Annotated in this window: 111 protein-coding genes, 1 pseudogene and 2 riboswitches (2 of these 114 cut by a window edge); of the genes and pseudogenes, 59 read left to right on the top strand and 53 right to left on the bottom strand. The window is 68.4% G+C overall.

Annotation, left to right across the window (positions count from 1 at the left end; genetic code table 11):
- Positions 1–806 carry the 3' portion of a tRNA (adenosine(37)-N6)-threonylcarbamoyltransferase complex transferase subunit TsaD gene (gene tsaD / locus JWS13_RS10270; protein WP_206005491.1) on the top strand. It extends 232 nt beyond the left edge of the window, so 806 of the gene's 1,038 nt are visible here — the last part of the coding sequence; the start codon falls outside the window, past its left edge; its stop codon occupies positions 804–806.
- Here tsaD and JWS13_RS10265 read toward each other — a convergent pair.
- Positions 799–2,457: a DUF7159 family protein gene (locus JWS13_RS10265; RefSeq protein ID WP_206005490.1), complete on the bottom strand. Its 1,659-nt coding sequence runs from the start codon at positions 2,455–2,457 to the stop codon at positions 799–801. The genes tsaD and JWS13_RS10265 overlap by 8 nt on opposite strands.
- Positions 2,458–2,664: 207 nt before the next feature.
- Between JWS13_RS10265 and JWS13_RS10260 the strand changes: the two genes are divergently transcribed.
- Positions 2,665–3,201: a potassium channel family protein gene (locus JWS13_RS10260; protein WP_206005489.1), complete on the top strand. Its 537-nt coding sequence runs from the start codon at positions 2,665–2,667 to the stop codon at positions 3,199–3,201.
- Here JWS13_RS10260 and JWS13_RS10255 read toward each other — a convergent pair.
- A complete protein-coding gene (locus JWS13_RS10255; protein WP_206005488.1) occupies positions 3,198–4,916 on the bottom strand; it encodes a TIGR03767 family metallophosphoesterase in 1,719 nt (572 codons plus the stop codon). The genes JWS13_RS10260 and JWS13_RS10255 overlap by 4 nt on opposite strands.
- A 230-nt stretch (positions 4,917–5,146) precedes the next feature.
- On the opposite strand from JWS13_RS10255, the gene groES reads away from it, so the two are divergent.
- Together groES and groL are read left to right on the top strand one after the other, a co-directional pair.
- Entirely contained in the window at positions 5,147–5,446 is a 300-nt protein-coding gene (gene groES / locus JWS13_RS10250; protein WP_003940763.1) for a co-chaperone GroES, read from the top strand.
- A gap of 92 nt (positions 5,447–5,538) precedes the next feature.
- Entirely contained in the window at positions 5,539–7,152 is a 1,614-nt protein-coding gene (groL, locus tag JWS13_RS10245) for a chaperonin GroEL (protein ID WP_087558431.1), read from the top strand.
- Between the two features lie 96 nt (positions 7,153–7,248).
- Here groL and JWS13_RS10240 read toward each other — a convergent pair whose 3' ends face one another.
- From JWS13_RS10240 to JWS13_RS10230, 3 genes are all read right to left on the bottom strand, one after another.
- Positions 7,249–7,968, bottom strand: coding sequence for an anti-sigma factor (locus JWS13_RS10240; RefSeq protein WP_206005487.1), 720 nt, complete (start codon positions 7,966–7,968; stop codon positions 7,249–7,251).
- A gap of 2 nt (positions 7,969–7,970) precedes the next feature.
- Positions 7,971–8,639 carry a sigma-70 family RNA polymerase sigma factor gene (locus tag JWS13_RS10235; RefSeq protein WP_124394602.1) on the bottom strand — a complete coding sequence of 223 codons (669 nt, stop codon included), beginning with the start codon at positions 8,637–8,639 and terminating at the stop codon, positions 7,971–7,973.
- Between the two features lie 130 nt (positions 8,640–8,769).
- Positions 8,770–9,063, bottom strand: coding sequence for a WhiB family transcriptional regulator (locus JWS13_RS10230; protein ID WP_005239766.1), 294 nt, complete (start codon positions 9,061–9,063; stop codon positions 8,770–8,772).
- 306 nt (positions 9,064–9,369) lie between these two features.
- Here JWS13_RS10230 and JWS13_RS45480 point away from each other — a divergent pair.
- The 5 genes and pseudogenes from JWS13_RS45480 to JWS13_RS10210 form a co-directional block, all read left to right on the top strand.
- Positions 9,370–9,555 (top strand): annotated as a pseudogene (locus tag JWS13_RS45480) (MerR family transcriptional regulator); the annotation flags it as partial.
- Between the two features lie 120 nt (positions 9,556–9,675).
- Positions 9,676–10,323, top strand: coding sequence for a transcriptional regulator (locus JWS13_RS45475; RefSeq protein ID WP_241032577.1), 648 nt, complete (start codon positions 9,676–9,678; stop codon positions 10,321–10,323).
- Positions 10,324–10,358: 35 nt separating this feature from the next.
- A complete protein-coding gene (locus tag JWS13_RS10220; protein ID WP_206005485.1) occupies positions 10,359–11,186 on the top strand; it encodes a hypothetical protein in 828 nt (275 codons plus the stop codon).
- A 160-nt stretch (positions 11,187–11,346) separates the two neighbouring features.
- Positions 11,347–11,925: a sigma-70 family RNA polymerase sigma factor gene (locus JWS13_RS10215; protein WP_005239770.1), complete on the top strand. Its 579-nt coding sequence runs from the start codon at positions 11,347–11,349 to the stop codon at positions 11,923–11,925.
- Positions 11,909–12,955 (top strand): anti-sigma-D factor RsdA, encoded by a 1,047-nt coding sequence (locus tag JWS13_RS10210; RefSeq protein WP_206005484.1) that lies wholly within the window; start codon positions 11,909–11,911, stop codon positions 12,953–12,955. Before JWS13_RS10215 ends, JWS13_RS10210 begins: the two co-directional genes overlap by 17 nt.
- 116 nt (positions 12,956–13,071) lie before the next feature.
- On the opposite strand, the gene JWS13_RS10205 is transcribed toward JWS13_RS10210, so the two are convergent.
- Entirely contained in the window at positions 13,072–13,476 is a 405-nt protein-coding gene (locus JWS13_RS10205; RefSeq protein WP_005239778.1) for a DUF5319 domain-containing protein, read from the bottom strand.
- Between the two features lie 230 nt (positions 13,477–13,706).
- On the opposite strand from JWS13_RS10205, the gene guaB reads away from it, so the two are divergent.
- The 4 genes from guaB (at position 13,707) to guaA (ending at position 19,991) form a co-directional block, all read left to right on the top strand.
- On the top strand, positions 13,707–15,230 hold the full coding sequence (gene guaB, locus JWS13_RS10200; protein ID WP_005239781.1) for an IMP dehydrogenase: 1,524 nt from the start codon (positions 13,707–13,709) through the stop codon (positions 15,228–15,230).
- Between the two features lie 33 nt (positions 15,231–15,263).
- On the top strand, positions 15,264–16,403 hold the full coding sequence (locus JWS13_RS10195) for a GuaB3 family IMP dehydrogenase-related protein (protein ID WP_087558425.1): 1,140 nt from the start codon (positions 15,264–15,266) through the stop codon (positions 16,401–16,403).
- Between the two features lie 209 nt (positions 16,404–16,612).
- Positions 16,613–18,355: a GMC family oxidoreductase N-terminal domain-containing protein gene (locus JWS13_RS10190; protein WP_206005483.1), complete on the top strand. Its 1,743-nt coding sequence runs from the start codon at positions 16,613–16,615 to the stop codon at positions 18,353–18,355.
- Positions 18,356–18,419: 64 nt separating this feature from the next.
- The gene (gene guaA, locus JWS13_RS10185) at positions 18,420–19,991 is read left to right on the top strand and encodes a glutamine-hydrolyzing GMP synthase (RefSeq protein ID WP_124394607.1); all 1,572 of its coding nucleotides are present in this window, start codon (positions 18,420–18,422) and stop codon (positions 19,989–19,991) included.
- 60 nt (positions 19,992–20,051) lie between these two features.
- On the opposite strand, the gene JWS13_RS10180 is transcribed toward guaA, so the two are convergent.
- Together JWS13_RS10180 and JWS13_RS10175 are read right to left on the bottom strand one after the other, a co-directional pair.
- Complete coding sequence (locus JWS13_RS10180; protein WP_072945785.1) at positions 20,052–20,279, bottom strand: hypothetical protein; 228 nt, start codon at positions 20,277–20,279, stop codon at positions 20,052–20,054.
- A complete protein-coding gene (locus tag JWS13_RS10175) occupies positions 20,272–21,738 on the bottom strand; it encodes a PspC domain-containing protein (protein ID WP_206005482.1) in 1,467 nt (488 codons plus the stop codon). The genes JWS13_RS10180 and JWS13_RS10175 overlap by 8 nt, the downstream gene beginning before the upstream one ends.
- A gap of 68 nt (positions 21,739–21,806) precedes the next feature.
- On the opposite strand from JWS13_RS10175, the gene JWS13_RS10170 reads away from it, so the two are divergent.
- The gene (locus JWS13_RS10170; RefSeq protein ID WP_206005481.1) at positions 21,807–23,183 is read left to right on the top strand and encodes an ATP-binding protein; all 1,377 of its coding nucleotides are present in this window, start codon (positions 21,807–21,809) and stop codon (positions 23,181–23,183) included.
- Between the two features lie 67 nt (positions 23,184–23,250).
- Entirely contained in the window at positions 23,251–23,910 is a 660-nt protein-coding gene (locus tag JWS13_RS10165) for a response regulator (RefSeq protein ID WP_015889975.1), read from the top strand.
- Between the two features lie 12 nt (positions 23,911–23,922).
- Here JWS13_RS10165 and JWS13_RS10160 read toward each other — a convergent pair whose 3' ends face one another.
- On the bottom strand, positions 23,923–25,134 hold the full coding sequence (locus JWS13_RS10160) for a serine/threonine-protein kinase (protein ID WP_072945797.1): 1,212 nt from the start codon (positions 25,132–25,134) through the stop codon (positions 23,923–23,925).
- 211 nt (positions 25,135–25,345) lie between these two features.
- Between JWS13_RS10160 and JWS13_RS10155 the strand changes: the two genes are divergently transcribed.
- From JWS13_RS10155 to JWS13_RS10120, 8 genes are all read left to right on the top strand, one after another.
- On the top strand, positions 25,346–26,185 hold the full coding sequence (locus JWS13_RS10155; RefSeq protein WP_206011561.1) for a hypothetical protein: 840 nt from the start codon (positions 25,346–25,348) through the stop codon (positions 26,183–26,185).
- Positions 26,182–27,735 carry a DNA polymerase Y family protein gene (locus JWS13_RS10150; RefSeq protein WP_206005480.1) on the top strand — a complete coding sequence of 518 codons (1,554 nt, stop codon included), beginning with the start codon at positions 26,182–26,184 and terminating at the stop codon, positions 27,733–27,735. Before JWS13_RS10155 ends, JWS13_RS10150 begins: the two co-directional genes overlap by 4 nt.
- 172 nt (positions 27,736–27,907) lie before the next feature.
- Complete coding sequence (locus tag JWS13_RS10145; RefSeq protein ID WP_206005479.1) at positions 27,908–28,291, top strand: VOC family protein; 384 nt, start codon at positions 27,908–27,910, stop codon at positions 28,289–28,291.
- A gap of 40 nt (positions 28,292–28,331) precedes the next feature.
- The gene (locus tag JWS13_RS10140; protein WP_206005478.1) at positions 28,332–29,111 is read left to right on the top strand and encodes an alpha/beta fold hydrolase; all 780 of its coding nucleotides are present in this window, start codon (positions 28,332–28,334) and stop codon (positions 29,109–29,111) included.
- 92 nt (positions 29,112–29,203) lie between these two features.
- The gene (locus tag JWS13_RS10135) at positions 29,204–30,178 is read left to right on the top strand and encodes a R2-like ligand-binding oxidase (RefSeq protein WP_206005477.1); all 975 of its coding nucleotides are present in this window, start codon (positions 29,204–29,206) and stop codon (positions 30,176–30,178) included.
- Between the two features lie 35 nt (positions 30,179–30,213).
- Entirely contained in the window at positions 30,214–30,726 is a 513-nt protein-coding gene (locus JWS13_RS10130) for a hypothetical protein (protein ID WP_206005476.1), read from the top strand.
- Between the two features lie 10 nt (positions 30,727–30,736).
- On the top strand, positions 30,737–31,315 hold the full coding sequence (locus JWS13_RS10125; RefSeq protein WP_206005475.1) for a YdeI/OmpD-associated family protein: 579 nt from the start codon (positions 30,737–30,739) through the stop codon (positions 31,313–31,315).
- A 29-nt stretch (positions 31,316–31,344) separates the two neighbouring features.
- Positions 31,345–32,223 carry a sucrase ferredoxin gene (locus JWS13_RS10120; RefSeq protein ID WP_206005474.1) on the top strand — a complete coding sequence of 293 codons (879 nt, stop codon included), beginning with the start codon at positions 31,345–31,347 and terminating at the stop codon, positions 32,221–32,223.
- Between the two features lie 5 nt (positions 32,224–32,228).
- Here JWS13_RS10120 and JWS13_RS10115 read toward each other — a convergent pair whose 3' ends face one another.
- Positions 32,229–34,223 (bottom strand): SDR family oxidoreductase, encoded by a 1,995-nt coding sequence (locus JWS13_RS10115; RefSeq protein ID WP_206005473.1) that lies wholly within the window; start codon positions 34,221–34,223, stop codon positions 32,229–32,231.
- A 32-nt stretch (positions 34,224–34,255) separates the two neighbouring features.
- Positions 34,256–36,376, bottom strand: coding sequence for an MMPL family transporter (locus JWS13_RS10110; protein ID WP_206005472.1), 2,121 nt, complete (start codon positions 36,374–36,376; stop codon positions 34,256–34,258).
- 93 nt (positions 36,377–36,469) lie between these two features.
- A riboswitch (cobalamin riboswitch) is annotated at positions 36,470–36,610 on the top strand.
- Positions 36,611–36,709: 99 nt separating this feature from the next.
- On the opposite strand from JWS13_RS10110, the gene JWS13_RS10105 reads away from it, so the two are divergent.
- The 7 genes from JWS13_RS10105 to JWS13_RS10075 all read left to right on the top strand — a co-directional run bounded on the left by JWS13_RS10105 (position 36,710) and on the right by JWS13_RS10075 (position 44,926).
- On the top strand, positions 36,710–37,705 hold the full coding sequence (locus JWS13_RS10105; protein ID WP_206005471.1) for an ABC transporter substrate-binding protein: 996 nt from the start codon (positions 36,710–36,712) through the stop codon (positions 37,703–37,705).
- Positions 37,702–38,790: a FecCD family ABC transporter permease gene (locus tag JWS13_RS10100; protein WP_206005470.1), complete on the top strand. Its 1,089-nt coding sequence runs from the start codon at positions 37,702–37,704 to the stop codon at positions 38,788–38,790. Before JWS13_RS10105 ends, JWS13_RS10100 begins: the two co-directional genes overlap by 4 nt.
- Entirely contained in the window at positions 38,787–39,563 is a 777-nt protein-coding gene (locus JWS13_RS10095) for an ABC transporter ATP-binding protein (protein ID WP_206005469.1), read from the top strand. The genes JWS13_RS10100 and JWS13_RS10095 overlap by 4 nt, the downstream gene beginning before the upstream one ends.
- On the top strand, positions 39,556–40,299 hold the full coding sequence (locus JWS13_RS10090) for a (2Fe-2S)-binding protein (protein ID WP_206005468.1): 744 nt from the start codon (positions 39,556–39,558) through the stop codon (positions 40,297–40,299). The genes JWS13_RS10095 and JWS13_RS10090 overlap by 8 nt, the downstream gene beginning before the upstream one ends.
- 148 nt (positions 40,300–40,447) lie before the next feature.
- Positions 40,448–43,702: an error-prone DNA polymerase gene (locus JWS13_RS10085; protein WP_206005467.1), complete on the top strand. Its 3,255-nt coding sequence runs from the start codon at positions 40,448–40,450 to the stop codon at positions 43,700–43,702.
- Between the two features lie 25 nt (positions 43,703–43,727).
- The gene (locus JWS13_RS10080) at positions 43,728–44,621 is read left to right on the top strand and encodes a DUF4349 domain-containing protein (protein ID WP_206005466.1); all 894 of its coding nucleotides are present in this window, start codon (positions 43,728–43,730) and stop codon (positions 44,619–44,621) included.
- On the top strand, positions 44,618–44,926 hold the full coding sequence (locus tag JWS13_RS10075) for a rhodanese-like domain-containing protein (RefSeq protein WP_124394626.1): 309 nt from the start codon (positions 44,618–44,620) through the stop codon (positions 44,924–44,926). The genes JWS13_RS10080 and JWS13_RS10075 overlap by 4 nt, the downstream gene beginning before the upstream one ends.
- A gap of 33 nt (positions 44,927–44,959) precedes the next feature.
- Here the strand turns inward: JWS13_RS10075 and JWS13_RS10070 are convergent, their stop codons facing one another.
- Positions 44,960–46,003, bottom strand: a complete 1,044-nt coding sequence (locus tag JWS13_RS10070; RefSeq protein ID WP_206005465.1) for a TDT family transporter — start codon at positions 46,001–46,003, stop codon at positions 44,960–44,962.
- Between the two features lie 89 nt (positions 46,004–46,092).
- On the opposite strand from JWS13_RS10070, the gene JWS13_RS10065 reads away from it, so the two are divergent.
- Complete coding sequence (locus JWS13_RS10065) at positions 46,093–47,037, top strand: LysR family transcriptional regulator (RefSeq protein ID WP_206005464.1); 945 nt, start codon at positions 46,093–46,095, stop codon at positions 47,035–47,037.
- Here the strand turns inward: JWS13_RS10065 and JWS13_RS10060 are convergent.
- Complete coding sequence (locus JWS13_RS10060; protein WP_206011560.1) at positions 47,018–47,485, bottom strand: tRNA (cytidine(34)-2'-O)-methyltransferase; 468 nt, start codon at positions 47,483–47,485, stop codon at positions 47,018–47,020. The genes JWS13_RS10065 and JWS13_RS10060 overlap by 20 nt on opposite strands.
- A 22-nt stretch (positions 47,486–47,507) precedes the next feature.
- Between JWS13_RS10060 and JWS13_RS10055 the strand changes: the two genes are divergently transcribed.
- The gene (locus tag JWS13_RS10055; protein ID WP_206005463.1) at positions 47,508–49,268 is read left to right on the top strand and encodes a recombinase family protein; all 1,761 of its coding nucleotides are present in this window, start codon (positions 47,508–47,510) and stop codon (positions 49,266–49,268) included.
- Positions 49,269–49,310: 42 nt separating this feature from the next.
- On the opposite strand, the gene JWS13_RS10050 is transcribed toward JWS13_RS10055, so the two are convergent.
- The 9 genes from JWS13_RS10050 to JWS13_RS10010 all read right to left on the bottom strand — a co-directional run bounded on the left by JWS13_RS10050 (position 49,311) and on the right by JWS13_RS10010 (position 54,513).
- Positions 49,311–49,529, bottom strand: coding sequence for a hypothetical protein (locus JWS13_RS10050; RefSeq protein ID WP_206005462.1), 219 nt, complete (start codon positions 49,527–49,529; stop codon positions 49,311–49,313).
- 65 nt (positions 49,530–49,594) lie between these two features.
- Positions 49,595–49,954 (bottom strand): hypothetical protein, encoded by a 360-nt coding sequence (locus JWS13_RS10045; protein ID WP_206005461.1) that lies wholly within the window; start codon positions 49,952–49,954, stop codon positions 49,595–49,597.
- A 506-nt stretch (positions 49,955–50,460) separates the two neighbouring features.
- Entirely contained in the window at positions 50,461–51,285 is an 825-nt protein-coding gene (locus tag JWS13_RS10040) for a phage major capsid protein (RefSeq protein WP_206005460.1), read from the bottom strand.
- Positions 51,286–51,470: 185 nt separating this feature from the next.
- Positions 51,471–51,869 (bottom strand): hypothetical protein, encoded by a 399-nt coding sequence (locus JWS13_RS10035; protein ID WP_206005459.1) that lies wholly within the window; start codon positions 51,867–51,869, stop codon positions 51,471–51,473.
- Positions 51,862–52,017 (bottom strand): hypothetical protein, encoded by a 156-nt coding sequence (locus JWS13_RS10030; protein WP_206005458.1) that lies wholly within the window; start codon positions 52,015–52,017, stop codon positions 51,862–51,864. Before JWS13_RS10030 ends, JWS13_RS10035 begins: the two co-directional genes overlap by 8 nt.
- Positions 52,010–52,153 carry a hypothetical protein gene (locus JWS13_RS10025; RefSeq protein WP_206005457.1) on the bottom strand — a complete coding sequence of 48 codons (144 nt, stop codon included), beginning with the start codon at positions 52,151–52,153 and terminating at the stop codon, positions 52,010–52,012. Before JWS13_RS10025 ends, JWS13_RS10030 begins: the two co-directional genes overlap by 8 nt.
- Before the next feature lie 718 nt (positions 52,154–52,871).
- The gene (locus JWS13_RS10020) at positions 52,872–53,444 is read right to left on the bottom strand and encodes a hypothetical protein (RefSeq protein ID WP_206005456.1); all 573 of its coding nucleotides are present in this window, start codon (positions 53,442–53,444) and stop codon (positions 52,872–52,874) included.
- A gap of 117 nt (positions 53,445–53,561) precedes the next feature.
- Positions 53,562–54,356, bottom strand: coding sequence for a helix-turn-helix domain-containing protein (locus tag JWS13_RS10015; RefSeq protein WP_206005455.1), 795 nt, complete (start codon positions 54,354–54,356; stop codon positions 53,562–53,564).
- Entirely contained in the window at positions 54,334–54,513 is a 180-nt protein-coding gene (locus JWS13_RS10010) for a hypothetical protein (RefSeq protein ID WP_206005454.1), read from the bottom strand. Before JWS13_RS10010 ends, JWS13_RS10015 begins: the two co-directional genes overlap by 23 nt.
- A 479-nt stretch (positions 54,514–54,992) precedes the next feature.
- Here JWS13_RS10010 and JWS13_RS10005 point away from each other — a divergent pair, with 479 nt between their 5' ends.
- The 3 genes from JWS13_RS10005 (at position 54,993) to JWS13_RS09995 (ending at position 56,834) form a co-directional block, all read left to right on the top strand.
- Positions 54,993–55,553, top strand: coding sequence for a hypothetical protein (locus tag JWS13_RS10005; protein WP_206005453.1), 561 nt, complete (start codon positions 54,993–54,995; stop codon positions 55,551–55,553).
- A 69-nt stretch (positions 55,554–55,622) separates the two neighbouring features.
- Entirely contained in the window at positions 55,623–56,051 is a 429-nt protein-coding gene (locus JWS13_RS10000) for a hypothetical protein (RefSeq protein ID WP_206005452.1), read from the top strand.
- 54 nt (positions 56,052–56,105) lie between these two features.
- The gene (locus tag JWS13_RS09995; protein ID WP_206005451.1) at positions 56,106–56,834 is read left to right on the top strand and encodes a hypothetical protein; all 729 of its coding nucleotides are present in this window, start codon (positions 56,106–56,108) and stop codon (positions 56,832–56,834) included.
- Positions 56,835–57,157: 323 nt separating this feature from the next.
- Here JWS13_RS09995 and JWS13_RS09990 read toward each other — a convergent pair whose 3' ends face one another.
- On the bottom strand, positions 57,158–57,406 hold the full coding sequence (locus JWS13_RS09990; protein WP_206005450.1) for a hypothetical protein: 249 nt from the start codon (positions 57,404–57,406) through the stop codon (positions 57,158–57,160).
- A gap of 181 nt (positions 57,407–57,587) precedes the next feature.
- Between JWS13_RS09990 and JWS13_RS09985 the strand changes: the two genes are divergently transcribed.
- From JWS13_RS09985 to JWS13_RS09975, 3 genes are read left to right on the top strand one after another with little or no spacing between them, the layout of a single operon-like run.
- A complete protein-coding gene (locus JWS13_RS09985; protein WP_206005449.1) occupies positions 57,588–58,193 on the top strand; it encodes a pentapeptide repeat-containing protein in 606 nt (201 codons plus the stop codon).
- Between the two features lie 33 nt (positions 58,194–58,226).
- The gene (locus JWS13_RS09980) at positions 58,227–59,087 is read left to right on the top strand and encodes a bifunctional methylenetetrahydrofolate dehydrogenase/methenyltetrahydrofolate cyclohydrolase (protein ID WP_005239862.1); all 861 of its coding nucleotides are present in this window, start codon (positions 58,227–58,229) and stop codon (positions 59,085–59,087) included.
- Between the two features lies 1 nt (position 59,088).
- The gene (locus JWS13_RS09975) at positions 59,089–59,373 is read left to right on the top strand and encodes a DUF3017 domain-containing protein (RefSeq protein ID WP_124394686.1); all 285 of its coding nucleotides are present in this window, start codon (positions 59,089–59,091) and stop codon (positions 59,371–59,373) included.
- A 30-nt stretch (positions 59,374–59,403) separates the two neighbouring features.
- On the opposite strand, the gene metX is transcribed toward JWS13_RS09975, so the two are convergent.
- Together metX and JWS13_RS09965 are read right to left on the bottom strand one after the other, a co-directional pair.
- A complete protein-coding gene (gene metX / locus JWS13_RS09970; protein WP_206005448.1) occupies positions 59,404–60,528 on the bottom strand; it encodes a homoserine O-acetyltransferase MetX in 1,125 nt (374 codons plus the stop codon).
- Positions 60,525–61,808 carry a bifunctional o-acetylhomoserine/o-acetylserine sulfhydrylase gene (locus JWS13_RS09965; RefSeq protein WP_124394647.1) on the bottom strand — a complete coding sequence of 428 codons (1,284 nt, stop codon included), beginning with the start codon at positions 61,806–61,808 and terminating at the stop codon, positions 60,525–60,527. Before JWS13_RS09965 ends, metX begins: the two co-directional genes overlap by 4 nt.
- Before the next feature lie 117 nt (positions 61,809–61,925).
- Positions 61,926–62,046: riboswitch (SAM riboswitch) on the bottom strand.
- Positions 62,047–62,321: 275 nt separating this feature from the next.
- Here JWS13_RS09965 and JWS13_RS09960 point away from each other — a divergent pair.
- The 5 genes from JWS13_RS09960 (at position 62,322) to yhjD (ending at position 67,925) form a co-directional block, all read left to right on the top strand.
- Positions 62,322–63,545 carry an NADP-dependent isocitrate dehydrogenase gene (locus JWS13_RS09960; protein WP_005560536.1) on the top strand — a complete coding sequence of 408 codons (1,224 nt, stop codon included), beginning with the start codon at positions 62,322–62,324 and terminating at the stop codon, positions 63,543–63,545.
- 200 nt (positions 63,546–63,745) lie between these two features.
- Entirely contained in the window at positions 63,746–64,969 is a 1,224-nt protein-coding gene (locus JWS13_RS09955) for an MFS transporter (protein ID WP_192582037.1), read from the top strand.
- Positions 64,970–65,004: 35 nt separating this feature from the next.
- Complete coding sequence (locus JWS13_RS09950; protein WP_206005447.1) at positions 65,005–65,811, top strand: exodeoxyribonuclease III; 807 nt, start codon at positions 65,005–65,007, stop codon at positions 65,809–65,811.
- A 52-nt stretch (positions 65,812–65,863) separates the two neighbouring features.
- Positions 65,864–66,898 (top strand): tryptophan--tRNA ligase, encoded by a 1,035-nt coding sequence (trpS, locus tag JWS13_RS09945; protein ID WP_087558392.1) that lies wholly within the window; start codon positions 65,864–65,866, stop codon positions 66,896–66,898.
- 4 nt (positions 66,899–66,902) lie between these two features.
- On the top strand, positions 66,903–67,925 hold the full coding sequence (yhjD, locus tag JWS13_RS09940) for an inner membrane protein YhjD (protein WP_206005446.1): 1,023 nt from the start codon (positions 66,903–66,905) through the stop codon (positions 67,923–67,925).
- 10 nt (positions 67,926–67,935) lie between these two features.
- Here yhjD and JWS13_RS09935 read toward each other — a convergent pair whose 3' ends face one another.
- The 6 genes from JWS13_RS09935 to sdhC form a co-directional block, all read right to left on the bottom strand.
- Positions 67,936–69,216, bottom strand: a complete 1,281-nt coding sequence (locus JWS13_RS09935; RefSeq protein WP_206011559.1) for a D-alanyl-D-alanine carboxypeptidase family protein — start codon at positions 69,214–69,216, stop codon at positions 67,936–67,938.
- A 118-nt stretch (positions 69,217–69,334) separates the two neighbouring features.
- Positions 69,335–70,330 (bottom strand): malate dehydrogenase, encoded by a 996-nt coding sequence (locus JWS13_RS09930; RefSeq protein WP_206005445.1) that lies wholly within the window; start codon positions 70,328–70,330, stop codon positions 69,335–69,337.
- A gap of 171 nt (positions 70,331–70,501) precedes the next feature.
- Positions 70,502–71,281, bottom strand: coding sequence for a succinate dehydrogenase iron-sulfur subunit (locus JWS13_RS09925; protein ID WP_005256985.1), 780 nt, complete (start codon positions 71,279–71,281; stop codon positions 70,502–70,504).
- On the bottom strand, positions 71,281–73,032 hold the full coding sequence (gene sdhA / locus JWS13_RS09920; RefSeq protein WP_124394651.1) for a succinate dehydrogenase flavoprotein subunit: 1,752 nt from the start codon (positions 73,030–73,032) through the stop codon (positions 71,281–71,283). The genes JWS13_RS09925 and sdhA overlap by 1 nt, the downstream gene beginning before the upstream one ends.
- A 15-nt stretch (positions 73,033–73,047) precedes the next feature.
- A complete protein-coding gene (locus JWS13_RS09915) occupies positions 73,048–73,491 on the bottom strand; it encodes a succinate dehydrogenase hydrophobic membrane anchor subunit (protein ID WP_005239887.1) in 444 nt (147 codons plus the stop codon).
- A 1-nt stretch (position 73,492) separates the two neighbouring features.
- Positions 73,493–73,897, bottom strand: coding sequence for a succinate dehydrogenase, cytochrome b556 subunit (sdhC, locus tag JWS13_RS09910; protein ID WP_005239889.1), 405 nt, complete (start codon positions 73,895–73,897; stop codon positions 73,493–73,495).
- A 255-nt stretch (positions 73,898–74,152) separates the two neighbouring features.
- Here sdhC and JWS13_RS09905 point away from each other — a divergent pair, with 255 nt between their 5' ends.
- Genes JWS13_RS09905 through JWS13_RS09895 form a run of 3 tightly spaced genes read left to right on the top strand, consistent with a single transcriptional unit; the run spans position 74,153 to position 76,940 of the window.
- Complete coding sequence (locus JWS13_RS09905; RefSeq protein WP_124394652.1) at positions 74,153–74,557, top strand: cytidine deaminase; 405 nt, start codon at positions 74,153–74,155, stop codon at positions 74,555–74,557.
- Entirely contained in the window at positions 74,550–75,845 is a 1,296-nt protein-coding gene (locus JWS13_RS09900) for a thymidine phosphorylase (RefSeq protein WP_206005444.1), read from the top strand. Before JWS13_RS09905 ends, JWS13_RS09900 begins: the two co-directional genes overlap by 8 nt.
- A 9-nt stretch (positions 75,846–75,854) precedes the next feature.
- The gene (locus JWS13_RS09895) at positions 75,855–76,940 is read left to right on the top strand and encodes an adenosine deaminase (protein ID WP_124394654.1); all 1,086 of its coding nucleotides are present in this window, start codon (positions 75,855–75,857) and stop codon (positions 76,938–76,940) included.
- 19 nt (positions 76,941–76,959) lie between these two features.
- Here JWS13_RS09895 and JWS13_RS09890 read toward each other — a convergent pair whose 3' ends face one another.
- From JWS13_RS09890 to JWS13_RS09870, 5 genes are all read right to left on the bottom strand, one after another.
- Positions 76,960–78,207 (bottom strand): primosomal protein, encoded by a 1,248-nt coding sequence (locus JWS13_RS09890; RefSeq protein ID WP_206005443.1) that lies wholly within the window; start codon positions 78,205–78,207, stop codon positions 76,960–76,962.
- Positions 78,208–78,312: 105 nt separating this feature from the next.
- Positions 78,313–78,618, bottom strand: a complete 306-nt coding sequence (locus tag JWS13_RS09885) for a YbaB/EbfC family nucleoid-associated protein (protein WP_206005442.1) — start codon at positions 78,616–78,618, stop codon at positions 78,313–78,315.
- Positions 78,615–78,959 (bottom strand): hypothetical protein, encoded by a 345-nt coding sequence (locus tag JWS13_RS09880; RefSeq protein ID WP_206005441.1) that lies wholly within the window; start codon positions 78,957–78,959, stop codon positions 78,615–78,617. The genes JWS13_RS09885 and JWS13_RS09880 overlap by 4 nt, the downstream gene beginning before the upstream one ends.
- 8 nt (positions 78,960–78,967) lie before the next feature.
- Positions 78,968–80,158, bottom strand: coding sequence for a C40 family peptidase (locus JWS13_RS09875; protein ID WP_206005440.1), 1,191 nt, complete (start codon positions 80,156–80,158; stop codon positions 78,968–78,970).
- Between the two features lie 2 nt (positions 80,159–80,160).
- A complete protein-coding gene (locus JWS13_RS09870) occupies positions 80,161–80,484 on the bottom strand; it encodes a type VII secretion target (RefSeq protein WP_192582038.1) in 324 nt (107 codons plus the stop codon).
- Between the two features lie 133 nt (positions 80,485–80,617).
- Between JWS13_RS09870 and upp the strand changes: the two genes are divergently transcribed.
- Positions 80,618–81,241, top strand: coding sequence for a uracil phosphoribosyltransferase (gene upp / locus JWS13_RS09865; protein ID WP_087558380.1), 624 nt, complete (start codon positions 80,618–80,620; stop codon positions 81,239–81,241).
- A gap of 8 nt (positions 81,242–81,249) precedes the next feature.
- Here the strand turns inward: upp and JWS13_RS09860 are convergent, their stop codons facing one another.
- Positions 81,250–82,839 (bottom strand): phospho-sugar mutase, encoded by a 1,590-nt coding sequence (locus JWS13_RS09860; RefSeq protein ID WP_206005439.1) that lies wholly within the window; start codon positions 82,837–82,839, stop codon positions 81,250–81,252.
- Positions 82,836–83,618: a purine-nucleoside phosphorylase gene (locus tag JWS13_RS09855; RefSeq protein ID WP_206005438.1), complete on the bottom strand. Its 783-nt coding sequence runs from the start codon at positions 83,616–83,618 to the stop codon at positions 82,836–82,838. The genes JWS13_RS09860 and JWS13_RS09855 overlap by 4 nt, the downstream gene beginning before the upstream one ends.
- Before the next feature lie 20 nt (positions 83,619–83,638).
- On the opposite strand from JWS13_RS09855, the gene JWS13_RS09850 reads away from it, so the two are divergent.
- Genes JWS13_RS09850 through JWS13_RS09840 form a run of 3 tightly spaced genes read left to right on the top strand, consistent with a single transcriptional unit; the run spans position 83,639 to position 86,670 of the window.
- The gene (locus JWS13_RS09850; protein WP_206005437.1) at positions 83,639–84,337 is read left to right on the top strand and encodes an enoyl-CoA hydratase/isomerase family protein; all 699 of its coding nucleotides are present in this window, start codon (positions 83,639–83,641) and stop codon (positions 84,335–84,337) included.
- Positions 84,338–84,349: 12 nt separating this feature from the next.
- Positions 84,350–85,510, top strand: a complete 1,161-nt coding sequence (locus JWS13_RS09845; protein WP_206005436.1) for a M20 family metallopeptidase — start codon at positions 84,350–84,352, stop codon at positions 85,508–85,510.
- The gene (locus tag JWS13_RS09840) at positions 85,507–86,670 is read left to right on the top strand and encodes a M20 family metallopeptidase (protein WP_206005435.1); all 1,164 of its coding nucleotides are present in this window, start codon (positions 85,507–85,509) and stop codon (positions 86,668–86,670) included. The genes JWS13_RS09845 and JWS13_RS09840 overlap by 4 nt, the downstream gene beginning before the upstream one ends.
- 6 nt (positions 86,671–86,676) lie before the next feature.
- Here the strand turns inward: JWS13_RS09840 and JWS13_RS09835 are convergent, their stop codons facing one another.
- Positions 86,677–87,138 (bottom strand): gamma-glutamylcyclotransferase family protein, encoded by a 462-nt coding sequence (locus tag JWS13_RS09835; RefSeq protein ID WP_015890025.1) that lies wholly within the window; start codon positions 87,136–87,138, stop codon positions 86,677–86,679.
- A gap of 116 nt (positions 87,139–87,254) precedes the next feature.
- Here JWS13_RS09835 and JWS13_RS09830 point away from each other — a divergent pair, with 116 nt between their 5' ends.
- Together JWS13_RS09830 and JWS13_RS09825 are read left to right on the top strand one after the other, a co-directional pair.
- Positions 87,255–88,658 carry an NAD(P)H-quinone dehydrogenase gene (locus tag JWS13_RS09830; RefSeq protein WP_206005434.1) on the top strand — a complete coding sequence of 468 codons (1,404 nt, stop codon included), beginning with the start codon at positions 87,255–87,257 and terminating at the stop codon, positions 88,656–88,658.
- A gap of 168 nt (positions 88,659–88,826) precedes the next feature.
- Entirely contained in the window at positions 88,827–90,011 is a 1,185-nt protein-coding gene (locus JWS13_RS09825; protein WP_206005433.1) for an aminotransferase-like domain-containing protein, read from the top strand.
- Here JWS13_RS09825 and glpK read toward each other — a convergent pair.
- Positions 89,996–91,489 carry a glycerol kinase GlpK gene (gene glpK, locus JWS13_RS09820; protein ID WP_206005432.1) on the bottom strand — a complete coding sequence of 498 codons (1,494 nt, stop codon included), beginning with the start codon at positions 91,487–91,489 and terminating at the stop codon, positions 89,996–89,998. The two genes, JWS13_RS09825 and glpK, sit on opposite strands and share 16 nt — an antisense overlap.
- Before the next feature lie 50 nt (positions 91,490–91,539).
- On the opposite strand from glpK, the gene glpD reads away from it, so the two are divergent.
- Complete coding sequence (gene glpD, locus JWS13_RS09815; protein WP_206005431.1) at positions 91,540–93,282, top strand: glycerol-3-phosphate dehydrogenase; 1,743 nt, start codon at positions 91,540–91,542, stop codon at positions 93,280–93,282.
- Here the strand turns inward: glpD and JWS13_RS09810 are convergent.
- Positions 93,260–93,796, bottom strand: a complete 537-nt coding sequence (locus JWS13_RS09810) for a hypothetical protein (RefSeq protein ID WP_206005430.1) — start codon at positions 93,794–93,796, stop codon at positions 93,260–93,262. The genes glpD and JWS13_RS09810 overlap by 23 nt on opposite strands.
- Before the next feature lie 184 nt (positions 93,797–93,980).
- Positions 93,981–94,940, bottom strand: a complete 960-nt coding sequence (locus tag JWS13_RS09805; RefSeq protein ID WP_206005429.1) for an oxygenase MpaB family protein — start codon at positions 94,938–94,940, stop codon at positions 93,981–93,983.
- A 53-nt stretch (positions 94,941–94,993) separates the two neighbouring features.
- Here JWS13_RS09805 and JWS13_RS09800 point away from each other — a divergent pair, with 53 nt between their 5' ends.
- Positions 94,994–95,572 carry a TetR/AcrR family transcriptional regulator gene (locus JWS13_RS09800; RefSeq protein ID WP_206005428.1) on the top strand — a complete coding sequence of 193 codons (579 nt, stop codon included), beginning with the start codon at positions 94,994–94,996 and terminating at the stop codon, positions 95,570–95,572.
- A gap of 7 nt (positions 95,573–95,579) precedes the next feature.
- On the top strand, positions 95,580–96,311 hold the full coding sequence (locus JWS13_RS09795) for a DUF1353 domain-containing protein (RefSeq protein WP_206005427.1): 732 nt from the start codon (positions 95,580–95,582) through the stop codon (positions 96,309–96,311).
- On the opposite strand, the gene JWS13_RS09790 is transcribed toward JWS13_RS09795, so the two are convergent.
- The gene (locus tag JWS13_RS09790) at positions 96,308–97,057 is read right to left on the bottom strand and encodes an Fpg/Nei family DNA glycosylase (RefSeq protein WP_206005426.1); all 750 of its coding nucleotides are present in this window, start codon (positions 97,055–97,057) and stop codon (positions 96,308–96,310) included. The two genes, JWS13_RS09795 and JWS13_RS09790, sit on opposite strands and share 4 nt — an antisense overlap.
- Before the next feature lies 1 nt (position 97,058).
- Complete coding sequence (locus tag JWS13_RS09785; RefSeq protein WP_206005425.1) at positions 97,059–101,567, bottom strand: ATP-dependent helicase; 4,509 nt, start codon at positions 101,565–101,567, stop codon at positions 97,059–97,061.
- Between the two features lie 90 nt (positions 101,568–101,657).
- Between JWS13_RS09785 and JWS13_RS09780 the strand changes: the two genes are divergently transcribed.
- A complete protein-coding gene (locus JWS13_RS09780; RefSeq protein WP_206005424.1) occupies positions 101,658–103,121 on the top strand; it encodes an HNH endonuclease signature motif containing protein in 1,464 nt (487 codons plus the stop codon).
- Between the two features lie 125 nt (positions 103,122–103,246).
- Here JWS13_RS09780 and JWS13_RS09775 read toward each other — a convergent pair whose 3' ends face one another.
- From JWS13_RS09775 to JWS13_RS09760, 4 genes are read right to left on the bottom strand one after another with little or no spacing between them, the layout of a single operon-like run.
- Positions 103,247–103,627, bottom strand: coding sequence for a VOC family protein (locus JWS13_RS09775; RefSeq protein WP_206005423.1), 381 nt, complete (start codon positions 103,625–103,627; stop codon positions 103,247–103,249).
- 52 nt (positions 103,628–103,679) lie between these two features.
- Positions 103,680–104,684, bottom strand: a complete 1,005-nt coding sequence (locus JWS13_RS09770; RefSeq protein ID WP_206005422.1) for an acyl-CoA dehydrogenase family protein — start codon at positions 104,682–104,684, stop codon at positions 103,680–103,682.
- A 30-nt stretch (positions 104,685–104,714) separates the two neighbouring features.
- Positions 104,715–106,232: an L-piperidine-6-carboxylate dehydrogenase gene (amaB, locus tag JWS13_RS09765; RefSeq protein ID WP_206005421.1), complete on the bottom strand. Its 1,518-nt coding sequence runs from the start codon at positions 106,230–106,232 to the stop codon at positions 104,715–104,717.
- Positions 106,229–107,359 carry a 2-oxoadipate dioxygenase/decarboxylase family protein gene (locus JWS13_RS09760; protein ID WP_206005420.1) on the bottom strand — a complete coding sequence of 377 codons (1,131 nt, stop codon included), beginning with the start codon at positions 107,357–107,359 and terminating at the stop codon, positions 106,229–106,231. The genes amaB and JWS13_RS09760 overlap by 4 nt, the downstream gene beginning before the upstream one ends.
- A 30-nt stretch (positions 107,360–107,389) precedes the next feature.
- Here JWS13_RS09760 and JWS13_RS09755 point away from each other — a divergent pair, with 30 nt between their 5' ends.
- The 3 genes from JWS13_RS09755 to JWS13_RS09745 all read left to right on the top strand — a co-directional run bounded on the left by JWS13_RS09755 (position 107,390) and on the right by JWS13_RS09745 (position 110,048).
- Positions 107,390–107,854, top strand: coding sequence for an Lrp/AsnC family transcriptional regulator (locus JWS13_RS09755; protein WP_206005419.1), 465 nt, complete (start codon positions 107,390–107,392; stop codon positions 107,852–107,854).
- Between the two features lie 65 nt (positions 107,855–107,919).
- The gene (gene lat, locus JWS13_RS09750) at positions 107,920–109,263 is read left to right on the top strand and encodes an L-lysine 6-transaminase (RefSeq protein ID WP_206005418.1); all 1,344 of its coding nucleotides are present in this window, start codon (positions 107,920–107,922) and stop codon (positions 109,261–109,263) included.
- The gene (locus JWS13_RS09745) at positions 109,260–110,048 is read left to right on the top strand and encodes a tyrosine-protein phosphatase (protein WP_206005417.1); all 789 of its coding nucleotides are present in this window, start codon (positions 109,260–109,262) and stop codon (positions 110,046–110,048) included. Before lat ends, JWS13_RS09745 begins: the two co-directional genes overlap by 4 nt.
- Here JWS13_RS09745 and JWS13_RS09740 read toward each other — a convergent pair.
- The 5 genes from JWS13_RS09740 to JWS13_RS09720 all read right to left on the bottom strand — a co-directional run.
- A complete protein-coding gene (locus tag JWS13_RS09740; RefSeq protein WP_206011558.1) occupies positions 110,012–110,344 on the bottom strand; it encodes a VanZ family protein in 333 nt (110 codons plus the stop codon). The two genes, JWS13_RS09745 and JWS13_RS09740, sit on opposite strands and share 37 nt — an antisense overlap.
- A gap of 2 nt (positions 110,345–110,346) precedes the next feature.
- The gene (locus JWS13_RS09735) at positions 110,347–110,685 is read right to left on the bottom strand and encodes a hypothetical protein (protein WP_124394681.1); all 339 of its coding nucleotides are present in this window, start codon (positions 110,683–110,685) and stop codon (positions 110,347–110,349) included.
- Between the two features lies 1 nt (position 110,686).
- A complete protein-coding gene (locus JWS13_RS09730; protein WP_206005416.1) occupies positions 110,687–111,106 on the bottom strand; it encodes a DUF1707 SHOCT-like domain-containing protein in 420 nt (139 codons plus the stop codon).
- Between the two features lie 69 nt (positions 111,107–111,175).
- Positions 111,176–112,963 (bottom strand): acetyl/propionyl/methylcrotonyl-CoA carboxylase subunit alpha, encoded by a 1,788-nt coding sequence (locus JWS13_RS09725; RefSeq protein WP_206005415.1) that lies wholly within the window; start codon positions 112,961–112,963, stop codon positions 111,176–111,178.
- Between the two features lie 132 nt (positions 112,964–113,095).
- Positions 113,096–113,156 carry the 3' end of a condensation domain-containing protein gene (locus tag JWS13_RS09720; RefSeq protein WP_206005414.1) on the bottom strand. 1,316 nt of this gene lie beyond the right edge of the window, so only the last 61 of its 1,377 coding nucleotides appear in the window; its start codon lies off the right edge, out of view; it ends in the stop codon at positions 113,096–113,098.

Below are 113,156 nucleotides of genomic sequence, written 5' to 3'. Positions count from 1 at the left end.
TCGCCGTCACCATCGGACCCGGTCTGGCCGGGGCCCTGCTCGTCGGTGTCGCGGCCGCGAAAGCGTATGCGGCGGCATGGGACGTCCCGTTCTATGCGGTGAACCACCTCGGCGGGCACGTTTCGGTGGACACCCTCGAGCACGGACCGATGCCGCCCTGCGTGGCCCTGCTCGTGTCCGGTGGGCACACCCACCTGCTGCACGTCGAGGACCTCGCGAAGCCCATCGTCGAACTGGGCACCACCGTGGACGACGCCGCAGGCGAAGCGTTCGACAAGGTGGCCCGCCTCCTCGGACTCGGATTCCCCGGTGGCCCCGCCCTCGACGCCGCGGCGCAGGACGGCGACCGGAACGCGATTCCGTTCCCGCGCGGCATGACCGGACCCCGGGACGCACGGCACGACTTCTCGTTCTCCGGGCTGAAGACGGCCGTCGCGCGGTACGTGGAATCGAAGGAGCGGGCGGACGAGGCGTACTCGGTGCCGGACATCTCCGCGAGCTTCCAGGAGGCCGTGGCCGACGTGCTGACGATGAAAGCGGTACGCGCCGCCCGCGACGTCGGCGTGGACACACTGGTGCTCGGTGGCGGCGCCACCGCCAACTCACGCATCCGGGCGCTCGCCGAGGAACGCTGCGCCGAAGCCGGTCTGACCCTGCGGGTCCCGAAACCGCGTCTGTGCACCGACAACGGAGTGATGATCGCCTCGCTCGGCGCGCATCTGATCGCCGGTGGCGCCGCGCCTTCCCTGCTGACCGTGGCCAGTGACCCCGGACTGTCGGTGGCGACCAGTCAGGTGTTCAGCTGACCGGAATGGTGACGGTCTGCGTGGCCGGGGGAGTCAGCGCCTCACCGGGCTGAGTGCCGCTCGGCTGCGCCCCGGCGGGAGCACTCGGAGCAACCGTGCCCGGCGCCGGGATCATCGGGAACAGCCCTTCGGGGGCGGCGGGCACCGACTCCGGGGGCGCGGTCGGCGCCGCAGGCGCGGGGGGTGCCGCGGGCGCGGTGGATTCGGCGGGTGCAGTGGGCGCCCCGTTCGGCGGCGGTGCCGCTTCGGGACCGCCGGGTGCGGGCGCGACGGGGCTCGGCTCGTTCGGCGTCGACTCACCGGGAACCTGCGGCCACAGCGGCGGAATCGCGGGCCACTCGATATGCGGCCACGAGGGCTGCGGCGGCTCTGTTCCGGGCAGCGTCGGACGTGCGGGAGCCGTGGGGGTCGGTAGCGAGGTGGTGGTACGCGGGGGCGTCGTCTCGGTCGTCGAATCGGGCGCCTGTGCGGGAGTCCGGTCCGTCTGCGGTTCGGACGTGGGCGGGGCGACCTGATTGGGGTAGTACTCCGACGTCGGCGTCGGATCGTACGACGGGATCCGCGTGGCGGGAGGTTCGTCGGTCGTCGTGGTCGCGACCTGCTCGGTGGTCTGGAACATGTCGGTGCCCGCTGGGGAGACGTTGGGATCGGGTGCGGGCGCGAGTTCCTTGACGCCGTAACCGAGAACGAGGCCGCCGACCACGAGCGCGCCGACGAGAGCCCCCGACACCTTCGCGGCGGAACCGGGGCGGTTCGACTCGGTGGGCGGGTAGTCGCGGATGGCGGAGGACACGGCGAGCAGCGCCGCCCCCTTCGCGGTCGCCGTGTCGGGTTCGGGCACCGTGATGACCCGTGCGGTGAAGGCCCCGGTCACTGCGGCCGTGATCGCGGGAATGTTCGCGCCGCCACCGACCAGGGCCAGAGCCTCGGGTCGGCGCGGGGAGTCGGCGATCGTGGCACGGATGAACTCCACCGCAACCCGGACCGTCGGTGCGGCGATCTCGTCGAACCCGGTGCGGCTGATCTCGATCGGGCGGATGCCCTGCAGATCGATGTCGACGTGCGACTTCGGCTCCGAGGACAACTGCTCCTTGGCGACGCGGCACCGCGCCGAGAGCAGATCCCGGTCCAGGTGCCGCAGGGGATGCGGGGTGGTGAGGCTGCCGACGACGTGGTGGAAGATCAGGTCGTCGAATCCGGTGCCGCTCACGTGGCTCGTGCGGTCGGCGTGCAGGACGGTGCCGTCCACCTGATCGACGACGGCGACGGACAACCCGGACTCGCCGAAGTCGACGATCGCGACGGTGGCATGCTGCGCGACCTCGCCGGTGTGACGCAGGTAGGTGAGGGTCGCCGCGGTCTCGGGCACGAGGTGCACGCGATGGCGCTGCCTGCTGACGGCGCTGCGGATCGAGTGGGCCTGCTCCTGCGTCCGGTACGCGACGGCGAACGCGTCGGGCGTGGTGGGATCGGCGGGAACCTGGGTGGTCATCAACGAGATCGACGACCGGACCAGGTCACCGAGGTCGGTGTGGGCCTGATCGGCGGACAGGTAACGGAACTCGACGTTCTGCGCGCCGTTGGAGGCGGTGGTGAGGAGCGCGGAACTCACACCTGCCGCGCCGGTCGACATCCCCAGGGACATACCCATCACACACACCCCCTCACGTTTTCGACGCGTGACCTGCTGTCTCTGCCGGAACGCCCTGTTCAGCGGGGATTCCCTGCCCGTTGAATCGGCGACTGTTATCTGAACGTTACAGAAAACAAACGGATTTCGCTCCCGACTTCCGGCCCCCGAAGACGAAGATGGCGCTCGATATCCGGTCTCACCTGCACAGTTGTCCAAAGGAATCTCATGGGACACGCCAGCGATTTTCGCAACCTCACGAGACGCGAGCGCCGACGGCTTCTGGTGCGCGCATGCGTGCGCCCGCTCGGCACCGTCGTCCTGTGCGTGGTGGTCTACTTCGCCCTGCCGTGGACCTCGATCGGGAACATGTCCGCTGTGCTCTTCCTGGCGGGGGGCCTGCTGGTCGTCGGCTCGGCGGCGGTCTGGCAGATCCGCCGGATCTTCCGGTCCGACGTGCCTGCGCTCCAGGCCATCGAGGCACTCTCCCTGATCCTGCCGCTCTACCTGCTCGGGTTCGCGGCAGGATATTGCCTGATGTCCGAAAGCGATCCGGGCTATTTCACCGAACCCCTCACGCGCATGGGCGCGCTGTACTTCTCGCTCACCGTGTTCTCCACCGTCGGGTTCGGCGACATCGCCGCGACGACCGATGCGTCCCGAGCCGTCGTGAGTGTGCAGATCATCGGGAATCTGATCCTGCTCGGCGTCGGCATCCGCGCGGTCGTCGCGGCCGTCGACTGGGCCCGCAAGCGCCGGGTCTAGCGACCCGACGCCAGCACCAGTTCGACGTTCCGGTCGGCCGTCCCGCCGCCCAGGTCGGGGTCGGCGTGAATGTCGTTGAACGACAACTCCCGGTACAGCGACGCCAGCCCGAGCGGTGAGAGGTCGGTGTGGTCCACGGCGTACGGGCTGTCGGCCTCGAACAGCGTGGTGAGCAGCGACACGGTTCCGTCGACGTTGTCGACCACCTCGATGATCCGCCCGTGCTGGGGGAAGTCGATGTGCGAGGCCGTGTTGATCTCCCAGAACGACTGCTCCGGAGTGGATCCGGGCCACGGGGTGATCCGGTTCTCGTGGGTGTGTCCGTTCACCCAGGCGAGGACGTTCGGGAATCGGTGCAGCAGGTCCACCAGTCGCGAACCCCGGATCCGGGGTTCCGCCGGGGCGGCGGGGTCGGGGACGACGTTGTCCATGCTGCCGCTGGTGTGGTGGCTGAACAGGACGAACCAGGTGTCGCTGCGTGCCTGCGACACCGGGTTGCCCGAAGTGTCGTAGTACCGGCTGCTGCCTGCCGCCAGGGTGTCCTCGATCCACCGGAACTGCGCCGCGCCGAGCGAGCCGTCGACGAACCCGGCCCGGTTGGTGGAATCCATGCTGATTCCGACGACGCCGGGTGCGATCTCGAACGAGTAGTAGCCGATTCCGGTCTCACCGGCGTCGGGTGCGAAGCCGTGACCGGCCGGCCCGGGGCCGGTGTTGGCCGGGTCCAGATGTGCGGCGATGAACTGGCGGGGAGTGAACGGTGCCCGCGCGGGGTCGGGCGTGACGACCCGTGGTGGTGTGGTGAACGCGGACAGCGCAGCGGGAATGGCGCCGGGGTCGAACTTGGTGGCGATGTCGACGGCCTTCGCCTGTTCCGGCGAGCCGGGGACCTCGAACTTCAGCGAACCGGTGTACATGGCTTCGAGCGGGGGGATGCCGCTCGGGACGGTGCCCTCCACCGAGTCGTCGTGGTTGCCGAAGACGCAGTACCAGGGGGTGTTCAGGCCGGGGCTGGTGACGGGGGCGATCGCCGCGCCGAGCAGGCCGGGAATCTCGGGGAACCCGGCCTTCTTGTACATGTCCTGGATGGAGGACTCCGGGTTCCAGTACAGGTCCGCCCCCGAGTTCTGCACGCCTTCGTAGCGGTCGGGGGCGCCCGTGTTGGGGACGATGGTGCCGCCGTTGAGCGCGGTGAGGAACCAGCCGAGTTCGGCGAACTCCTTGTTGTCGGTGTTGTCGCCGGTACTCACGACCGCATCGAACGCGCGCCGGGTGTGCGGGCCGGACGCGAGCGCGTTGACGCGGGCGACCAGGGCGACGAGACCCTGCGCGGTGAGCGTCTCGTGCGGGCGGAACGCGGAACCGGTGAAGGGGTGCACGTATTCGAAGCGCATCGGGGACTGGGCGTCGACGAGGTGGACGTCTGTGAGCTGGACGAGGGAGGCGAGTGCGGTGCGCCGGTCCTCGCGCCCACTGCGGGCCTCGGCGAGTTCGGTGCGGACGATCGTCGGCCACCCCGGTCCCGCGCCGAGCCTGCGGTAGCCGGAGCTTCCGAGGGGGACGGCCACCGCTTCGAGGGTGGTGCCTGCCCCGGAGGTCGGGAGCGGGGCCGCGCCCGCGTACTGCAACCCCCACGGGCGTGCTCCGAACCCCACCGTCCCGATCGCCCCGAGCCCGGCAAACGTGAGGAATTTACGCCTATTCATGTCAGACACCAGAGGAACCTTAGGTGACGACCCCTGAGACAGGACGATATTCGGCGCGGCGCGATCTACCACCCCCTTCTCCTTGAGGGTTGGCACTCTCACGTATAGAGTGCCAAGTGGCGCCGATCGAGCTCCGGCACCCGCGACGACGGGGCTGTGTGAAGTGCCGTAAACGGAACACTCAAACAGGAGTCCGGAGAAGTCTCCGGATCCGCATACCCCAAAGTGGAGGGCTCATCGTGGCGAGCGTCAACATCAAGCCGCTCGAGGACAAGATCCTCGTCCAGGCCAACGAGGCTGAGACGACGACTGCCTCCGGCCTGGTCATTCCCGACACGGCCAAGGAGAAGCCCCAGGAGGGCACTGTCGTCGCAGTCGGCGAAGGCCGCGTCAACGAGCAGGGCAACCGCATCCCGGTCGACGTCAAGGAGGGTGACACGGTCATCTACTCCAAGTACGGCGGAACCGAGATCAAGTACGCCGGCCAGGAGTACCTGATCCTGTCGGCACGCGACGTGCTGGCTGTCGTCTCCAAGTAAGCCATACGTGATCCGCCCCGGAGTCCCCACAGGATCCCGGGGCGGAGTGCGTTCACGCGCGTAACCCTGAGATCCAGGAGAAGACAGAACACATGTCCAAGCAGATTGAGTTCAACGAGATCGCACGCCGGTCTCTCGAGCGTGGAGTCGACAAGCTTGCCGACGCGGTCAAGGTGACCTTGGGTCCGCGTGGCCGCCACGTAGTGCTGGCGAAGGCCTTCGGCGGCCCGACCGTCACCAACGACGGTGTCAGCATCGCCCGGGAAATCGAGCTCGAGGACCCGTTCGAGAACCTCGGTGCGCAGCTCGTCAAGAGTGTCGCCACCAAGACCAACGACGTCGCAGGCGACGGCACCACCACCGCGACCGTGCTGGCACAGGCCATCGTGCGGGGCGGTCTGAAGAACATCGCCGCGGGTGCGAACCCGATGGCGCTCGGCATCGGCATCAACGCCGCGGCCGACAAGGTCGTCGAGGCACTGCTCGCCGTCGCGAAGCCGGTCGAGGGCAAGAACTCCATCGCCCAGGTCGCGACCGTCTCCTCGCGTGACGAGGAGATCGGCGAGATGGTCGGCGAGGCGCTCACCCGCGTCGGCACCGACGGCGTCGTGACGGTGGAGGAATCCTCGACCCTGGCGACCGAGCTCGTGATCACCGAGGGCGTCCAGTTCGACAAGGGCTACCTGTCGCCGTACTTCGTCACGGACCTCGACGCACAGAAGGCCGTGTACGAGGACGCACTCGTGCTGCTGTACCGCGAGAAGATCACGTCCCTGCCCGATTTCCTGCCGCTGCTGGAGAAGGTTGCCGAGAGCGGCAAGCCCCTCCTCATCATCGCGGAGGACATCGAGGGCGAGGTTCTCTCGACGCTCGTGGTCAACTCCATCCGGAAGACCATCAAGGCCGTCGCCGTCAAGGCGCCGTTCTTCGGTGACCGTCGGAAGGCGTTCCTCGACGACCTCGCAGTCGTCACCGGTGGCACGGTCATCAACTCCGACGTCGGCCTCACGCTGAAGGACGCCGGACTGGACCTGCTCGGCAGCGCCCGCCGCGTCGTGGTCAGCAAGGACGAGACCACGATCGTCGACGGCGCCGGAACCGACGACGACATCAAGGGTCGCGTCGCGCAGCTGCGCCGCGAGATCGAGAACACCGACTCCGACTGGGATCGCGAGAAGCTCGAAGAGCGTCTGGCGAAGCTGGCCGGTGGCGTCGCCGTCATCCGGGTCGGTGCGGCCACGGAGACGGACCTCAAGGAGCGCAAGTTCCGTGTCGAGGACGCCGTCAACGCCGCGAAGGCCGCAGTCGCCGAGGGCATCGTCCCCGGTGGCGGTTCCGCCCTCGTCCAGGCGAGCACCGAACTGGCCGACAACCTCGGTCTGACCGGTGACGAGGCCACGGGCGTCAAGGTCGTGCGCGAAGCCCTGCTGGCGCCGCTGTTCTGGATCGCCAGCAACGCCGGTCTCGACGGGGCCGTCGTCACCAGCAAGGTTGCCGAGCAGCCCAAGGGACACGGTTTCAACGCCGCGACCCTCACCTACGGCGACCTGCTCGCCGACGGTGTCGTCGACCCCGTGAAGGTCACCCGCTCCGCGGTCGTCAACGCTGCCTCGGTCGCGCGGATGATCCTCACCACCGAGAGCGCCGTGGTCGAGAAGCCCGCGGAAGAGGAAGAGCAGCCGGCCGGTCACGGGCACAGCCACTAGGCTCTGCCGTCGCGGCCGATCGGGCTCCGATCGTTCGAACGAAAACCCCCGTGCGGATCACCGCACGGGGGTTTTCTCTGTCCGGAGGCGGCCGGATCAGCTCAGTTGCAACACCGCGAACGGTTCGGACGTCGGCTGGGGTGACCCGCCGGGCGGTTCGACGGTGACGGCCAGCTTCGACATCGACCCCACGTCGTCGAGGACGATCGTCGTGGTCGGCTGCACGTCGCCGGCCGACACGGTGCCGGCGGGCACGGGCGCATCCCCGGATTCGGGCATCAACCACAGCTGGTACACGGTGTCCGCGCTGGGCGGGGCGACTCCGTCCATCACGAACACCACGGCGTCCTGCGACTTCGAGTAGTTGGCGGTCGCGGACCCGCCTGCCGCGATCGCACTCGTCGACGAGTGCATGTCGGCGGCGTCGAGTACCTGCTCCGCCACGGTGGGCGCCGGGCCTTCCGTGAGTTGCCGGACGATCACCGTTCCGCCGGCGAGCACACCGACGGCCGCGGCGGCGGCGACGGCGATCTGCCAGCGCCGCCTACGGGAGCGGCGCTCGGCGAGCGACGTCGGCGCGGGTGCGGGACGCCTGATCTCGTCGAGTACCCGGGTCCGCACCCGTGGTGGCGGTTCGACGGCGCCCACAGCGCTCACCACCGCGAACGCTTCGCGGATCCGCCGGACCTCGTCGGTGAACGTCGAGCGGGTGTCCTCGTCGGTGCCGGCGAGATCGGTGCCGAGTTCGCGGCGCTCGCTGTCGTCGAGCGCGTCGAGTGCGTACGGGTAGGCCATGCCCACGAGTTCGTCGTTCATGTTCAGAGACCTCCCAGGCAGCCGCGAAGACGCGTCAGTCCGTCACGGATGCGCGTCTTCACCGTCGACAGCGCGACCCCCAGCTGGGAGGCGACCTCCCGGTAGGTGCGGCCGTCGTAATACGCCATCGCAACGGACTCACGCTGCATGTCCGTGAGCGAGTCGAGGCAGGCGAGCACCGATTGATGCTCGAGCCGGCGGGTCACCTCCTCGGTGACGTGGTCGAACGGCCCCGCGATGTTGGTGGTCTCGTAGAGTGCCTCGCGGTCGGTGCCTGCCTGCTCCGAGCGCACGCGGTCGACGGCCCGGCGGTGCGCGAGTGTCATCAGCCAGGACAGTACGGAACCTCGGGCCGGATCGAAGTTCGACGCGGTGCGCCATGCCTGGAGAAAGACTTCCTGCGTCGTCTCCTCCGCGTACCCGGGGTCGCGCAGGACCCGCAGGACCATGCCGTGGACTCGGGCGCTCGTCCGGTCGTACAGTTCGGCGAACGCGTCGGCGTCCCCGTTCGCCACGCGGGCCATGGTGTCGGATAGTTCCGCGGATTCGGTGGCTCGGGCGCTGTGCGCCCTCGCCGCGTCCGCCGAGCACACGTCTTCTGCCGGGGTATTGCCCTCGTGGTTCGTCACCAGCGCTCGTCTCGCTTCATCGAGAACCACGGTAGCGTGCATGTCCGCTCATCTCCTCCAGCCGGTAGGCATTCGGAGACCGAGTCGCCGTGGATGGGTGGCGAGGGGATCGAAGTGACGCGAGGAACCCTCGCGCGGCGGCGAGGGTTCCTCGGTGAGTGTGGGCGAGCGGTCAAACGGCGATCCGGCCGCGTCTGTGCCGGGCGTGCATCTCGCGTTCCGTTTCGGACATTCCACCCCAGATCCCGTACGGCTCGGACACGCTCAGCGCGTGATTGCGGCACTGGGCGAGGACGGGGCAGCGCCGGCACATTTCCTTCGCACGGGTTTCCCGCTGTGCGCGGGCACGGCCGCGCTCCCCGTCGGGATGGAAGAACATCGAGGAGTCGACTCCGCGGCACAGTCCGTGCATCTGCCAATCCCAGATATCGGCGTTCGGGCCGGGAAGGTGGTTGGGTGCAGGCATGTGGACTCCTTAGCTGCAAGCTCGCCTCGGGCGGCGAGCGGACCGTGGGCTCGACGTTCAAGCCGCTGAATCATTCACGTTGCTAACCGTAGAGTCGGTTCGGAAATCGCGTCAATAGTTGTTCACAGTGGGAATTTACATATCCCACGAGCTGAAAGTTAACCTGGAAAATATTTACTTTCCCGCGGTTCCGTGTTTCCGTTTCGGGTTGAAAGACCTTGGGTCACGGGTAACGATGTGCGGGTGCCCCAGCCCGCGGAGCCTGAAACGCAGACCCCCTCCGGATCTCCGGACGAGGGGCCCACGATGTCGGTATCTGCGCTGGCCAGAAGGCTCGGGGTGGCCCCGTCGACGCTTCGCACCTGGGACCGCCGCTACGGCATCGGCCCGTCCGTCCACCCGCAGGGAAGTCACCGGCGGTACACGCCGCGCGACGTTGCCCGGCTCGAATGCATGCAACAGGCTCTGGACGGTGGTGCAAACTCCGCGGAGGCCGCGAGATATGCGATTAACGCAATGGCTACATATTCGTCAGAAAGTGGCCTCCGGCCGGGTGGCGAAAATCTGGATGACAACTCGGTGAACGGGACGAAAACAGGCTCGTCGAACCTTTTGTCACCCTTTTCCGGCCTCGTTGCCGCCGACGCCGCCGTCCGCAATCTGTCGGGCGCATTGCTGGCGCGGGACGTCGTGACCATCCGCCGGATCGTCGTGCGCGCCGTCGCGGAGCGAGGATTCAGCTCGATGTGGACGACGGTGGTCGCTCCGGTGCTCGAGTGGGCGGACGAGGGCAGGAACTCCGACGCCGCCGCGGCGAGTGTTCGTGTCTTCGCGGAATGCGTCGCGGGGATCCTGTCCACGATGACGCTGGATGCACCGATCGGCGGCGGCGGCCGGGTCCTGCTCGTGCAGGTGCCCGCGGACACGCCGGACACGATTCCCGCCGACCCGTACGGTCTCGAGTTCCGTGCCCTGGGCGCCGCCCTGGCCACCGCCTCGGTGGACACGCGGATCGCGCTACCGCTGTGCCGGTCGGCGTTGCTCGCCGCCGTCACCAACGCCGAACCGGACGTGATCGTGCTCTGGTTGCCTGCCGCCGGATGCGACGTCGCGTCCCTGCTGCGGGCGATCCGCCGCAGGCGCACCGGGCTGACCATGCTCGCGGGCGGTCCCGGTAGCCGGACACAGTCGCTACCTCGGACGATCGCGGCCCTGGGCACCCTGGATGCGGCCGTGGACGCCGTCGCTGCGGTCACCTGACCGCCGCGCAGGCCGGGCGATGCGATGATCTCGGCGTGCCCGACTCCTCTCTCCGATCCGACGTCACGAATTCACTGATCCGCGCGGCGTTCGGCGCCGATCCGAGTGCAGGCCCCCTGCCGGAGTCGGACGTTCCCGTCGAACGCTGGATGCGGGCGGTGGCGTGGGGCGCCCGTGGACACTACAGCCGGTCCCGCGCCGAACTGGACGCCCTGACACGCGGAGGGGTTGCCGAACCCGCGGTCGTCTCGCTCGCCTGGAGCACGCAGGCGTCGCTGTTGAGGCAACTCGGCTGGCACGCCGTGGCGTCGGGATTCGACGGCCGGGCCCTGGCCGTCGCCGGGACGGGTCCCGACGACGATGTTCTCACCGTGGAGGCGCGATGCGACGCACTGACGGGACTCGCCGCCGACGCACTGGGGTGCGGCCGGCTCGCGCTGGGCAGGCGGCTGCTCGATCGGTGCTCCGAGTACCTGGACGCGCACGCCCCCGGCGAACTGTGGCGGCAGCACGTCCGGAGGCACTGGGTGCGCGCAGAGTTGTTTCTCGCGGCTGGGGACTTCGCCTCGGCGCGCCGCCACGCCGAGACCGCGGCAGAAATTTCGGAGGCCGCCGGATCGGTGCGGCACCACGTCAAATCGGATCTGCTGCGGAGCGCGTCGATGACGGGGGACTCCGATTCCGGTGCGGCGGCGCGGCTCGCCGCGGATGTGCTCGACCGCTGCGATCGGTACGGCCTGATACCTCTGAAGTGGGCGGCTGCGATGTTGCTCGGTGGTGTGACGTCCGACTCACGTGCGAAGGCGGTGTGCAAGGAGTGCGAAGCCCTCATCAGGGCGCGAGGTGGGCGCTTCCGAATCTGACTCCGCTGGTCGGGCACCGCGGGGCCGGGTTGATCACGAATCGGTGCGAATCCGGGCGAATACCGTTCGGTCCGCACCGTTACTCTTGGAGTGTTCCGCTGAGAGCGGGAGCACACCCATCGGGGGAGGTGCCACTGTAACGCCAGGATATTCAGCAACGATGACTAACACGAGCGAGGAGTTGGACTCCGCAGTCGCCGCTGCAACGCAGGGTGACCGGGCCGCTTTAGCTCTGGTCCTGGAAAACATTCGGCCCCTGGTTGTGCGTTACTGCAGAGCCAGGGTCGGTGCTGCGGAGAGGGGACAACTCTCCGCGGACGACGTGGCACAAGAAGTGTGCCTCGCCGTGATGACGGCCCTACCTCGCTACGAGGATCAGGGCCGGCCGTTCATGGCATTCGTCTACGGGATCGCCGCGCACAAGGTCGCCGACGCGCATCGGAACTCCGCACGTAACAAGTCGGAGCCCGTCGCCGAAGTACCTGATGTCGTAGCCAACGATGACGGACCCGAACAACGGGCGCTGGACTCGGAAGCGAGCAGGCAGATGAACGAACTGCTGAGCACGCTGCCGGAGAAGCACCGGGAGATCTTGATCCTCCGGCTCGTGGTCGGTATGTCGGCGGAGGAGACGGCCGCGGCCGTGGGTAGTACCGCGGGAGCTGTCCGCGTGGCTCAACACCGAGCCATCGCGAAACTGAAAAAAGAAGTGACGAGGGCAGGTGAGAGGTTTGGCTAGGGGCATCAAGCGCAACGGCAATCCCGATGCCGATCTCCCAGGAGACGACGCACCGGTGGACGTCGCGGCTGTGCGCCGCGACGACGCGCTGATCGATGCGATCGCCGGTGGCGGTCCCGTCGCAACGGATTCGCCGGAGCAGTACGAGCTCGCGCTTCTGCTGACCAATTGGCGTGCCGACATCGTGTCGACGCCGATGCCGACCGGGCCGCTGCTCGACGACGTGATCGCGGCGATCGACGCCTCGGACAACGTTCGTTCCGCACGCAGCGCCGCCCGCGGCAAGCTCCGCCTGTTGCGACCCATCGCGGGCGCTGCCGCCGCGATCGCGGTCGTCATGGGCGGTGCCACCATCTTCTCGTACGACGCCGAACCCGGCGATCCGCTGTGGAGTGTCAAATCGGTCGTGTTCAGCCAGCAGGCCGATTCGACCGTCGCGCAGATCGACACCACGTCGCAGCTGCAGGAGGCCGAACGGCTGATCGCCGCGGGCGACGCGGAGTCGGCGAAGAACCTGCTCGACGGTGCCGCCGACCGTTCGGGCGGGGTGCGCGACGCCGACATGCGCAACGAACTCGACGTGTGGCGGGCGAAGCTGGCCGCGGAGGTCGAGAAGATCGCCCCGACCACACCGCCGGCCGCGACGACGACACCCGGAACCACGACCACCGGCGCGCCGTCGCAGACCGCTGAACTGCCTGCCACGGTGCCGGGGACACCCGGTTCGACGACGGTGCCGGGAGCCGAACTGCTGCCGGGAACCCAGCTGCCCACGGATCTGCAAATTCCGGGGTTGCCGCCGATTCCGCTGCCGCAGCTCCCCACCATCCCACCGCAGCCGCCGCTTCCGCCCGAGACGATGCCGTCCACGAGCCCGGATCCGACGATCATGCAGTTGCCGATACTGCCGCCGGACAATCCGACCACGTTGCCGCCGACTCAGCAGCAGCCGTCTCAGCAGCAGCAGCCCTCGACGGTACCGCTACCGACCACCACGACCCCGGTCCCGGTGCTGCCGCCTACCAGCTAGCGGCTCGGCGGCCCACCCGCACACACAACTGTGGCCCGGCACTTCGCGTGTCGGGCCACAGTTGTCTGTGAATTCAGGAGTCTGTGAATACAGAGTTCGTATCGGGTTGTGCCGGATCAGGCGTCGAAGCCGTCTCCGTGCAGAGCGTCGTTCATCGAGGCGTCCGCGTATCCGCGGCAGTAGTCCCAGGTGACGTAGGCCTCGGGTGTCGGATCGTAGGCGGGCTCGTGGGGGCGCACGGTGCCGTCGACCAGAAGCTGGAGGAGGTTGGCACGGAGCATGTCCCAATCGTGGTAGTGATCTTGCTGGCAGTCTTCGCAGCAGACGACGAGACCGCGGATCCCACGATGCGCCAGCAGCGCCTCGTACACGGCGAGGTCGGCCAGGTCTTCCTCCACGGCGAGACGCTCGTGGGGGTCGAGTGGCTGGCCCGGTTCGATCGCATCGAGAGCTGCGGACGGGTCGGCGGGGTCGCCGGCGAAGGGGTCCGGGGGCAGACCTGGAGGCAGTTGATCGCGCACAGCACCACGGTACGCAGGTCAGCCCGGTCTGCGCCAGCCGTTCGGCGTACGCCCAGCGTGGGTGGGCTCCGTGGCGATCGCGTCGAGCCGATATCATGGTGTGCGGAGCTGGGAATATCGATCGTCCCTCCGGACTTTTCCTGGTATCCGTATTCCCGCAGTTTCAGATCTGATGTCCGCAGACGGCGCCACCGGCGCTGCACCTATGTTCCATGGAGGGCCCGAACCGCATGACAAGTTCAGCAGGGCATGTACACACCGGCGGTGACGACCCGAACAAGGTCGCGATGCTGGGTCTCACGTACGACGACGTCCTGCTCTTGCCGGCGGCGTCGAATGTCATCCCCGGCCAGGTCGACACGTCCAGCCAGCTGACCAGGGACATCCGGCTGCGGGTGCCGCTCGTCAGTTCCGCGATGGACACTGTCACCGAGGCACGGATGGCCATCGCCATGGCCCGCGCAGGCGGCATGGGCGTGCTGCACCGCAACCTGTCGGTCGAGGCGCAGGCCGGTCAGGTCGAGACGGTCAAGCGGTCCGAGGCCGGAATGGTCACCGACCCGGTCACCTGCAAGCCGTCCGACACGCTCGCCGAGGTCGACGCCAAGTGTGCCCGGTTCCGGATCTCCGGACTTCCGGTCACCGACGCGGCCGGGCAGCTCGTCGGCATCATCACCAACCGCGACATGCGTTTCGAGGTCGATCAGAACCGCGCCGTGTCCGAGGTCATGACGAAGGCGCCGCTGATCACCGCCCAGGAGGGTGTCACCGCCGAGGTGGCGCTGGGCTTGCTGCGCCGCCACAAGATCGAGAAGCTGCCGATCGTGGACGGGCAGGGCAAGCTCACCGGACTCATCACGGTCAAGGACTTCGTGAAGACCGAGCAGCACCCGGACGCCACCAAGGACCGTGACGGCCGGCTCCTGGTCGGTGCCGCCGTGGGTGTGGGCGACGAGGCGTGGAGCCGCGCAATGGCTCTCACCGACGCCGGGGTCGACGTTCTCGTCGTCGACAGTGCGCACGGTCACTCGGCCGGTGTGCTGGACATGATCTCGAAGCTCAAGGCCGAGGTCGACGAGCGTGTGCAGATCATCGGCGGCAACGTCGCCACCCGCAGCGGTGCGGCGGCCCTCATCGAGGCCGGTGTGGACGCGGTCAAGGTCGGTGTCGGTCCCGGTTCCATCTGCACCACCCGCGTCATCGCCGGTGTCGGCGCCCCGCAGATCACCGCGATCCTCGAAGCGGTCGCCGCGGCCAAGCCGCATGGTGTGCCGGTGATCGCCGACGGTGGACTGCAGTTCTCCGGCGACATCGCAAAGGCCCTCGCGGCAGGTGCGTCGACGGCGATGCTCGGTTCGCTGCTCGCAGGTACCGCGGAGTCCCCGGGTGAGCTGATCCTGGTGAACGGCAAGCAGTACAAGAGCTACCGCGGCATGGGTTCGCTCGGCGCGATGCAGAGCCGCGGGGCCGCGAAGTCGTATTCCAAGGACCGCTACTTCCAGGACGACGTGCTGTCCGAGGACAAGCTGGTCCCGGAGGGCATCGAGGGCCGGGTCGCGTTCCGCGGTCCGCTGTCCCAGGTCACACATCAGCTCACCGGTGGTCTGCGGGCCGCCATGGGTTACACGGGAGCGTCGTCGATCGAGGAACTGCAGAACGCGCAATTCGTGCAGATCACCGCTGCGGGTCTGAAGGAGAGTCACCCGCACGACATCACGATGACGGTCGAAGCTCCCAACTACACCGCTCGCTAGCAACCAGTCACGATTCACGAGAAAGGGGCGCGCGTGCGCGACCTCGTTGAGATCGGCATGGGCCGAACAGCCCGACGAACCTATGAGCTGGACGACATCGACATCGTCCCCTCCCGCCGGACCCGCTCCTCCAAGGAGGTGTCGACGTCCTGGCAGCTCGATGCGTACCGGTTCGACATTCCGGTGCTCGCGCATCCCACCGATGCGCTCGTGTCGCCGTCGTTCGCGATCGAACTCGGCAAGCGCGGTGGCCTCGGGGTCATCAACGGTGAGGGCCTGTGGGGCCGGCACGCGGACGTCGAGGCCAAGCTCGCCGAACTCGTTGCGCTGGCGGAGTCGGACGTGGACGTCGAGGCGCCGATCAAGAAGCTGCAGGAACTGCATGCGGCGCCGTTGCAGCCGGGTCTCCTGGCCGCCGCCGTGGCGCAGGTCCGCGACGCGGGTGTCACCACCGCCGTGCGGGTCAGTCCGCAGAACGCGCGGGCGCTGACCCCGCAGTTGCTGGAGGCGGGCATCGACCTGCTGGTGGTGCACGGCACGATCATCTCTGCAGAGCACGTCGTCCACGGCGACAGCGAGCCGCTGAACCTGAAGACGTTCATCTCGGAGTTGGACGTTCCGGTGGTGGCCGGTGGGGTGAGTGATCACCGCACCGCTCTGCATCTGATGCGCACGGGCGCGGCCGGGGTGATCGTCGGGTACGGCTCCACCGAGGGCGCCACGACCACCGGTGAGGTGCTGGGTATCGGTCTCCCGATGGCGACGGCGATCGCGGACGCCGCCGCGGCCCGCCGCGACTACCTCGACGAGACGGGTGGACGTTACGTCCACGTCATCGCGGACGGCGACATCACGTCTTCGGGCGACCTCGCGAAGGCGATCGCCTGTGGCGCGGACGCCGCAGTTCTGGGCGCGCCGCTGGCCGTTGCCGCGGAGGCTCCCGGCGGCGGCTGGTACTGGCCGTCGGCTGCCGCGCACCCGTCGGTCCCGCGCGGCACGATGCTGCCGGTCTCGTTCGGTGACCGCCCGTCGCTGGACCGGGTCCTGACCGGCCCGTCGGACGACCCGTTCGGTTCCCTGAACCTGGTCGGCGGACTGCGCCGCTCGATGGCGAAGGCCGGATACTCCGATTTGAAGGAATTCCAGAAGGTGGGCCTGACGGTTCGCGCCTGAGGCGAACGCCGCCACTGCTTCTCTCGTCGCCCGATGTCGCATCGGTGCAGTTCAACTGCGCTGATGAGGCATCGGGCGACGTGCGTTTGCGGGTATCGCGACCGTTCCTGATACCTCTCGTTACAGTTAAGGTAACCCTTGTGGCAGCTGTCACAACTGCCGGGTGCATACTGGCGAGTAATAAACTCAGGTTCGTTGGAGGTCGAGTGATGAGCAAGCAGCGCACAACGGATTACGACGTCCTCATCGTCGGTTCCGGATTCGGTGGCAGTGTCACCGCGCTCCGGTTGGTCGAGAAGGGGTACAAGGTCGGCATCCTCGAGGCGGGCCGTCGCTACGCCGACGCGGACTTCGCGAAGACCAGCTGGGATCTCAAGAAGTTCCTCTGGGCGCCCGCCCTCGGTTTCTTCGGCATCCAGCGCGTCCACCTGCTCCGCGACTGCCTCATCCTCGCCGGCGCCGGAGTCGGCGGCGGTTCACTCAACTACGCGAACACCCTCTACAAGCCGCCTGCCTCCTTCTTCCAGGACAAGCAGTGGTCGCACATCACCGACTGGCACGACGAGCTCACGCCGTACTACGAGCAGGCCCGCAAGATGCTCGGCGTCGTCCAGAATCCGCACATGACCCCCGCGGACGAGATCATCAAGTCGGTCGCCGAGGACATGGGTGTGGGCGACACGTTCATCCAGACCCCGGTCGGCGTGTTCTTCGGCGAAGCGGGCAAGACGGTGCCGGACCCGTACTTCGGCGGCGTCGGCCCCGACCGCACCGGATGCATCGAATGCGGCGAATGCATGACCGGATGCCGGCACGGCGCCAAGAACACCCTGCTCAAGAATTACTTGGGACTCGCGGAGAAGGCCGGCGCGGAGATCATCCCGATGACGACGGTCAGCGGACTGCGCGAGGCGTCCGACGGCACCTGGGACGTCTTCACCCGGCGCAGCGGGCCGCGGAAGAACCGGAACCGCAAGACGTACACCGCCGCGAACGTCGTCCTGGCCGCCGGCACGTGGGGCACTCAGCACCTGCTGTTCGACCAGAAGGAGTCGGGCGCGCTGCCCAAGATCTCCGACCGGCTGGGTGTGCTGACCCGCACCAACTCGGAATCGATCCTCGGCGCCGCCAAGAACAAGGTGGACCCGGCGCTCGAGCTCACGAAGGGCGTCGCCATCACGTCGTCGTTCCACCCGACGTCCGACACTCACGTGGAGCCGGTGCGCTACGGCAAGGGGTCGAACTCGATGGCCATGTTGCAGACGCTGCTGACCGACGGCGGCGGCAGGCGGTGGATGACGTTCCTCCGGGAACTCGCGAAGGACCCGACGGCACTGAAGGTCCTCACCCCGTACAAGTGGAGCGAGCGCACCATCATCGCGCTGGTGATGCAGAACCTCGACAACTCCATCACCACGTACACGAAGAAGGGCCTGTTCGGCCGGCGCAAGGTCACCAGCAAGCAGGGCCACGGTCAGCCGAACCCCAGCTGGATCCCGGCGGGCAACGAGGCGACCCGGCGGATCGCGGAGAAGATCGACGGTCGCGCAGGCGGCACCTGGGGCGATGTGTTCAACATCCCGCTCACCGCGCACTTCCTCGGCGGTTGCACGATCGCGGCGGAACCGTCGCACGGCGTCATCGACCCGTACCACCGGGTGTGGGGTTACCCGACGCTGAGCGTGGTCGACGGCTCGGCCGTGTCCGCGAACCTGGGCGTCAACCCGTCGCTGACGATCTCGGCGCAAGCAGAGCGCGCGGCATCGCTGTGGCCGAACAAGGGCGAAACGGACCTGCGTCCGGCGCAGGGGGAGGGCTACCGGCGGCTGAACCCGGTCGCGCCGATCAATCCGGTCGTCCCGGAAGGCGCGCCCGCCGCGCTGGTGCTGCCGATCGTCGAGATCCGAAACGGCTCGGTGCTGCCCGACACCCAGAAGCACGGCGTTGCATAGCACCCGCAAGGGCCGGGTCGTGGGGTCGCGCAGACCACAGAGCTGCGCCGATTAGACTGACCCGGTGGCAGATATCGAGCAACAGAGACCGGTCCTCGTCGTCGACTTCGGCGCGCAGTACGCGCAGCTGATCGCCCGGCGGGTGCGTGAGGCCAAGGTCTATTCCGAGGTGGTCCCGCACACCGCGACCGTCGAGGAGATCGCGGCCAAGAATCCGCTCGCCGTGGTGCTGTCCGGCGGGCCGTCGAGCGTCTACGCCGACGGGGCGCCCCAGCTCGATCCGGCCCTGTTCGATCTGGACGTCCCGGTGTTCGGCATCTGCTACGGATTCCAGGCCATGGCCGGTGCGCTGGGCGGGACGGTCGCCCACACCGGCACCCGCGAATACGGCCGCACCGACCTGAAGGTGCAGGGCGGTCTGCTGCACGAGGGGCTGCCGTCGAACCAGCCCGTGTGGATGAGCCACGGCGACGCCGTCACCGAGGCCCCCGAAGGTTTCACGGTGACGGCCACCAGCGAAGGCGCACCCGTCGCCGCATTCGAGGACCGGGCCCGCAGGCTCGCCGGTGTGCAGTACCACCCGGAGGTCCTGCACTCGCCGCACGGCCAGCAGGTGCTCAGCCGGTTCCTGCACGAGATCGCCGGCATTCCCCCCGCGTGGACGGCCGCGAACATCGCCGACGCCCTCGTCGAGCAGGTCCGCGAGCAGGTCGGCGACGGCAAGGCGATCTGCGGACTGTCGGGCGGTGTCGACTCCGCTGTCGCGGCGGCGCTCGTGCAGCGCGCGATCGGCGACAACCTGACGTGTGTGTTCGTCGACCACGGTCTGATGCGGGCCGGGGAGCGTGCGCAGGTCGAGCAGGATTTCGTCGCCGCCACCGGCGCCCGCCTCATCACGGTCGACGCCGCCGACACCTTCATCGGTGAACTGGCCGGGGTGTCCGACCCGGAGACCAAGCGCAAGATCATCGGCCGTGAGTTCATCCGCAGCTTCGAGGGTGCCGTCAGCGACGTGCTCGGCGAGAACGCCGCGCACGGCGACACGGTCGAATTCCTCGTGCAGGGCACGCTGTACCCGGACGTCGTGGAATCCGGCGGCGGTACCGGCACGGCCAACATCAAGAGCCACCACAACGTCGGCGGGCTGCCCGAAGACCTGCAGTTCACGCTCGTGGAACCGCTGCGCCTGCTGTTCAAGGACGAGGTCCGCGCGGTGGGCCGCGAGTTGGGTCTGCCCGAGGAGATCGTGGGACGCCAGCCGTTCCCCGGCCCCGGGCTCGGCATCCGCATCATCGGCGAGGTCACCCAGGAGCGGCTCGACCTGCTGCGTCACGCGGATTCCATTGCGCGCGAAGAGTTGACGGCCGCCGGGCTCGACGGCCAGATCTGGCAGTGCCCGGTGGTGCTGCTCGCCGACGTCCGCAGCGTCGGCGTGCAGGGCGACGGACGCACCTACGGGCACCCGATCGTGCTCCGCCCCGTGTCCAGCGAGGACGCGATGACCGCGGACTGGACGCGACTGCCCTACGACGTTCTCGAGCGGATCTCCACCCGGATCACCAACGAGGTTCACGACGTCAACCGGGTCGTGCTGGACATCACGAGCAAGCCGCCGGGCACCATCGAGTGGGAGTGACGCACTGTGCGCGGTGAGCGAGTCGCCTGACTCGCTCACCGCGCACGTGCGCGTCAGCGCCTATCGTCGCCGGTTGGGTGCGAACACGAGCACCACGCCGACCAGCACCGCGACCACCACGAACAGCCAGCGGAATTCGACGTTCGCGAGCGGCTCCAGCGAGAACGGCCCCGCGAGCGCCCATCCGCTCACCAGCAGTGCTGCCACGCCCGCGAGGAGCAGGAGCGGTGACGGGCGTTTTCTCGTCCGGGTCTGCTCGCCGTCCTGAGTGTCGTCGACGTCATCCACGGCGCACCTCCATACTTCCGAACCGGATATCTGCATTGAGGGTCAGGACGTGACCGTCCGTGCCGTCGGCACCGCCGTCGAGACCGTCGGGGAGGCACTGCGCGTCGCCGAACTGTGCGGTGCAGTGGTTCTCGACGTTCATGCCGGGCGGCAGGAGCACCACGACCTCACCGAACTGGCCGCTGACGTCGACCGTCTTGTCCTCGGTGAGCGTGACGTTCCGGAGGTCGAGCGTGAAACTGCCGAACCCACCGGAGTAGGCGGGGTCGATGTCGGCCGCCGTCAGGGGCACCCAGGTCCGGTCGCCCATGTTCTCGCTGTTCAGGTCGAGTGACCCGACGAGCGAGGCGAGGATCACGAAACCGGCCAGGGGGCCTGCGACGACGAGAAGCCCGTAGCCCTTGCGCAGGAAGCCGCCGATCAGCAGCCCCACTCCGATGACGGCGAGCGCGACCGCGCCGATCCGACCGGGGTTGAGCCAGTCGGATCCGGTGGCGACCGCCAGCGCCGTCGCCGCCGCGGCCGCGAGGATGGCCAGTCCGATCACCATGGTGGTCAGGCGGGAATGCGTGCGCTCCGGTTGCACTGCGGGAGTGGTGGTCCTGGCCGGCTCGGGCAGGTCCCACGCGAACGGCGCGACACCGAGCGGGTCCCATGCCGGAGGCCGCGGCTCGAGCGGTGCGAACGGCGCCGACGGTGTGTCGACCCGCGGGCCGGCGGTCGGGGACTTCTCGAACGACACCGGATCGGTCTGGGCGGCAGGGGTTTCGGATTGCAGTGCCTCGGTCGGGGCCTCGCCGGTCGCGTCCGCCGGCGGCCCAGTCGTGGGAGGTGCGCTCGGCGTGTAGGAGTCGGGAAGCTTCGTGTACGGACCGTACGCCCCCGAACCGTACGTGCCCGGGCCGAACGGGTTGGCGCCGAACTGTCCGGGCGAGAAACTCGTCCCGGGATAGCCGGTGCCGACACCGGGGGCGACGGCTCCGACAGGCGACGGCGGGGGGATCGGCTGCCGCTGGTACAGCAGCCACAGGCCGCCGAGCATCAGCGCCATGCTGATCAGCCCGGAACCGCCGAGGCCGACTCCGAAGGGGCCGACGGTGCTCACCACGATCGCCAGTGCGACGAGAAGGACCACGGTCTTGGTGCCCGAGTCGGAACTGTGACCGCGTCCCATCAGCGACTCCGCGGGGGAGGCCGGGTCGCCCGACTTCGTGAGGGCGAGCCAGCACGCCAGGTAGAGGAGCACACCGGCGCCGCCGAAAATGGTGGACACGACGAACGCGACTCGTATCAGTACGGGATCGACGCCGTAGCGGTAGCCGATTCCCGCACAGACACCGGCGACGTGGCCACGGCCGGGCAACCGCACCGGTCGGGTCCGCCACAGATCCTGTATCTGCTCTTGGAAGCTCCCATTGCTCATACGACCATCGTTCCGGTCGCCGCATCGCCCGTACATCGGGAAGTACCCTGATCTTTCCGGTCGGGGTGGGCCGGAACGCGGCCCGAAGTCAGGGTCGGACCCTGATGCCGCGGCCCCGGGATCGTGCCAGTATCGAAAGTGTGCAACCTGTGAACACGTCCGCGGGCGGCGCCCAGTACGCGGGCGCCGTGACCGCGCCGGTACCGCCCGGCGGTCTCCCCATGCCGCGGCTCGAACGCCGGACCGGTGGCCGCATCGTCGGCGGCGTCGCAGGTGGTATCGCCGACCAGCTGGGTGTCGACGTGATGAAGGTGCGGGTCGCGTTCGCCTGTCTCGCCGCGCTCGCCGGCGCGGGCATCGTCGGCTACGGGCTGTTGTGGATCTTCACGGCCGCGGGTTCGGACACCGAGAAGCCCAGTGCGTCCGAGCGGCGCAGAGCGTACGGGCTGATCGCGATCGGCCTGGCCGGGGCGTCTGCGTTGTCGTGGTTGTTCAGCGGCCGGGTCGGTTCGGTGATCGCACCGATCATCGTGGTGGCGGTCGGCGCGGCCCTCGTGTGGCGCGAATTCGATTCGGAGGGGCCGCGCACCGTCATCGGGTTGCCGCAGCGCCCCACCGTCCTCACCTGGGCGCGGGTCCTCGGCGGCGTGACGCTCATCGTGTCCGGTCTCGGTGTGGTGATCCTCGCGCAGGTCGACTTCGCCGCGCTGCGTTCGTCGTTGCTGGCGGTCGTGGTCACCCTGGTCGGCGCCGGACTGCTGACCGTGCCCCTGTGGCTGCGGCTGTGGCGGGCGCTGGGGGCGGAGCGTGCCGCCCGGATCCGCAACGAGGAGCGTGAGGAGATCGCGTCGCACCTGCACGACTCCGTCCTGCAGACCCTGGCGCTGATCCAGAAACAGGCCGACCATCCGCAGGAGGTCGCGCGGCTCGCGCGGGGGCAGGAACGGGAACTGCGCAAGTGGTTGTTCGGTGGGGGAGACACCGACCATTCGAGCCTGGCGGAGGCGTTGCGCATCATCGCGGGCGAGGTCGAGGACCACCACGGCGTCACCGTGCGGCCGGTGACGGTCGGCGACGTGGCGCTCGACGTCGACGGCACCGGCGAGGGGCTGTCGAAGGAGAGTTTCACGGCGGTGCTCGGCGCGACGCGCGAAGCTCTGGTCAACGCCGCCAAGCATTCCGGGGAGACCGACATCAACCTGTTCGCCGAGGCCGAGCGCGAGCAGGTCAGTGTGTTCGTCCGCGACCGCGGCGTCGGATTCGACGTCGACGAGGTGTCCCCGGACCGGCAGGGGCTGGCGAAGTCGATTCGCGGGCGGATCGAACGGCGAGGCGGGCACGTCGACGTGCGGTCCGCGCCCGGCAAGGGCACCGAGGTGCGAATCCACATGCCGCGGAACGGCCGGGCGCGCGCGGGAGCGGGGACCGCCGAGAGCGCGGACACCGGGGTCGAGGACGTGCCGTTCAGTCAGGGCGCGTGAGCACGTGAATCGTGCGACACGCTCTACAGTGGGGTGACACTACCGCCCACGCCGAGGAACAGCCGCAGTGACTTTGCCTGAAACACCCCCGTACCGTGTCTTTCTCGTCGACGATCATGCCGTGTTCCGCTCCGGTGTCCGCGCCGAGCTGGGCAGGGAAGCGGACATGGAGGTGGTCGGCGAGGCGGGCGGTGTCGCGGAGGCGGTGTCCGGGATCAACGCCACCTCGCCGCACGTCGTACTGCTCGACGTCCACATGCCCGACGGCGGCGGTGTCGCCGTGCTGCGGGGCATCGAGTCGGGTCCGGTGTGCCTGGCGCTGAGTGTGTCCGACGCCGCCGAGGACGTGATCGCCGTGATTCGCGCGGGCGCCCGCGGGTACGTCACCAAGACGATCTCGGGCGCCGAGCTGGCCGACGGCGTACGCCGGGTGGCCGGCGGTGACGCCGTGTTCAGTCCGCGGCTCGCAGGTTTCGTCCTGGACTCCTTCACCGGACGGTCCAATGCTCCTGAGCCGCAGCTGGATCCGGAGCTGGATTCGCTGACACCGCGGGAGCTGGAAGTGCTGCGTCTGCTCGCCCGCGGTTACACGTACCGCGAGATCGCCGAGGAACTGGTGATCTCGGTGAAGACGGTCGAAACGCATGCGTCGAACGTGCTGCGGAAGACGCAGCAGTCCAACCGGAATGCGCTCACGAGGTGGGCGCACCGCAGGCGCATCGACTGACGTTCCCCGGGGTCAGGGCTGCGCGAGCAGGACGATCACGGCCACGAGCACGGCCAGGATCAGGATCGCGACCATGACACCCATGGCGATCGGCGCCCACGCGACCACCTGGTCGCGGACCGTGGGAGCCGGTGAACCCGGAGCGGGTTTCGCCGGGCGCGGAGGCCACTGCAACCGGCCGAGCGGACGCGGCACGTTCTTCAACGGCGTGCTCTGATGGACGGCGGGCAGCCCGGCCTGCGTGGAACCGACCAGTTTGCCGCGGCGCCGTGAGTCGGGCAACGGTGTCGAACGGTGAGCCCACGCCGGGATGGTGCCGTCCGCGGAATAGACGGGCGAGCCGACGAGGTGCGCGACGTTGCCGTCCCCGGCCATGGCCACCCGGGCCAGGGCGTCGCGGGCCTCGGCCATCGTCGGGCGACGCGCCGGGTCGGGTTCGAGAAGGTGCAGCAGCGTGTCGGTGAGCGGTCCGGCCTTGCTCGGACGGTAGATCTCGGCCTTCGCGACCCGGTGCAGGAGTGCGATGGAATCGGAGTCGATCCCGAACGGCGGCTGTCCTTCGACGACGGTGTACAGCGTGGACCCGAGCGAGAAGACGTCGCTGGCCTCGGTGGGGTCCTGACCGCGGGCGACCTCGGGGGAGAAGTACGCCGGCGTGCCGGTGATGACCCCGTTCGCGGTGTCCGCGGAATCGCCCTTGGCCCGGGCGATACCGAAGTCGCTGATCTTGACGGTGCCGAGTTCCCGGCCGCGGTCGGCGACGAGGATGTTGCCCGGCTTGATGTCCCGGTGCACGATCCCCGCGGCGTGGGCGGCGGTGAGCGCGTCGGCCACCTGCGCGCCGATCTGGGCGACCTCGAGCGGGGGCAGGGTGTCGGCGATGTTCATCGCCTGGGCGAGGCTGCGGGACGGCAGGTACTCCATCACCAGCCAGGGCTCCCCGGCCTCGAGCGCCACGTCGTACATCGCGATGGAATGCCGGTGCGCGAGTTTGGCGGCGTTGCGGCCTTCCCGCATGGTGCGGTCGCGGACCCGGCGGGCCTCGTCGGGGTCGAGTCCGGCCGTCGTGGTGACCTGTTTGATGGCGACGTCGCGGTGCAGCAGGGTGTCCCGTGCGAGCCAGACCGCGCCCATTCCGCCGCCGCCCAGTTTGGACCGCAGGCGGTACCTTCCGGCCACCAGGTATTCGGGTCCGATGCCCCTTTCGCTCTGCTCCTGCTCCATCACGCGTTCAGGTTAGAGGATTGTGCGGACACGGGACGCGCGGCCGTCCTGACCTGGTCGTTCTGGGTCCACTTGACGGGCATTCGCGGACCGGCTTTACTGGAAACGGGTTCGAAAATACGTTCGAACAAAGCGTCTGTTCGAGCCGCGTCTTCCCCGTGGTTGCCGACCGCTGTTGGTGTCGAGTGTCAGGGGTGTCGAGTTGGCTGAAGTGGCCGGCGAGCCGGGGTTTCCGGTGCCGGGGTCTCCCGAGTTGTCCGGGCTGTCCCGGCAGGAGCGTCTGGACTACCTCCGGCGGCGGATGGCCGCTGTTCCCGCGCGCGGTGAATCGGTGGCGGGCCGGGCCGCGGTGGACGGCGGGTTTCCTGCGACGGGCACGTCCACGGCTCCCGATTCCCATGCCGCCGGGGTGCTTCCGGTTCCGGCTGCGCTGGCCGGCCTCCTTCCCCGGGGCGGGCTGGTGCGCGGTTCGGTGGTGTCGGTGTCGGGTGCCACCTCGCTCCTGCTGGGGTTGGTCGCATCCGTGACCGCGGGGGGCGGTCACGTCGCGGTGATCGGGCATCCCCGGCTCGGGGTGCTGGCCGCGGTCGAGATGGGCGCGCAGCTGGAACGGCTGGCCCTGATCCCGGACCCGGGCGCCGATCCGGTGGAGATCGCCGCGGTGCTGCTGGACGGAATGGATCTGGTGGTGCTCGGGCTGGGAGGGGCGTCGGTGGCGCCGTCCCGGGCGCGTGCGGTGGTGGCCCGCGCCCGGAGCAAGGGGGCGACCCTGGTCGTCACGGACGGGCACTGGGACGGCGCGGAGATGCGGCTGGAGGCGCGGGTGCACGGTTATGCCGGGCTGGGCAACGGATCTCAGGACCGGGGCTGCGGGCGGTTGCGGTCCCTCAGCCTGGCGGTGTGCGCCCGGGGGCGGTCGTTCCAGCCGCGCACCACCCGGCTGGACGTGCGGTCGGCGCAGGGCCGGGTGGAATGGGTGGGCGCCCCGGAACCGGTGGTGCCTCTCGGAAACGTCCCCTTCCCCGAGCCGGTGGAGGTGGTGGGCCTGTGAGCCGGGTGCTGGCGTTGTGGTGCCCCGACTGGCCCGCGGTCGCGGCGGCCGCCGCCGCGGATCTCCCGCCCACCCATCCGGTGGCGGTGACGTCGGGCAACCGGGTGATCGCCTGTTCGGCACCGGCCCGCGCGGACGGGGTGCGGCGGGGTCTGCGCCGCCGCGAGTCCCAGGCCCGGTGCCCCCGGTTGCACGTGGTGGCAGCCGATCCCGACCGCGACGCGCGGCTGTTCGAGCCGGTCGCCTCCGCCGTCGACGCGGTGGCGCCCGGCGTCGAGGTGTTGCGGCCCGGTCTCGTGGTGCTGTCCGCTCGCGGCGTCGCCCGGTATTTCGGTTCGGAGGAAGCCGCCGCGGAACGGCTGGTGGATCAGGTGTCGGCGGTGGGGGTGGAGTGCCAGGTCGGTATCGCCGATCAGCTGTCGACGGCCGTGATCGCCGCGCGCAGAGCAACTCTCGTGCCACCCGGTGAGGGGGCGGTCTTCCTGGCGCCGCTCCCGATGCGGGAACTGGCCGCGGAGCCGAGCCTCGCGGCGCCGCACCGCGGGGAGCTGGTCGATCTGCTGCACCGGCTCGGGTTGCGCACGATCGGCAGTTTCGCCGCACTGTCGGCGGGCGATGTGGCGTCGCGGTTCGGAACCGATGCGGTGCTGGCGCACCGGGCCGCGCGGGGTGAGCCGGAGCGTCCGCCGTCGGGGCGGTCGCTGCCCCCGGACCTGGAGGTCGAGGAACGGTGCGATCCCGTCATCGAACGGGTCGACGCCGCCGCCTTCGCGGGACGGGCATTGGCGGAGAAGCTTCATCGCACGCTGTCGGACGCCGCGGTGGCCTGCACCCGGCTGTCGATCTCGGCGAGCACCGGCAACGGTGAACAACTGTCCCGGATCTGGAGGTGCGCGGAACCGCTGACACCCGAGGCGACAGCGGACCGGGTGCGGTGGCAGCTGGACGGGTGGCTCACCGGACGCAGCGAGAAGCGGCCCACCGCCGGTATCGCCGTCCTGCGGCTCGAGCCGGTGGAGGTGGTGGCGGCAGGCGCCCTGCAGCTGGGGTTGTGGGGTGGAGTCGGCGATCAGGACGAACGGGCCCGGCGGGCTCTGGTGCGGGTGCAGGGCCTGCTCGGCGGGGAAGCCGTGCAGGTGGGGGTCCTCAGCGGCGGGCGGGGCCCGGCGGAGCGCATCACGTTGCTGCCGTTGGGTGACGAGTTGATTCCTCGCAACGACCCGTCGGAGCCGTGGCCGGGCACGTTGCCGGAACCGGCGCCCGCCGCGGTGCTGACCGCCTATCCGGAGGTGTGGATGTCGGACGATCGGGGTACGGCTGTGACGGTCACGGAACGTGGTGTGTTCAGTGCACCCCCCGCGCGGCTGCGGTGGGGGAGCAGAGAGTGGGCGGTGTGCGGATGGGCCGGACCGTGGCCGGTGGACGAGCGGTGGTGGGACCCTCCGGCGGCGCGGACGGCGGCCAGGGCCCAGGTGCTGCTGGAGGAGTCGCGGGCGCTGCTGGTGATCTGCACGGCAGGCCGCTGGTCGGTGGAGGGAATCTATGAGTGACGGACCCCGCGTGGGGCGGGCGGCGTAACCCGCGCACCGGCATCGCTTGCGGACCGGCCGTCCGAAATGCTTTGCTGTGCAGAGGGTCGCGTGCCGGTGGCGGACAGCGTCAGGCATGGAGGCCGGCCACAGCCGCATCGTCGGCTCGTGGCATACCTCGAAAGGGTCGACTGTGACCATTTCTTTCAACCACACTATCGTCGCCGCCAAGGACAAGCAGGCGTCGGCGACGTTCTTCACCACGCTGTTCGGGCTGCCGGACGCCGTGCCCGCCGGACATTTCCTGGCGGTCGCCCTCGACAACGGGGTGTCCCTCGACTTCGCGGAACCGCCGATCGAATTCCAGCCGCAGCATTACGCATTCCTCGTCGGGGAGGACGACTTCGACCGGATCTACGGCCTGATCGTCGAGTGGGGTCTCGACCACTGGGCGGATCCGCGGCAGACGCTGCCGGGCACCATCAACACCAACGACGGCGGCCGGGGCGTCTACTTCCTCGACCCGTCCGGCCACTACCTGGAGATCATCACCCGCCCGTACGGGTCGGGCCGGTAGTCCGCGGCCGGGGTGCCGGTGCTCGCTAGTCTGGATTGTCGTGGACACGAGCAGGACTACCCCGACGCGCACCGGCATCGAGATCGCCTACCGGGACAGCGGCGAGCCGTCGGTGCCGGCGGACGTCCCTCCCGTGCCGGTGGTGCTGGTGCACGGGATGGGCGGTGACGGCGGCACCTGGGACCGTTTCGCCCGCGCACTCGTCGCGCAGGGGAGACGCGTCCTCGTCCCGGATCTGCGGGGGCACGGTCGCAGTGCCCGAGCCGGGTCGTATCTGTTCGAGGAGTTCGGCGCCGACGTGGTGGAGGTGTGCGACAACCTGGGGCTGACGAGGGTGGACCTCGTGGGGCACTCGCTCGGCGGTCATGCCGCGTCGCTCGCGGCGCAGGCCCGGCCGGGGCTGGTCCGCCGGCTGGTGATCGAGGAGGCCCCGCTCCCGTTGCGTCCCGGTGACCCGGAACAGGTGTTCGCGAACCGGTTGCCGTCGCTGCCGGAACTGTGGCACGCGACGACGAGCGTCATCCGGCATCCGCGGGCGGTGTTCGCCTTCGACCGGTCGATGACGGGCTCCGCGATCGAGCAGTTCCGCCGCCCGGATCCGTTGTGGTGGGACCGATTGCCGGACATCGAGGCCGATACGCTCATCCTGCGCGGCGGACCGGGCGGGATGGTCGACCCGCGCAAGCTCGACTCCGCGGTCGCGGCGATACCGAGGTGCCGGGTGGTGGTGTTTCCCGGCGGGCACAGCATTCACCGCGACCGGTACGACGAGTTCGCGGCGGAGGTCCTGCCGTTTCTCATGCAGCCTCAGGCGAGCTGACAAAAAGTCTGAAAATGTAAACCGCGGCGGCCGCGACAGGACTAGCGTGGAAGCGGAAAGAGGGGGCTCGGAACGAGGAAGAAGGACCCACGATGTCGACACTCACGCCCGGACGTCCTTACACGCCCGGCAGGCAAGGGTTCAGCTCACTTCGCGACGGGGGACTCAACTGGGACGCGTTCCCGTTGCGGCTGTTCACGAAGGGCAATGCCAAGTTCTGGAACCCCACGGACCTCGACTTCAGCCGGGACGCGGAGGACTGGGAGGGGCTGAACTCGGAGCAGCAGCGCAACTCCACGTATCTGGTCGCACAGTTCATCGCCGGTGAGGAAGCGGTCACCGAGGACATCCAGCCGTTCATGAAGGCGATGGCCGCCGAGGGGCGCTTCGGCGACGAGATGTACCTCACGCAGTTCTGTTTCGAGGAGGCCAAGCACACCCAGGTGTTCCGGTTGTGGATGGACGCGGTGGGCCTGACCCGGGACCTGCACCCGTTCGTCGCCGACAACCCGTTCTACCGGCAGTTGTTCTACGAGGAGTTGCCGGGATCGCTGAAGGTCCTCGAGACCGATCCCAGCCCGGCCAATCAGGTGCGGGCCAGCGTCACCTACAACCACGTCATCGAGGGCAGCCTCGCGCTCACCGGGTACTACGCGTGGCAGAAGGTGTGCACGACGCGCGGAATCCTGCCGGGAATGCAGGAACTGGTCCGCAGGATCGGCGACGACGAACGACGCCACATGGCGTGGGGGACGTTCACGTGCCGCAGGCACGTCGCCGCCGACGACGGCAACTGGGGCGTGGTCCAGGAGCGGATGGCGGAGCTGATGCCGTTGGCACTGGGCATGATCGACTGGGTCAACAAGCAATTCGAGGTCCAGCCGTACGGGCTCGACCCGCAGGAGTTCATCGCGTACGCCGCGGACCGGGCGCAGCGCCGGCTGGGGGCGATCGAATCCGCGCGTGGACGCCCGGTCGAGGAGATCGACCTGGACTACTCGCCCGAGGCGCTGGAGGAGAAGTTCGGCGAGGAGGACGCCGAGGCGATGTCCGAGGCCGCGGGCTGAGGCGCACCCGGCGGTGGCAATGGCAGGATCTGCTCATGGCGCTCACCGCACTCGACCGCAGACTCCTCGGCTGGTCCGCAGCATTCGTGATCTCGCAGGCGAACATCATCCGCCTGCTCGGTCCCGTGGCACCCCGGCTCGCCGAGATCCAGACGGCCCGCTCCGCCCGGGACTACACGGCGATCCTCGACGGCATGACCGACTCCGACACGGCGCGCTACCGCAGCCACTACTACCCGGACTTCGTCCACCCGCTGATCTACGCCGTCGCGCTGCGCACGGGCGCCCGGCGGCTGGCGGAACTGACCCCGCTGTCACCGAGAACGCAGAGGGTGCTGGCGGCGGCGCCGGTGATCTCGGCGGCGGGCGACTACGCCGAGAACGTCGTCGGACTGCATCTGTTGTCGCACCGTGAGCACATCACCGACGCGGTCGTCCGGACCACCAGCGCGGTCAGCGTCACCAAGTGGGTGCTGGCGCTCGGAGCGCTCGGGTACCTGTCCCAGGGATTCGTGAGGGTCTGGGCGGGAAAGCTGTTCTCCCGCTAGATTCAGGCGCATGGGTGCTGCCGAGCTGAGCGTCGAGTACTTCACCGGTCAGGCCGAGTTCCGGGAGTGGCTCGCCGCTCATCACGCCTCCTCGCCCGGTATCTGGCTGAAGATGGCGAAGAAGGGGTCGGCGCATTCGTCGATCGACTACGACCGGGCGCTGGAGGTCGCGCTGTGCTACGGCTGGATCGACAGCCAGGTGCGCCGCGTCGACGACGACTTCTTCGTGCAACGGTTCACCCCACGCTCGGCACGGAGTCCGTGGTCGAAGCGGAACCGGGAGTTCGCGGAGAAACTCGCCGAGGGCGGTCTCCTCGAGCCCGCGGGCGTGGCGGAGGTCGAGCGGGCCCGGGCGGACGGCCGCTGGGACCGCGCGTACGCGGGACAGAAGGGGGCGGAGATACCGCAGGACTTCCTGGACGCCCTCGCGCGGAATCCCGAGGCCGAGGCGTTCTACGCGACACTCGACAGCCACAACCGGTACGCCGTCTACTACCGCCTGCAGGACGCCAAACGCCCGGAGACGCGTGCCCGCCGCATCGAGAAGTTCGTCCAGCAGCTGGCGGATCGCAGGAAGTTCCACGACTGACCGATTTCCGCGACTGACACAATGGCACCGTGCCTGACACGATCACCGCCACCTGCTCCGCATTGTCCGCGACCGACGAACCCCTCGCGGGCACCGCTGCGCACGTCAGGGGCTGGGTGTGCGTGGAATTCCCCGGAGCGTGGGGCCGGGACGTGCTCGACGGCACGGCGCTGGGACCGGACCTGGCCCGCGAGCTCGACGCCCGCGCCGACGCCGCCGGGGTGCGGATCATGTTCATCCGGAGGCCCGGCCGCGGCACCGCGTCACCGGATCGGCGAACGGTGCTGCTGGCGCAGTCGCACCCCGCGCGGTCGTGGTGCGAGCGGCTCGAGATCGGCTACGCGGAAGACCTGCTCGATCTGGACCTCGGTCTGGTCGCGGGGCCCGCACCCGGTCTGGGCGCGCCGGTGACGGACCCCGTCGCCCTGGTGTGCGCGCACGGGAAGAGGGACCAGTGCTGCGCCGTGCTCGGGCGGCCGGTCGCGGCCGGGCTGGCCGCGGAGTTCGGCGACGCGGTTTGGGAGTGCTCGCACACGGGCGGGCATCGGTTCGCGCCGTCGCTGATCCTGCTGCCGACGGGCTACACGTACGGCCGGCTGTCGGCGCAGGAGAGTGTCGACGCGGTCCGCGCCGCCGCCCGGGGCGAGGTGTACCGGAGCGGGCTACGCGGCCGCAGTTGCTGGGACACCCCGGGGCAGGTGGCGGAACTCGCCGTCCGCGATCTGGTGGACGCCGCCGCGGACGAGCTGACGGTGGACGCGAATTCGGTTGTCACCCACCGCGACGGGCGTCGGTGGGTCGTCGACCTCGAGCAGCGGGAACTGCCGCCGCGGCCGGCGAGTTGCGGGGCGGCGCCGAAGCCGGTGCGACCCGTGGTCGCCACCGGAGTCCGCGCCCTCGCCCCCTGAGACGGTCACCAGTGGGTGCCGGGCACCAGCCTTGCGACCTTCCGGGCGGCGCGGCCGAGCACCGACGACGTGTGGTGCCGGGGTTCCGGCGTGCGCCGAGGGGCCGGCGCCGCGTCGTCCGTGCTCGTTCCCTTCGCGGCCGGTGAATCGGGGAACATGCGGTACATCTGGTGCATCACACGATCCTTGACCGCCGGTGCGAAGACGTGGCCGAGTTCACCGAGCGTGCCGGTCGGGACGTCGATGCGTTTGGGGCGTTCGATCAGCGCCCGGACGACCATGGCGGCCGCCTTCTCCGGGGACGTGATCGGCCCGATGTTGTACCGGCCGGTGGGTGCGATCATCGGCGTCTCGACCAGCGGCATGTGAATGGTGGTGAACGTGATTCCGTCCGAGAGGGTTTCGGATGCCGCGACGTCGGTGAATCCGTCGAGGGCCGATTTGCTGGCGACGTACGCGGCGAACCGCGGGGTCGCGCCCTGGACCCCGGCGCTGCTGATGTTGACGATGTGGCCGAACCGCCGCTCGCGCATCTGCGGGAGGAAGGCGAGAATCAGCCGGACCGCGCCGAAGTAGTTGACGGCCATGGTCCGTTCGAAATCGTGGAACCGGTCCGTCGAGTGGTACAGGCCCCGGCGAATCGAGCGGCCCGCGTTGTTGACGAGCATGTCGACGTGATCGTGTTCGGCGAGAACGGCTTTGACGGTGTGTTCGACCGACTCGTCGTCCGTGATGTCGCAGGGGTAGCCGTACGCCTCGCCGCCCGCCGCGCGGATCTCGGCGACCACGGCATCGAGTTCCGCGGTGCGGCGGGCGAGCAGCATGACCTTCGCGCCCTTGCGGGCCGTCGCGATCGCGGAACTCCGGCCGATCCCGGACGACGCCCCGGTGATCACGACGTGTCTGCCCACGAGCGGTCCGGCGGGGTGGGGCCTGCGTGCCCGGTCGGGGTCGAGGTTCTCGCGCCAATACGACCACAGCCTGCCGGCGTACGACGCGAAGGGAGGTGCCTCGATGCCGGTGCCGCGCAGCGCCTCCCGGGTGCCGCGGTCGTCGAACACCGTGGGCAGGGTCAGGTTCTCGACGAGCACCGGCGGGATGCCGAGTGCACCGAGCACCGCCTTGCGTCCCGCGTCGAGGGCCGAGTCGGGGGTGGGGGTGAGGAACGGGCGGACGAGTTCGCCGGGCAGTCCGATCGCGGGATGCGGTGCGCCTGCCGCCTCGGCGAGCGCGGCGTAGATCTCGCGGACCGGCTGGGGGCGCGGATTGACGAGGTGGAACGTCTGGCCGTCCCGTCCGGGTGCCGTCATCAGTTCCACGACGGCCGCCGCCACGTAGTCGACGGGCACGACGTTGGTCGCGCCGATCCGCGGGACCGCCACGGGCAGGGCGGCGGGGAGTTTCGCGAGCGCCGCGATGGCGGGGAAGAGGTAGTACGGGCCGTCGATCTTGTCCATCTCGCCGGTGACCGAACTGCCGACCACCGCGGCGGGGCGGTAGATGCGTGTGCGCAGGCCCTCGGCGTCGCGGACCAGTTTCTCCGCCTCGAACTTGGTGCGGTGATACGGGGTGGGGAAGCCCTGGCCGAGATCGAAATCGGTTTCCCCGAACGGCCCCTCGTGATCTCCCGCGACGGCGATGGAGGAGACGTGGTGGAGGGTCGCATCCAGTTCCCGCGCCAGTGCGATCACCGAACGAGTGCCGTCGACGTTCGTGGCGGCCTGCTCGTCACCGGCCGTGAGGTCGTAGATCGCGCCGAGGTGCAGGACGTGGTCGGCCGCGGGCGCGGATTCGAGTCCGAGACCGGGCTCCGTCAGGTCTCCGATCAGCGGATGCACCCGTTCGCCGCCGGGCATGCCGTCGACGAGCGCCTCCAGTCGCGCGACGGACGCGCGCCGGACGAGGACGTGGATCTCGGCTGATGCATCGCGGTCGAGGAGCAGGGGCAGCACGTGCCGGCCCAGGAATCCGGTACCGCCGGTGACGAGGTAGGTGGCCATGCCCCGAACTTACTCCACAGTAAGATGATGCACTAGTGGCCCAGACCCACCTTGGCGTGCACCCTCTTCATCCAGGCCGGGGCCCACCAGTTGGCCTCGCCCATCAGCTTCACCAGGGACGGAACGAGGAGCATCCGGACCACCGTCGCGTCGACGAGCAGCGCGACGATCATGCCCACGCCGAGGAACCGCATGATCGACAGACCGGAGATGGTGAACGCCCCGGTCACCACCACGAGCAGCAGCGCGGCGGCCGTCACGATCCGGCCCGTGCGCTCGGTGCCGAAACGCACCGCCTCCTCCGTGGTCGCGCCCGCCTCGTGCGCCTCGACCATGCGCGACATCAGGAACACCTCGTAATCGGTCGAGAGGCCGAAGACCACGGCGAGAATGAGGACAACGAACGTCGCCTCGAGCGGTGCCGGACTGACGCCGAGCAGGCCCGCGCCGTGTCCCAGTTCGAAGATCCAGGTGAGCACCCCGAACGTGGCGGCGAGACTCAGCCCCGCCATCGCGACCGCCTTGATCGGCAGCACCACCGAGCCGAACGCCAGGAACAGCAGCACCAGCGTCGAACCCACCATGATCGCGATCATGACCGGCATCCAGTGCACGATCGCCGCGTTGCCGTCGTCGACGGTGGCCTGGCCGCCGCCGACGAGGAGTTCGGTTCCCTCGGGGGCGGAGATGGCGCGGAGACCGTCCACCGCCGCGCTCTGGTCGTCGGTGGTCACTCCCTCGGAGTAGACGGCCTGCACGGCCACCAGTTCGCCGCCCGCCGCGACGACGGTGGCGGCGCCGATGCCCGGAACCTGGCCTGCGGCCTGGGCCACTGCGGCTCCGTCGGCGGCGGTGGGCGCGGTGCCGTCGGTGCCCCGGAGGATGAGAGTGGCGCCGTTCCCGGTGGTGGGAAATTCGGTGGTGAGGGTGTCGGTGGCGATGCGGGCGGGATCGTTCTCGGGCAGCGCCGTGTACGTGACCTCACCGAGCGACGCGCTGAGCAGAGGCGCTGCGAGGACCATCAGCCCCGCGACGATCCCCACCGCGATGGCGACCGGCCGCCGCATCACCGCGGTGACGACGGAGCCCCAGAACTTGCGGGCGCGCACCTCACCGCGCTGCGCCGCGTCCTTGCGCCAGCTCAGCGCGTTGATGCGGTGACCGAGGATCGCGAGCAGCGCAGGTACCGCGGTGAGGGACAGCAGCGCAGCACTCGCGACGGCGGCCATCGCACCGAACCCGAGCGACTTGATCACGTCCTGCGGGAACACCAGCATTCCCGAGAACGCGCACACGAGAAGCAGTCCGGAGAACAGTACGGTGCGGCCCGCGGTCAGGACGGTGCGCCGGGTCGCCTCGGCCACGTCGGCGCCGGATTCGAGTTCCTCGCGGAAACGGCCGACGATGAACAGGCCGTAGTCGATCGCGAGCCCCAGGCCGAGCAGGGACGCCACGTTGATCGCGAACGAACTGACGTCGGTGAACAGGGTCAGCAGGCGCAGGGTCGCCAGGGCGCTGAAGATCGAGAGCAGCCCGACGAACACCGGCACGGCGGCGGCGACCAGTCCGCCGAAGATGAAGACCAGCAACACGAGTGTGATCGGCAGCGCGATCGCCTCGGCCCGCACCAGGTCCTGCTGCAGCCGGTTGTTGAACGCCACACCCACCACCGAGTTACCCGCGAACTCGGTGTCGATACCCTCTACCTCGAGCTTCGGCAGCAGGTCGTTGAACGTGGCGGCGGTGATCCCGGCATCCGGGTCGACGGTGATCGCGGCCGACGCCTTGGTGCCGTCCTCCGACACCATCAGTTGCTTCCGCGTCGCGTCCGCCGTCCAGTACGACGTCACCGAATACGTCGGCACCTCGGCGGCGAACCGGTCGAGACTCGCGGTGACCTCGGGGCCGATGTCGTCGAGGGTCTTCCCGTCGGGTGCGGTGTAGATGGCGATGATGTCCGGCGTCTGCGGACCCAGATTGGCCTCGACGATCCGTGCCACCTCGGCGGATTCGCTACCGGGGTCGATGAATCCGCCCGAGCTGAGCTTCGCGAACACACCGGTGCCCCACACGCCGCTCACCAGGACGGCGAGCACGGCGAGGGTCAGGACCCACCATTTGCGTGAAACAACGGTCGAGGCCCAACGTGTCATGCGTCAACTCCGGGTGGTCGGGGGCGGTCGGCTGCGACTGCCGACTGTAGTGCGGATCGAGGGATTGCCGGTGGGGGTGTGACGCGGGTCCCGGCAAATCGTGCATACTCGGCAGTGCACTTGCAGTCACACGCACGGGGGAAGCCGGTCCGAATCCGGCGCTGACCCGCAACGGTAGGCCACCAGAGCATTTCGGTGGCGAGCCCGATTACCCGGCGTGTGGTGTGCGACATCCTTTTCGTCGTGGTCTACGAAGCGGAGTCCCGCAGGCGCGCCTCCACGGGGGCGTCTGCCGGCTTCTCATTCGTGGCTCCGAGCCGCAATGAGGTTTACATGCCCAGTCAGTTGTTCCGAAGTTCCGCGCTGGTCACGCTTGCCGTGGCCGCGCTGGTGGTCGCCGGATGTTCGCGCGGGGAGTCCGTGGGGCAGAGCGCTTCCACCGAATCCTTCGCCGAACCGGTGTCCGTCACCAACTGCGCGCGAACGGAGACGTTCGACGCGCCGCCCCAGCGCATAGTGAGCATGAACGATCACGTCACCGAGGTGCTGATCGAGATGGGGGCGGGCGATCGCATCGTCGGCACGGGTTACGGCGACGCGACGCCGCTGCCGGAGTTCGCGGAGGCCTTTGCGAAGATCCCGAAACTCGCGAAGGAATACCCGACCCGGGAACAGATCCTGGACCTCGACCCCGACCTGGTGGTCGGCGGCATGCGCAGCGCGTTCGACGAGAAGGAGGGGCGCTCGCGCGAATCCCTCGGCGAACAGGGCATTCCGACGTTCCTGTTCTCCGAGTACTGTGGGCAGGGTTTTCCCGACATCGGGCTGCTGCGCAGCGATTACACGCAGCTCGGTGAGATCCTCGGCGTTCCGGACGAGGCGCGCGCCGTCACCGACCGGGTGACGTCCGGGCTGCAGGCCGTGCGGGACGAGATCGCAGGCACCACCCCGGTTCCGACGTTCTTCTACGATTCCGGCGAGGACGTTCCGCTGACGATCGGCGGTGTGGGTGTCGGCCAAATCATCGCGGACCACGCGGGTGCGGCCAACCTCGTCGCCGAGGGGGAGAAGCCGTATTCGAAGTCCACGTGGGAGATCATCGGTGAGCGCGCCCCGGAGGCGATCGTCGTCCTCGACTACGGCACGACGAGCGCGCGGGCGAAGATCGACTTCCTGACGTCGCACCCGATCATGTCGACGACGCCTGCCGTGAAGGCCGGCCGTTTCGTGGTGGTGCCGCTCGACGACTTCTTCGAGAGCCCGCGGCTGGTGCGGTCGGTGGAGACGATCGCGCGGGCGCTGCATCCGGACGCCGTCGGCGCGCGATGACCACGACCGCAGAACGTGAGGCGCCGCCGGTAGCGGCGCCGCACCCGGTCCGCGCCCGCCTCGGTTTCGCGGGCCTGATGATGCTGCTCGCGCTGGCGACGTTGTTCGTCCTCGGCCTCGCGGTGTCGTTCGGTTCGGTGCGCATCCCGGTCGGCGACGTCTGGGCGATCGTCGCGCACCGGGTGGCGCCCGGCGCGTTCGATTCCTGGTGGTCGCAGGCGCGGGAATCGATCGTCCTCGACTCCCGGCTGCCGCGGGCGCTGACCGCGGCGGTCGTCGGGGCGGCGCTCGCTCTGGCCGGCGCCGTCGCGCAGGCGGTGACCCGGAATCCACTGGCCGATCCGTATCTGCTCGGGGTGTCCTCGGGCGCGGGTTTCGGCGTGGTGGTGGTGACGGTGCTCGGGCTCGGGGTGGGGGCGCTCGGCGCGTTCACGATTCCCGGCGCGGCGTTCCTGGGCGCGATGGTGCCGCTGTTCCTGTCACTGGCGATCGGCGGCCGGTATCCGCAGCCGACCGCGGTCATCCTCGTGGGTGTCGCGTCGGCGCAGGTGTTCTCCGCTCTCATCACCTTCTCCATTCTGGTCGTCGCGGACGAGCACCAACTGAGTTCGGTGATGCACTGGCTGGCCGGCGGTTTCGGCGACTCACGCTGGTCGACGGTGATCTTCCCGGCCGCCGCACTCGCGACGGTGGGGGCGGCGATGATGCTGAGCGCGAGCCGTATCGACCTGCTGCAGGCGGGAGACGACGGCGCCGCCGCCCTCGGGATGAACGTGCGGCGCTTCCGCGTGGTGCAGTTGCTCGGGGTGTCGATGCTGGCCGGGGCGGCCGTGTCCGTCGCGGGCGGCATCGGCTTCATCGGGCTGCTCGTGCCGCACCTGGCCGGGTACGTCGTGGGTGCCCGCGCGGTCCGGCTGCTGCCGGTCGCCGCGTTCCTCGGCGCGATCGCGATGGTCGCGGCGGACACGGCCGCGCGGTCGGTCGCGCGGAGCATCGAGGTCCCGGTGGGCGTCGTCACTGCCCTCGTGGGAGCGCCGATCTTCGTGTGGATGCTGTACCGGCAGTACGGGAGGGCCGAGCGGTGACCGCGCTGAGTCTGCACCGGGTCCGCGCCGAACTCGGATCGCGGGAAGTGCTGCGCGGCGTCGACCTCGCCGTGCGTCCCGGTGAGGTGCTGGCGCTGGTCGGGCCCAACGGTTCCGGGAAGACCACGGCGCTGCGCTGCTGCTACCGCGCGCTCACCCCGACCGCGGGCGCCGTCGTCGTCGACGGAACGGACAGCGCCGACCTGGGCAGGCGAGAACTCGCCCGCACGATCGGCGCGAGCACCCAGGAACCGCGGGTGTCCGCGGGACTGACCGTGCGCGAATCCGTGTCGCTCGGACGCGTCCCGCACCGGGGCTGGTTCGAACGGGCGAACGGGGCCGACAGCGAGATCGTGGAGACGTGCATACGGCAGGTGGGGCTGGCCGAACTCGCCGGCCGCGACGTGCAGGCGCTGTCCGGCGGGGAACGGCAGCGGGTGTCGATCGCCCGGGCTCTCGCGCAGCAGCCGCGGGTCCTGCTGCTCGACGAACCCACCAACCACCTCGACCTGCGGCATCAGCTGACGGTGATGACCCTGCTGCGCGACCTCGCGTGCGACGGTTTCGCGATCGTCGTGACCATGCACGACCTCCGGCTGGCCGTGGAGTACTGCGACACGCTGGCCGTGCTGCACGATGGACGGGTGATCAGCACCGGTCCACCCGCCGACGTCCTGGACGACACCGTACTCGGCGGGGTATTCGGCATCCGCGCCGTCGTGCGGTCGAGTCCGCGGCTGTCGATGGAGATCCTGGGGCTGGCCGATGGATGAGCAACTGCGGCGCGTGTACGAGCTGACCGCCCGCCGCGTCCCGATGATCGCCGACCAGATCGCACACCCCGGTGCCGCCTCGTTCCCGGCCGCGCTGCTGACCGATCCCGGCTGGCTCGCGGACCGGGTCGCGGACACGGCGGCGCGGTGGGGCAGTGACGACCCCCGGGTCAACGGCACCCTGTGGTGGTACTCGGCCAGTTCGACGCTGACCGGGATCCCGATCGCGACCGCGCTCGTCACGGGTGTCGCCGCTCACCCGGGGCTCGGCGACGCCGTGGCATTCCTGCGGGACGACGGGTACCTCGGCGGCATCATCGCGTCGTCGGGGCTGCCGGTCACCGAGGGACTGTCCGAACTCGCGGCGGAAATGGCCGCGGCACTGACGCCGATCGTCGATGCGCTCGCCGCCGCGTCCGGGGTGCGGCATGCCGCGATGTGGGCGATCACGACGGATTCGATCGCCAACCGGGCCCTCGACGCGGGAACGGCGTGCGGCGACCGCGTACGCGGCAGCATCTTCGCCCGCGGTCTGGTGGACGCACTACGCCACACCGGTGTCGTGCTGCCGGACCCGCGGTTCGTCGACGTCCGGGCCGGGACGCTGTCGCGCCGGTTCACGCAACGGGCGTCGTGCTGCCTGATCTACGAGACCCCCGGCTCGGGCAAGTGCGTGAGCTGTCCGCGAAGGCCCGCCGAGGACCGTCTGAAAGGTCTGGCCGCGCTCGTGACGTGACCTGCGTTGACCGGCCCGTGAGTGGGATGGCAGACTGACGTAGTCGAACTCCAGTTCGAATGATGCGTCTTCCCCGGCGGCATCTTCCCTGTGTTCAGGCACGGCGTGTTCAGGCACGGCACGTGCACGACATGAAGAGGTGTGCCCGATGGGTTGGGGAAATGGTCCGCCGACGTGGTCCGAGATGGAACGCGTCCTGTCGGGCAGGCCGGGGCGGGTCGACCCGGAGTCGATGTATCCGGGCGACGGCGGCGACAGTCCCGCGTGGTCGCGCAAACGGGGGGAGTACCGGGCAGGTCGTCAGGAGCGTCCCGGTTCCACCGTGCCGTACGCCGAACTGCACGCGCACTCGGCGTTCAGCTTCCTCGACGGCGCCTCCCCGCCGGAAGAATTGGTGGAGGAGGCCGTCCGGCTCGGTCTGGAGGCCATCGCGCTCACCGACCACGACGGGTTCTACGGTGTGGTCCGGTTCGCGGAGGCGGCGAAGGAACTGAACATGCGCACCGTGTTCGGGTCCGAACTGACGTTGGACGACGCGCACCTGCTGGTGCTGGCGCGAGGCCGGGAGGGGTACCGGCGGCTCTCCCGGGAGATCGCGGCGGCGCATCTCGCGGGAGGGGAGAAGGGCAGACTGCGCTACGACCTCGACGGCCTCGCCGATGCGGCCGGCGGGCACTGGCAGATCCTGACCGGCTGCCGGAAGGGGCACGTGCGTCAGGCACTGGCCGGCGGCGGCCCGGACGCCGCGGCCGTCCGGCTCCGGGAGCTGATCGACCGATTCGGGGCCGACCGGGTCACGGTGGAGCTCACCCATCACGGCGTCGCGGAGGACGCCGAGCGCAACGCCTGCCTCGCCGAACTCGCACAGCGGCACGGACTTCGGGTGATCGCGTCCACGGCGGCGCACTTCGCGGGACCGCCGCGAAGGAGACTGGCCATGGCGATGGCCGCCGTCCGGGCCCGGCAGAGTCTCGACGACGCGGCCGGGCACCTGGCGCCGGCCGGGGGAGCGCACCTGCGGTCCGGCGAGGAGATGGCGCACCTGTTCGCCGCGTACCCGGACGCCGTCCGCGGCGCCGCGGAACTCGGTCTGGAGTGTGCGTTCGACCTGCGGCTCATCGCGCCGCAACTGCCCCCGTTCGACGTCCCCGACGGGCACACGGAGGCCAGCTGGCTGCGCAGTCTCACGATGGACGGGGCCCGTCGCCGCTACGGCGCGCCTGCGGACCGGCCGGAGGCCTACCGGCAGATCGAGCACGAACTGGGCATCATCACCGAACTGAACTTCCCGGGCTACTTCCTGGTGGTCCACGACATCGTGTCGTTCTGCAAGAACAACGACATCCTCTGCCAGGGAAGGGGTTCGGCGGCCAACTCCGCCGTCTGCTACGCCATCGGCATCACCAACGTGGATCCCGTCCGCAACAAGCTGCTGTTCGAACGTTTCCTCTCACCCGAACGCGACGGCCCCCCGGACATCGACGTCGACATCGAATCCGACCGCCGGGAGGAGGCCATCCAGCACGTCTACACCAAGTACGGACGCCAGTACGCGGCGCAGGTGGCGAACGTCATCACGTATCGCGGAAAGTCCTCGGTACGGGACATGGCCCGGGCGCTGGGTTTCTCGCAGGGGCAGCAGGACGCGTGGAGCAAGCAGGTCAGCCGCTGGGGTGGGATCGGGAAGGAAGCCGGCACCGACATTCCGCCCGCCGTCCTCGAACTGGCCGCTCAGATCGAGGGGTTTCCGCGGCACCTCGGCATCCACTCGGGTGGCATGGTGATCTGCGACCGGCCGATCGCCGACGTGTGCCCGGTGGAGTGGGCGCGCATGGCGAACCGCAGTGTTCTGCAGTGGGACAAGGACGATTGCGCCGCGGTGGGTCTGGTGAAATTCGACATGCTGGGCCTCGGCATGCTCTCCGCGCTGCACTACATGATCGACCTCGTGGCCGAGCACAAGGGGATCGAGGTCGATCTGGCGCAGCTGGACCTGTCCGAGGAGGCCGTCTACGAGATGTTGCAGCGGGCGGACTCGGTGGGGGTGTTCCAGGTGGAGTCGCGGGCGCAGATGGCCACCCTGCCGAGGCTGAAACCGCGGAACTTCTACGACCTGGTGGTGGAGGTGGCGCTGATCCGCCCCGGCCCGATCCAGGGCGGATCGGTGCACCCGTACATCCGCCGCCGCAACAAGCTCGAACCGGTGACCTACGACCACCCGTCCCTGGAGAAGGCGCTGAAGCGGACGCTGGGTGTGCCGCTGTTCCAGGAACAGTTGATGCAGATGGCGGTCGACGTGGCGGGTTTCAGCCCGGCCGAGGCCGACCAGCTCCGCCGGGCGATGGGGTCCAAGCGGTCGCCCGAGAAGATGGAACGGCTGAGGGGGCGGCTCTACCAGGGCATGCGGGACCTGCACGGCATCGGCGAGGACGTCGCCGACCGGATCTACGAGAAGCTGTACGCTTTCGCGAATTTCGGTTTCCCCGAAAGTCACTCGCAGAGTTTCGCGGCCCTGGTGTTCTATTCGTCGTGGTTCAAGCTGCATCACCCGGCGGCGTTCTGCGCCGGTCTGCTGCGGGCGCAGCCGATGGGGTTCTACTCGCCGCAGTCGCTGGTGGCGGACGCCCGCAGGCACGGGGTGCGGGTGCACGGCGCGGACGTCAATGCGAGCCTCGCGCACGCCACCGTCGAGGCGGGCGGGACGGAGGTGCGTCTCGGGCTCGGGGAGGTGCGGCACATCGGGACCGCGTTGGCCGAGCGGATCGTCGAATCCCGCGGCGACGGCGGGCCGTACACGTCGTTCCTCGACCTCACCGGACGGGTGGAACTGAGCACGGCGCAGGCCGAATCGCTGGCCACCGCAGGCGCTCTCGACAGTTTCGGGTTGTCCCGGCGGGAGGCGCTGTGGGCGGCAGGCGCCGCGGCGGGGGAGCGCCGCGACCGGCTGCCGGGGATCGGGGCGTCCACCCGCGCACCGACCCTGCCGGGGATGAGCGATCTCGAACTGGCCGCGGCGGACGTGTGGGCCACCGGGGTGTCACCGGACACGTATCCCACCGAGTTCCTGCGCCCGCAACTCGATGCGCTCGGAGTGATCCCGGCGGCGCACCTGCTCGACGTTCCCGACGGCGACCGGGTTCTGGTGGGTGGGGCGGTGACGCACCGGCAGCGCCCGGCGACGGCGGCGGGGGTCACGTTCATCAACCTCGAGGACGAGACCGGGATGGTCAACGTCGTCTGTTCGGTGGGGTTGTGGGCGAAGTACCGCAAACTCGCCAACACGGCACCCGCACTGCTGGTCCGCGGCAAGGTGCAGAACGCGGAGGGCGCGGTGACGGTGGTGGCGGATCGGCTGCAGCTGATGGATTTGCGGGTGTCCGCCAAATCCAGGGACTTCCGATGAGCGCGCGCACCGCTAGCATCTGGTCATGAGGAGATACGTCTTGTCGGCGATCGTCGTGGTTACGCTGGCGCTCGCGGGGTGCGGGGGTTCGGACAGCGACTCCTCCCAGTCTTCGCCCACTCCCTCGCCGGGGGACTCGAGCCGGATGGAAATCGGTGGCGCGGTGCAGCAACCCGCGAAAGACCAGGCGCCCACCGAGCGTCAGGAGATCATCACCGGGCAGGTCGCGCTCACCGCGGGCGACCCGGTGGCCGTCGGCAGGCAGATCGTGGACAAGGTCGACGATCTGGGCGGACGCATCGACCAGCTCACCGAACAGCCGGGCTCCGACGACCAGGACGCGAGCAGTTCCCTGACCGTCCGGGTGCCCGCCGACTCGCTCACCCGGACGCTGGACGATCTGCGCGAGTTGGGCAAGGTCACCAGCGTCAGCATCACGAAGAGCGACGTGACGATGCAGTCGCAGGATCTCGACGCCCGCATCGGTGCCCTGACGGCGTCCGTCACCCGCCTGCAGGGACTCATCACGTCGGCCGCGAACACCGCGGACCTGATCGAGGCCGAGAAGGCGTTGTCGGAGCGGCAGGGCGAACTCGACAGCCTCACCGCCCAGAAGCGGTCGCTGAGCGACCAGGTGGCACTGGCCACGATCATGATCGACGTCACCACCACGGACGCCGAACGTCCGAGCACCGGCCCGGACAACTTCTGGGAAGGCGTCGTCGCGGGCTGGAACGCCCTGCTGTCGGCGATCGCAGGCGGCGCCGTGGTCGTGGGGGCGCTGATTCCCTGGTTCGGTTTCGTGGCCGTCATCGCGCTGGTCGTGTACGGCGCGTACCGTCTGCGCCGGACGTACAACAGGCCGCCCAGCCCCCCGTCGGGCCCGGCGCCGGAACGAGAAGAGGCGAAGACCCCATGATCGAAGTCGACCTGAATGCCCTGGACGGCGCATTGGCGTCGGGCGCCCCCGTCATCGACGTGCGCGAGGCCGACGAGTACGCCCAGGCCCGGGTTCCCGGGGTGACGCTGATTCCGCTCAGCGAGTTCGTCGCGCGCGTCGACGAGATCCCGGAAGCCGACGTCGTCTACGTGATCTGCGCGGTCGGCGGCCGGAGCCTGCAGGCGGCCGAGTACCTGAATGCGCGGGGGATCAACGCCGTGTCGGTGGCGGGCGGGACGTCCGCGTGGATGCAGTCCGGCCGCCCCATCGAGTCCGGCGCGTGACTCGTGGCTAAAGTGTCCGGCGCTTAATTCCGGTCAGCGGCTGACGCTGTAGGCGAGGACGCCGTCCCGGGTGCCGCGTTCGCCCAGTCGCCCGGCGGCGTGCCGCAGCGTGTGGACCGCGACGGTGCCCCAGATGACGACCAGCGCGCACCACAGGGTCACGCCTGCGCCGACGATCACGACGGAGTCCGTCGCCAGGCCGAGCGAGTTCGCGCCCAGCGCGCAGGTGCCGACGGGGAACGTGAAACTCCACCAGGCGGGTGTGAACGTCAATCCGCGGCGAAAGGCCCTGGCGGTCACGGTGACCACGGTCGCGAGGGCGAGGACGCCGAGCGCGCCGACGGTGGTCCCGTAGGCGACGCCCACACTGTGGAGCCAGGCGTGGCCGGACGCCGCGCCGAGCAGATTGATCGCCGCCACCGACTGCCCGATCACGCCGAGCGGAATCCAGAGCGTGGGCACGAGCGGGGTGGCGGGGAGTCCGTTGCCCAGCAGATGGCGTCCGACGACGACGGCGACGGTCAGTGCGGCGCTCAGCGCCAGCGCGAACAGCGAGTAGCAGACCACCAGCATCGCGATCTGCGGTGCGCCCTCGGGGAGGTGCCTGACCAGTGCGGCTCCGGAGGCGGCCGACACCATGGGCGGCACGACGGGCATGAGCCAGGACGGCACGGGGGTCACCTGGTGGGGCCGGGTCAGCCTGCGGGCCATGACGGCGTAGGTGACGAGCCCGATGCCGGTCCCGATCGTCCACAGGGTGGCCGAGGCGGGGACGGCGACGTCGCCGAGAAGTGCGTGACCCGCGGATCCGGTGCCGGCGCCGACGGTCAGCACCGCCATCGACACGGCGCCGTAGAACGGGAACATCGTGTGGCTGCGCGCGTCGGCGAGGGCGTCGTCGCGGCGGCGGATCCAGTGCCGAACCATGGCGGTCGTCAGCAGCACGAGCAGCGTCACGGCGATCAGCCAGAAGACCTCGGAGGCCGTCCGGGCCACCGGAACTCCGGCCGGAAATGCGGCCGCGACGACTGCGAGGATGCCGGTGCCCATCACTGCTGCGAACCAATTCGGGGTCATACCCAGAGCTTGCCGTCGCATCGTCGTGGCCGGTAGAAGGCTTGTCGTTGAATGCCCACAAATCACGTTTGTGGGACTAGCCTTGGGTTGTGCCGCTGTCTCCCCGAGTACCCGAACTCAGTGCCCTCGACGTCCTGCTGTCCGTCGAGCGGCTCGGGAGCATGGGTGCGGCGGGGCGCGAGCACGGGCTCAGCCAGCAGGCCGTCAGCGCCCGGGTGCGGTCGGCCGAGCGCCAGTTCGGCATCAAGGTGTTCAGCCGCGGCGCCAGCGGGGTGCGGCCCACGTCGGAGGGCGCGCTCATCCTCGAATGGGCGAGTCACATCCTCGCCACCGCCGAGGAGCTGGCGTCGGGAGTCGCCGCGCTGCGAGGCGAACGGCAGGCCGGCCTGACGGTCGCGGCCAGCATGACGATCGCCGAATACCTGGTTCCCGGGTGGACCGTCGCGATGCGGCGCAAGTACCCGAACGTGGTCACGAACGTGCGGCTGCTCAACTCGTCCGAGGTGACCGCCCGGGTGCTGTCGGGCGAGGCCGACCTCGGGTTCGTCGAGGGCCCGGACATTCCGGCGGGACTGCAGGTGCGGGAGATCGGTCGCGACCACCTGGTGGTCGTGGTGCCGCCGGACCACGAATGGGTGCGCCGGTCGCCGATTCCGGTGTCCGAACTCGCCGCGACCCCGATGATTCAGCGCGAATCCGGGTCCGGAACGCGTACCACCCTCGAGAACGCGGTCCCGCAGTGCGTCCCGCCGCTGCTGGAGCTGACGTCGTGCACGGCCGTGAAGGCGGCCGTCGTGGCGGGCAACGCTCCTGCGGTGCTGTCCTCGCTGGCGGTCGCCGCCGACCTGACGGACGGCAGGCTCGCCTCCGTCCAGGTGGAGGGACTGACACTGCCGCGGCGGCTGTCCGCCGTCTGGGACCCGGTACGCGGGGTGCAGGGCGCGGCCCGGGACTTCCTCGACATCGCACTCGGTGCCGGCGCGGCCGCCGGGGTCGGGGCCCTGACTGCCGGCGCTACAGCGCAGCCCCGCTGAAACCGTGCTGGCGCCACGCCTCGTACGTCACGAGGGCCGCGGCGTTGGACAGGTTCAGCGACCGCCTGCCGGGCAGCATCGGGATGCGGAGCCGCTCCGTCACGTGCGGATCGGCCAGCACCTCCGCCGACAGCCCGGTGGGTTCGGGACCGAACAGCAGGACGTCGCCGGGCCGGTAGGCGATGTCGGCGTACGACACGGTGGCGTGCGCGGTGAATGCGAACACCCGCGCCGGTTCCACCGCGGCCCAGGCGGCCTCCAGGTTTTCGTGCACGGTCACCGACGCCAGGTCGTGGTAGTCGAGCCCGGCCCGCTTCAGTTTCGGCTCGGACAGGTCGAACCCGAGCGGTCCCACGAGGTGCAGTTCGCACCCGGTGCCCGCCACCATGCGGATGGCATTGCCGGTGTTGGGTGGGATTCGGGGTTCCACAAACATCACGTTGAACACAACAGACTGTAGCATCCTGTGCATGTCAACTTCTGCGGATCCTAGCCGTGTCCTCGGTCGATTGCGGATCTCCCGTGCAACGGAAGAGTCAACTTCTATCGAGCGTCAGCGTGAGATCATCGAGCGGTGGGCAGAATCCCACGGTCATACCGTGGTCGGCTGGGCAGTGGACGAGGACGTATCCGGTTCAGTGGATGCGTTCGACACCCCGGGTGTGGGTCCGTGGCTGACGGACCCGAGCAAGATGAATGAGTGGGACATTCTCGCAGCGTGGAAGCTGGACCGGCTGGGTAGGAACGCGATCCAGCTCAACAAGCTGTTCGGGTGGTCGATGGACCACGGTAAGACTCTGGTCTCGTGTGCCGAGTCGATGGACCTGAGCACGACAACCGGTCGAATGCTGGCGACGATCATCGCCGGTATCGCTGAGGGTGAGCTAGAAGCGATCCGGGAACGGACCTTGGCATCACGGGCCAAGCTCCGTGAGGTTGCTCGGTGGCCAGGAGGTAAACCTCCGTTCGGCTACACCGCAGTGAAACGGACAGACGGCCAAGGTTGGAGCTTGGAGGTCGACCCTCTGGCGCGCTCTGTGGTCAGCCGGATCGTCGACTCCGTACTCGATGACCAGCCGTTCACGGCAACCGCCCGAAACCTGAATGAGGAGGGTGTTCTCACCCCCGGCGACTACTACCGCACCGTGAGAGCGGGGGAGCCGTCTCTCACCGGGACTGGAAGGTCCAGGTGGGCACCGACCACTATCCGGCAGCTACTCCGGTCCAAGGCTCTCCGTGGCCACGTTCACCACAACGGTGAGACGGTTCGTGGTGACGATGGTCAGCCGCTCCAGATGGCTGACCCGCTTGTCTCGCTTGATGAGTGGGAGCTGATCCAGGCGTACCTGGACCGTAGGGCAGAGTCCCGTAAGGGGATCCGCCGGTCTGAATCCAGTCCGCTCTCAGGTGTCGCGGTCTGCTTGGTGTGTGACAACCCTCTGCACCACAGTCGGCACACGACCAAAGGGCACCACTACCGGTACTACCGGTGCCCTGAGAAGCACACCACCCAGATACCAGCGGAGAAGCTGGAGTCGCTGGTAGAAGAGAGGTTCCTCGGTCGGGTCGGGGACATGGAGGTCCGAGAGCGAGTCTGGGTTCCTGGTGACTCTCGGGATGCGGACCTGAAAGACGCTCAGTCGGCTCTGGACGACTTGACGAAGGCTCTCGTGGGTATGAGGTCGGACCGGGTTGTTCAACGGATCCACGAGCAGCTCCGGGCTGTTGATGCCCGGATCATGGAACTCGAATCGACCCCAGCCCGTGAGGCCCGGTGGGAGTACCGGGCTACCGGTGGCACGTACCGTGACGCTTGGGGAGCAGCCGACACCGATGGTCGGCGCGAACTACTCCTCAGATCCGGTATCACTGTTGCGATACGCCTGGACACCGGAGGAGTCCGACGGTCGAAGTCCAACGAGGGACAGTGGTCCGCTGACATCCGTATTCCCCATGGCTTCTACGAGTCACTTGGGCTGGAGAGGCCCGAGCACTTCACCAAGATGTTCGAGACGCTGACCGAGATCGACATGGCCGGAGTCGAGATCGGGGACGGTAAGGCCGTGTTCGTGTCCAAGACAGGCGAACGGACCGAGATCCCGCATTGGCTGGATGAGATCGGCATCTCGGAGATCACGAACGATGACGACGTGCGGATCGTGTGGACCACCGACGGCAGAGGCTTCTATCACCAGCCGTCCGGGGAGTGGGTCGAGGTCCCGCTGACGTAGCAGCCTGCCTGCTTTTGGCCGGCTGCGGAGCCGGGGGTGGGGCTATTGCTCCTCCTCCACTGTCGGCACCGGAGGTTGGTAGCTGGTCATGCCGATCCTGATCCACTCGGCTACGTCGATGCCCAGCTCTTCTCTCAGCTCGTGTGACTTGTCGTGGTACCCCTCCTTGCGCTCCGGGAGGCCCAGCTCCTCCCGGACCCAGGTGTCCAGGTCGTCCATGTACGCGTTCAGGGATCCGAACACGTCCCCGGCGTCGATCACCGGGGAGTGGAACCTCTCAGGTATTCGGTTGGTCAAGCTGGTCCGCTTGGCGCTTCTACGCCTGGTCACTGGACCACCCGGAACGTCGGCGACTTCGCCGACCTACGGCGGGTCTCCGAGAGCTTCTCGGCCTTCGCCTCCAGGGCCTCGTCAGTGTCGGGCAAGCCCAGCTTCCCAAGGAGCTGGGCGAGTAGACCCCGCTGGAACCGGACCTCTGCGACCAACGGATGAATCGTCAACTGACGGGCTGATCCGAGCACGGTCAGCGGCTGGCCCTTCTGGGCCTTCTCCAGCTCCGCGATCTTGTCCGTGACCTTGCAGGCCTGCGTCAGGATCTCGATCTTGTGCGGCTCCGAGTCCATCTCGAACTCGTCCAACGTCGTACGCCACAGGCGCTGACCGGCGGTCCCAAGGCCGCGCGGCATCCTCGGTTTCGTAGTCGTTTGGGGCATCTAAACACCTCTTTCTTTCATGCGATATAGCCCCTGACCTGGGGACGTTCCTAAAAATTCAGAAATCTCATTTGCTCAGCGGATGGCGAATCCGCATTACGCCCCGGTCAAGAGGGCGTACGTGGGGGATCCCTCCCCTGGAGGGTGGGGGGGTCGACGACGCCGACAGACCCGGTGCGACCTGCGGATATGCCCGAGCGGACCCCACCCGGAGCGAGACCTCAGACCCCGAGCCGGTGCCTGCCCTCCCACAGGCAGGCAACCCCGACCCCGGACCCCAGGCAGGTAGTGCCCCAGTGCCCCCTACCCAGGGCACCCCGTACCCGGTGCCTACCCCGTCGCTTGTGAGTTCCGAACAAACCGCGGGACGAGTAATCTCAGGTGGGACCAGTGCCGGCCAAGGTGCCTGACTGTGCGGATCTGACAAACGAGAAAAGCCCCCACCCTGATGCAGGTGGGGGCCAATCTCAATCGTCGGATCAGGCGGCGTTGTACAGACGCACGATGCCTGCCGGGTTGATCAGGCCGAAGCCTACGCGCGAGGTCGCGCGGATCTGAACCGCATCGCTGGCGAACGCGGCATCACCCGAGGTGACAACCTGAGTGCCGGTACGGCGAACCGTCATGATCTGGGACTTATCGAGGCCCCATGCCTCACCTGCAGCAACCGCAACCGAAACGATCACCGGGACACCAGCCAGGGTGACGCCGTCACCGACGTTGTCCAGGAGGCCCTGGTTCGAGCCGGTGCCGGTCTTCGCCTGAGCCAGCGCAAGCGCCACATCAGGAGCCAGGACGAAGTGAGTCAGCTCAGCACCAGCATCCTGGGCTTCCTTCTTGGCCGCGTGGAACGCGTCCAGGTTGGTGTACGCAGCTCCGGTGTCGACCACCGAGTACGACACCGAGAGCAGACCCGAGGGGCCGTTCGTCGTGGTGTTCGCGAAGAACGCGGCATCGATCTTCCGAGCGATGTCACGCGCGAGACCCTGACCGATCTGGTTGGCGACAGCGGGGTTCGAGTCGTTCAGCGCCTCGTTCGAGACCTGGGTCAGACCCGCAACCTTCTTCGGCGTGACCACGACCTCATCGGTGTCGGGGTCGGTGAGGGTGATGGTCGAGTTCTCGGCGTACCAACCGGTGGCCGGGTCCGCCTGCAGGACCGGGAACCGGATCGTCTGCGAGCCGGTCTCCACGAGGGTGCCAGCCTGGAACGGGACTGCCTTTGCAGCCACCGTGATGTCCACGAGCTTGCCGTAGTCCTCCGGGGTCCAAGCGGTGGTGAGGTTGGAGTTGAGAACGGTCATGGTTGTTCCTCCTATGGAACGAGAAGGCCCCCATGGCCTGATGCCAAGGGGGCGTTATGGATTGAGCGAGGCGGAACGCGTAGGGCGTTCGCCGGAGTCACCGGCCACAGACCGGATCATGTTGGGCCGCAGGCCCTAACGTTGGTTACTGCCGACGCCGCAGACGCAATGCAGTAACCGAAGCTTCATCGGAGAAGGTCTCCCCATTTTGGAGTACCTCGACCATGCGACCCGTGTCCCTGGCTCGGGTCGGTGGCGAGGTCGATCGGCTTCAGACCTGGACGTGAACCGAGTAGCTCAGTGGCCACGGCGGAGACCTTCTCGGGGTCGACGTCGCCGTCGTCGTCCAGGAGGTCCGCGAGGGTCTTCCCTGACAACGTCAGGAGATCCGCAGGAACACTCAGGTGTTCCGACGCCAACCGCTCGATCTCGCGAGTCTGAAGGCGCTCGATCCGCTCAGCCAGCGAGTCACGCTCGGTGCGTGCCTCGTTCCGCTCGGTGCGGTACCGGGCTTCCTTGTTGACCTTGGGAGTTTCCTGCTGGTCATCCGGGGTCTCGATCGGTGCGTTGTTCTCTTCAGTCATTGGCCTGTGCCTCCCAGGAGGTGATGACCATGCCATCGAGCATGGACTCCCCGGAGCCGGGGCGGATGACGGCATCTTCGGGGATGCACCAGGTGACTGGGCGACCGCCATGGTCGAGCACACGCTGGATCAGGTCAGTGTCAAGCATTGTTATCCTTGTGGGTGTTGGTGAGAGCCGAGAGCTGTTCTCGCAGCTCGTTGCGCTGGGTTCGGTATCGGGCTGAGTGAGTGCGAAGTCGCTTGATGCGCTGTTGCCACTCGATGGGGAGTTCGTCGAACGTCATGGGTTGCCTCCTGGGCATCAAGAAAGCCGTCTGTGATGGACGCAGACGGCTCAGAAACTGGAATTGGTATGTCGGGGTGGCCTATCGGCCATAGACCCGGATGAGGGTCTCTGCGACGTCGGAGGCGTTGATCGGGACGCCGTCGTTCTGGAACTTGACTCCGGCAGCCTCGAAGACTTTGACGACCTCATACGCTGCTCGGCGCTGTAGCCGTCTGGCACGGTCACCCTCGCGCCTGCACTCGCGGCAATACCCTTGCCGGTCGCGGTCTGCGCTGGAGCGGATCTCGTGACCTTGCGGACACGTGGTCATGCGAACACCTCCTTTCATGTGTGCTCATGGTTTTGGACAAATGAGAATGCCCCCGGTTTCATCCGGGGGCTTCTCGGGAAGTTTGGTGGACCTCGGGGAGTGACCGGCTCGCCCGAGGTCTGTGGTGATCACCCAATCACCAAAGGAGACACAGAATCCGGTCGAGCTTCGTGAAGCTGACCAACGTCGTCACTGCCTGATCCTGACTCCACCCGCATCTTGCGGGTAGCTGTTACCGAGCTAGTGCTCGGAAGTCCGGCCCCAGGAGCGCCAGGACTCGGTTCCGGCGCTCGACTGGGGAGGGAGCGACGTGGGGGCGTCGCTCGGGGGAGGCGGGGGCGGGTGCCTGAAGTCCCGCCCCTGTGCCCTTACCCCGTCATCTCTAGGGGTTCAAACCCTACAGAAATCACGCTGCGGTGATCTGTGACGCTGTGATCTCTGCCATACCCTGTTTCTCGGCCTTCTTCCTGGCTCTGTACCGGCGCATCTCGTCGCGCTTCTGTGCGCGCCGACACGCCTTCTCGTTGCAGATCTCGGGCTGACCTCCCACGTCGCGAAGGAGCCTCTCCTCCTTGATCACGCACCAGTTGCACCGGCACTTGTCCCACGGGAGGTGCGGGAACTCGCAGACGAAGTCTGCCGTCTCGGGCAACGGCAGCGGGCCGTTGCAGTACCGGCACGTCGTCGGAAGCGTCGTCGCAGTCGAGAACGACTCGACCATGTAGCCGTGGCCGGACGCTACGAAGTCGCCGAGGTCTCGGGTGATGCGTTCCCCGGCTTCGGCGTCTCGCTTGGGCTGAGTGCGATCACGGTCTTTACAGACGTACTCTTCCGGTGCCACTGGTGGTGGCCCGGTCAGCTCTTCGACTTCTTCGAGCTGCTCGATGGTGATCTCGCTCAGGTATTCCGTCTGAGCGGAGGTCGGACTCGTATGGTCCGACCCCTCGAAACGTTCGGGTAAGACGTCGTTCTCTTGCATGGGGTTCCTGTTCTCGATGTTGTGGAGCGCCCACATAGGCGCTCGGGTGTTCTTCCTGGTGGATGGTTGGCCGGCACGAGTGCCGATGTGTGGGGAAGTGACAACTCCCCGGTGGAGTCAGGCGGGCACCACGCACCAGTCCTCGGCGAACGGGTCCATCACCCGTTTGAATCCGGCAGCCGCGAGAGCTGCCTCGTCTTCGATGTCGATCCCTTCGGGGATCTTGAACCGAGGACGTTCCACGACGGGATCCAGTGGGTTGCGTGCCCACGGATCGGAGTGGAACAACGTCTTGGTGAGGTCGGCAGCTATTCGAGCTGCCTCCTCTGGGTCAACTCCCTCGGGGGCCTCTGGGTCCCCATGGGATTCTTCCCCCATTGGAAAAGACTCTGATCCCTTGGTCGCTTCCTGCGACCTTGCATGATCTGATGGAGAGTCTCCAGGACTCTCGTCTCTCCAGGATCTGATCTCAGGATCTGATCCAGGATCTGATGGGTTACGAGTAGCCGTAACTATGACGGGGTCAGACTCGGAACTATGGCACTGCGAATCGGAACTATGGTCCTCGCATGGTTCCGAGTGGCCGGAACTATGTGACGCCGCGTAGTCGGGGTTCGGGGCATCGGGGATGAGATCGAACTGGGATGCTTTCTTGGAGTAGCCGGAACCTCGGAAAGTCTCATGGACCCATCCGCGTTCCTTCAGCGACGTGACAGCGGCGGACACGACGCCTTTGCTCAGGCCGGTCTCCCGCATCATCAGTTCGATACCGGGATGCGACTTCTTTCCTTGGGAACCAGAGTGGTTGAACAACGAGATCAGGACTCGGAACTCCGACAGCGTGAACTTGTGCCCGTCTGTCCTCTTGAGCCACTTGAGCTTGCTGAAATCACCGGTGGTTGATGCTGTCATTCGTGGTGCCTCCCAGGGCCTGGTGGATGTTGTCGGCGAGCACAGCAAGTTCGGACTCGCTGAACATGAGTGATGTCGAGAAGCCCTCGACCTTGATCCGGTACTGGTTCCGGCTGAACTTCGTCGACCATTGCTTGGTGACGGTGTGCTTCCTCACGGGCTGTTCCTTTCTCGGTAGGGTGGACACAAGGAACCCCCGGCGATTCCAGCGCCGGGGGCTCTGTCGTATTGCGTAGTCGTTGCATTGCAGGTGCAACGCGTTGAACTGGGATGTTGCGTTAAGCCGCAACGGTTTCCGGTGGCATTGCGAGTTCGTACGTGTAGTCGTTGCCGTCGATCGCAACGGGGCGCAAGAACCCCGCAACATGCAGACGCAACGCGCCTTCGTCCATCTCCTCTGGCGTCCGGTCCGTCGCAACTCCGAGCATCCCGAGTGCAACCAATGAGTCAGCACTCGACGTAGAGGGGTGTGATTCGATCGCATCGAGCCAAGCGAACGTGTCGACCCCGGTAGTGGTCTTCAACTGTGTGTATCTCCTCGTGTACATCGCCGGTCCATCCGGCGCTGACATGACTATGACACGTGCTCAACATGTCCGTCAAATCCAACATGTTGGAGGGTGCTAGGGTCGGCTCATGACATCGAATCGACACGTGGAGATGGATCTCGGACCCGACTGGATCGTGAGGATGGCCTGGCCGGAGGAAGGGGACATCCAGGGAGGGCCGATCGAGCTTCTGGTGACGCCGTCCGATCCGCAGGCGTACCCGGCAGGGGGAATATCGAGCACGGTCCTTCGCTCGGTGGACTTTCGTGCCGCTACGGCTCAGCTACGGCGTCAGCTTGCGAGTGCCGATAGATGGCGGAGGCGATCGGACGAGTACGAAACGGGTCGTATCGAGCGGATTCGAGACGCACTCGCCAAGGGCATCACTCCCGAGTACCTGGCGCTGCTGTCGTCGGCGTACGTGTCCCGCGTGAACTCGGGACAAGCGAAGCCGGTCGAGCGTCTCGCCGAGGACATCGGGAAGTCGTTGCAGACGATTCGGGGGCACTTGTGGAGGGCGCGTAAAGATGGACTGCTCACTGGATCGGCCGGCCGCAAGGGCGGACAGCTCACGCCACAGGCGTCGGCGATCTTGTCCAGGATCGTTCCGAATGCTCCACAGAGCCCCATCGAGACGTCACAGACTTGACATTGAACGAGGAAGCCCCCGTTCCTCCTGGTCCGGGGGTTTTCTCGTGTGCGGGATACGCTCTCGACCATGTCAGACGTCTGGGTTGGTGTTATTGGTGGTGCGGTCGGTGGTTTCTTTACCGCTCTGGTTTCCCTGTCGTCTCCCTGGATCTCGTGGTTCGTGAAGTCGCGCGAACTCGATAAGACGCGGGATGTTGAGCGACAACGCGAGCGCCAAGGGCATCGTCGCGAACTAATCACCCAGTGGCGCGAGAGCATTTTCCAAACGCACCACGAGTTGGTCATGCACGAGGTGCAGCGTCGGCGTGAGGCCGGGGCTCAGGATCCCGTGATCGAACAACTTGAAGGTAGAGCGTGGTTCGAGTCCCTACGTCCTCACCTGTCTCTGAGTGAGGACGAGGTAGGTCAGATCAGCATCAATTTCGACATGTCTTCGATGGTCCGCAAGCTCTCCGATGAGGTCGCCCGGATCGAACGGGAGTGGGAGCTGGTGTGACGAGAACGGTTCGCCAGCTCGATACACTGGCTCACCAACTTGAGAAAGAGTCGAATGAGCGCCTGGCCGTTGCTGTCCCAGCCTGCACCCGAACCGCCGATCCCTTCGCCCGTGACGCCGACCGTTGTTGTCGAACCCCAGCTCAACCTGCCCCCTGAAATCCTGGAGCGGTTGCCGGTTGCTCCGGCGACCGGGTGGCTGACGCAGCCGGTGGCGACCCTTATTGCTGCGGGAATGACGGTTGTCGCTGCGCTTGTGGCCTTTGCGGGCGTCTTGTTTATCCAGTACATGACCCGTCGGAACCTCACCGCACAGCTGGACAAGCAGGAGGAGTTGCACAAGGACGCCCAGAAAGCCCAGGCGATCCAGCATGAAAAGTCGATTAAGAGCCAGCTTGACTTGTTGAGAATGCAGGTATTTGCGGCCGACCAGAAGCAACAACGTGAGGACCGCTTAAACGCTTTGTCCGACTCACAGGCCGCGCTTGCTGCAGCAAATAGTGCTGCGATCGACTTGATATTGGAACGCATGGCAGAGCCGCGGGGGTCGCATCGCGAAACTCGTGACAAGCTGAAGATTGCGCTCGACACCTGCGAAATCCGAATTTTGAAGCTGGAACTCTTGCAGCTCGAACAATCGAGCAAGGCGTTGGGAGCCACGCGACGACTGCTCGTTGACGTCTATGCCAACCAGGCTCCGGACCTGGACCTCCTCAAGGAAGTAACGGAGAGCTACAAGGCGGCTGTGGAGGCGTTCAAGTTCGATGCAACGGTGACTCCGTGAGTCTCGAAGGGCATCCCTACGGGATGGCAATGCCGACCGAACGGACACCTAACGGTGCCTGTGCTAGTCCCCCTTCCCCAACGTTTGCCCGGTCGCCATACCCCGATAGACCTTCTCGGCCAACACTTCTAGCCGACTGTCTTGGATGACAGCCGGTTGTGCTGGACCTGCTCGACAGTGTCGACCCTGGGGAACAGGTGCCTGGTGCCGCTCACCAGGACTAGGGATGGATCACGGATGCGGTTGGTTAGCGTCGGACTCGCACGGATAACGACGTTTGGCCCTGAGAGGCCCGTGGAGGGCCTAACAGGGCTCGGGTGGTGTCAGAGGTAGGGCTGAGCGTCCAGCCGGGACGCGATGACTTCGAGGTCACGCTGGCGGAGTACCGGGACGTTCCGGTAGTCGGTCACTGAGAGACCGATCTCGACGGCTCCAAGCTCCAGTTCGCCGAGGGTGAGACCGGCAGCGTCGATGACTTCGCTGGTGTCCGCACCGAGGAGATCGGCGGCTTGGTTGATCGTGTAGGCGTCCGCTTGACGCTGGACGGGGATAGAATCCTGCTTACGGTTCATGACGGGTGTCTCCGTTGTGTCCTAGACCCTGGTCGGTGTTGGTAGCACCTACCGGGGTCGATTCATTTGTGGCTCTACCTGCATATATCCATATTGGGTGGATGCTGTGGAGCTACTCGTGGAACATCACTCGGAACACCCGCACAGCTTAGGGCCACACCGGGGGCGGCATGATGGACGCATGGATCCGGTCGAAGAGGTGGTGGGTGAGGACTACGGCGACGCACGCCTCCCCGCGCAGAACTGGCAGCGGCGGCACTACACGAAATGCAACTTCCGTGACGCCGACCTGAGTGAACTCCGCACCGAGTCGGTGATCTTCACCGACTGCGATTTCACGGGCGCCGACCTCGCCGAGTCGCACCACGTGGGGACGGCGTTCCGCTCGTGCTCGTTCACCAGAACCACGTTGTGGCACAGCGAGTTCCGCAACTGCAGCTTCCTCGGGTCGGAGTTCGACAACTGCCGGCTGCGCCCGATGGTCTTCGACGAGTGCGACTTCACGCTCGTGTCGCTGGGCGGTGCAGACCTGCGCGGACTCGATTTCACGGACTGCCGGTTCCGGGAAGCCAACCTCGTCCGCACGGACCTCCGCCGGGCCGTGCTCCGTTCGGCGGACCTGTCCGGAGCCCGCACCGGGGGCGCAAAATTCGACGGCGCGGACCTGCGTGGGGCGCAGGTCGACGCGAACCTGTGGACGGCGGCCTCACTGGACAAGGCGCAGATCGAACTCACCCAGGCCATCGCGTACGCGACGGCCAACGGGCTCGTGGTGGAACCGACCTGACGCGGGTTATCCGAACCTGAGAGAATGGGGCACGTGACTGCAACGATCCTCGATGGCAAGGCGACCCGCGACGAGATTTTCGAAGACCTGAAGGTGCGGGTGAGCGCCCTGAAGGACAAGGGCATCACGCCCGGTCTCGGCACCGTCCTGGTGGGGGACGACCCGGGGTCGGCCGCCTACGTGCGCGGCAAGCACAACGACTGCGCGAAGGTCGGGATCACCTCGATCCGCCGCGACCTGCCCGGCGACATCACGCAGGAGAAGCTCGACGCCACCATCGACGAGCTCAACGCCAACCCGGACTGCACCGGATACATCGTGCAGCTCCCGCTGCCGAAGCAACTCGACGAGAATGCCGCCCTCGAGCGCATCGACCCCGACAAGGACGCCGACGGCCTGCACCCGGTCAACCTCGGCCGCCTGGTGCTCGGCAAGGAAGCGCCGCTGCCGTGCACGCCGCGCGGCATCCTGCACCTGCTGCGCCGCTACGAGGTCCCGATCGAGGGCGCGCACGTCGTCGTGGTCGGTCGCGGTGTAACCGTGGGCCGCCCGATCGGTCTGCTGTTCACCCGGCGCAGCGAGAACGCCACCGTCACCCTCTGCCACACCCGGACGCGGGACCTCGGTGCGGAGGTCCGGCGCGCCGACATCGTCATCGCGGCGGCAGGTGTTCCCGGGCTGGTGACGGCCGACATGGTCAAGCCCGGTGCCGCGGTACTCGACGTGGGTGTGAGCCGCACCGAGGACGGACTGCGCGGCGACGTGGCGGCGGACGTCGCCGAGGTCGCCGGTTTCCTGTCCCCGAACCCCGGTGGGGTCGGACCGCTGACCCGCGCGTTCCTGCTGACCAACGTCGTGGAGCGGGCTGAGCGTGTCGCAGCGTCTCTCGGCTGAGATGGCCGACTGGGGGCAGTTCGCGAAGAAGAACCTGCCCATGCTGGCAGTCCTCGTCGTCATCGTCGTGGCCGTGGTGTTCGTGCTCGCGGACCGGTGGCGGCGAGGAGCGTTCGTGTTCGGTGTCGCCACTCTGCTGGCGGCGGTGTTCCGGTTGACGATGCCGTCGGAGCGCGTCGGACTGCTCGCGGTGCGCAGCAGGGCCTTCGACGTGGGCGCACTCGTGGCGGTCGGCGGCGCGATCGTGTGGCTGGCCGTGTCGATCGACCCGCTCGGAACCGACTGACGGTCCGAGCGGGCGTCACAAGGCGCGGGATCAGCGTCCGGCGCGGGCCAGTTGCATCGTTTCGGACAGCAGTTTGGCGACGGCGGCAGCCTCGGTGAGGAACCCGTCGTGCCCGTCCCGCGAGTTGAGCACCCGCAGGCCGTCGCAGGTGGGGATGTCCTCGGCCAGATCCTCCTGCAGGCGGATCGGGTACAGGCGGTCGGAGTCGACGCCGCCGACGATGACGGGTGCGGTGATCGTCCCGAGCGCCGCCGCGATGCCACCGCGGCCGCGGCCCACGTCGTGCCGGTTCATGGCCTCGGACAGCAGCACGTACGTGCCCGGGTCGAACCTGCCGACCAGCTTGTCGGCCTGGTGCTGGAGGTAGCTCTCGACGGAGTACCGCCCGCCGCGCCACGGGTCCTCGCCGTCCTGCGGCGAGTTCGCGAACCGGGAGTCGAGTTCGCTCTCGGTGCGGTACGTGAGGTGCGCGATCCTGCGGGCTATGCGCAGGCCGGTCCGGGGGATCCGGCCGGTGCCGTGATAGTCGCCGCCGAGCCAGTCGGGGTCGCTGGTGATGGCCTCGATCTGGGTGGTCTGCGTGCCGATCTGGTCCGCCGTGGCGCGGGCGCCGACCGCGAGGACGAGCGCCGACGCCACCTGCTCCGGGTACGTGACGGCCCACTCGAGCGCGCGCATGCCGCCCATCGAACCACCGACCACGGACGCCAGCTTGTCGATCCCCAGGAGGTCGGTGAACTTCTTCTCGGCCGCGACCTGGTCGCGGATGGTGATCTCCGGGAAGCGGCTGCCCCACGGGCGCCCGTCCTCGGCGATCGAACCGGGACCGGTGGTGCCGCGGCACCCCCCGAGGACGTTGGTCGCGACGACACACCACTCGTCGGTGTCGATCGGCGCACCCGGACCGACCATTCCGCTCCACCAGCCGGGGGAGGGGTGCTCGTCGGTGACGGGGCCGGTGACGTGGGAGTCGCCGGTCAGGGCGTGCTCGACGAGCACCACGTTGTCGCGGTTCGGGGACAGCTCGCCCCACCGCTGCACGGCGAGGGTCACGGACGGGATCACCGCACCGTTCTCGAGCTCGAGCGATCCGATGTCGACGGTGCCGAGACGTCCGTCGGCCACGGGGAGGTTCTGCACTGCGCTCACGGTCAAGATGCCGCCGCCGTAATTCCGGTTTCGATATCGGCGATGATGTCGTCGATCCCTTCGATGCCGACTGCCAGGCGGACCAGTCCGGGGGTGACGCCGCTGGCCGCCTGCTCCTCCGGGGTCAGCTGGGAGTGTGTGGTGGATGCCGGGTGGATCACCAGCGAGCGGACGTCGCCGATGTTCGCGACGTGGCTGTGCAGGGTGAGCGCGTTGACGAACTTCTTGCCCGCGTCGATGCCGCCGGCGAGTTCGAACGTCACGATGGCGCCCGCGCCCCTCGGCGCGATCTGCTTCGCGCGGTCGTACCACGGCGACGACGGGAGCCCGGCGTATCCGACGGACACGATCTCCGGCCGCGCCTCCAGGTACTGGGCGACGGCGGTCGCGTTGGACACGTGCCGCTCCATCCGCAGGCTCAGCGTCTCGAGGCCCTGCGCGATGAGGAACGCGTTGAACGGGGAGATCGCGGAACCGAGGTCGCGCAGCAACTGCACGCGCGCCTTGAGGGCGTACGCGGGCGGCCCGAGTTCGGAGTAGACGACGCCGTGGTAGCTCGGGTCCGGGGTGGTGAAGCTGCTGTGCCTGCCCTGGGTCCAGTCGAACGTGCCGCCGTCGACGATGACGCCGGCGATGGCCGTGCCGTGACCGCCGAGGTACTTGGTGGCCGAGTGCACCACGATGTCCGCGCCGTGCTCGAGCGGGCGGATCAGGTACGGGGTGGCCACGGTGTTGTCGACGATCAGCGGGATCCCGTGCTCGTGCGCGACGCCGGAGATGCCGGGCAGGTCGAGCACGTCGTTGCGGGGATTGGAGATGGTCTCGCCGTAGAACGCCCTCGTGTTGTCCCGGACCGCGTTCTTCCACTGCTCGAGGTCGTCGGGGTCTTCGACGAACGAGACCTCGATGCCGAGCTTGGGCAGCGTGTAGTGGAAGAGGTTGTACGTGCCGCCGTAGAGGCGCGGGCTGGAGACGATGTGATCGCCCGCCTCGGCGAGGTTCAGGATCGCGAACGTCTCGGCGGCCTGTCCGGACGACAGCAGCAGGGCGGCGACGCCGCCTTCGAGGGCGGCGATGCGCTGCTCGACCGCGTCCTGGGTGGGGTTCATGATGCGGGTGTAGATGTTGCCCGGTTCGGCCAGACCGAACAGCGCGGCAGCATGGTCGGTGCTGTCGAACGTGTACGAGGTGGTCTGGTAGATCGGCAGCGCCCGCGCCTTGGTGGTCGCGTCGGACGTCTGCCCGGCGTGGATCTGCTTGGTCTCGAACGACCAGTTCTCGGTCATGTGCTGTCTACTCCAGTGGTCTGACGAGGCGCGGACGACAATCTGGTTCGTTCGCGCGCAGGGCTTGTCTGGGCTCTATCTACGACAACAACAACGCATCATGAACCTCCGATGTCGGACCCGCGCTTGTCACCCGACTGTTGTATGAATCAGGGAACCAGGTCATCACCCGGGGCACCCCACCGCGGCGGAGGGTTGCCGGCCAGCTAGCCGGGGCTCGTTGCTGGCACTCATGACCTCTGTCGAATCTTAGCGGCTGGGGTGGAACGACCGGAAACGGCACCGATCAGGCCCTGCCGGCAGGGAAAAGTTACCCGCCGGTAGGGGGTGGGATTTCGCACCCACATCTTGCGCGCCCCGGCTATAGCAGTACGCTTGTCTTGTTTAAGTGCGGTCTCCCCGGCGGCCGCATCGACGTCTACGTTTGATAAGCGAACCGTTCGCGGACCCACTCACGAAGTGCGCCCGCAACCGTGTAACCAGGGAATCTTCCTAGGAGGACGCGAAGCACCCATGTCCAAAATCAAGGTTGAGGGCACCGTCGTCGAACTCGACGGCGACGAGATGACACGCATCATCTGGCAGTTCATCAAAGACAAGCTGATCCATCCCTACCTGGATGTGAACCTGGAGTACTACGACCTCGGTATCGAGTACCGGGACGAGACCGACGACCAGGTCACCGTCGACGCGGCCAACGCCATCAAGAAGCACGGCGTCGGTGTCAAGTGCGCGACGATCACCCCGGACGAGGCACGCGTCGAGGAGTTCGGCCTCAAGAAGATGTGGCGGTCGCCCAACGGCACCATCCGCAACATCCTCGGTGGCACGATCTTCCGCGCGCCGATCATCATCTCCAACGTTCCGCGACTGGTTCCGGGCTGGACGAAGCCGATCATCATCGGCCGTCACGCCTTCGGCGACCAGTACCGCGCCACCGACTTCAAGGTCCCCGGCCCCGGCAAGGTGATGATCACCTACACGCCCGAGGACGGCAGCGAGCCGATCGAGCACGAACTGGTGAACTTCCCCGAAGGCGGCGGCGTCGTCCAGGGTCAGTACAACTTCACCAAGTCCATCGAGGACTTCGCGCGCGCCTCGCTCAACTACGGCCTGCAGCAGAACTACCCGGTGTACCTGTCGACCAAGAACACCATCCTCAAGGCGTACGACGGCGCGTTCAAGGACATCTTCCAGCATGTCTACGAGACCGAGTTCAAGCCGGAGTTCGACGCGGCCGGACTCACCTACGAGCACCGCCTCATCGACGACATGGTCGCGTCGGCGCTCAAGTGGGAGGGCGGCTACGTCTGGGCCTGCAAGAACTACGACGGCGACGTCCAGTCCGACACCGTCGCGCAGGGCTTCGGATCGCTCGGCCTCATGACCTCCGTGCTGCTGACCCCGGACGGAAAGACGTGCGAGGCCGAGGCCGCACACGGCACCGTGACGCGTCACTTCCGTCAGCACCAGCAGGGCAAGCCGACGTCCACCAACCCCATCGCGTCGATCTTCGCGTGGACCCGTGGACTCGAGCACCGCGGCAAGCTGGACAACACCCCCGACGTCATCGGCTTCGCTCAGAAGCTCGAAGACGTGGTCATCAAGACCGTCGAGGGTGGCCAGATGACCAAGGACCTCGCGATGCTGGTCGGCGGCGACCAGGGCTACCTGACCACCGAGGAATTCCTCGGCGCGCTGGACATCAACCTCCAGAAGGCCATCGCCGAGCAGTAGGCACTCGAGCCACAGCAGTACGAAACGGGACGTCCTCGCGAGGGCGTCCCGTTTCGCGTCTCCGGGGCCGGGTGAGTCATCTCACGGCCGCTCGCGGCGCGAAAAGCGGAATCCGGGGAAGAGAATTCCGGTGTGGGTCGTTGCGCAACGAGGCGCCGTGCGCCGCGTAGTCGTATTTCTGCCTAGTCGAAAGTCCTGCTGTGAGCACTTCCACCCCCGTCCGCCCCGAGCACCTCGGTGTCATCGCTCAACATCCGTCCGTCCGCAAGCTCGCCATGATCGCGCTCGCACTCGGCGGCTTCGGGATCGGCACCACCGAGTTCGTGGCGATGGGACTGCTTCCCGAAATGGCGTCGAGCCTCGGGATCACCGAGCCGACGGCCGGGCACGTCATCTCGGCGTACGCCCTGGGTGTGGTCGTGGGCGCGCCGCTCATCGCCGCGCTCACCGCGCGGGTGCCCCGCAAGACGCTGCTGATCGCGCTGATGGCGGCGTTCACGATCGGCAACGCCGCCACCGTGTTCGCACCGAACTACGGGGTGCTGATGGCCGCGCGGTTCGTCGCCGGTCTCCCGCACGGCGCGTACTTCGGCGTCGCCGCCCTGGTGGCGGCGCACCTCGCCGAGCGCGGACAGCGCGCCCGGGCGGTCGCGCTCGTCATGATGGGCCTGTCGGTGGCCAACGTCATCGGTGTGCCCGCCGCCTCGTGGCTGGGACAAGCGCTCGGCTGGCGCAGCGCCTTCGCCCTCGTCGCGCTGATCGGTGTCGTGACGCTGGGCGCGATCTGGTCCTGGGTGCCCGCGCTCGCCGCCATGCGGATGACGAACCCGCTCACAGAACTCGGTGCTCTGCGCCGCGCGCAGGTGTGGATGACGCTCATCATCGGCATGGTCGGATTCGGTGGCATGTTCGCCGTCTACACCTACATCAGCACGACCCTCACCGATGTGGCCGGGTTGTCGCGGTCGCTGGTGCCGCTGGCGCTGATGATCTACGGGCTGGGCATGGTCGCGGGCAATCTGATCGGCGGCACGCTCGCCGACCGGGCGCTGATTCCCGGTCTGTTCGCCGCGATGACGGCGCTCGGGGTGGTGCTCGGCATCTTCGTGATCGCCTCGCACAACCCGTACACGGCGCTGCTGCTGGTGTTCTTCGTCGGTGCTGCCGGCGCGTCGATGGTTCCCGGACTGCAGACCCGGCTGATGGACGTCGCCGCCGACGCCCAGACCCTCGCCGCGTCGCTCAACCACGCGGCCCTCAACATCGCGAACGCGTTCGGGGCGTGGATCGGTGGCGTCGTCATCGCCGCCGGTTACGGCTACACGGCGCCCGCCGCGGTCGGTGCGCTGCTCGCCGTCGCGGGCCTCGTGGTCCTCACCGTGGCCGTCGCGATGGAACGCCGCAGCGCCCGTTCGTCTCGGTAGCCGCGCTGTCGTACGCGTCCGCTACGGTGCTTGCCGTGCCACACATCATCACCACCGTCAATGTCAACGGAGTCCGCGCGGCCGCACGCAAGGGACTCACCGAGTGGATGGAGCGCACGGAGGCCGACGTCGTCTGCCTGCAGGAGACGCGGGCGTCCGACGATCAGCTCGCCGAGACTCTCGCGCCCGCCCTGGAGGGCGGATGGAACCTGGCGTCCGCGGAACCGTCCTCGAAGGGGCGAAACGGCGTCGCGATCCTGTCCCGGAAACCGGCCGACGCCGTCCGTGTCGGCCACGGCGACGAGGAGTTCGCTGCCGCGGGCCGCTACATCGAGGCGGACTTCGACGACCTCACGGTGGCGAGCCTGTACCTGCCCTCGGGGGAGGCCCAGACACCCCGGCAGGAGGAGAAGGAGCGGTTCATGGACTCCTTCGCGCGGTACCTCACGGCTACGGCCGAGGCCGCCGTCGCGGCCGGTCGGCACGTGGTGGTCTGCGGCGACTGGAACATCGCCCACACCGAACTCGACCTGAAGAACTGGAAGACGAACAAGAAGAACTCCGGGTTCCTGCCCCACGAGCGGGAGTGGATGTCCGCGCTCTTCGCGGAGGACGCGCACTGGTCCGACGTCGTGCGCCTGCTCGAACCGGACGTCGCCGGACCGTACTCGTGGTGGTCGTACCGCGGGAAGGCGTTCGACAACGACTCCGGCTGGCGCATCGACTACCAGATCGCCACCCGCGAACTGGCGGAGCGCGCCAAGCAGGCCGTCGTCGAGCGCGCCGAAACCTACGACCAGCGGTGGTCCGATCACGCGCCGGTCACCGTCCAGTACCGGTGACGGGCGGTATCTGATTCGTGTCGTCACGGCACACGTGAAAAGATCAATACTCATGTCGACCCCTGCAGCTCAGAAACCCACCGCGAAACCGCGGGTGCTCTCCGGCATCCAGCCCACCGCCGACTCGTTCCACCTCGGCAACTTCCTGGGTGCTCTGCAGCAATGGGTGCCTCTGCAGGACGACTTCGACGCGTTCTACTTCATCCCGGACCTGCACGCGATCACGGTGGCGCAGGACCCGAAGGAACTGCGCCGCCGCACGAAGATCGCGGCGGCACAGTTGCTGGCGCTGGGAATCGACCCCGACCGCGCCACGCTGTTCGTCCAGAGCCAGGTCCCCGAGCACGCGCAGCTGGCATGGGTTCTCAACTGCATCACCGGTTTCGGTGAGGCAAGCCGCATGACGCAGTTCAAGGACAAGTCGTCGAAGCAGGGCAGCGAGAACGCCAGCGTCGGGCTGTTCACGTATCCGGTGCTGATGGCCGCCGACATCCTGCTGTACCGCCCGCAGCGGGTCCCCGTCGGCGAGGACCAGCGCCAGCACCTCGAACTGGCCCGCGATCTCGCCCAGCGGTTCAACACCCGGTTCGGGAAGGCGTTCGTCATTCCCGAGGCTCAGATCATCAAGGGCACCGCCAAAATCTACGACCTGCAGGATCCGACGTCGAAGATGAGCAAGTCCGGTCCGAGCCCGGCCGGCCTGATCAACCTGCTCGACGACCCCAAGGTGTCGGCGAAGAAGATCAAGTCCGCGGTCACCGACAACGAGCGGGAGATCCGGTACGACCCGCAGGCCAAGCCCGGTGTGAGCAACCTGCTCACCATCCAGTCGGCGTTGTCCGGCACCCCCGTCGAGACGTTGGTCGCCGGGTACGAGGGCAAGGGCTACGGCGACCTGAAAACCGATACGGCCGACGTTCTCGCCGAATTCGTGACACCGTTGAAAGCGAAAGTGGAGGGGTACCTCTCGGACGAGGCGGAACTCGATCGTGTCATCGCGGCCGGTGCCCACCGGGCCCGTGAAGTGTCGTCGCAGACGTTGGCGGCCGTGTACGAGAAGGTAGGGTTTTTGACACCGAAGGGATAGCACTGTGGCTGACGAACCGAGTTTTCTCGACAAGCAGCGGGCAGCGCGCCCCTGGTTCGACCATCTGATGCGGGCCGCACAGCGGTACCAGAATCAGAAGGGTGACTACTACGCGGCGGGTATCACGTATTTCAGTGTGCTCGCATTGATTCCGATCCTGATGGTCGCGTTCGCCATCGCCGGTTTCGTGCTCGCCGGGCAGCCGGAGTTGCTGCAGGAACTGCAGGACGGCATCACGAAGAACGTGCCCGGAAGTCTCGGTGACACGCTCAACACCATCATCGATTCGGCGATCGCGTCCCGCGCCAGCGTCGGTATCCTCGGTCTGCTCGGTGCCGCCTACGCCGGACTGGGGTGGATGGCGAACCTGCGTGACGCGCTCACGGCGATGTGGGAGAGCCAGCGCGAGTCGAAGGGATTCGTGCGCACCAAGCTGGGCGACGCGGGCGCTCTGCTCGGGCTGGGCCTGGCGATGATCGTCTCGATCGGATCGTCCGCGCTGAGCAGCGGTCCGGTGGCCCGCACGGTGGTCGAGGTGCTCAACCTCGACGAGGTGACCGGCGTCGACGCCGGACTGCGCGCACTGTCGACCGTGCTCTCGCTGGTCGCGACGTGGGCGGTGTTCGCCTGGGTGATCGCCCGACTGCCCCGGGAGCCCGTGACGTTCCGCAGTGCGATCAAGGCGGCCCTGCTCGCGGCCGTGGTGTTCGAGATCTTCAAGCAGGTCGGCGCCATCTACCTCACCGCGGTCACCGCGGGTCCCGCAGGCGTGGCGTTCGGCCCGATCATCGGTCTGCTCGTGTTCATCTACCTGACCTGCCGGATGCTGCTCTTCTCGACGGCGTGGGCCGCGACCACCAAGGCCAGCATGGCGCTCGCGTTCGTGCCGCCACCGGATCCCGCCGTCATCACGCCGCGGATCGAGGTTCGCGAGGGTCCGGGGGTGCGCGGGGGACTCGCCCTCGTCGGTGTCGGTGCCCTCGCCGCGCTCGGCTTGTCCGGACTGGTCACCCGCAACAAGCGCTGATCCGGGAGCGTCAGCGCCTGCGGGACAGCCGGCGTGCGCAGAGCATCAGCACGACGACGACGGCCGCCCCGACGATCCCCACACCCGCCCGCAGGGCCAGCGTGTTGTCGGGGTGGTCGGAACCGGAGGCGACGACGGAACTCGTGGCGGCGGCCGAATCCTGTTGCGGCGGTGCGGCAAGGACCGCGTCGGACCCGTCCTCGGCCGGGTACAGGTCCTCGAGCGACCCCACCCGGGCGTCGCGGTCGAGGGCGAACCCGTAGTCCAGCAGTCGCGCCGCCTGTTCCCAGGTTCGGATCGGCTGCGCCTCGGCTCCCATCAGTGTCACCATCAGGCGGCGGCCGTCGTGGTCGGCGCCGCCGACGTACGTGTGGCGCGCATCGTCGGTGAATCCGGTCTTGCCGCCCAGCGCGCCCGGGTAGTTGTAGAGCAGTTGATTGTCGTTGGCGAGTGCGAACGGCGGCCGGTCCTGGTCCTCCGGGATCGCGGGATCCTTCGGGAAGCCCGGGAACTGAACGGTTTCCGTGGAGATCAGCTCCGCGAACGTCGGATTCTTCATCGCGTTGTGGAAGATCAGCGCGAGGTCGAACGGCGAACTGCTCATGCCGGGACCGTCGAGTCCGGACGGGGTCGCGGTCCTCGTGTCGTGAGCGCCGAGGGTGTCGGCGAGACGGTTCATCTTGTCGACCGTCGCGGCGTCGCCGCCGAGTTGCCGGGCGAGGAGGTGGGCGGCGTCGTTCCCCGACGCCATGACCAGGCCCTGCATCAGCTGCCGGTTCGTGTACTGACCGTTCTTGCCGATCCCGACCGCGCTGCCCTCCACGGCGGCGTCCTCGGCGGTGGCGGTTACGGTCTTGTCGAGATCCAGTTCGTCCAGCGCCACGAGCGCGAGCAGCATCTTGATGGTGCTGGCCGGCCGGTACCGGCCGTGCGGGTCCTTCGCCGCGAGCACGTCGCCGGTGTCGATGTCGGCCAGCACCCAGCCCGACGCCGCGATGTCGGCGGGCAGCGCGGGGGCGCCGTCGGGGAGCGTCACTCCGCACTCGGCGAGTTTCGGCCCGCCCACCGGCTGGTCGGGCACGGACACGGCGGTCGGTGCCGGATCGCCCGGCTGCGGCACCTCGGACAGGTCGATCGCGGGGGCCGGCGCCGACCGGTGCGGGCAGTCGTCGGTGTTGGGGGTGGTGAACGGCGCCGACGTGGGGGAGGCGGGGACCGGGGGCGGGATCGCCCCGGCAGCGCTCACCGAGAGTCCGGCCAGCAGGGTTCCGGACACGACCGCGGTACACACTCGACGCCACATCATCGAAAAGGCAGCGTATGCGATGACCGGGCCGGTTCTGAAAACGGACGCGTGTCGACACGCATTCGTGACGTCCGCGCACCGTGCCGGGGTGAGGGCGGCCGGGTCAGATGAAACCCATGCCCCGGACGGCGTCGCGTTCGGATTCGAGTTCGGCCACCGACGCGTCGATCCGCTTCCGCGAGAAGTCGTCGATCTCCAGCCCCTCCACGACCTGCCAGGCCCCGTCGACCGAGCGGACCGGGAACGAGCTGACGAGCCCCTCCGGCACCCCGTAGGCGCCGGTGGAGGGCAGCGCCACGGACGTCCAGTCGTCGTCGGGGGTGCCGAGCACCCAGTCGTGCACGTGGTCGATCGCGGCGTTGGCGGCGGAGGCCGCGGACGATGCGCCGCGGGCCTCGATGATCGCGCTGCCCCGGTTCGCGACGGTGGGAATGAAGTCGCCGGTGAGCCAGTCGCGGTCCGCGGCGAACTCGGCGCCGGACCGGTCCCCGACCCGCGCGTGGAAGATGTCGGGGTACTGGGTGCTGGAGTGGTTGCCCCAGATCGTGACGCGGCTGATGTCCTTCACCGCGGCGCCGGAGTGCCGTGCCAGCTGGGCGATCGCGCGGTTGTGGTCGAGCCGGGTCAGTGCCGTGAACCGCTCCGCGGGCACGTCGGGGGCGTTGTTCGCGGCGACGAGTGCGTTGGTGTTGGCCGGGTTGCCCACGACCAGCACCCGGACGCCTTCCGCGGCAACCTGATTGATCGCGCGACCCTGCACGGTGAAGATCTGCCCGTTCGCGGCCAGCAGGTCGCCGCGCTCCATCCCCTTGGACCGGGGACGTGATCCGATGAGCAGGGCCACATCGGTGCCGTCGAAACCCCGCTTCGGGTCGTCGTGGACCTCGACGTCGTGAAGAAGCGGGAAAGCGCTGTCGTCGAGTTCCATCGCGGTGCCTTCGGCCGCGGACACGGCGGACGGAATCTCCAAGAGCCGCAGTCGAATCGGGGTGTCGGGGCCGAGCATCGCGCCCGCGGCGATCCGGAACAGCGCCGCGTAACCGATACTGCCTGCCGCCCCGGTGACCGTGACCACCGCGGGAGTGGGCGACTGCGTCATGTGTGAACCTCGCTGTTCGTCGGGGGCATCCGTTCTCGACACTAGCGCGGGGATCTCACCGTGGGACGGCTCGGACGGTGAGCTTGGACACGACTGAGCTCGGACACGACGCAGGGCGCCCCCGGCCGAAGTGGCCGGGGGCGCCCTGGAACGTGCTCGGAAAACCTCGGGTCAGCGTGCGAAGAGCAGCGCGCGCTTGACTTCCTGGATCGCCTTCGTCACCTGGATGCCGCGGGGGCACGCGTCGGTGCAGTTGAACGTGGTCCGGCAACGCCAGACGCCGTCCTTGTCGTTGAGGATGTCGAGACGCTCCGACGCACCCTCGTCACGGCTGTCGAAGATGAACCGGTGCGCGTTGACGATGGCAGCGGGACCGAAGTAGCTGCCGTCGCTCCAGTACACCGGGCACGACGTGGTGCAGCAGGCACACAGGATGCACTTGGTGGTGTCGTCGAAACGGGCCCGGTCGTGCTGCGACTGGATGCGCTCACGGGTGGGTTCGTTGCCGGTGGTGATGAGGAACGGCTTCACGGCGCGGAACGCGTCGAAGAAGGGCTCCATGTCGACGACGAGGTCCTTCTCCACCGGCAGGCCCTTGATGGGCTCGACGGTGATCGTGACCGGCTTGCCGTCCTTGGGCAGCATGTCCTTCATGAGGAGCTTGCAGGCCAGACGGTTGACGCCGTTGATCCGCATTGCGTCCGAACCGCACACGCCGTGGGCGCAGCTGCGGCGGAACGTCAGGGTGCCGTCGAGGTAGCCCTTCACGTACAGGAGCAGGTTCAGCATGCGGTCCGTCGGCAGCGCCGGAACCTGGAAGCTGTCCCAGTGCTGGCCCTCGCCGGACTCCGGGTTCATCCGCGCGATCTTGAGGGTGACCATGACGGCGCCCTCGGGAACGGGAGGGAGATCCGACTTGTTCTCGCTCTTGTCGACTGCAGGTGCGCTCATCAGTACTTACGCTCCATCGGCTCGTAGCGGGTCTGGACTACCGGCTTGTAGTCGAGACGGATGTCGGAGAGCAGGCCGTCGCCCTCCTTGTATGCCATCGTGTGCTTCATGTACTCGGCGTCGTTGCGGTCCGGGAAGTCCTCGCGGGCGTGGCCGCCGCGCGATTCCTTGCGGTTCAGCGCGCCGACGACGGTGACCTCCGCCATTTCGAGGAGGAAGCCGAGCTCGACGGCCTCGAGCAGGTCGCTGTTGTAGCGCTTGCCCTTGTCCTGCACCGTGATGTGGTTGTAGCGCTCCTTCAGAGCGCGCACGTCCTTGAGTGCCTGGGTGAGGCGCTCTTCCGTGCGGAACACCGAGGCGTTGTTGTCCATCGACTGCTGCAGCTCGGTGCGGATGTCCGCGACCCGCTCGTGACCGTGGTCCGACAGGATGGTTTCCATCCACTCGTCGACCATCTTCTCGGGCGTCTCCGGCAGGGCGACGAACTCGCTGTTGTTGGCGTGCTCGGCGGCGGCGATGCCGGCGCGGCGTCCGAAGACGTTGATGTCGAGCAGCGAGTTGGTGCCGAGACGGTTCGCGCCGTGGACGGAGACGCAGGCGCACTCGCCGGCGGCGTACAGGCCCTGGACGATCTCGTCGTTGTTGCGGAGGACCTCACCGTTGATCCTGGTGGGGATGCCGCCCATGACGTAGTGGCAGGTGGGGTACACCGGCACCGGTTCCTTGACCGGGTCCACACCGAGGTAGGTGCGGGAGAACTCCATGATGTCGGGGAGCTTCTCGTCGAGGACTTCCTCGGGGATGTGGGTCACGTCGATGTAGACGTAATCCTTGTTCGGTCCCGCGCCGCGTCCCTCGAGGACCTCGAGAACCATCGACCGCGCGACGATGTCACGGGGTGCGAGGTCCTTGATGGTGGGGGCGTAGCGCTCCATGAACCGCTCGCCGTCGGCGTTGCGGAGGATGCCGCCCTCACCGCGCACAGCCTCGGAGATGAGGATGCCGAGCCCGGCCAGGCCTGTCGGATGGAACTGGTGGAACTCCATGTCCTCCAGCGGGAGGCCCTTGCGGAAGATGATGCCCATGCCGTCACCGGTGAGGGTGTGGGCGTTGGACGTCGTCTTGTACATGCGTCCCGAGCCGCCGGTGGCGAACACGATGGACTTCGCGTGGAAGACGTGGATCTCGCCGGTGGCCAGCTCGTAGGCGATGACACCGGTGGCGACGGGGCCGTTCTCCGTCTCGGTGATCGCGATGTCGAGGGCGTAGAACTCGTTGAAGAACTCGACGTCGTGCTTGACGCAGTTCTGGTAGAGCGTCTGCAGGATCATGTGACCGGTGCGGTCCGCGGCATAACATGCGCGGCGAACGGGGGCCTTACCGTGATCGCGGGTGTGACCACCGAAACGACGCTGGTCGATCTTGCCCTCGGGCGTGCGGTTGAACGGCAGACCCATCTTCTCGAGGTCGAGCACCGCGTCGATGGCCTCCTTGGCCATGATCTCGACGGCGTCCTGGTCGGCGAGGTAGTCGCCGCCCTTGACCGTGTCGAAGGTGTGCCACTCCCAGTTGTCTTCCTCCACGTTCGCCAGCGCGGCGCACATGCCGCCCTGGGCCGCGCCGGTGTGGCTGCGGGTGGGGTAGAGCTTGGTCAGTACCGCGGTGCGGGCGCGGGGACCGGCCTCGATCGCTGCGCGCATGCCGGCGCCGCCGGCACCGACGATGACCACGTCATAACGGTGTTCCTGCATGAAATCTGTGCTCCCCTAGCTCGCCGAGATATTGGGGTCGAAGGTGAAGATGACGTACGTGCCGAGGCCCATGATCAGGATCATCGAGAGAACGAGGATCGTGGTCAGCCAGAAGCGCGTGGAGTCCTTGCGGGAGTAGTCCGCGATGACCGTGCGGAGTCCGTTTCCGCCGTGCAGCTGGGCAAGCCACAGCATGGTGAGGTCCCAGAACTGCCAGAACGGGCTGGACCAGCGGCCTGCGACGAACGCGAAGTTGATGCGGTGCACACCGTCGTCGAGCATCAGCATGATGAAGAGGTGGCCGAGCACGAGGAAGATCAGCGCGAGACCGGAGAACCGCATGAACAGCCAGGCGTACAGCTCGAAGTTGTTCTTCGAGGTCCGGCGCGGTGAGCGCGGGTTGTCCAGGCTGGCGGGACGGTCGTAGGTCTTGCCGAGACTCTTGGCTTCTGTCGTCATGTCAGTGCCCCGCAAACATGTTGTAGAAGATGCGGCCTGCGCCCGGGATCATCACCAGGAACCAGATCGCGAGGATTACCCAGAGCATCAGGCGCTGGTACTGCGGTCCCTTGGACCAGAAATCCACCAGCATCACCCGGACACCGTTCAGTGCGTGGTACAGCACCGCGGCGACGAGCGCGAGCTCCATGAGCCCGACGATCGGGTTCTTGTAGGTCTCGATGACACTGTCGTACGTGTCGGGATTCACCCGCACGAGCGCGGTGTCCAGCACGTGCACGAATAGGAAGAAGAACGTCATTACGCCTGTGATCCGGTGCAAAACCCAGGACCACATTCCGGGGTCGCCCCGGTAAAGCGACCGTGTGCGCTCCTTGGCCGGAGCGGCTTCAGTCGTAGTACTCATCGAGTGCTGTGCCTCCAACGTCATTGGTGGACGTGTCGAGTCTGCGCAGCGTTGCGGACATACCACAACTGGGGACCCGACGTGATCCTGAACCGACTTCTCTGAACTCTAAACCCAACAGAAACGGGGGAACTAATTCGAGTCGGGGTTCGTACCGCCCCTGCAAATGAACTTAGGTTTGCCTCTCCAATACGGATCGGGCCGTCCCGGGCGATTCTCTGCATCCATTCAGGCCACGTGATTGGATGGGTAACCATGGTCGAGATCGATTGGAAACTGTTGCGCGCCAACGCGCATGAGGTGATGGGGAGGGCCTACGCGCCCTACTCCGGGTTCGCCGTGGGGTCGGCGGCGCTGGTGGACGATGGGCGAATCGTCGTCGGATGCAATGTGGAAAATGTCTCATACGGTTTGGGGCTCTGCGCCGAGTGCGTACTGGTCGGTAACTTGTTTGCGGGCGGCGGCGGGCGATTAATCGCCTTCACCTGCTGTGACGCGAGTGGCGACATACTCATGCCGTGCGGACGCTGCCGGCAGATTCTCTTCGAGCACGGCGGCCCCGGACTGCTCGTCGACCACCGGGCCGGCGTGCGCCCATTGGAACAGCTGCTGCCGGACGCTTTCGGTCCGGAGGAGAAGGGGAGAATCAGCCATGCATGACGCCTCGTCGATCATCGCCGCCAAACGCGACGGCCGAGAATTGTCCGGTGCAGAGATCGACTGGGTGGTGGAGGCATTCACCCGCGGTGTCGTGGCGGACGAGCAGATGTCGGCCCTGGCGATGGCGATCTTCTTCCGCGGGATGACGCGCGCCGAGGTGAGCCGCTGGACCACGGCGATGATCTCGTCCGGTCACCGCCTCGACTTCACCCACCTCGGCCGCCCCACCGTGGACAAGCACTCGACCGGTGGTGTGGGCGACAAGATCACGCTCCCGCTCGCGCCGCTGGTCGCCGCGTGCGGCGCGGCCGTGCCGCAGCTGTCGGGACGCGGGCTGGGCCATACCGGCGGGACCCTCGACAAGCTCGAGTCGATCCCGGGCTGGCGCGCCGACCTCGACACGTCGGAGATGGCAGAGATCCTGTCCGACCCCGAGGTCGGCGCCGTCGTGTGCGCCGCGAGCTCGGACCTGGCCCCGGCGGACCGGCGGCTGTACGCACTGCGGGACGTCACCGGGACCGTCGAGTCGATTCCCCTGATCGCCAGCTCGATCATGAGCAAGAAGATCGCGGAGGGCACCGGCGCGCTGGTCCTCGACGTGAAGGTCGGTTCGGGCGCGTTCATGAAGAAGCTGGACGACGCGCGCGAGCTGGCCCAGACGATGGTCGACCTCGGGAACGACGCCGGAGTGCGGACGATGGCACTGCTCACGGCGATGGACGCGCCACTCGGCCACACCGCGGGCAATGCGCTGGAGGTGCGGGAATCGCTGGAGGTGCTCGCCGGTGGCGGCCCGTCCGACGTCGTGGAACTGACCCTCGAGCTCGCGCGAGAAATGTTGAAGGCAGCCGGAATCGACGGCGTCGACCCGGCCGACAAGCTGCGGGACGGCTCCGCCATGGACCGCTGGCGGAGAATGATCGCCGCCCAGGGTGGCGACCCGTACGCCGCGCTGCCCACGGCCCGGCACACCGAGGTGCTGCTCTCCGAGTCGGACGGTGTGGTGTGCGGTCTCGACGCCATGGCCGTCGGGCTCGCCGCCTGGCGGCTCGGCGCGGGCCGCGAACGGCAGGGCGAACCGGTGCAGGCGGGGGCGGGCATCGAACTGCACGTGAAGCCGGGGGAGACCGTGTCCGTGGGCACCCCGCTCGTCACGCTGCACACCGACACGCCCGAACGGTTCGCCGCGGCGAAAGCCGCCCTTTCCGAAGCCTGGACCGTCGTGGCCGACGCGCCGCCGGTGATCACACCGCTCGTCATCGAGCGGATAGAGGATCCCTCACGCTAACGTCGTCCCATGACCGCACTGGATCTGTCGGCCCTGCGCCGAGCGCCGAAGGTGTTGCTGCACGACCATCTCGACGGAGGCCTCCGGCCCGAGACGGTTCTCGAACTCGCCCGCGACTGCGGATACGACGCGCTGCCCGCCGACACCGCGCCCGCGCTCGCGAAGTGGTTCAGGGAGGCCGCGGACAGCGGTTCGCTCGAGCGGTACCTCGAGACGTTCGCCCACACCGTCGCCGTCATGCAGACCCCTGTCGGGCTCGAACGCGTCGCCCGCGAATGCGCCGAGGACCTCGCCGCCGACGGCGTGGTCTACGCCGAGGTCCGGTTCGCCCCGGAACAGCACCTCGAAGAGGGACTGACCCTCGACGAGGTGGTGGAACAGGTCCTGCTCGGATTCGAGGCGGGGGAGTCGGCGGCGGAAGTGCGCGGCCAGAACATCCGGATCGGCGTCCTGCTCACCGCGATGCGGCACGCGGCGCGGTCCCGGGAGATCGCGGAACTGGCGATCCGGTTCCGGGACCGCGGGGTCGTCGGATTCGACATCGCCGGCGCCGAGGCCGGCAATCCGCCCAGCCGTCACCTCGACGCCTTCGAGTACATGAGGGGCAGCAATGCGCACTTCACCATTCACGCGGGTGAGGCGTTCGGCCTGCCGTCCATCCACGAGGCCATCGCGTTCTGCGGCACGGACCGCCTCGGTCACGGGGTCCGGATCACCGACGACATCACGATCGGCACCGACGGCGTCCCGGTGCTCGGCAAGCTCGCGAACTATGTGCGGGACAAGAGGATTCCCCTGGAGCTGTGTCCCAGCTCCAACGTGCAGACCGGGGCAGTGGACACGCTCGAGAACCATCCGTTCGACCTGCTCGCCCGGCTGCGGTTCCGCGTCACCGTCAACACCGACAACCGGCTGATGAGCGATACCAGCATGAGCCAGGAGATGCTCCGCCTGGTCGAGACGTTCGGCTACGGCTGGACGGATCTCGAGCGCTACACCATCAACGCGATGAAGTCGGCGTTCATCCCGTTCGATCAGCGGTTGCAGCTGATCGACGAGGTGATCAAGCCGGGATTCGCCGTGCTGGTGGGCTGAGCGCCCCGTAGGCGGGCGCTCAGATCTTCCGCAGGCGGGCCTCGAACTCCCGCTCGAGCTTCCGCCACGCCTCGGCCTCGGCGTCGAAGGGCGCACTCGGCGCCATCCGCGTCGGGTCCGGGTTGAGGACGAACGAGACGTACCAGCCCAGCGGGTCGGACGACACGAGCGCGGTCTCCACCGAATCGTCGTCGGCGAAATCGGCTGCATCGGTGAACAATTCGACGGCGAGGTCCAGCTGGTCCGCGTCGACCGACTCCGGGCCTGCGGCCAGGTCGTCGGCGAGCCCGGGCAGGACGTACACGTTCTCGTCGGTGACCTCGACCTCGAGCGACCCGTCGACGGCCGCCACCTGGATCTCCTCGTACGTGCTGACCTGCGCGAGGGCGTGCTCGTGGTTGTCGGCGAGGTACCGGGCCAGTGCCCGCTCGGACGTGAACACGAAGATCGCCCCGTCGCGCCCGAGGAAGATCGCGTCGTCGTCGAGGTAGCACCGGAGCGTGAAGTACGTCTCCCCGGACGTGATGATCTTCACGGGGTCGACACCGACCGCACCCCAGAACGAGTCGTCTTCTTCCTCGTCATCCTCGGTGTTCAGGTCGAGCGCGACGAACTCCTCGTCTTCCTCCGCCTCCTCGGCGACGTCGTCCACGTCGACGGTGTTCTCGTCGGCGGCCACCAGTTCGGCCTCGGCCACGGCTACCGCCTCGGCGTCCACCTCCGGGGTCGCGACGATGTTGTCGACCGCGTCGAGGACGTCATCCCAGCCCTTCGCGATCGCGGTCCCGATCTGCGCCCACAGTTCCTCGCCCTCGCGTCCCTCGAACGCGCTGGCGCCTGCGGGGAGCGCACCGAGAATGGGGTTCGCGTTGAAGAACTTGGTGACCACGTCCAGTTCGCAGACCTCGCCGATGTTGCGCACCATGTTGAGCGTGTCTTCGAGTTCGCTCACGACGACGGCGTCTGGGTCGCTCGCCGCCAGTTCGGGCACACCGATCAGGTCGAAGCAGAAGTTCTCGTCGGGCTCGAGCTCGGCAGCGGAGAGGCCGGACACCACACTCCACGCGGGGTGCTCGACGAGGTCGTTGTCGGTATTGGTGCGGATGAAGGCAGCGAGTTCTGCCACTGATTCGAACCCGTACAGGTCTTCCTCGTGACCAAGGAATGCTTCCCACTCGTCGTCGCCCTCACGCCACCGTGGTGCCCACAGTGTCACGAGGTCGCCGTCGGTGAGACCGAGTTCGATCGGGACGATGTCTCCAGCCATGGCGCGAAGCCTATCGACCCCGCGGCCAAAGTTATACCCGGGCTGTGTGCGGACCGTTTCCGGCGCCCGTCGCCGCCGTGCCGCGACGTAGTCGGCGAATGACCGTCACACGTTCCCGAACCCCTCCTGCAGCGCCGTCATGACCCGGGTGCGCTGTTCGGTGGCGAGCCGGGCCGCCTCCTGCGTGGTGCTCGTGATCATCGCCGCGAGGGTGCGGGCGTCGAGGCTCGAGATGGAGTCGTCCATCCACAGACCGGTCAACGTGCCGTTCCCGTCGACCTCGGCCGTCACCTGATCGGACTCGCTCGACGCCCGCGCCGTGATCGACTGCAGCCCGGCGAGGGCCTCCTCGAGGAGGTTCACCTGCTCGGTGGCCCGGCCGACGATCGCATCCATGTCGTGTTCGCTCACAGTGGTCGCATCCAGCTCGTCGGGGTGGGTTCTTCCTCGTCCTCGATCGCCTGCGCGGTGGCGACGTCGGCGCGGGTGGGCAGGCCGAGCTTGTCGAGGATGTCGGCGGGCATGCCGTCACGGGCGAGTTCGTCGCGGCGGCGCGCCCCGGCCTCCATCGCCGAGCGCCGGCACAGGGTCAGGATCTCGTCCGCGAGCCGTTGGCCGCCGTACCGGAGTTCGCGCGGATCGATGCGGAGTTCGAGCGGCAGACCCTGCTCGGTGGTCCGGACCGAGACGGTGCCGGAGCGATTGCTGACAGCGGCCGTGGTGCCGGCCGGGGGCGGGGTAGGGGGAAACATGATTCCTGTCATTCCGTGGGTCGGTAGAAGCCGTAGAAGCCCATGCCGCTGTTGCTGGTTCGGATCGGGCCGACCTGCACGGGATCACCGGCCTCGACGAGCTGGCCGTTGCCGATCACCATCGCCACGTGGCCGTCCCACACGGCGAGGTCGCCGGGCATCAGGTCGCCCGGGTCGACGGCGGTGCCGACGTTCTGTTCCTGCGCCAGGCGCGGAAGACCCACGCCCGCTTCGCCGTACGCCCACTGTGTCAGTCCGCTGCAGTCGAGGCCCTCGCCGGGCGACGTCCCGCCCCAGACGTACGGGACGCCTTGCTGCGACAGCGCGTTGCGCACGGCGTCGGCCGCCTCCTTGTTGGGGGCGACGGCCGTGCTGCCGTCGGGTAGGACCACCTCGACGCCCTCGCCGCCGTGCGCGGGGTCCGAGGTGGACGGGCCGTGACCGGTGCCCCCCGACCTGCTCGTGAGGGAATCCGCCCGGGATCCGCTGGCCGCGCGTCCGCCCGGCGAGTGCGCGGCCGGGGCGGCGATGTTCGTCAGGCCCGACATCGGCGACGTCCCCGAGGAACTCGCGAACCCGGACGCGGCGCGGCTCACGGCGTCGGACCCCACGGGTGCGACGGGGGCGGCGGAGGCGGGCGCCGTGCTCGCCGCGGTGGTGCTCGCGGGTGCGGTGGCGGCGGGCGCGGACGGGACGTCTTCGGCCGGTGTGAGGGTGACCATCTTCCCGGTCTGCTCGGCGAGTTCGGCCCGCACCTTCGCGACGACGGCGGTGGCCCGGCCGAGGTGGTCGAGTGCCGCCGCGACGATCATCGCCTGACCGGGCGGGGTGGCCAGGGCGGGTCCGGCCGCGACCGCGAGGGAGATGAACGACTGCAGGATCTCCTGTAACTGCAGCATTCCGGCCCGGACGATCTCGGAGGCCTCGGCGACGACGGCGGCCATGTCGTTGCCGCGATCGGAGACCGCGACCGTCGCGCGCTGCGCCTCCTCGGTCTTCACGATCGCACCCGTGCCGCCCTTGCCCTGCCAGTCGCCGTAGATCGAACTGATGCCGGTGCGTCCGGTGTCGTGCACCGCGTCGATGGCGACCGAGGACGCGCGCAGGGCGTCGGCGGGTCCCCCCGCGGGGAGCACTCCACTGCCGAACGCGCCGAGCAGATCGAGGATCGGGCGGGTGAGGAGATCGATGGGGATCACGGTCAGGCCTCCAGCCCGACCGCGCCCGCGGCGAGCGCGGCCGTCGTGGCCACCTCGGTGCCCTCGTACGCCGCGGCATTCGCGAGGGCGGTCGCACTGATTCCGCCGAGCACGCCGGACAGCTTCTCGATGGAAGCCAGGTGCGCGGCGTGCGCCGTGGCGAAGGCAGCGACGAAATCGCCGCCGATCACCCCGAAGACCGGTCCGAGCAGCAGCGGTCCCGCGGCGGCGGCCCCGAGACCCGCGGCCTGCATCTCCACGGACATGGTCGCGGCCGTGGCCGCGAACTCGGCGATACTCGCGGTATCCGCCCTCAAGTCGTTCATCGTCATCCCCCCAGTCGGATTTGATACCGGTCACCATATTGGACGCGGGGGACACGGATCCGGTTCCACCCCCCGATTCGCCGAGAATCGCGCTCCTGCGAAATCTCGACGCGCGCCCCCTTATTCTTCGAGCATGAACACGCACGTCGTCGACCACCCGCTCGCAGCGGTCCTCCTGACCACGATGCGCGATGCGCGCAGCGACAATGCCACATTCCGCGCGGCCTTGCGCAGGCTGACCCACATGCTGGTGTACGAGGCGATGCGCGAGGCTCCGGTCGACACGTTCGACGTGGTCACCCCCATCGCGACCACCGACGGGGTGCGGCTCAGCCATCCGCCGCTGCTCGTCCCGGTCCTGCGTGCCGGGCTGGGCATGGTCGAGCAGGCCAGCAGCCTGATCCCGCAGGCGCGAGTCGGTTTCGTCGGCATGGCCCGGGACGAGCAGACGCATCTGCCGGTGCCGTATCTCGAGTCGCTGCCCGCGGACCTGTCCGGCATCCCGGTGTACGTCCTCGACCCGATGCTGGCGACCGGCGGTTCGATGGTGCACACGATCGACCTGCTCGTCGCCCGCGGCGCCACGGACGTCACCGCCGTGTGCGTCGTCGCGGCGCCCGAAGGTGTTGCGGCCCTCACCGCGTCCGGTCATCCCGTGCGACTCGTCACCGCGGCGGTCGACGAGGGACTGAACGGGGACGCGTTCATCGTCCCCGGCCTCGGCGACGCCGGAGACCGGCAGTTCGGACCGCGCTGACGCCTCGGCTACAGGGCTTCGGCGAACTCCCGCAACAGGTTCAACCGCGTCGCGGCCGCCTCTCGTGCCGCGGGTAGCGCCGACCGGTCCGGCACCGGGACGACCACCTCCAGGTAGCACTTGAGTTTGGGTTCGGTCCCGGAGGGGCGCACGACCACCCGGACCGTCGACCCGGCGAGGACCACGGCGTCGGTGCGGGACTGCCCGCGCAGTTCCGCCAGATCGGCGGCCTCGACGGGCTCGCCGGCCAGCTCGGTCGGCAGGTCCGCCCGCAGCCGTCGCATCATCTCGGTGATGTCCGCGAGGTTGGTGACGCGACGCGACACCTGGTCTCCGGCGTGCAACCCGAATTCGAGCGCGTAGTCGTCCAGTCGGTCGAGGAGTGTCGACCCCTCCGCCCGCAGGGTCGCCGCGAGGTCGGCGGCCATCACCGCCGCGGAGATACCGTCCTTGTCGCGCACCGACTCTGGGTCGACGCAGTGACCGATCGCTTCCTCGTACGCGTACACGAGACCCTCGCCCGCCCGGACGAGCCACTTGAAGCCGGTGAGGGTGCGGGCGAAACGGGCGCCGCGGGCCGCGGCGAGTTTCCCGAGGAGTGCCGACGAGACGATCGTCGTCGCGACGAGTGAATCCGCCGGGGCGGATGCGAGGACGTGGTCGCCGAGCAGCACCCCCGTCTCGTCCCCGCGGAGCATCCGCCAGCCGTCCGGCCCGCGGACACCGACCGCGCACCGGTCCGCATCGGGGTCCAGGGCCAGCGCGAGGTCGGCGTCGACGTCCGCGGCGAGCGCGAGTACGGCGTCCGGGGCGCCCGGCTCCTCCGGATTGGGGAACTCGACGGTCGGGAAGTCCGGGTCGGGGTCGAATTGCGCGGCGACGGTGTGGACGTCGGTGAACCCGGCGGATTTCAGTGCGGCGAGCGCGGTCTCGCCGCCGACGCCGTGCATGGCGGTGAGCGCGATCCGCACGGACCGCGACTCGCCCCTCGGCAGGGACGCGACCCGGTCGACGTAGCGGTCGAAGAGGTCCTCGGACGCCGGTGTCACCGGGGTCCGGGGCACGAGGTCGGCCCGCCCGATCCGGGTGATCGCCGCCTCGATCTCCCGGTCGGACGGCGAGATCAACTGGGCGCCGCCGTCGAGGTAGACCTTGTACCCGTTGTCGGCGGCGGGATTGTGGGAGGCGGTGATCTGCACGCCCGCCGCGGCCCGGAGGCGGCGGACCGCGAACGCGACGATCGGGGTGGGCAGGGGCCGGGGGAGGAGGACGACCGAGAATCCCGCGCCCGCCAGCACTTCCGCGGCGGCGACGGCGAACTTCTCCGATCCGTGGCGCGCGTCGCGCCCGACGACGACGGTGGAGCCGCCCAGGCAGCGATCCTTCAGCCACGCGCCCAGCCCGGCCGTCGTGCGGATCACGACGGCGAGGTTCATGCCGTTCGGGCCCGCCCGCACCGGGCCGCGCAGTCCCGCGGTCCCGAAACTCAGCGGCGCGGCGAACCGGTCGGCGAGTTCGCCGGCGGACAGGTTCGCGAGTTCCGCCCGGGCGCCGGGGTCGGGGTCGGCGTCGATCCAGTCCGCGATCGGATCGTTCACAAGCGCTCCACCAGTTCTCGCAGGAGCCCGCCCATGCGATCGGCGGACGCCCGGCCCGCGGCGAGGACCTCCTCGTGGTTCAGGTGCTCGCCGGTCATACCTGCCGCGAGGTTCGTCACCATCGAGATCCCGAGTACCCGCGCGCCGAGCGCCCGCGCCGCGATCGTCTCGTGGACCGTGGACATGCCGACGAGGTCGGCGCCGATCGTCCGCAGCATGCGGATCTCGGCCGGGGTCTCGTAGTGCGGGCCCGGCAGACCGGCGTAGACGCCTTCGCTGAGCGATCCGTCGATGTCGCGCGCGAGGGCCCGCAGTTCAAGGTCGTACGCGTCGACGAGGTCCACGAACTCCGCGCCCACCAGTGGTGACCGGGCCGTGAGGTTGAGATGATCGCTGATCAGCACCGGCTGTCCGACGGTGAAGTCCTCGCGGATACCGCCGGCGGCGTTCGTCAGGATGACGGTCGACGCCCCGGCGGCGATCGCCGTGCGGACCGGGTGGACGACCGACGACAGCGGATGGCCCTCGTAGGCGTGGGTGCGGCCGAGCAGGACGAGGATCCGCTTGCCGGCCACCTCCACGGACCGGATCGTTCCGGCGTGTCCCGCGGCGGACGGCGGGGTGAACCCCGGGAGGTCGGCCATCGGGACGGTGCAGAGTGATTCGCCGAACCGGTCGGCGGCGGCATTCCACCCCGATCCGAGGACGACGGCGATCGAGTGTTCGGCGCAGTTCGTGTGCGCGGCGAGCGCGGCGGCCGCGGCGTCTGGCGTTCCCATGAGGCGATAGTCTTCCACTCATGCCCTATCTGGATCGCGACGGCGACGTATTCATCCTGTACCTCGGTACCGAGGGCGAGACGGACAACGAGAACCGCTTCCATCCGGATTGGATCGCCGCCACCCACGCCGCGCTGGACGAGGTCGAATCCCACGAGGGTCCCGCAGCGCTGGTGACGACCGCGACGGGCAAGTTCTTCACGAACGGTCTGGACACCACGTGGATCTTCGCCAACACGGACAAGCTCCCCGAATACCTCGACCGCGTGCACACGATCTACAGCCGCCTGCTCGCGTTCCCGATGGCCACCGTCGCCGCCGTCCAGGGGCACGCTTTCGGTGCCGGCGCGATGCTCGCCACCTCCCACGACTTCCGGGTGATGCGCGCCGACCGCGGCTTCTACTGCCTTCCCGAGGTGTCGCTGAACATGCCGTTCACCGTCGGGATGTCGGCGCTGCTGAACACGCGCCTGCCCAAGCAGGCCGCGGTCGAGGCGATGACGACGGGTCGCCGTTTCGGCGGTTCCGACGCGCTCGCCGCGGGCATCGTCGACCAGATCGAGGAGGGCGACGCCGTCCTCTCCGCCGCCGTGACACGGGCCGCCGCGCTCACCGCCACCCGCGGCGCCAACCTGGCCGGGATCAAGCGCGGAATCCATCACGACGCCCTCGCCGCGCTCGCCACGGCGACGGACAAGAGCAACTTCAGCTTCGGGTGAGAGAATGAGCACGTGAATGCGGATGTCGAGGCGGCGGTCAGGTCAATCGAGACCGATCTGATTGCGCTGTCCCATTCGATCCACAGCGAACCGGAACTCGCGTTCGAGGAGTTCCGGAGCGTCGCGAAGATCACCGAACTGCTCAAACGCAGCGGGTTCGACGTGCGCACGGGCATCGCGGACCTGCCGACGGCGTTCGACGCCACGTTCGGCAGCGGCGACCTCGTCCTCGGTATCTGCGCCGAATACGACGCGCTGCCGGAGATCGGGCACGCGTGCGGGCACAACATCATCGCGGCGTCCGCGGTCGGCGCCGGAGTCGCGCTCGCGACGGTGGCCGAGCGACTCGGGATCACGGTGCGGGTCATCGGGACGCCCGCGGAGGAGAGCGGCGGCGGGAAGATCGCCATGCTCGAGAAGGGTGTCTTCGACGGGGTCGCGGCCGCCCTGATGGTGCATCCGGGTCCCATCGACATCACGGGAGCGACGTCGCTCGCGCTGGCCGACATCGCGGTCACGTTCAACGGCCGCGAAGCGCACGCGTCGGCCGCGCCGGAGTTCGGGCGCAACGCCGCCGACGCCGCGACCGTCGCACAGGTCGGAATCGGCCTGCTGCGCCAGCATCTCTCGCCGGGACAGCAGATCCACGGCATCGTCTCCGACGGCGGCACCGCGCCCAACATCGTTCCCGCACGCTCCGAAATGCTGTACTACCTGCGCGCCGAGACGGCGTGGGCGCTGTCCGAGCTGACGACCCGCGCGGAAGCGTGCTTCGCGGCCGGGGCACTCGCCACCGGGTGCACCCACGAGATCCGCACGGTGTCGCCCACGTACACGGAACTGACGCCGGACCCCTGGCTGGTGGCGACGTATCGGGAGCAGATCATCGACATGGGACGGACCCCGCTGCCGCTCGAATGGGAGGGCGTCCGCCCGCTGGGCAGCACCGACATGGGCAACGTCACCAACGTCCTGCCGGGAATTCACCCCATCATCGGCCTCGATTCGGGAGGTGCGGTGACGCATCAGCCGCAGTTCGCGGCGGCGTGCATCACCGAATCCGCCGACCTGGCCGTGATCGACGGAGCGATTGCGCTGGCTCGCACGGCAGTTCGCGCTGCAACGGACGACGAACAGCGGGTGCGGCTGTTGGAAGGAGCTGATCGCCGGTGAACGCGGCAGTCGACAAATGGATTCTCGCTCACACCGACGAACTGTCCCAGTGGCGGCGGCACATCCACGCCAATCCCGAACTCGCGCGACACGAATACGCGACGACGGAATTCGTGGCGACCCGCCTGGCCGCGGCGGGACTGTCGCCCGAACTGCTTCCCGGGGGAACGGGGCTCACGTGCGATCTCGGGCCGTCGGACGGTCCCCGCATCGCGTTGCGCGCCGACATGGATGCGCTCCCGCTCCAGGAACTCACCGGCGCCACGTACTCGTCGACGGTGCCGGGCGTGTCGCACGCCTGCGGGCACGACGCGCACACCACCATCCTGCTGGGAACCGGTCTGGCCCTCAGCGAGATCCCCGACCTGCCGGTGGGTGTCCGGCTGATCTTCCAGCCCGCCGAAGAGGTCATGCCCGGGGGTGCGCTGGAGGTCGTCGCGGCCGGACGGCTCGAGGGCGTGTCGCGGATCTTCGCCCTCCACTGCGATCCACGACTCGCGGCCGGGCGCGTCGGGGTACGGCTCGGCGCGATCACGTCCGCGGCCGACACGGTCGAGGTCGTGCTCGACTCACCGGGCGGCCACACGTCGCGTCCGCACCTGACCACCGACCTGGTGTTCGCGCTGGGAACCGTCGTCACCGGATTGCCGGGCATGCTCAGCAGGCGGATCGACCCGCGCACCGGCACCGTCATGGTGTGGGGCGCCGTGAGCGCCGGCCGGGCCCCCAACGCCATCCCGCAGACCGGCATGATGACCGGCACCGTGCGGACCGGCGATCACGAGACGTGGGAGATGCTCGAACCCCTGGTTCGGGAGATCGTCCACGGGCTCCTCGCGCCCACCGGGGTGCGGTATCAGCTGAACTACCGCCGCGGCGTCCCGCCCGTCGTCAACGACGAGGTGTCGACCCGCATGTTCGAGGACGCGATCCGCACTGTCGGGCCGGACGCCCTCGCCGACACGCCGCAGTCGGGCGGCGGCGAGGACTTCTCCTGGTATCTCGAAGAGGTTCCCGGCGCGATGGCCCGGCTCGGCGTCTGGTCGGGCGTCGGCGAGCAACTCGACATCCACCAGCCCACGTTCGATCTGGACGAGCGGGCGCTCGGCGTCGGCGTGCGGGTGCTGTCGAGCCTGGTGCTGGCTGAGGCGCAGCGTTAGGCGGTGCTATTCGGTGCCCGGACCGACGTTGCGGCTGTTGCGGGTGCGCAGGTCGCGCACGTAGTCGGCGGGGGCCCCGGCGATCTCTGCGGCGTCGGCCATCACCCCGAGATAGCGGGCCGACGGCAGTCCGCCTTCGTACGCGTCGAGCACGTACAACCAGGCGAGTTCCGGTTCGCCGACGGTGTCCACGCGGACGCGGATCTTGCGGTGGATGCCGAGTTCTGAGCCCTCCCATCGGTCGAGGCTGACCTCGTCCTCCTCGGGGACGTCGTAGAGCACGACGAACACCTTGGAATCGGGGTCCTCGACCACGGTGGCGAGTGCGCCCTCCCAGCCGATGTCCCCGCCGCTGAACGTCAGTCGCCAGCCGTGCAGCCAGCCCGTCCCCGCCATCGGCGAATGAGGGCAGCGCTGCAACATCTGCTCGGGATGCATGTTGGACCCGTAGGCGGCATAGATCGACACGGCGGCAAGCCTAAACGGTGGCTAGTAATCTGTTGCATGCAGTGCACGACACGACGCGCTGCGATCGTAGGAAAAGCCGGCCGGAGACCCCGGTCGTCAGGTGAATTGGAGGACAGATGACCCGAATCGTGATCATTGGTGGCGGGCCTGCCGGATACGAGGCAGCGTTGGTGGCCGCACAGCACGGCGCCTCCGTCTCCTTGATCGATTCGGACGGGGTGGGCGGCGCCTGCGTTCTGTTCGACTGCGTTCCGTCCAAGACCTTCATCGCCTCCACCGGAGTGCGCACCGACATGCGGCGCGCCACCGACCTGGGGATTGCGCTCGACCCCGAGCAGGCCACGGTCGCTCTGCCGCAGATCCACGCCCGCGTGAAGAGCCTCGCGCAGGCGCAGTCCTCCGACATCCGCACCCGCCTGCAGACCGTCGGTGTCGAACTGCTGTCGGGCACCGCGGAGCTCACCGACCAGCGGCTCGGCATGGCGTCGCATCAGGTGTGTGCGACCCTCGAGAACGGTGAGAAGAAGACGCTCGACGCGGACGTCGTCCTCATCGCCACCGGCGCGAGCCCCCGGGTGATCCCCGGGGCGGAGCCGGACGGCGAGCGGATCCTGACCTGGCGCGACCTCTACGACCTCGAGGAGTTGCCCACGCACCTCGTCGTCGTCGGTTCCGGTGTGACCGGTGCCGAGTTCGTGTCCGCCTACACCGAGATGGGTGTCAAGGTCACCCTGGTGTCCAGCCGCGACCGCGTCCTGCCCGGTGAGGACGCCGACGCCGCCCTCGTCCTCGAGGACGTCCTCGCCGAACGTGGTGTCACCCTCGTCAAGCACGCCAGGGCCGACGCCGTGAAGCGCACCGAGGACGGCATCGTCGTCGTCCTCGCGGACGGCCGCACCGTCGAGGGCAGCCACGCCCTGATGACCGTCGGTTCGGTCCCCAACACGCAGGGTCTCGGGCTGGAGAAGGTCGGCATCGAACTCGACAAGGGTGGCTACCTGCGGGTGGACCGGGTGTCACGGACGCCGGTGTCGGGGATCTACGCGGCAGGTGACTGCACCGGTCTGCTGCCGCTGGCGTCGGTCGCCGCCATGCAGGGCCGCATCGCGATGTACCACGCGCTCGGCGAGGGCGTCAGCCCCATCAAGCTGAAGACCGTGGCGTCGGCCGTGTTCACCCGCCCCGAGATCGCGACCGTCGGCGTCAGCCAGGCCGCGATCGACGACGGCGAGGTGCCTGCCCGCACCGTCATGCTCCCGCTCAACACCAACCCGCGCGCGAAGATGTCCGGCCTGCGCCGCGGTTTCGTGAAGATCTTCTGCCGCCCTGCAACGGGCGTGGTGATCGGCGGCGTGGTGGTGGCCCCCAACGGGTCGGAGCTGATCCTGCCCATCGCCATCGCCGTTCAGAACAACCTCACCGTCAACGATCTCGCCGCGACGTTCTCGGTGTACCCGTCGTTGACGGGGTCGATCACCGAGGCGGCTCGCCAGCTGATGCGGCACGACGACCTGGACTGATCCCGAAATGTGAGAATCGCATTTCACATAGTGGCTCCAGCGGTGAGATAGTCGAGGCACGGTCCGAAATCATCGGCCGTGCCTCGGCGCTCTCCCGCCCCGCAGACCCAGGACGGACAGGGTGTTCCTCACCTGATCTCCGCTTTGACGTGCCTCCTGGGAGTCGACATGCCGCAATCACTTGCCCGCCGCATGGATGGTCTGCGCAGCTCCGCCATCCGTGACCTTCTCACCCTCACCGCCCGGCCAGACGTGGTCAGCCTCGCGGGCGGGCTGCCGGACCCCGAATTCATTCCGCGGGAACGGATCCGGAAGGAAGCCGAACTCGCGCTCGCGGACCCGGCGTCCGTCCAGTACGGCGAGACCACCGGGCTGCGCAAGCTCCGTGACGTGCTCGCCGCCCGGGAGGGCGCCAAGATCGGCCGCCCGCTCGACGCCGCGGACGTCGTCGTCACCCACGGCTCGCAGCAGGCGCTGAGCCTGCTCGCGCAGGTGCTGCTCGACCCCGGCGACGTCGTGATCGTCGAGGAACCCGCATACACCGGCGCGCTGCAGGTGTTCCGTGCTGCGGAGGCCGACGTCCGGTCCGTCCCGCTCGACGCCGACGGCATGAACACCGCCGCCCTGCAGGGCCTGCTCGACTCCGGACTGCGGCCCGCGGTCGTCCACACGGTGAGCAATTTCCACAACCCGCGCGGCGTCGTCCTGACGGCCGGCCGCCGGGAACACCTCGCCGCACTGGCCGACCGCTACGGCTTCTGGGTGATCGAGGACGACCCGTACGGCGAACTCTTCTTCGACGGACCACCGCCCGCGCCCGTCGCGGCCCTGTCGGACCGGGTGATCCGGCTGTCGAGCGCCTCGAAGATCCTGGCACCCGCGCTGCGGGTCGGGTGGCTGCACGGCGACCGGCGGGTGTGCGAGGCCGTCGAATTGCTCAAACAGGGTGCGGACCTCTGCGGTTCGTCACTGACCCATCAGATCGCCGCCGGACTGCTGTCGGACGAGCCGTGGCTGGATCTGCACCTGGAGATGCTGCGCGCCCGCTACGGGTCCCGGGCCCGGGCACTCGCCGACGGTGTCGCCTCGACGTTCGGCGACCGCGCCGGCGTGTCCTCGGCCGTGGGCGGAATGTTCTGCTGGACCGAGTTTGCCGACTCGGGCCTGGACACAGCCGCGCTGCTGCAGACCGCCGTCGAGCACGGTGTGGCCTTCGTCCCCGGATCGGCGTTCGGCGTCGCCGCGGAACACCGGAGCGCTCTGCGGCTGTGCTTCGCGACGTGTTCGGAAGACGTGCTGACGGGCGCGGCGGCGAGGCTCGGCGACGCGTACGCCGGTCACACCCAGTCGTAGGTCCGTTCGACCGCCTTGTTCCACTCGGCGTACAGCCGGGTGGACTCGGCCTCGTCCATCCCGGGTTCCCAGGTCTTGTCGACGGCCCAGTTCGCGCGGATGTCGTCCTCGCTCTCCCAGAAGCCGACAGCCAGGCCTGCGGCGTACGCCGCGCCCAGTGCCGTCGTCTCGTTGACGACGGGCCGGATGACGGGCACCGCGAGAATGTCCGACTGGAACTGCATGAGTGTCTCGTTGACGACCATGCCGCCGTCCACCTTGAGGGAGGCGAGTTCGACACCCGAATCGGCGCGCATCGCCTCGATCACCTCACGGGTCTGGTACGCGGTGGCCTCGAGGGCGGCCCTGGCGAGGTGGCCCTTGTTCACGAACCGGGTGAGCCCGACGATCGCCCCGCGGGCGTCGGGCCGCCAGCGGGGGGCGAACAACCCGGAGAACGCGGGCACGAAGTAGGCGCCGCCGTTGTCGTCGACCGACTTCGCCAGATCCTCGATGTCCTTGGCCGAACTGATGATTCCCAGGTTGTCGCGCAGCCACTGCACCAGCGAACCGGTGACGGCCACGGAGCCCTCGAGCGCGTAGACGGCAGGCGCGTCGCCGATCTTGTAGCAGACGGTGGTGAGGAGGCCGTGCTTGCTGTGCACGGGAGTGGTCCCCGTGTTCAGCAGCAGGAAGTTTCCCGTCCCGTACGTGTTCTTCGCTTCGCCTTCGGACAGGCAGGCCTGCCCGAACGTCGCGGCCTGCTGATCGCCGAGGATTCCCGCGACGGGCACACCCGGCAGCGTGCCCCGTTCGCGTCCGACGCCGTAGACCTCCGACGAGCTGCGGATCTCCGGCAGCATCGACATCGGGATGCCGAAATCGGCGCAGATCTCCGGATCCCAGTCGAGGGTCTCGAGATTCATCAACAGCGTGCGGGACGCGTTGGTGACATCCGTCACGTGGGTGCCCTCCGTGATGTGCCACAGAATCCAGCTGTCGATCGTGCCGAAGCAGAGCTCGCCCGCCTCCGCCCTCTCGCGGGCGCCGTCGACGTTGTCGAGAATCCAGCGAACCTTCGGCCCCGAGAAATATGTGGACAGCGGCAGGCCGGTGCGCTTCCGGTAGCGGCCCGGGCCCTCGTCGCCGCCGAGTTGCGTGCACAGTTCGTCGGTGCGCGTGTCCTGCCAGACGATGGCGTTGTACACGGGTTCTCCGGTGTTCCGGTCCCACACGACCGCCGTCTCGCGCTGATTGGTGATCCCGATCGCGGCGATGTCGCGTTTGGTGAGATCGGCTTTCGCGAGCGCGGACGCCACCACCTCACGGGTGTTGATCCACAGCTGCTTCGGGTCGTGCTCCACCCAGCCTGCCCGCGGAAAGAACTGCTCGTGTTCCTTCTGGGCGACGCTCACCACGGCGCCGTCGTGATCGAAGATCATGCAGCGGCTGGAGGTGGTGCCCTGGTCTATCGCGGCGATGTACTGAATCACACGCATGAAGCTACTAGCCTGGGCATGAATCCGTCGTCATCTCACAGGAGCCCGAGTTGAGTAGTCAGCCTGGTGTGCAGTTCCTCGGTCCCCGGCAGCGCGATGCCGCCTGGGACGCGCTGCAGACCGAACAGTTCGACGTCGTCGTGATCGGCGGTGGTGTGGTCGGGGCCGGTGCGGCCCTGGACGCGGCCACCCGTGGGCTGAAGGTGGCGTTGGTGGAGGCGCGCGATTACGCGTCCGGAACGTCGAGTCGTTCGTCGAAGATGTTCCACGGCGGACTGCGGTACCTCGAGCAGCTCGAGTTCGGACTGGTGCGGGAGGCGCTCCGGGAGCGTGAGCTGTCGCTGAACACCCTCGCGCCGCACCTGGTGAAGCCGCTCAAGTTCCTGTTCCCGATCACCCACCGGCTGTGGGAGAGGCCCTACATGGCGGCGGGCATCTTCCTGTACGACCGGATGGGCGGCGCCAAATCGGTTCCGCCGCAGAAGCATCTGACCCGTGCGGGTGCGCTGCGGATGGCGCCCGGGCTCAAGCGCAACTCGCTGACCGGCGGCATACAGTACTACGACACCGTCGTCGACGACGCCCGGCACACCATGACCGTCGCCCGCACCGCCGCCCACTACGGAGCGGTCGTGCGGACGTCGACGCAGGTCGTCGGTTTCCTGCGGGAGGCGGACCGGGTGTCCGGGGTACGGATCCGGGACTGCGAGGACGGGCGTACCGCGGACGTGAAGGCGAACGTCGTCATCAACGCGACGGGGGTGTGGACCGACGAGATCCAGGCGCTGTCGCGGCAACGCGGCCGATTCCGTGTCCGCGCGTCCAAGGGCGTCCACATCGTGGTGCCCCGCGACCGGATCGTCAGCGACGCCGCGATCATCCTCCGCACCGAGAAGTCGGTGCTGTTCGTCATTCCGTGGGGCAGCCACTGGATCATCGGCACCACCGACACGGACTGGAACCTCGACCTCGCGCACCCGGCGGCCACCAAGGCCGACATCGACTACATCCTCGGTCACGTCAACAAGGTGCTGGTGACGTCGCTGACCCACGACGACATCGACGGTGTCTACGCGGGCCTGCGTCCGCTGCTCGCCGGGGAGAGCGACGAGACGTCGAAGCTGTCGCGTGAGCACGCCGTCGCGCGCGTGGCGCCGGGACTCATCGCCATCGCGGGCGGCAAATACACCACCTACCGCGTGATGGCCGAGGACGCCGTGGATCTCGCGGCCGAGGACATCCCGGCGCGGATGGCGCCGTCCATCACCGAGAAGGTGCCGCTCGTGGGTGCGGACGGCTACTTCGCGCTGGTCAACCAGACCGTGCACCTCGGCCAGCTGTACGGGCTGCACCCGTACCGGGTGAAGCACCTGCTGGACCGGTACGGCTCACTGATCGGCGAGGTGCTCGACCTGGCGGCCGACAAGCCGGAACTACTCCAGCCCCTCACCGACGCGCCGGCCTACCTACAGGTCGAGGTCGTGTACGCGGCGGCGGCCGAGGGCGCGCTGCATCTCGACGACATCCTCGCCCGGCGCACCCGCATCGCGATCGAGTACTCGCACCGGGGTGTGAACTGCGCCGAGCAGGTGGCGCAACTGGTCGCTCCGGTCCTCGGCTGGGACGCCGACGACATCGACCGCGAGGTGAAGACGTACCAGGCGCGGGTGGAGGCGGAGGTGCAGTCGCAGGCGCAGCCGGACGACCTGTCCGCCGACGCGTTGCGGGCGGCGGCACCGGAATCGCGGATCGAACTGCTCGAACCGCCGGTCAGTGTGTCAGAAATACCTTGATCACCACGATGGCCGCCGCGACGGCGGCAAGGCCGATCGCCGCCCAGTGGGTGCCGGACGTGACCTTCTCGCGGCGGAGACGGCTGATCACGTAACTGATCGACGCGATCCGGGTGATCATCGCGAACTCGGCGATCAACTGCGCCGTCCTCGGCTCGAGCCAGCCGATCAGCGCGGTGCACAGGATGACGCTGGGGACGACGGCCGACGTGAGGATGGGCAGACTGTCGCGGAGTTCGCTGCTGCGTTCGGCTCGGGTGAGAGTGCGGTCGAGACGTAGTGTCTGGCCGACGGACTCGGCGAAGATGTGCGCGAGGAAGGTGGACAGCGCCGCTCCGACGACGATCGCGATGCCGACGGTTTCCTGTGCCTTGGTGACGGGGATCAGCGCGGCGAGGACGAGGATGTTGCCGTAGATGTAGGCGCTGATGCGCCGGGCGACACGCTCGGTGTCGATCGGGGCGTCGGTCAGCTGCGCGGGGCGGTTGAAGAGTTTCGGAAGGTCCCACTCCATGGCCCCGAGCATTCCACGCGCACGCGGTCAGCGAGTGTGGACGAGCGTTTTCGGTGCGTGTGCGGCGACGACCCCGGAGAGCGCCATGACGAGGAGGGCTGAAACAGCGATGAATTCCATGTGATTCAGCGTCGTCCCGGAACCCGTGAGCAATGTGGGCGTTGCCTGTGAGCTCCCTGGGAACTCAGACTTTCGGGCTGTAGTGCTGGGGGTCGTCGCGCCGGTCGACCGGGGGAAGATTGCGCCGGGGCGTGTGGACGAGCGGTGCGTGCGCGGGGGCGCGGCCGGTCTCACGGTCCCAGCCGGCGCGGGCGCGCGGATGGTAGCGGTACCGCCGGGGGACGAGGCGGAAGGCGGCGTTCACGGCGCGGCCGACGACTGTGTGCAGGCGCTCGTCGCGGGTGGTCCAGCGGTAGCCGAGGAGTTCGCGGACCGGTGGGTCGTACATGCCGACCGTCAGCCACACGAAGCCCCTCGCCACCGGGATGCGGAGGATCGCCCACACCGGGCCGGGCAGCCACGACAGGAACGGGGGAGCGCCGAGCCCGGACAGGTCGAGGACGTCGCGGGTCGCCTTGTTGTCCTCGAGCACGTTGCGGCACATGTGATCCCAGTACTCGCAGAACGCTTCCCAGGTTTCCGGGACGGGGCGCATGCTCATCCCGTACAGGCGGTACCACTGAATGTGCTCGGTGAAGAGGCGGCGCTTCTGGTCCTCGGTGAGGCCACCCATGAAATTGTCGCCGGTGAGGATGGTGCCCATGAAGAACGTGGCGTGCGCCCAGTAGAACGTGTCGGGGTCGAGGGCGTGATACCTGCGGCCGTATTTGTCGATCCCCTTGATGTTGTCGTGGTATCCCCGGACCTGTTCCGCGGTCTGCTGGGCGCGGTCGCCGTCGAAGACGACGCCGCCGATCGGGTACAGCGACCGGTAGAGCCGCTCCCACCGCTCGTCGAAGAAGCGGGAGTGTTCCTCGACTCCGGCGCCGAGACCGGGGTGCATGTTCTGCATCGACCCGGCCCACACGCCCTGCAGCATTCCGCGCCAGTCGCCGAAATACTTCCAGGTCAGCGAATCGGGGCCGAGGGGTACGGGAGCTGAGGCCGGGACGGGCGTACCGTCCGCGTTCAAGTGACTACGCACGTTGTCAGACTAGGATCTGACAACACGCGTAGTCAAGGATCGGGGCGAGAAGAGTGACGCTGGAGGACCGGCGGGAAGCACGGCGGAAGTCGCTGCTGCGGGCGGGCGTCGCGCTGCTCGGTGCGGCGGACGGGCCCGCCGTGAACGTGCGCGCCGTCTGCCGCGCGGCATCGCTGACCGAACGGTACTTCTACGAGTCGTTCCGGGACCGGGACGAATTCGTGCGCGCCGTCTACACCGCGGTGGGAGACGAGGCGCAGGCCGCTCTCGTGGCGGCGGTGGCGTCCACCGAGACGGCACGGGAGCGCGCCGAGGCGGCCGTGGACGCGTTCGTGAAACTGATGGTCGACGATCCCGCCATGGGCCGCGTCCTGCTGCTCGCGCCCTTGTCCGAGCCCGCGCTGAGCAGGCGGGGCATCGACCTGATGCCCGGCTTCGTCGGACTCGTGCACGACCAGCTCTCCGCCGTCGACGACGAGGTGGAGAAACAACTCGTCGCCGTCGGGGTGGTCGGCGCCCTCACGACGCTGTTCATCGGATATCTCGACGGAACTGTTGCCGCGTCGCGCGAGCAATTCGTCGCGCATTGCGTCACTCTGGTGGTGGAGGCAAACAAGGCCGGCCACGAGTGAGGTGCGCATGCCGTTCCAGGTGTCCGTGGACGATCCGACTCGCCCGCAACCCGAACTCCGGGTACTCGACCGCAAGTTCTTCCAACTCGTCGGCGAGTTCGTCTACGTCCACGGCGACACGGTGGTGACGGTGCCCGGCTGCGCCCCGATGCCGTGCCTGCTCCGCACGGATCTCGCGTCGATTCCCGCGCCGCTGCAGGGTCTGCTCACCCCGTACGGCCGGCAACTGCTTCCCGCGATCATGCACGACGACCTCTGCAAGCGTGCGAGCGCGCTGGGGCCGGAGGGAAACACGCTGCGACGCCACGCAGACGAACTGTTCCGGCTCGCCCTGCTCGACGAGGGCGTCGGACCGTTCCGCAGCCGCATCTTCTGGGTCGGCGTCGAGGTCGGCCGGTTCTGGACGTTCACCGATGTCGCCCGGTTCCTGCTGATCACGCACCAGGTGCTCGGGATGCTGTGCTGGGTGGTGGGCGTGCCGTGGGCCGTGGCGACCTTGCACTTCGGCCTGGCCGCCCTGTTGCTCGTGCTACCGGTAGTGCTGTCGCTTGTGTGGCGCAGAGATTTTCCCGTCGCCCTGCTCGGGTGCATCCTGTTGCCTCTGATCGCGCCCACGTATCTGCTGACGATCGGCACCGCCGCGGTGCTGTGGGTTCCGGACGGTGCCGCCTGGTTGCTCGGCCGCAGGCGCACGCGCCGACCTCCGCCGCTCGGGCCGCCGACGACGGTCCTGCGCTAATCCACCCTCGGTGGTTGGCAGTACGTGCAGAAGAAGATCTCCTGGCGGCCGAGGTCGTGGCCTTCGATCACCGTCCCGCAGCGGCGGCACCGTTGTCCGGCGCGCCCGTATACCCACGGCCGATGACGGATCGAGTTGTTCTTGTCGGCGTGAATCATGCGATGTGCGAGCGTGACCATGGCGGGCAGGTCGGTCACCTCGGCCGCCGGAGTGTACGGGTGGACGCCGCGGAGGAAGCAGACTTCGTTGCGGTACACGTTGCCGAGACCGGCCAGATTGCGTTGATCGGTGAGGGCGAGACCGATGGGCTGCTCGCCGGCCGCCCGCAGATTTTCGATCGCCGTGCCGGCATCCCAGTCCGGCCCCAGCAGATCGGGTCCGAGGTGGCCGACCGCGGACTCCTCGTCGTCACGCCGGAGGATCTCGGTGATGCCCAGCGAGAATCCGACCGCCACCCGGTCTTCGGTGGCCAGCACGATGCGCGCCTGGTGCGCCGGCCGCCGCCACCTCGAGTCCGGCGCGTAGATGTGCCACGCGCCCTCCATCTTCAGGTGCGTGTGGATGGAGTGGTCGCCAACCCGGATGAGGAGGTGCTTTCCCCGGCTGACCACCTCGTCGACCACCTCACCGGACAGGTCGACGGTTGCGTACCGGGGCACCCGCACGTCGCACCGGGTCAGGACCTCGCCTTCGAGGGCGTCGCGCAGCGAGTTGGCGGTGCGCCAGACGGTGTCGCCTTCGGGCATGTCAGGCCCGCAACCGGAATCCGCGTGGAGTGGGCGAGAACCCGGCCTCGGTCAGGATCGGTGCGAAGTCGCTGCCGTGGATGGTGTCGCCGTCCACCTTCTCGACCACGATCCTGTCGATGCCACCGCGCTTGACGACCCCGGCGAGCGTGACGGCCGCGGTGCGGAGCACACCCGGGTCGTCGGTGAACGTGAGGACGGTGCGGCCGCCGCGTTCGACGAACAGGATCAGTTCGCCCTCCACCAGCACCACCAGTCCGCCGGCCTTGCGTCCCGGCCGGTGCGCGGGCGCGTCGTCGCCGCGCCGCGGCCACGGCAGCGCCGCACCGTACGGGTTGGCGGGATCGCTGGCGGCGAGCGTCACGGCGGGCAGCGTGGTGTGCCTGCCCTCGAGCGAATCGCCGTAGCTCCGGAGCCGGTCCACCACGGGCGGAGTGGAGAACTGGGCTCCGCCGAGCGACTCGACGAAATGGCCCCGCCGGCAGCGGCCGTTGTCCTCGAACGTGCCCAGCACCTTGTACATCAGCGCGAAGCCACCGGGAACGTTCTCGGTCATCACGGACCCGCGGGTCACCACCCCATACCGCTCCAGCAGCAGTTCGGCCGTGGCGCTGGCCCGCAGCGTGGCATCGGATTCGGCGGCGGGCAGAATCGACCACCGTCCCCCGACCGTGGGCGGCGCGGTGCGCACCGGCACCGTCAGACTGCGATACGCGCGGGCGCGCGGGGGACGCCGCGGCGACCGGTGGCTCGTGGTGGTCCTGGACGTGTCCGACAGCAGGGCACGCACCGGGGCGAGGGTGTCGTTGCCGATGTGACCCAGCCACACCAGATCCCACAACGCAGTGGCCAGCGCGGTGTCGTCGGACATCTCGAGGGTGTCCGCGAGTTGCCGGAAGAAGTACGCGCCGCCGCCGGACAGCGTGTCGAGCACCCGGCTCTGCACGTCGGTCAGGTCCGATTCCGTCGGCGTCGTCAGCGTGAGCGGTGCGGCGTCGGCGGGGTGGAGGCACACCCACCCGTCCTTGCCGGAGATGCTGCCCGCCCCCGACCACAGCACCTCACCGGTGGACGTGAGTTCGTCGAGCATGGCGGGGGAGTAGTCGGCCACCCGGGACGGCAGGATCAGTGACTCGAGTGCCGACGCGGGAACGGGTACGCCGGCAAGCTGTTCCACGACGGTCGCGACGCCGTCGATACCGCGCAAAGTGCCCCCGACGTGCTGCCAGGCCGGGAGGAAGCGGCCGAGCGTCGCCGTGCTGACCGGTTCGACCTCCTGACGCGCCGCGGCCAGAGAGCGCCTGCGCAGGCGACGCAGGACTTCGGCATCGCACCATTCGCTGCCCGTCGCGCCGGGGCGGAACTCGCCCTCGACCACCCGCTTGCCCTGCGCGAGCCGCTGCAGCACGTCGCGGGCCACCGCCGAACCGAGACCGAAACGGGCCGCGGCGTCGGTGACCGTGAACGGGCCGTGGGTGCGGGCGTACCGGCTGATCAGATCGGCCAGCGGATCGTCGACGGGTTCGATGAACGCGGCGGGAACACCGATCGGCAGCGGCACGCCGAGCCCGTCGCGCAAGCGTGCCGCATCCTCGATGGCCGTCCACCACTCGTGACCGGCGAACGACACGCCGAGCGCCCGCTTCGCGCGCACGAGTTCGTCGAGCCAGGGGGCGGGATCGGCGGTCGACCGTGCGGCGACCTCCTCGGAGGTCAGCGGCCCCAGCAGGCGCAGGAGGTCGGCGACGCCCTCGAGGTCCTTCGCCTTGCGGTCGGGGAGCAGTCGCTGGAGTTCGAGTTCGGCGCGGGCGATGACGTCGGCGTCGAGCAGTTCGCGCAGTTCCACCCGGCCGAGCAGTTCCGCCAGCAGCGTCGAGTCCAGCGACAGGGCCGCGGCCCGGCGTTCGGCGAGCGGGCTGTCGCCCTCGTACATGAACTCGCCGACGTAGTTGAACAGGAGGGCCCCGGCGAACGGTGACGGCGACTGCGTCTCCACCTCGACGATCCGGATCTGCCGTCGTGCGAGCCTGCGCAGCAGATCCTTCAGCGCCGGCAGGTCGTACACGTCCTGCAGGCACTCGCGGACGGTCTCGAGCAGAACCGGGAACGTCGGATACCGGCGGGCCACGTCGAGCAACTGGGCGGACCGCTGCCGTTGCTGCCACAGCGGCGCGCGTTTCCCCGGGGTTCGGCGGGGCAGCAGCAGCGCCCGGGCCGCACACTCACGGAACCGGGACGCGAACAGCGCCGACCCGCCGACCTGTTCGGTGACGATGTCCTCGATCTCGTCGGTGTCGAAGACGAAGAGATCGGCTCCCGGCGGGGTGTCCTCGGTGTCGGGGAGGCGCACGATGATGCCGTCGTCGGACGCCGTCGCGTTCGAGTCGAGGCCGTAACGCTCGCTCAGCCGGGCGCTGACCGCCAGCGCCCACGGCGCATGGACACGCTGGCCGTACGGCGAGTGCAGGATGAGGCGCCAGTCGCCGAGTTCGTCGCGGAACCGTTCGACCACCAGCGTGCGGTCGGTGGGGACCTGCCCGGTCGCCGTCTTCTGCTCGGTGACGAGTTGCACGAGATTGTTCGTGGCGTTCTCGTCGAGCCCACCGGTCCGGCAGCGCTCCTGCACCTCGGTCTCGTGCCCGAGCGAGATCTCCCGCAGGAACTGCCCCAGCGCCTCGCCCAGTTCCGCAGGCCTGCCCAGACCGTCGCCGTGCCAGAACGGCAGCCGCCCCGGCTGGCCGTAGGCGGGGCTGACCAGCACCCGGTCGAAGGTGATCTCCTCGATCCGCCAGCTGGTGGCCCCGAGCGCGAAGACGTCACCGACCCGCGACTCGTACACCATCTCCTCGTCGAGTTCGCCGACGCGGGACGCCTTCTCGCCGACCATGTAGACCGTGAACAGACCGCGGTCGGGGATGGCACCGCCCGACGTGACCGCCAGCCGCTGCGCGCCGGGACGTCCGGTGAGCGTGTTGGCCTCGCGGTCCCAGACGAGGCGGGGCCGGAGTTCGGCGAACTCGTCGGACGGGTACAGGCCCGCGAGAAGGTCGAGGGTGGACTCGTACGCCGAGCGCGGCAGCGTCGCGAAGGAGCCACTGCGCCGGACCGTCTCGAACCAGTCGTCCACGTCGAGCGGTTCGAGGGCGGTGGCCGCCACCGTGTGCTGGGCGAGGATGTCGAGCGGGTTGGCGGGAACCGCGAGTGCCTCGATCTTGCCGGTGACCATCCGCTCGACGGTGACGGCGCAGTGCACGAGATCGGTGCGGTGCTTCGGGAACACCACACCCCGGGAAATCTCCCCGACCTGGTGTCCGGCGCGGCCGACGCGCTGCAGACCGTTCGCCACGGACGGGGGCGCCTCCACCTGGATCACCAGATCGACGGCACCCATGTCGATTCCGAGTTCGAGGCTGCTCGTCGCGACCACACACCGCAGCCGCCCCGACTTCAGGTCGTCCTCGATCAGGGCCCGCTGGTCCTTGCTGACCGACCCGTGGTGGGCGCGGGCGAGCAGCGGGTCCGCACCGAAGTTGACCTCGGACGGGGTGCCGATCTGCGAGGCCGGTTTCGGGTTCTTGTCGACGGCGGTCCCGGCGCGTTCGGCGTAGATCTCGTTGAGCCGCGCGGTCAGGCGCTCGGCGAGCCGCCGCGAGTTCGCGAACACGATGGACGACCGATGCGCCAGGACGAGATCGACGATCTGCTCCTCGACGTGCGGCCAGATCGACCCCGCCTGCGGGGTCGCCGACGCCGAACCCTCGGCGGGCTCGGCGAGGCCGAGTTCGGTCATGTCCTCCACCGGAACCTGCACGGTGAGGTCGAACGTCTTCGGCGACGGCGGTGCCACGATCCGGATCGGCGCCGAACCCGACAGGAACCGGCCCACCTCCTCGTGTGGCCGCACCGTCGCCGACAGTCCGATGCGCTGAGCCGGGGTGTCGAGGAGCCGGTCGAGGCGTTCGAGCGACAACGCCAGGTGCGCGCCGCGCTTCGTGCCCGCCACCGCGTGGACCTCGTCGACGATGATTGTGTCGACCTGCGTCAGCGTCTCGCGCGCAGCGGACGTCAGCATGAGGAACAGCGACTCGGGGGTGGTGATGAGGATGTCGGGCGGATTCTTGATCAGCGCGCGCCGGTCGCCGGCCGGTGTGTCGCCGGAGCGGACACCCACCGAGATCTCCGGCGGCGTGAGCCCGAGCCGCTTGGCCGTCTGCGTGATCCCGACGAGCGGGGCCCGCAGGTTGCGTTCGACGTCGACCCCGAGTGCCTTGAGCGGGGAGATGTAGAGAACCTTGGTCTTGCGGTCCTTCCCGTCCGTTGCGGCGAGTTGGTCGAGGGACCACAGAAACGCCGACAGCGTCTTGCCCGAACCGGTCGGCGCGACGACCAGCGTGTGCGCTCGGCTGGCGATCGACTCCCACGCACCGAGCTGCGCGGCCGTCGGGGCGGGGAACGCACCGTCGAACCACTCGCGGGTGGCAGCGGAGAACCTGCCCAGGACGTCGGTCACCGTTCCATAGTGCACCGGGGGTCCGACAGGCGGAGGGGACATGGTGTGCGGTCCGCCGAATGTGTCGGTGGGGCGCAGTATGATTCGAACATGAGTTCGACCGGGGGGTTGGCGGCGGATCAGGTGACGGAACACCTGACTGCGCTGGCTGCTGCCGTCACGGGACTGCTCGACGCCGATCTCACGGGTGTGTCGGATTCCGACGTGATGCTGATGATGCAGCAACTCGAGAAGTCCCTCCGCCGCGCAGGCGCGGTCTCGCAGCGGCTTATCGTCGAGAGTGTCGAACGCTCGCTGCCCGCGGCGCTCGGCTACAACTCGCCGAACAAACTCCTGGTCGACGTGCTGCGCGTGTCGGCGTCGGATGCGTCGGCGCGGGTGTCGGCTGCCCGCAACCTCGGCGCCTGGCACACGCTGTCGGGCGACGACTTGCCGACGGCACTGCCGGAAACGGCGGCTGCGCAACGCGACGGTGCCATCGGCCCCGATCACGCCCGGGCGGTCTCGAAGATCATGCGCAAGATCCCGCACGCCGTCTCGAATGCGGACGTCGCCGCAGCCGAAGCGATCCTGGCCGAATGCGCGCGTGGCGGCACCCCGGAGGACGTCGAGAGTGCCGGTCACCGACTGCTCGCCTACCTCGATCCAGACGGTCGTCTCACGGACGATCGCGATCGGGCACGCCGACGCGGCATCTCACTCGGTCGACAGGACGCCGAACTGATGTCGAAGATCTCCGGTGAACTCGACCCCACCGCGCGCGCCCTCCTCGACCCCATCCTCGCGAAATGGGCCCGCCCCGGCATGAACAACCCGGACGACCCCGAGTCGCCACGCGGCGACGCCGAGGATCCGTCGATCGACCGTGAAGCGTTGGTCGCGGCAGCGGCGCGGGACACGCGCACCGCGGCGCAACGCAACCACGACGCCCTCGGTGCGATATTCAGGGTCGTGCTCGAATCTCAGATCCTGGGTCGGCACCGGGGTCTGCCCGTCACGGCGATCATCACCATGACGCTCGATCAACTCGAGAAAGCGGCGGGCGGCGTAGCGACCACGGCCACCGGCGGTCTGCTTCCCCTCGACGACGCGTTGACACTCGCGGAGAACGCCCACCCGGTGCTCGTCCTGTTCGACCACGACGGCAGGCCCCTGCATCTCGGACGGCTCCGACGGGTGGCGAGCGCGGACCAACGCCTCGCTCTCATCGCCGCCGAAGGTGGATGCACGCGAGCGGGCTGCGCGGCCCCGGCCAGTATCTGCGCGGTCCACCACGTAGAAGAGTGGCGCCACGGTGGGCGCACCGACATCGACTCGCTGACGCTCGTGTGCGATGCCTGCCATGCCCGAGTGCACGACGGGCCTGCAGGCTGGGCGACCAGCAGTGCGTCACCCGGTGACGCGTACGCGGGACGCACCGAATGGATACCGCCACCACACATAGACCCGGACAGAAAACCGCGAATCAATCACCGGCACCACTCCGGTGAGCTGATCGACCGTGCCCGCCGGAGGCTCCGCGACCGGGTGCGCGCCGAGGACCGAGTGCCGTAGCCGAGGCCTGTGTTCACACCGTCGCGAGATCCGCGGCGGGTACTGCCGGAGCGAACGACGGCGACGGCACCTCGACGGCCACGAACTCGACGCCGGTGCACGGGATCCCGCAGCGGCCAGGACCGTCAGAGCGGAGCGAGGCGGGCCCGGAGGAGGCAGAATTCGTTGCCTTCGGGATCGGCGAGGACGTGCCAGGGCTCGTCCCCGGTCTGGCCGATGTCGGCCGGGCGTGCGCCGAGTTTCAGGAGGCGTTCGAGTTCGGCGTCCTGATCGCGGTCGGTGGCGTTGACGTCGATGTGCAGCCGCGGTTTCCCGGGTTCCGGTTCGTCGCGGCGGCTGAGGATGATCGTCGGCTGCGGGCCGCCGAACCCTTCGCGGGGCCCGATCTCGATGCTTCCGTCGCCCTCGCGGTCGAGCACCACGAAGTCCAGGACCTCGCACCAGAACCGGGCCAGCGCCTCGGGGTCGCGGCAACCGAGCACGAGTTCACTGATGCGGCATGCCATGGACGAAACCCACTTTCAGCTTGGGAACTGTCGGGATACCCGAAACGACGCGCTAGTCGCGGCCGAGGCGGTGCAGCAACGCGGACTTGATCGCCGGACGTCCCGCTGCGACGAGGGTGAAGGTGGCCTCACGCATCAGTCGTTCCGCCGTGTTTCCCGCGAGCAGTGCGGAACTTCCCTTCGCGGTGACGAGGGCGGTGGCGGTGCGGATGGCGAGTTCCGAAGCGCGGGCGCGCGCTTCGGCGATCTCCGCGCGGCCTTCGAGTGCCGCGTTCAGGTCGAGTCGTGCCCGGGCGGCCTGCTCCTCGAACGGGTCCGCGTCGACGCCGAGGGCGTGCAATTCGCTGATCGCCCGCCGGGTGATTCCCATCGCCATGCACCCGTTGATCCACGACCCGAACAGTTGGCTCTTCGCGAAGTCCTCGGGAGAGACGACGGCGCTCACCAGATCCCGCGGTACGGCGAGCCCGTCGAATTTCAGCCGGACCGTGTTCGACCCGCGTGCCGCGATCAGCGGAAGTTCCTCGGCAGTGAGTCCGCGAAGTGGTTGTGCGGGAATGATGACGTGCACGATGGAGTCGTCGAATTCGTCGCGCGCCGACACTTGGAGCAGATCGACGATGCCCCAGCCGGTGACGAACGGCGACACCCCGTCGAGCACGTAGCCGTCGTCGACGCTGCGTGCCCACAGGGTGGGCGGGACGGGAATCGCTCCGGCCAGAGCGACGCCGGCCCGCACCGTGCCGTCGACGAGTCCGTCGAGGTACCGATCCTGGAGGGTCGTGTTCGGCGAACCGGCGAGACCGGCGACGACGCCGTGATGCTGCATCCACGTGAACGCCGTGGCGAGGCAGCCGCCGCACAACGTCTCCATCACGTCGACCAGTACCGATGGCGGCACACCCTCTTCGCCGGGTGCCGCGAGTCCGTAGAAGCCGTCGGCGGCGAGTGTCTCGAAGTGACTGTCGGGAATCTCGCCGTCGGCATCGACGCTGTCGGCCACCGGGAACAGCACGTTCTCGGCGATCTCACGCGCCATCTCGGTCCAGTTGCTCACGCCCCGAGAGTAGCCGGTCGACGTCGCCGATCAGGTGAACTCCACCCCCTGCGCGAGCGGGAGTCGATCGGAGTAGTTGACGGTGTTCGTCGCACGGCGCATGTAGGCCTTCCACGCGTCGGATCCGGACTCGCGTCCGCCGCCCGTCTCCTTCTCCCCGCCGAACGCCCCGCCGATCTCGGCCCCCGACGTGCCGATGTTGACGTTCGCGATGCCGCAGTCGGAACCGTCTGCCGCCAGGAACCTCTCGGCCTCCCGCTGGTCGGTGGTGAAGATCGACGACGAGAGTCCTTGGGGCACTTCGTTGTGCAACGCGATCGCCTGGTCGAAGTCTTCGTAGGTGAGCACGTAGAGGATCGGTGCGAACGTCTCCTCTCGCACCACCGACGTCTGCGCGGGCATCCGGACGAGGGCGGGCGAGACGTAGTACGCGGAGTCGCTGCCACCGCTGCGTTCGCCGCCGCAGACGACGGTCCCGCCGTCGGCGCGGGCCTTGTCCAACGCGGTCTGCATCGCCTCGAACGCGGATCGGTTCACCAGCGGGCCGACGAGGACACCGTCGTCGAACGGGTTCCCGACCTTCAACTGGCCGTACGCCGAAGAGATGCGCTCCACCAATTCGTCGGCGACGGACGAGTGCACGATCAGCCGTCGCAGCGACGTACAGCGTTGTCCCGCGGTGCCTGCGGCGGAGAACACGACTCCCCGCACGGTCAAGTCCAGATCGGCGGACGGCGCCACCACTGCGGCGTTGTTGCCGCCCAGTTCGAGCAGACACTTGCCGAAGCGCGCGGCGACGCGCGGCCCCACGGCGCGCCCCATCCGCACCGAACCGGTGGCGCTGAGCAACGCGACGCGTGCGTCGTCGACGAGTCGTTCGCCGACGTCCCCCGCCCCCTGGATCAGGGCGTGGATGCCGGCGGGTGCACCGACGTCGCGGGCGGCGCGCGCCAGCAGGGCGTCGCAGGCGATCGCCGTCAGCGGCGTCCGGTCCGACGGCTTCCACACCACCGTGTCGCCGCAGACCAGCGCGACAGCGGTGTTCCACGACCACACGGCGACCGGGAAGTTGAACGCCGAGATCACTCCGACGACTCCCAGCGGATGCCACGTCTCCATCAGTCGATGTCCCGGACGTTCCGACGCCATCGTTTTGCCGTACAACTGCCGGGACAGACCGACCGCGAATTCGCAGATGTCGATCATCTCCTGCACTTCGCCCTGCGCCTCGGACGGAATCTTGCCTGCCTCGAGTGTGACCAGTTCCGCCAGATCGGCCTTGTGTTCCGTCAGAAGCTGACCCAGACGGCGCGCCACGGCTCCGCGTTGGGGGGCGGGGACGGAACGCCATTCGAGGAAGGCATCGTGGGCCGCGGTGATCGCGCGATCCACGTCCTCCGCGCTGCTCGACGTCACCGTGCGCAGTTCGGTCCCGGTGATCGGTGTGCGCGCGACGAGCGGTCCACCGCCGTCGGTGATCTCGGCGCCGCACCTGATCAGCGCTTCCTCGGCGCGTCGGCACAACTCCTCGGGGGCGGGAAGGTTCACGATGCTGTCCTCTCTCGGGAATGGTCCTGCTGCTGTCGGTAGAGCGTGAACGGGTCGTGCACGGCCCGGCCGAGTGTCTCGGAGAGCCACGCTAGGTGGTCGGGGCCGGAGTCGACCGGCATCGGCGGGAAGTCCTCGTAGAGGATGGGCTCCACGACGTGGCCGTCCCCGGTGCGGCGGTGGGCGAAGTACGCCAGTCCCTGCGCCTCCAGTTCCGCTTCCGTCTGCGGGAACTCGTCCGCCCCGCGGGTGGCGTACAGCGCCCGTCCCTCGGGTGTCAGTGCGATGCCGCGTGATTCCGCCACCAGGACGCCGCCCGGTGTGCCGGCGGCGCCGAACGACACCCGCCGCACGAGGACGTCCGCGCCACCCGCGCGCAAATGGTCGGTGCCGTCGATCCTTCCGAGTCCGTGCCGCGCCGCCCGCCCGCACAGTTCGTCGATGTCGAAGACCCGCGGTGCGAGGTGCACGACCCGCACGCCCGTGCGCCCACCGAGGCCGGCGGCGACGGGTGCGACCCGTTCGAGCGCGGAGAGCCAGGATCGGTCGGCCGCGGTGTCCGACGGTGCGAAGGCCGTGGCCGCGAGTGCGACGAACCGTTCCGCCGTCGGCGCCGTCAGCCCGCCCTCGTCGGTCGCGAGCGCGGCCAGGTGCAACAGCTCCGTGGGAAACACGCTGCGGGCGGCGAGGACATTCTCGAGGCGGTGCTGCAGATCGCCGTCGAAGAACCTGCGATCGTCGGTGGTGAGCATCGATGCGAGCATCCCGAACGGGTTGCGGGCCAGTTCGATCGGGTCGACGGGGCGGAAGACTGTCGAGACGACGGGCTCGGGATCGGGTGTTTCGCGCCGGTCGTAACAGCCGACGGGGTGCATCCCGAAGCCCGAGAACAGGATGGCGGCCTGACGCAGCTCCGTGGCCCCACCGAGATGGATCTCGCCGTGGCGCTCCACGGTGATCCGGGCGAGGCCACCCAGGCGTTCGGCATCGGCCGGGTTTCTCGCCGCGAAGTCCGCGTTGACCTCGTCGGCCACCTCGACCAGCGTGTCGTAGGCAGGCACCGTCCGCCCGTACGCCGCGCCCAGTGCGCGGGCGAAGCGGGCGCGGAGCTCCCACGTTTCAACCATGATGCACCTCCGCTGGGCTAGCCTGCGCTGGTGGTGGAATCTTTCCGTAGCGACGCACCCCATACTCCTCTCGACGACATCGATCGGGTACTGATGCGGGAGCTGGTGGCCGACGGCCGGGCGACTCTGGCGACCCTCGCCGAGAAGGCCGGGCTGTCGATCTCCGCGGTGCAGTCGAGGGTGCGCAGGCTCGAGGCCCGCAAAGTGATCCGCGGGTACACCGCGAAGATCGATCCGGATGCGCTCGGGCACGGCCTGTCCGCATTCGTCGCGATCACCCCTCTCGATCCGTCGCAGCCCGACGACGCGCCCGCCCGGTTGCGGACTCTCCCCGCGATCGAGGCGTGCCACTCGGTCGCGGGGGAGGAGAGCTACGTGCTGCTGGTGCGCGTCGCCTCGCCGCGGGAGTTGGAACACCTTCTGCAGGAGATCCGCGCCACCGCCAACGTCCATACGCGCAGCACGATCATCTTGCAAACATTTTACGACAAGTGAGCTCTGTGCCGGATATGTTGCCGAATCGTCGCCGACAGACAGGAATTTTGACGTAATCTCTCGGTATGAGCACAGCGATTCGTTTTACCGGAAATGGGGGCGAGCTGCCGGCGAGCCAGGTGCACGACGTGCTGCGCGAGCGCATTCTGGTCGACGGGTTCGACCTGGTACTCGACCTGGACCGCTCACGCGGCACCCATCTCGTCGATCTGCGGGACGGCACCAGCTATCTGGACATGTTCGGATTCTTCGCGTCGTCGGCCCTCGGGATGAACCACCCCGCGCTGGCCGACGACGACGCGTTTCGCCGGGAACTGGCGGCCGCGGCGGTGAACAAACCGAGCAACTCCGACATCTACACCGTTCCGATGGCACGGTTCGTCGAGACGTTCGCCCGGGTACTGGGTGATCCCGCGCTACCGCATCTCTTCTTCATCGACGGTGGCGCGCTCGCCGTCGAGAACGCGCTGAAGGTGGCGTTCGACTGGAAGAGCAGGCTCAACGAGAGCAGGGGCCTCGATCCGGCACTCGGCACGAAGGTGCTCCATCTGACCGAGGCCTTCCACGGGCGCAGCGGATACACCATGTCGCTCACCAACACCGAGCCCGGCAAGGTGGCGCGGTACCCCAAGTTCGACTGGCCGCGCATCGACTCCCCGTACCTCACGGACGGGCGGGACGTCGAGGAAGCCGAGCGGCACGCACTGGACCAGGCGCGGCAGGCGTTCGCCGAGAACCCTTCGGACGTGGCCTGTTTCATCGCCGAGCCGATCCAAGGTGAGGGTGGAGACCACCACTTCCGCCCGGAATTCTTCCAGGCGATGGAGGCGCTCTGCCGCGAGAACGACGCCCTCTTCGTGTTCGACGAGGTGCAGACCGGCTGCGGTCTCACCGGCACCGCCTGGGCGTACCAGCAACTGGGGGTGCACCCCGACGTCGTCGCGTTCGGCAAGAAGACCCAGGTCTGCGGAATCATGGCAGGCGGCAGGGTGGACGACATCCCCGACAACGTGTTCGCCGTCAGTTCGCGGATCAACTCGACTTGGGGCGGCAACCTCACCGACATGGTGCGGTCCCGCCGGATCCTCGAGATCGTCGAGGAGGACAGGCTCGTCGACCGGGCCCGCATGACGGGGGCACACCTTCTCGAACGGCTCCGGGAACTCGCGCGGGCGAACGCCGACGTGACCGAACCGCGGGGGCGTGGCCTGATGTGTGCGATCACGCTTCCCACCCCGCAGCGGCGGGACCGGGTGGTCGCGGACCTCAGGGACCGGGAGCGGGTGCTGATCCTGCCGACCGGCAAGCGCGGGATCCGGTTCCGTCCACCGTTGACGGTGACGACCGCGGAACTCGACGCCGCCGTGGATGCACTGGCCCGGGTGCTGGGCGGTACCGTCGACGCATGACGCCGATTCCGCTCACGTCCGTGCCAAATCTGCGAGACGTCGGCGGCTACCGGACCGCGGACGGCGCGAAGGTGCGCACCGGTGTGTTCTACCGTTCGACCGATCTCAGCCGGGTCGCGGACACCGACATGCCGGCGCTCGACGGCCTCGGGATCCGGATGGTGTACGACCTGCGGACCGCGGACGAGCGCGCCGCGGCCCCCGACATTCTCCCGAACGGGGCCCGCGCGGTCGCGTTGGACGTGCTCGCCGACAAGGGGATCCGCTCGATCCCCGCGCAGATGCTGCAGGTGATCGCCGACCCGATGATCGCCGAACGCGAACTCGGCGGCGGACGCGCCATCGAGTATTTCGAGGGCAGCTACCGCGATTTCGTCGAGATGCCCAGCGCGGTGTCCTCGTACCGGGAACTGTTCGGCGGTCTCGCGACCAACGGCAACACGCCCGCCCTCGTGCACTGCACCACCGGGAAGGACCGGACGGGATGGGCCACGGCGGCACTGCTGCTGCTCCTCGGCGTCGGCGAGGACGACGTGTTCCACGACTACCTGCTGACCAACGAACTCCTGCTGCCGGCGTTCGCGGGCGTGTTCGAGAAATTCGTCGATGCGGGTGGAGATCCGGCGCTGCTCGAGCCCGTGCTCGGGGTCCGCGAGCAGTATCTGCAGGTGTCGCTCGCCGCCATGCGCGAGCAGTACGGAACGATCGAGCGGTACTTCTCCGACGGACTCGGCCTCGACGCCGCAGTTCAGACTCTGCTGCGGGAACGCATGATCGCGGACTGAGCGGACAACCCGATCGCCACACCCACCATGTCCGCGCAGAGATCCCAGACCGAACCGTGCCTGCCGATCGGCAGCACGCCCTGCAGTATCTCGGTGATCACCCCGAATGCCGCGAGCCAGAGCACCGTGATCCGTGGTGTCAGAAGGGCATACCGGGAGGCGGCCGCCAGCGCCGCGAACAGCACGGCATGCACCACCTTGTCGGCATGTTCGGGACCGGACGGCGTCGCGGACGCCGGGGACAGCAACATGATCAGCGCCAGCACGGTGAGGGCCGCCACCGGAATGGAACGCATCCTCACCGCTGGACCGTGAACCCCAGTGCGCCCTCCGCAAACCGTTGCACCGCATCCGATCCGCTCGCGAGCGCGTCCTCGTGACCGGCCCGTGCCCAGCCGGTGAGTGTCGCGGTTTCCCCGGACGGAGTGAGCCCCACCTCGGCGAGCAGTTCGCCGGTGTTGGGCTGGCAGATCGCCCACGAATAGTGCTCGTCGCTCAGCCACTGCGCCGTGCGGCGGGCGATGTAGCCGGGTTCGGTTATTCCGCCGTCCGCGAGCGCCGGACGGTCGTTGACCCGCTCGTCCTCGCGCAGCGCGCGCAGATACCAGCCGCCTGCATTGACCTCCACCGGTTCCATGTCAGCGGTCCCGGTCGCGGCGGTCGCGGCGGCGATCGCGATCGTGCCGGTCGTCGCGGGTGCCGAACAGTATGGCGCCGGCGGCAGGGATCATCAGGAAGAACAGCCAGCTGTTGTCGACGGGGACGACGAAGAACAGCACGAGGGCGACGAGCGGGATCACCGACATCACGATGCGACGCCAGTTCTGGTCGCGGTCGGTGTCCGCTGCCACGGCCTTGGCAGGCGCGGCGGCGGTGGTCGCGGGGAGGTCGGTGAACACCCGATCGAGTTCGCCGCGGGTGGTGGCATTCGTGACCGCGAGACTGCGCTCGTCGAACTCGGGGACCGTCAGACGGCCCGCGGCGAAGTGTTCGCTCAACGAGTTCAGGGCCTGCTCACGTTCGGCTGTGCCGATACGGATCTCGGGAACGTCAGACATGCGTACAGTGTGGCACGGCCACCCGTGAGTACTTGTTAACCGCGGGCGGTTAACAAGTACTCACGGGAGCTACTTGAGTTCTGCCAGGACGGTGCCCTGGGTGATGGCGGAGCCGGGTTCGACGGCGAGGCCGGTGACGGTGCCGGCCTTGTGGGCGTTGACGGGGTTTTCCATCTTCATGGCCTCGAGGACGGCGATGAGGTCGCCCTCGGCGACTTGCTGGCCTTCTTCGACGGCGACCTTGACGACGGTGCCCTGCATGGGGGCGGTGACGGCGTCACCGGATGCGGCGCCGCCGTGGGCGCCGCCGCGGGTGCGGGCCTTGGGCTTCTTGCGGGTGGCGCCGGCGGGGGCGCCGCCGGTGCCGAGGGTGAACTGGCCGGGCAGCGACACCTCGACGCGGCGGCCGCCGACCTCGACGACGACGTTCTGCCGGGGCAGGGTGTCCTCGTCGTCGAGGGGTTGGCCGCCGGTGAACGGTTCGACCTGGTTGTCCCATTCGGTTTCGATCCACTTGGTGTAGACGTCGAAGCCGGTGCCGTCGCCGATGAAGGCGGGGTCGGAGACGATGGCCCGGTGGAACGGGATGACCGTGGCCAGGCCTTCGACCTGGAATTCGGCGAGGGCGCGGCGGGCCCGGGCGAGGGCCTCGTCGCGGGTGGCGCCGGTGACGATCAGCTTGGCGAGCATGGAGTCGAACTGGCCGCCGATCACCGATCCGGTTTCGACGCCGGAGTCCATCCGCACGCCGGGGCCGGTGGGGGGCATGAACTTGGTGACCGGTCCGGGGGCGGGCAGGAAGCCGCGGCCGGCGTCCTCCCCGTTGATGCGGAACTCGAAGGCGTGCCCGCGGGGGGTGGGGTCCTCGGTGAGGTCGAGGTGTTCGCCGTTGGCGATCTTGAACTGCTGCAGCACCAGGTCGATGCCGGCGGTTTCCTCGGTGACGGGGTGTTCGACCTGCAGGCGGGTGTTGACCTCGAGGAAGGACACGGTGTCGCCCTGGACGAGGTATTCGACGGTGCCGGCGCCGTAGTAGCCGGCCTCTTTGCAGATGGCCTTCGCGGAGGTGTGGATCCGGTTGCGCTGGTCGTCGGTGAGGAACGGGGCGGGGGCCTCCTCGACGAGTTTCTGGAAGCGGCGTTGCAGGGAGCAGTCGCGGGTGCCGGCGACGATGACGTTGCCGTGCTGGTCGGCGATGACCTGCGCTTCGACGTGCCGGGCCTTGTCCAGATACTGTTCGACGAAGCATTCGCCGCGGCCGAACGCGGCGACGGCCTCGCGGGTGGCGGAGTCGAACAGTTCGGGGATTTCCTCGATGGTGTGGGCGACCTTCATGCCGCGGCCACCGCCGCCGAAGGCGGCCTTGATGGCGACGGGGACGCCGTATTCCTTGGCGAAGGCGACGACCTCGTCGGCGTTCTTGACGGGGTCCTTGGTGCCGGCGGCCATCGGGGCCTTCGCCTTTTCGGCGATGTGGCGGGCGGTGACCTTGTCGCCGAGGTCGCGGATCGACTGCGGGGACGGGCCGATCCAGATCAGGCCGGCGTCGATCACGGCCTGCGCGAAGTCGGCGTTCTCGGAGAGGAAGCCGTAGCCGGGGTGGATGGCGTCGGCACCGGACTTGGCGGCGGCGTCCAAAATTTTGTCGAACACCAGGTAGGACTCGGCGGAGGTCTGTCCGCCGAGGGCGAAGGCTTCGTCGGCCAGGCGCACGAACGGGGCGTCGGCGTCGGGTTCGGCGTAGACGGCGACGCTGGCCAGGCCGGCGTCGGCGGCGGCCCGGATCACCCGCACTGCGATCTCACCGCGGTTCGCGACGAGCACCTTCGTGATGTGCGCGCTGGCATGACTGGGCACTGAGCCTCCTGTGGTTCGCATGGTCTGTCACCGCGGTGGTCCCCGGGGGTGTTCACCGGCGGTGGGTTACGGCATCTCTTCGGAGTCTAGGCACCGAACCGATCGGTGTTGCCACCGGACCGAATATTGCCGTCAGGCCTGTCCGACGCTGCGCAACCCTACCGAAGGGTAGCTGGTTGAAACCTGTTCCAGT

Origin of the sequence: Rhodococcus pseudokoreensis, assembly GCF_017068395.1 — a bacterium.
Lineage (GTDB): Bacteria > Actinomycetota > Actinomycetes > Mycobacteriales > Mycobacteriaceae > Rhodococcus_F > Rhodococcus_F pseudokoreensis.
This window is presented reverse-complemented; position numbering and strand designations above follow the sequence as displayed.

What these genes read in the sequence shown, in the direction of transcription:
- JWS13_RS10160 (WP_072945797.1), bottom strand. Translation starts at nt 25,134, where the DNA reads ATGGAGCAGGAGCAGAGCGAAAGGGGCATCGGACCCGAATACCTGGTG.
- JWS13_RS10035 (WP_206005459.1), bottom strand. Translation starts at nt 51,869, where the DNA reads ATGACTGAAGAGAACAACGCACCGATCGAGACCCCGGATGACCAGCAG.
- JWS13_RS09890 (WP_206005443.1), bottom strand. Translation starts at nt 78,207, where the DNA reads ATGGCTGGAGACATCGTCCCGATCGAACTCGGTCTCACCGACGGCGAC.
- JWS13_RS10000 (WP_206005452.1), top strand. Translation starts at nt 55,623, where the DNA reads ATGTCAGACGTCTGGGTTGGTGTTATTGGTGGTGCGGTCGGTGGTTTC.
- JWS13_RS09930 (WP_206005445.1), bottom strand. Translation starts at nt 70,330, where the DNA reads ATGACGCAGTCGCCCACTCCCGCGGTGGTCACGGTCACCGGGGCGGCA.
- JWS13_RS10105 (WP_206005471.1), top strand. Translation starts at nt 36,710, where the DNA reads ATGCCCAGTCAGTTGTTCCGAAGTTCCGCGCTGGTCACGCTTGCCGTG.
- JWS13_RS09760 (WP_206005420.1), bottom strand. Translation starts at nt 107,359, where the DNA reads ATGGTTGAAACGTGGGAGCTCCGCGCCCGCTTCGCCCGCGCACTGGGC.
- JWS13_RS10085 (WP_206005467.1), top strand. Translation starts at nt 40,448, where the DNA reads ATGGGTTGGGGAAATGGTCCGCCGACGTGGTCCGAGATGGAACGCGTC.
- JWS13_RS09780 (WP_206005424.1), top strand. Translation starts at nt 101,658, where the DNA reads ATGAGTTCGACCGGGGGGTTGGCGGCGGATCAGGTGACGGAACACCTG.
- glpK (WP_206005432.1), bottom strand. Translation starts at nt 91,489, where the DNA reads ATGCGTGTGATTCAGTACATCGCCGCGATAGACCAGGGCACCACCTCC.
- upp (WP_087558380.1), top strand. Translation starts at nt 80,618, where the DNA reads ATGAACACGCACGTCGTCGACCACCCGCTCGCAGCGGTCCTCCTGACC.
- JWS13_RS09830 (WP_206005434.1), top strand. Translation starts at nt 87,255, where the DNA reads ATGACCCGAATCGTGATCATTGGTGGCGGGCCTGCCGGATACGAGGCA.
- JWS13_RS09740 (WP_206011558.1), bottom strand. Translation starts at nt 110,344, where the DNA reads ATGCGTTCCATTCCGGTGGCGGCCCTCACCGTGCTGGCGCTGATCATG.
- JWS13_RS09895 (WP_124394654.1), top strand. Translation starts at nt 75,855, where the DNA reads ATGACCGCACTGGATCTGTCGGCCCTGCGCCGAGCGCCGAAGGTGTTG.
- JWS13_RS10190 (WP_206005483.1), top strand. Translation starts at nt 16,613, where the DNA reads ATGAGCAAGCAGCGCACAACGGATTACGACGTCCTCATCGTCGGTTCC.
- JWS13_RS10115 (WP_206005473.1), bottom strand. Translation starts at nt 34,223, where the DNA reads ATGGCCACCTACCTCGTCACCGGCGGTACCGGATTCCTGGGCCGGCAC.
- JWS13_RS09775 (WP_206005423.1), bottom strand. Translation starts at nt 103,627, where the DNA reads ATGGCATGCCGCATCAGTGAACTCGTGCTCGGTTGCCGCGACCCCGAG.
- JWS13_RS10240 (WP_206005487.1), bottom strand. Translation starts at nt 7,968, where the DNA reads ATGAACGACGAACTCGTGGGCATGGCCTACCCGTACGCACTCGACGCG.
- trpS (WP_087558392.1), top strand. Translation starts at nt 65,864, where the DNA reads ATGTCGACCCCTGCAGCTCAGAAACCCACCGCGAAACCGCGGGTGCTC.
- sdhC (WP_005239889.1), bottom strand. Translation starts at nt 73,897, where the DNA reads ATGAGTACTACGACTGAAGCCGCTCCGGCCAAGGAGCGCACACGGTCG.
- JWS13_RS09745 (WP_206005417.1), top strand. Translation starts at nt 109,260, where the DNA reads ATGACGCCGATTCCGCTCACGTCCGTGCCAAATCTGCGAGACGTCGGC.
- JWS13_RS10260 (WP_206005489.1), top strand. Translation starts at nt 2,665, where the DNA reads ATGGGACACGCCAGCGATTTTCGCAACCTCACGAGACGCGAGCGCCGA.
- JWS13_RS09825 (WP_206005433.1), top strand. Translation starts at nt 88,827, where the DNA reads ATGCCGCAATCACTTGCCCGCCGCATGGATGGTCTGCGCAGCTCCGCC.
- JWS13_RS09855 (WP_206005438.1), bottom strand. Translation starts at nt 83,618, where the DNA reads ATGGGAACGCCAGACGCCGCGGCCGCCGCGCTCGCCGCGCACACGAAC.
- guaB (WP_005239781.1), top strand. Translation starts at nt 13,707, where the DNA reads ATGACAAGTTCAGCAGGGCATGTACACACCGGCGGTGACGACCCGAAC.
- lat (WP_206005418.1), top strand. Translation starts at nt 107,920, where the DNA reads ATGAGCACAGCGATTCGTTTTACCGGAAATGGGGGCGAGCTGCCGGCG.
- JWS13_RS09850 (WP_206005437.1), top strand. Translation starts at nt 83,639, where the DNA reads ATGCCCTATCTGGATCGCGACGGCGACGTATTCATCCTGTACCTCGGT.
- JWS13_RS10125 (WP_206005475.1), top strand. Translation starts at nt 30,737, where the DNA reads ATGGGTGCTGCCGAGCTGAGCGTCGAGTACTTCACCGGTCAGGCCGAG.
- JWS13_RS10015 (WP_206005455.1), bottom strand. Translation starts at nt 54,356, where the DNA reads ATGACAGCATCAACCACCGGTGATTTCAGCAAGCTCAAGTGGCTCAAG.
- groL (WP_087558431.1), top strand. Translation starts at nt 5,539, where the DNA reads ATGTCCAAGCAGATTGAGTTCAACGAGATCGCACGCCGGTCTCTCGAG.
- JWS13_RS10130 (WP_206005476.1), top strand. Translation starts at nt 30,214, where the DNA reads ATGGCGCTCACCGCACTCGACCGCAGACTCCTCGGCTGGTCCGCAGCA.
- JWS13_RS10110 (WP_206005472.1), bottom strand. Translation starts at nt 36,376, where the DNA reads ATGACACGTTGGGCCTCGACCGTTGTTTCACGCAAATGGTGGGTCCTG.
- JWS13_RS10215 (WP_005239770.1), top strand. Translation starts at nt 11,347, where the DNA reads ATGACTAACACGAGCGAGGAGTTGGACTCCGCAGTCGCCGCTGCAACG.
- JWS13_RS10070 (WP_206005465.1), bottom strand. Translation starts at nt 46,003, where the DNA reads ATGACCCCGAATTGGTTCGCAGCAGTGATGGGCACCGGCATCCTCGCA.
- JWS13_RS10080 (WP_206005466.1), top strand. Translation starts at nt 43,728, where the DNA reads ATGAGGAGATACGTCTTGTCGGCGATCGTCGTGGTTACGCTGGCGCTC.
- JWS13_RS09790 (WP_206005426.1), bottom strand. Translation starts at nt 97,057, where the DNA reads ATGCCCGAAGGCGACACCGTCTGGCGCACCGCCAACTCGCTGCGCGAC.
- JWS13_RS09990 (WP_206005450.1), bottom strand. Translation starts at nt 57,406, where the DNA reads ATGAACCGTAAGCAGGATTCTATCCCCGTCCAGCGTCAAGCGGACGCC.
- JWS13_RS10030 (WP_206005458.1), bottom strand. Translation starts at nt 52,017, where the DNA reads ATGCTTGACACTGACCTGATCCAGCGTGTGCTCGACCATGGCGGTCGC.
- JWS13_RS10175 (WP_206005482.1), bottom strand. Translation starts at nt 21,738, where the DNA reads ATGTACGGGCGATGCGGCGACCGGAACGATGGTCGTATGAGCAATGGG.
- JWS13_RS09985 (WP_206005449.1), top strand. Translation starts at nt 57,588, where the DNA reads ATGGATCCGGTCGAAGAGGTGGTGGGTGAGGACTACGGCGACGCACGC.
- JWS13_RS09905 (WP_124394652.1), top strand. Translation starts at nt 74,153, where the DNA reads ATGGTCGAGATCGATTGGAAACTGTTGCGCGCCAACGCGCATGAGGTG.
- JWS13_RS10090 (WP_206005468.1), top strand. Translation starts at nt 39,556, where the DNA reads ATGGATGAGCAACTGCGGCGCGTGTACGAGCTGACCGCCCGCCGCGTC.
- JWS13_RS09965 (WP_124394647.1), bottom strand. Translation starts at nt 61,808, where the DNA reads ATGACCGAGAACTGGTCGTTCGAGACCAAGCAGATCCACGCCGGGCAG.
- JWS13_RS09975 (WP_124394686.1), top strand. Translation starts at nt 59,089, where the DNA reads ATGGCCGACTGGGGGCAGTTCGCGAAGAAGAACCTGCCCATGCTGGCA.
- JWS13_RS09795 (WP_206005427.1), top strand. Translation starts at nt 95,580, where the DNA reads ATGCCGTTCCAGGTGTCCGTGGACGATCCGACTCGCCCGCAACCCGAA.
- JWS13_RS10055 (WP_206005463.1), top strand. Translation starts at nt 47,508, where the DNA reads ATGTCAACTTCTGCGGATCCTAGCCGTGTCCTCGGTCGATTGCGGATC.
- JWS13_RS09810 (WP_206005430.1), bottom strand. Translation starts at nt 93,796, where the DNA reads ATGGAGTGGGACCTTCCGAAACTCTTCAACCGCCCCGCGCAGCTGACC.
- JWS13_RS09900 (WP_206005444.1), top strand. Translation starts at nt 74,550, where the DNA reads ATGCATGACGCCTCGTCGATCATCGCCGCCAAACGCGACGGCCGAGAA.
- JWS13_RS09730 (WP_206005416.1), bottom strand. Translation starts at nt 111,106, where the DNA reads ATGTCTGACGTTCCCGAGATCCGTATCGGCACAGCCGAACGTGAGCAG.
- JWS13_RS10170 (WP_206005481.1), top strand. Translation starts at nt 21,807, where the DNA reads ATGCCGCGGCCCCGGGATCGTGCCAGTATCGAAAGTGTGCAACCTGTG.
- JWS13_RS10135 (WP_206005477.1), top strand. Translation starts at nt 29,204, where the DNA reads ATGTCGACACTCACGCCCGGACGTCCTTACACGCCCGGCAGGCAAGGG.
- JWS13_RS10230 (WP_005239766.1), bottom strand. Translation starts at nt 9,063, where the DNA reads ATGCCTGCACCCAACCACCTTCCCGGCCCGAACGCCGATATCTGGGAT.
- JWS13_RS09925 (WP_005256985.1), bottom strand. Translation starts at nt 71,281, where the DNA reads ATGAGCGCACCTGCAGTCGACAAGAGCGAGAACAAGTCGGATCTCCCT.
- JWS13_RS09880 (WP_206005441.1), bottom strand. Translation starts at nt 78,959, where the DNA reads ATGTTTCCCCCTACCCCGCCCCCGGCCGGCACCACGGCCGCTGTCAGC.
- JWS13_RS10020 (WP_206005456.1), bottom strand. Translation starts at nt 53,444, where the DNA reads ATGCAAGAGAACGACGTCTTACCCGAACGTTTCGAGGGGTCGGACCAT.
- JWS13_RS10100 (WP_206005470.1), top strand. Translation starts at nt 37,702, where the DNA reads ATGACCACGACCGCAGAACGTGAGGCGCCGCCGGTAGCGGCGCCGCAC.
- sdhA (WP_124394651.1), bottom strand. Translation starts at nt 73,032, where the DNA reads ATGCAGGAACACCGTTATGACGTGGTCATCGTCGGTGCCGGCGGCGCC.
- JWS13_RS10025 (WP_206005457.1), bottom strand. Translation starts at nt 52,153, where the DNA reads ATGACGTTCGACGAACTCCCCATCGAGTGGCAACAGCGCATCAAGCGA.
- JWS13_RS09870 (WP_192582038.1), bottom strand. Translation starts at nt 80,484, where the DNA reads ATGAACGACTTGAGGGCGGATACCGCGAGTATCGCCGAGTTCGCGGCC.
- JWS13_RS10075 (WP_124394626.1), top strand. Translation starts at nt 44,618, where the DNA reads ATGATCGAAGTCGACCTGAATGCCCTGGACGGCGCATTGGCGTCGGGC.
- JWS13_RS09735 (WP_124394681.1), bottom strand. Translation starts at nt 110,685, where the DNA reads ATGGAACCGGTGGAGGTCAATGCAGGCGGCTGGTATCTGCGCGCGCTG.
- JWS13_RS10040 (WP_206005460.1), bottom strand. Translation starts at nt 51,285, where the DNA reads ATGACCGTTCTCAACTCCAACCTCACCACCGCTTGGACCCCGGAGGAC.
- JWS13_RS10045 (WP_206005461.1), bottom strand. Translation starts at nt 49,954, where the DNA reads ATGCCGCGCGGCCTTGGGACCGCCGGTCAGCGCCTGTGGCGTACGACG.
- JWS13_RS09960 (WP_005560536.1), top strand. Translation starts at nt 62,322, where the DNA reads ATGTCCAAAATCAAGGTTGAGGGCACCGTCGTCGAACTCGACGGCGAC.
- JWS13_RS10005 (WP_206005453.1), top strand. Translation starts at nt 54,993, where the DNA reads ATGACATCGAATCGACACGTGGAGATGGATCTCGGACCCGACTGGATC.
- JWS13_RS10235 (WP_124394602.1), bottom strand. Translation starts at nt 8,639, where the DNA reads ATGCACGCTACCGTGGTTCTCGATGAAGCGAGACGAGCGCTGGTGACG.
- JWS13_RS09915 (WP_005239887.1), bottom strand. Translation starts at nt 73,491, where the DNA reads ATGACGACAGAAGCCAAGAGTCTCGGCAAGACCTACGACCGTCCCGCC.
- JWS13_RS10265 (WP_206005490.1), bottom strand. Translation starts at nt 2,457, where the DNA reads ATGGGTATGTCCCTGGGGATGTCGACCGGCGCGGCAGGTGTGAGTTCC.
- JWS13_RS09995 (WP_206005451.1), top strand. Translation starts at nt 56,106, where the DNA reads ATGAGCGCCTGGCCGTTGCTGTCCCAGCCTGCACCCGAACCGCCGATC.